Annotated in this window: 102 protein-coding genes and 1 pseudogene; 59 read left to right on the top strand and 44 right to left on the bottom strand. The window is 70.3% G+C overall.

Annotated elements, in window-relative coordinates; genetic code table 11:
* Positions 1 to 38: 38 nt before the first annotated feature.
* The 6 genes from pgsA (at position 39) to BWR60_RS05910 (ending at position 4,646) form a co-directional block, all read left to right on the top strand.
* A complete protein-coding gene (gene pgsA / locus BWR60_RS05935; RefSeq protein ID WP_088150090.1) occupies positions 39 to 656 on the top strand; it encodes a CDP-diacylglycerol--glycerol-3-phosphate 3-phosphatidyltransferase in 618 nt (205 codons plus the stop codon).
* Positions 657 to 662: 6 nt separating this feature from the next.
* On the top strand, positions 663 to 1,163 hold the full coding sequence (mobB, locus tag BWR60_RS05930) for a molybdopterin-guanine dinucleotide biosynthesis protein B (RefSeq protein WP_088150089.1): 501 nt from the start codon (positions 663 to 665) through the stop codon (positions 1,161 to 1,163).
* A gap of 2 nt (positions 1,164 to 1,165) precedes the next feature.
* Entirely contained in the window at positions 1,166 to 2,422 is a 1,257-nt protein-coding gene (locus BWR60_RS05925; protein ID WP_088150088.1) for a molybdopterin molybdotransferase MoeA, read from the top strand.
* 8 nt (positions 2,423 to 2,430) lie between these two features.
* Entirely contained in the window at positions 2,431 to 2,682 is a 252-nt protein-coding gene (gene moaD, locus BWR60_RS05920; RefSeq protein ID WP_088150087.1) for a molybdopterin converting factor subunit 1, read from the top strand.
* A gap of 1 nt (position 2,683) precedes the next feature.
* Positions 2,684 to 3,133: a molybdopterin synthase catalytic subunit MoaE gene (moaE, locus tag BWR60_RS05915; RefSeq protein WP_088150086.1), complete on the top strand. Its 450-nt coding sequence runs from the start codon at positions 2,684 to 2,686 to the stop codon at positions 3,131 to 3,133.
* A 79-nt stretch (positions 3,134 to 3,212) separates the two neighbouring features.
* Positions 3,213 to 4,646, top strand: a complete 1,434-nt coding sequence (locus BWR60_RS05910; RefSeq protein WP_088150085.1) for an MFS transporter — start codon at positions 3,213 to 3,215, stop codon at positions 4,644 to 4,646.
* Here the strand turns inward: BWR60_RS05910 and BWR60_RS05905 are convergent.
* Positions 4,606 to 5,748: an ABC transporter substrate-binding protein gene (locus tag BWR60_RS05905; protein WP_088150084.1), complete on the bottom strand. Its 1,143-nt coding sequence runs from the start codon at positions 5,746 to 5,748 to the stop codon at positions 4,606 to 4,608. The genes BWR60_RS05910 and BWR60_RS05905 overlap by 41 nt on opposite strands.
* A gap of 123 nt (positions 5,749 to 5,871) precedes the next feature.
* Between BWR60_RS05905 and BWR60_RS05900 the strand changes: the two genes are divergently transcribed.
* The gene (locus BWR60_RS05900) at positions 5,872 to 8,031 is read left to right on the top strand and encodes a TonB-dependent siderophore receptor (RefSeq protein WP_088150083.1); all 2,160 of its coding nucleotides are present in this window, start codon (positions 5,872 to 5,874) and stop codon (positions 8,029 to 8,031) included.
* Positions 8,032 to 8,278: 247 nt separating this feature from the next.
* Here the strand turns inward: BWR60_RS05900 and BWR60_RS05895 are convergent, their stop codons facing one another.
* Complete coding sequence (locus tag BWR60_RS05895; RefSeq protein ID WP_088150082.1) at positions 8,279 to 9,172, bottom strand: branched-chain amino acid aminotransferase; 894 nt, start codon at positions 9,170 to 9,172, stop codon at positions 8,279 to 8,281.
* A 77-nt stretch (positions 9,173 to 9,249) separates the two neighbouring features.
* Between BWR60_RS05895 and BWR60_RS05890 the strand changes: the two genes are divergently transcribed.
* The 8 genes from BWR60_RS05890 to BWR60_RS05855 all read left to right on the top strand — a co-directional run bounded on the left by BWR60_RS05890 (position 9,250) and on the right by BWR60_RS05855 (position 16,786).
* Complete coding sequence (locus BWR60_RS05890; protein WP_088150081.1) at positions 9,250 to 9,771, top strand: MarR family winged helix-turn-helix transcriptional regulator; 522 nt, start codon at positions 9,250 to 9,252, stop codon at positions 9,769 to 9,771.
* 12 nt (positions 9,772 to 9,783) lie between these two features.
* Positions 9,784 to 10,476 carry a response regulator gene (locus BWR60_RS05885; protein ID WP_088150080.1) on the top strand — a complete coding sequence of 231 codons (693 nt, stop codon included), beginning with the start codon at positions 9,784 to 9,786 and terminating at the stop codon, positions 10,474 to 10,476.
* Complete coding sequence (locus BWR60_RS05880) at positions 10,473 to 11,834, top strand: ATP-binding protein (protein ID WP_088150079.1); 1,362 nt, start codon at positions 10,473 to 10,475, stop codon at positions 11,832 to 11,834. The genes BWR60_RS05885 and BWR60_RS05880 overlap by 4 nt, the downstream gene beginning before the upstream one ends.
* Positions 11,835 to 11,851: 17 nt before the next feature.
* The gene (locus BWR60_RS05875) at positions 11,852 to 12,235 is read left to right on the top strand and encodes a VOC family protein (RefSeq protein ID WP_088150078.1); all 384 of its coding nucleotides are present in this window, start codon (positions 11,852 to 11,854) and stop codon (positions 12,233 to 12,235) included.
* A gap of 309 nt (positions 12,236 to 12,544) precedes the next feature.
* Positions 12,545 to 13,222, top strand: a complete 678-nt coding sequence (locus BWR60_RS05870) for a GntR family transcriptional regulator (protein WP_088150077.1) — start codon at positions 12,545 to 12,547, stop codon at positions 13,220 to 13,222.
* A 37-nt stretch (positions 13,223 to 13,259) separates the two neighbouring features.
* Positions 13,260 to 14,366 carry a mandelate racemase/muconate lactonizing enzyme family protein gene (locus BWR60_RS05865; protein WP_088150076.1) on the top strand — a complete coding sequence of 369 codons (1,107 nt, stop codon included), beginning with the start codon at positions 13,260 to 13,262 and terminating at the stop codon, positions 14,364 to 14,366.
* Positions 14,366 to 15,418, top strand: a complete 1,053-nt coding sequence (locus BWR60_RS05860) for an Ldh family oxidoreductase (protein WP_179221645.1) — start codon at positions 14,366 to 14,368, stop codon at positions 15,416 to 15,418. Before BWR60_RS05865 ends, BWR60_RS05860 begins: the two co-directional genes overlap by 1 nt.
* A gap of 33 nt (positions 15,419 to 15,451) precedes the next feature.
* Positions 15,452 to 16,786 carry an MFS transporter gene (locus tag BWR60_RS05855; RefSeq protein WP_088150074.1) on the top strand — a complete coding sequence of 445 codons (1,335 nt, stop codon included), beginning with the start codon at positions 15,452 to 15,454 and terminating at the stop codon, positions 16,784 to 16,786.
* 17 nt (positions 16,787 to 16,803) lie between these two features.
* Here BWR60_RS05855 and BWR60_RS05850 read toward each other — a convergent pair whose 3' ends face one another.
* The gene (locus tag BWR60_RS05850) at positions 16,804 to 17,556 is read right to left on the bottom strand and encodes a GntR family transcriptional regulator (protein ID WP_088150073.1); all 753 of its coding nucleotides are present in this window, start codon (positions 17,554 to 17,556) and stop codon (positions 16,804 to 16,806) included.
* Positions 17,557 to 17,724: 168 nt separating this feature from the next.
* Here BWR60_RS05850 and BWR60_RS05845 point away from each other — a divergent pair, with 168 nt between their 5' ends.
* From BWR60_RS05845 to BWR60_RS05810, 8 genes are all read left to right on the top strand, one after another.
* Positions 17,725 to 18,750: a sugar ABC transporter substrate-binding protein gene (locus tag BWR60_RS05845; protein WP_088150072.1), complete on the top strand. Its 1,026-nt coding sequence runs from the start codon at positions 17,725 to 17,727 to the stop codon at positions 18,748 to 18,750.
* A 71-nt stretch (positions 18,751 to 18,821) separates the two neighbouring features.
* Positions 18,822 to 19,868: an ABC transporter permease gene (locus BWR60_RS05840; RefSeq protein ID WP_088150071.1), complete on the top strand. Its 1,047-nt coding sequence runs from the start codon at positions 18,822 to 18,824 to the stop codon at positions 19,866 to 19,868.
* Entirely contained in the window at positions 19,868 to 20,839 is a 972-nt protein-coding gene (locus BWR60_RS05835; protein ID WP_088150070.1) for an ABC transporter permease, read from the top strand. Before BWR60_RS05840 ends, BWR60_RS05835 begins: the two co-directional genes overlap by 1 nt.
* Before the next feature lie 2 nt (positions 20,840 to 20,841).
* Complete coding sequence (locus tag BWR60_RS05830) at positions 20,842 to 22,353, top strand: sugar ABC transporter ATP-binding protein (RefSeq protein WP_088150069.1); 1,512 nt, start codon at positions 20,842 to 20,844, stop codon at positions 22,351 to 22,353.
* Between the two features lie 118 nt (positions 22,354 to 22,471).
* Positions 22,472 to 24,094, top strand: a complete 1,623-nt coding sequence (locus BWR60_RS05825; RefSeq protein ID WP_230982962.1) for a sensor histidine kinase — start codon at positions 22,472 to 22,474, stop codon at positions 24,092 to 24,094.
* Positions 24,091 to 24,723, top strand: a complete 633-nt coding sequence (locus tag BWR60_RS05820) for a response regulator transcription factor (RefSeq protein WP_088150068.1) — start codon at positions 24,091 to 24,093, stop codon at positions 24,721 to 24,723. The genes BWR60_RS05825 and BWR60_RS05820 overlap by 4 nt, the downstream gene beginning before the upstream one ends.
* A 120-nt stretch (positions 24,724 to 24,843) precedes the next feature.
* The gene (locus tag BWR60_RS05815; protein WP_088150067.1) at positions 24,844 to 25,227 is read left to right on the top strand and encodes a response regulator transcription factor; all 384 of its coding nucleotides are present in this window, start codon (positions 24,844 to 24,846) and stop codon (positions 25,225 to 25,227) included.
* 135 nt (positions 25,228 to 25,362) lie between these two features.
* Entirely contained in the window at positions 25,363 to 25,734 is a 372-nt protein-coding gene (locus BWR60_RS05810) for a hypothetical protein (protein ID WP_088150066.1), read from the top strand.
* Positions 25,735 to 25,994: 260 nt separating this feature from the next.
* On the opposite strand, the gene BWR60_RS05805 is transcribed toward BWR60_RS05810, so the two are convergent.
* Positions 25,995 to 26,249, bottom strand: a complete 255-nt coding sequence (locus BWR60_RS05805; protein ID WP_088150065.1) for a hypothetical protein — start codon at positions 26,247 to 26,249, stop codon at positions 25,995 to 25,997.
* 237 nt (positions 26,250 to 26,486) lie between these two features.
* Between BWR60_RS05805 and BWR60_RS05800 the strand changes: the two genes are divergently transcribed.
* On the top strand, positions 26,487 to 28,640 hold the full coding sequence (locus tag BWR60_RS05800; RefSeq protein WP_088150064.1) for an indolepyruvate ferredoxin oxidoreductase subunit alpha: 2,154 nt from the start codon (positions 26,487 to 26,489) through the stop codon (positions 28,638 to 28,640).
* Between the two features lie 5 nt (positions 28,641 to 28,645).
* Positions 28,646 to 30,193 (top strand): indolepyruvate oxidoreductase subunit beta family protein, encoded by a 1,548-nt coding sequence (locus BWR60_RS05795; RefSeq protein WP_230982961.1) that lies wholly within the window; start codon positions 28,646 to 28,648, stop codon positions 30,191 to 30,193.
* A 168-nt stretch (positions 30,194 to 30,361) separates the two neighbouring features.
* Here BWR60_RS05795 and BWR60_RS05790 read toward each other — a convergent pair whose 3' ends face one another.
* Entirely contained in the window at positions 30,362 to 30,865 is a 504-nt protein-coding gene (locus BWR60_RS05790; RefSeq protein ID WP_088150062.1) for a MarR family winged helix-turn-helix transcriptional regulator, read from the bottom strand.
* 39 nt (positions 30,866 to 30,904) lie between these two features.
* A complete protein-coding gene (locus BWR60_RS05785) occupies positions 30,905 to 31,696 on the bottom strand; it encodes a cyclase family protein (protein WP_088150061.1) in 792 nt (263 codons plus the stop codon).
* 323 nt (positions 31,697 to 32,019) lie between these two features.
* Between BWR60_RS05785 and BWR60_RS05780 the strand changes: the two genes are divergently transcribed.
* The 3 genes from BWR60_RS05780 to BWR60_RS05770 all read left to right on the top strand — a co-directional run bounded on the left by BWR60_RS05780 (position 32,020) and on the right by BWR60_RS05770 (position 34,845).
* Entirely contained in the window at positions 32,020 to 32,808 is a 789-nt protein-coding gene (locus BWR60_RS05780) for an ABC transporter substrate-binding protein (protein ID WP_088150060.1), read from the top strand.
* A gap of 61 nt (positions 32,809 to 32,869) precedes the next feature.
* A complete protein-coding gene (locus BWR60_RS05775; protein WP_088150059.1) occupies positions 32,870 to 33,547 on the top strand; it encodes an amino acid ABC transporter permease in 678 nt (225 codons plus the stop codon).
* 26 nt (positions 33,548 to 33,573) lie between these two features.
* Complete coding sequence (locus tag BWR60_RS05770) at positions 33,574 to 34,845, top strand: cysteine desulfurase-like protein (protein WP_088150058.1); 1,272 nt, start codon at positions 33,574 to 33,576, stop codon at positions 34,843 to 34,845.
* Here BWR60_RS05770 and BWR60_RS05765 read toward each other — a convergent pair.
* Positions 34,824 to 35,564, bottom strand: coding sequence for an aspartate/glutamate racemase family protein (locus tag BWR60_RS05765; RefSeq protein ID WP_275542367.1), 741 nt, complete (start codon positions 35,562 to 35,564; stop codon positions 34,824 to 34,826). The two genes, BWR60_RS05770 and BWR60_RS05765, sit on opposite strands and share 22 nt — an antisense overlap.
* 24 nt (positions 35,565 to 35,588) lie before the next feature.
* Positions 35,589 to 36,224: a flavin reductase family protein gene (locus BWR60_RS05760; protein WP_088150056.1), complete on the bottom strand. Its 636-nt coding sequence runs from the start codon at positions 36,222 to 36,224 to the stop codon at positions 35,589 to 35,591.
* Positions 36,225 to 36,355: 131 nt separating this feature from the next.
* Between BWR60_RS05760 and BWR60_RS05755 the strand changes: the two genes are divergently transcribed.
* A complete protein-coding gene (locus tag BWR60_RS05755; RefSeq protein ID WP_088150055.1) occupies positions 36,356 to 37,033 on the top strand; it encodes a GntR family transcriptional regulator in 678 nt (225 codons plus the stop codon).
* Positions 37,034 to 37,320: 287 nt separating this feature from the next.
* Here BWR60_RS05755 and BWR60_RS05750 read toward each other — a convergent pair whose 3' ends face one another.
* The 13 genes from BWR60_RS05750 to argG form a co-directional block, all read right to left on the bottom strand.
* The gene (locus BWR60_RS05750) at positions 37,321 to 38,298 is read right to left on the bottom strand and encodes an ABC transporter ATP-binding protein (protein ID WP_088150054.1); all 978 of its coding nucleotides are present in this window, start codon (positions 38,296 to 38,298) and stop codon (positions 37,321 to 37,323) included.
* A complete protein-coding gene (locus tag BWR60_RS05745) occupies positions 38,295 to 39,281 on the bottom strand; it encodes an ABC transporter ATP-binding protein (protein WP_088150053.1) in 987 nt (328 codons plus the stop codon). Before BWR60_RS05745 ends, BWR60_RS05750 begins: the two co-directional genes overlap by 4 nt.
* Complete coding sequence (locus BWR60_RS05740; protein WP_088150052.1) at positions 39,274 to 40,770, bottom strand: amidohydrolase family protein; 1,497 nt, start codon at positions 40,768 to 40,770, stop codon at positions 39,274 to 39,276. The genes BWR60_RS05745 and BWR60_RS05740 overlap by 8 nt, the downstream gene beginning before the upstream one ends.
* Positions 40,767 to 41,960: an amidohydrolase family protein gene (locus BWR60_RS05735; protein ID WP_088150051.1), complete on the bottom strand. Its 1,194-nt coding sequence runs from the start codon at positions 41,958 to 41,960 to the stop codon at positions 40,767 to 40,769. Before BWR60_RS05735 ends, BWR60_RS05740 begins: the two co-directional genes overlap by 4 nt.
* A 5-nt stretch (positions 41,961 to 41,965) precedes the next feature.
* Complete coding sequence (locus tag BWR60_RS05730; protein WP_088150050.1) at positions 41,966 to 42,925, bottom strand: ABC transporter permease; 960 nt, start codon at positions 42,923 to 42,925, stop codon at positions 41,966 to 41,968.
* A gap of 19 nt (positions 42,926 to 42,944) precedes the next feature.
* Complete coding sequence (locus BWR60_RS05725) at positions 42,945 to 43,913, bottom strand: ABC transporter permease (protein WP_088150049.1); 969 nt, start codon at positions 43,911 to 43,913, stop codon at positions 42,945 to 42,947.
* A 54-nt stretch (positions 43,914 to 43,967) separates the two neighbouring features.
* Positions 43,968 to 45,527 carry an ABC transporter substrate-binding protein gene (locus tag BWR60_RS05720; RefSeq protein ID WP_088150048.1) on the bottom strand — a complete coding sequence of 520 codons (1,560 nt, stop codon included), beginning with the start codon at positions 45,525 to 45,527 and terminating at the stop codon, positions 43,968 to 43,970.
* Positions 45,528 to 45,599: 72 nt separating this feature from the next.
* Positions 45,600 to 47,165 (bottom strand): ABC transporter substrate-binding protein, encoded by a 1,566-nt coding sequence (locus tag BWR60_RS05715; RefSeq protein WP_088150047.1) that lies wholly within the window; start codon positions 47,163 to 47,165, stop codon positions 45,600 to 45,602.
* Between the two features lie 173 nt (positions 47,166 to 47,338).
* Positions 47,339 to 48,136: a DeoR/GlpR family DNA-binding transcription regulator gene (locus tag BWR60_RS05710; protein WP_088150046.1), complete on the bottom strand. Its 798-nt coding sequence runs from the start codon at positions 48,134 to 48,136 to the stop codon at positions 47,339 to 47,341.
* Positions 48,133 to 49,554, bottom strand: a complete 1,422-nt coding sequence (locus BWR60_RS05705) for an FGGY family carbohydrate kinase (protein ID WP_088150045.1) — start codon at positions 49,552 to 49,554, stop codon at positions 48,133 to 48,135. Before BWR60_RS05705 ends, BWR60_RS05710 begins: the two co-directional genes overlap by 4 nt.
* Before the next feature lie 9 nt (positions 49,555 to 49,563).
* Complete coding sequence (locus tag BWR60_RS05700; protein WP_088150044.1) at positions 49,564 to 50,784, bottom strand: NAD(P)/FAD-dependent oxidoreductase; 1,221 nt, start codon at positions 50,782 to 50,784, stop codon at positions 49,564 to 49,566.
* The gene (locus BWR60_RS05695) at positions 50,781 to 52,160 is read right to left on the bottom strand and encodes an NAD(P)/FAD-dependent oxidoreductase (protein WP_088150043.1); all 1,380 of its coding nucleotides are present in this window, start codon (positions 52,158 to 52,160) and stop codon (positions 50,781 to 50,783) included. Before BWR60_RS05695 ends, BWR60_RS05700 begins: the two co-directional genes overlap by 4 nt.
* A gap of 368 nt (positions 52,161 to 52,528) precedes the next feature.
* Positions 52,529 to 53,872 (bottom strand): argininosuccinate synthase, encoded by a 1,344-nt coding sequence (gene argG / locus BWR60_RS05690; RefSeq protein ID WP_088150042.1) that lies wholly within the window; start codon positions 53,870 to 53,872, stop codon positions 52,529 to 52,531.
* 200 nt (positions 53,873 to 54,072) lie between these two features.
* Here argG and BWR60_RS05685 point away from each other — a divergent pair, with 200 nt between their 5' ends.
* The 17 genes from BWR60_RS05685 to BWR60_RS05605 all read left to right on the top strand — a co-directional run bounded on the left by BWR60_RS05685 (position 54,073) and on the right by BWR60_RS05605 (position 72,518).
* Positions 54,073 to 55,056 (top strand): sugar-binding transcriptional regulator, encoded by a 984-nt coding sequence (locus BWR60_RS05685; protein ID WP_088150041.1) that lies wholly within the window; start codon positions 54,073 to 54,075, stop codon positions 55,054 to 55,056.
* A gap of 27 nt (positions 55,057 to 55,083) precedes the next feature.
* Positions 55,084 to 56,520 (top strand): extracellular solute-binding protein, encoded by a 1,437-nt coding sequence (locus BWR60_RS05680; protein ID WP_088150040.1) that lies wholly within the window; start codon positions 55,084 to 55,086, stop codon positions 56,518 to 56,520.
* A 118-nt stretch (positions 56,521 to 56,638) separates the two neighbouring features.
* Positions 56,639 to 57,562, top strand: a complete 924-nt coding sequence (locus BWR60_RS05675) for a carbohydrate ABC transporter permease (RefSeq protein WP_230982960.1) — start codon at positions 56,639 to 56,641, stop codon at positions 57,560 to 57,562.
* A gap of 14 nt (positions 57,563 to 57,576) precedes the next feature.
* Positions 57,577 to 58,422, top strand: coding sequence for a carbohydrate ABC transporter permease (locus tag BWR60_RS05670; protein ID WP_088150038.1), 846 nt, complete (start codon positions 57,577 to 57,579; stop codon positions 58,420 to 58,422).
* Positions 58,423 to 58,427: 5 nt separating this feature from the next.
* Positions 58,428 to 59,510, top strand: coding sequence for an ABC transporter ATP-binding protein (locus tag BWR60_RS05665; protein ID WP_088150037.1), 1,083 nt, complete (start codon positions 58,428 to 58,430; stop codon positions 59,508 to 59,510).
* A gap of 9 nt (positions 59,511 to 59,519) precedes the next feature.
* Positions 59,520 to 60,656: an ABC transporter ATP-binding protein gene (locus BWR60_RS05660; RefSeq protein ID WP_088150036.1), complete on the top strand. Its 1,137-nt coding sequence runs from the start codon at positions 59,520 to 59,522 to the stop codon at positions 60,654 to 60,656.
* Between the two features lie 244 nt (positions 60,657 to 60,900).
* Positions 60,901 to 62,460: an FGGY-family carbohydrate kinase gene (locus BWR60_RS05655; protein WP_088150035.1), complete on the top strand. Its 1,560-nt coding sequence runs from the start codon at positions 60,901 to 60,903 to the stop codon at positions 62,458 to 62,460.
* A complete protein-coding gene (locus BWR60_RS05650; protein WP_088150034.1) occupies positions 62,457 to 63,494 on the top strand; it encodes a 2-hydroxyacid dehydrogenase in 1,038 nt (345 codons plus the stop codon). Before BWR60_RS05655 ends, BWR60_RS05650 begins: the two co-directional genes overlap by 4 nt.
* Positions 63,495 to 63,515: 21 nt before the next feature.
* On the top strand, positions 63,516 to 64,175 hold the full coding sequence (locus BWR60_RS05645; protein WP_088150033.1) for a class II aldolase/adducin family protein: 660 nt from the start codon (positions 63,516 to 63,518) through the stop codon (positions 64,173 to 64,175).
* A gap of 4 nt (positions 64,176 to 64,179) precedes the next feature.
* Positions 64,180 to 65,718, top strand: coding sequence for a glycerol-3-phosphate dehydrogenase (locus BWR60_RS05640; protein WP_088150032.1), 1,539 nt, complete (start codon positions 64,180 to 64,182; stop codon positions 65,716 to 65,718).
* Positions 65,719 to 65,901: 183 nt separating this feature from the next.
* The gene (locus tag BWR60_RS05635; protein ID WP_088150031.1) at positions 65,902 to 66,954 is read left to right on the top strand and encodes a class II aldolase/adducin family protein; all 1,053 of its coding nucleotides are present in this window, start codon (positions 65,902 to 65,904) and stop codon (positions 66,952 to 66,954) included.
* Positions 66,955 to 66,956: 2 nt separating this feature from the next.
* On the top strand, positions 66,957 to 68,225 hold the full coding sequence (locus tag BWR60_RS05630) for an FGGY-family carbohydrate kinase (RefSeq protein ID WP_088150030.1): 1,269 nt from the start codon (positions 66,957 to 66,959) through the stop codon (positions 68,223 to 68,225).
* Positions 68,225 to 69,073 carry a TIGR01459 family HAD-type hydrolase gene (locus tag BWR60_RS05625; RefSeq protein WP_088150029.1) on the top strand — a complete coding sequence of 283 codons (849 nt, stop codon included), beginning with the start codon at positions 68,225 to 68,227 and terminating at the stop codon, positions 69,071 to 69,073. Before BWR60_RS05630 ends, BWR60_RS05625 begins: the two co-directional genes overlap by 1 nt.
* Positions 69,074 to 69,167: 94 nt before the next feature.
* Positions 69,168 to 69,917 (top strand): response regulator transcription factor, encoded by a 750-nt coding sequence (locus BWR60_RS05620; protein WP_179221644.1) that lies wholly within the window; start codon positions 69,168 to 69,170, stop codon positions 69,915 to 69,917.
* A gap of 85 nt (positions 69,918 to 70,002) precedes the next feature.
* Entirely contained in the window at positions 70,003 to 70,749 is a 747-nt protein-coding gene (locus BWR60_RS05615) for a helix-turn-helix domain-containing protein (protein WP_088150027.1), read from the top strand.
* Positions 70,750 to 70,851: 102 nt separating this feature from the next.
* Positions 70,852 to 71,631, top strand: a complete 780-nt coding sequence (locus tag BWR60_RS05610; RefSeq protein ID WP_088150026.1) for an SDR family oxidoreductase — start codon at positions 70,852 to 70,854, stop codon at positions 71,629 to 71,631.
* A gap of 131 nt (positions 71,632 to 71,762) precedes the next feature.
* On the top strand, positions 71,763 to 72,518 hold the full coding sequence (locus BWR60_RS05605) for a helix-turn-helix transcriptional regulator (protein ID WP_088150025.1): 756 nt from the start codon (positions 71,763 to 71,765) through the stop codon (positions 72,516 to 72,518).
* Positions 72,519 to 72,526: 8 nt separating this feature from the next.
* Here BWR60_RS05605 and BWR60_RS05600 read toward each other — a convergent pair whose 3' ends face one another.
* A complete protein-coding gene (locus BWR60_RS05600; RefSeq protein ID WP_218823357.1) occupies positions 72,527 to 73,090 on the bottom strand; it encodes a GNAT family N-acetyltransferase in 564 nt (187 codons plus the stop codon).
* A gap of 103 nt (positions 73,091 to 73,193) precedes the next feature.
* On the opposite strand from BWR60_RS05600, the gene BWR60_RS05595 reads away from it, so the two are divergent.
* A complete protein-coding gene (locus BWR60_RS05595) occupies positions 73,194 to 73,619 on the top strand; it encodes a GNAT family N-acetyltransferase (protein ID WP_088150024.1) in 426 nt (141 codons plus the stop codon).
* A 25-nt stretch (positions 73,620 to 73,644) separates the two neighbouring features.
* Positions 73,645 to 74,412, top strand: coding sequence for an alpha/beta fold hydrolase (locus tag BWR60_RS05590; RefSeq protein WP_088150023.1), 768 nt, complete (start codon positions 73,645 to 73,647; stop codon positions 74,410 to 74,412).
* Between the two features lie 10 nt (positions 74,413 to 74,422).
* On the opposite strand, the gene BWR60_RS05585 is transcribed toward BWR60_RS05590, so the two are convergent.
* Positions 74,423 to 75,250, bottom strand: a complete 828-nt coding sequence (locus BWR60_RS05585) for an oxidoreductase (RefSeq protein WP_088150022.1) — start codon at positions 75,248 to 75,250, stop codon at positions 74,423 to 74,425.
* An 85-nt stretch (positions 75,251 to 75,335) separates the two neighbouring features.
* On the opposite strand from BWR60_RS05585, the gene BWR60_RS05580 reads away from it, so the two are divergent.
* On the top strand, positions 75,336 to 75,752 hold the full coding sequence (locus tag BWR60_RS05580) for a MerR family transcriptional regulator (RefSeq protein ID WP_088150021.1): 417 nt from the start codon (positions 75,336 to 75,338) through the stop codon (positions 75,750 to 75,752).
* A gap of 39 nt (positions 75,753 to 75,791) precedes the next feature.
* Here BWR60_RS05580 and BWR60_RS05575 read toward each other — a convergent pair whose 3' ends face one another.
* From BWR60_RS05575 to BWR60_RS05565, 3 genes are all read right to left on the bottom strand, one after another.
* Positions 75,792 to 78,443, bottom strand: coding sequence for a calcium-binding protein (locus BWR60_RS05575; RefSeq protein WP_088150020.1), 2,652 nt, complete (start codon positions 78,441 to 78,443; stop codon positions 75,792 to 75,794).
* 260 nt (positions 78,444 to 78,703) lie between these two features.
* Positions 78,704 to 79,948 (bottom strand): glycerate kinase type-2 family protein, encoded by a 1,245-nt coding sequence (locus BWR60_RS05570; protein ID WP_088150019.1) that lies wholly within the window; start codon positions 79,946 to 79,948, stop codon positions 78,704 to 78,706.
* Positions 79,949 to 80,064: 116 nt separating this feature from the next.
* Positions 80,065 to 81,153, bottom strand: coding sequence for a hypothetical protein (locus BWR60_RS05565; RefSeq protein WP_088150018.1), 1,089 nt, complete (start codon positions 81,151 to 81,153; stop codon positions 80,065 to 80,067).
* 148 nt (positions 81,154 to 81,301) lie between these two features.
* On the opposite strand from BWR60_RS05565, the gene BWR60_RS05560 reads away from it, so the two are divergent.
* On the top strand, positions 81,302 to 82,333 hold the full coding sequence (locus BWR60_RS05560; protein WP_179221643.1) for a LacI family DNA-binding transcriptional regulator: 1,032 nt from the start codon (positions 81,302 to 81,304) through the stop codon (positions 82,331 to 82,333).
* Between the two features lie 158 nt (positions 82,334 to 82,491).
* On the opposite strand, the gene BWR60_RS05555 is transcribed toward BWR60_RS05560, so the two are convergent.
* The 4 genes from BWR60_RS05555 to BWR60_RS05540 all read right to left on the bottom strand — a co-directional run bounded on the left by BWR60_RS05555 (position 82,492) and on the right by BWR60_RS05540 (position 87,228).
* Positions 82,492 to 83,493: a substrate-binding domain-containing protein gene (locus tag BWR60_RS05555; RefSeq protein ID WP_088150016.1), complete on the bottom strand. Its 1,002-nt coding sequence runs from the start codon at positions 83,491 to 83,493 to the stop codon at positions 82,492 to 82,494.
* 27 nt (positions 83,494 to 83,520) lie between these two features.
* Positions 83,521 to 84,495: an ABC transporter permease gene (locus BWR60_RS05550; protein WP_088150015.1), complete on the bottom strand. Its 975-nt coding sequence runs from the start codon at positions 84,493 to 84,495 to the stop codon at positions 83,521 to 83,523.
* The gene (locus BWR60_RS05545) at positions 84,492 to 85,478 is read right to left on the bottom strand and encodes an ABC transporter permease (RefSeq protein WP_088150014.1); all 987 of its coding nucleotides are present in this window, start codon (positions 85,476 to 85,478) and stop codon (positions 84,492 to 84,494) included. The genes BWR60_RS05550 and BWR60_RS05545 overlap by 4 nt, the downstream gene beginning before the upstream one ends.
* 214 nt (positions 85,479 to 85,692) lie before the next feature.
* Positions 85,693 to 87,228 carry a sugar ABC transporter ATP-binding protein gene (locus BWR60_RS05540; protein ID WP_218823356.1) on the bottom strand — a complete coding sequence of 512 codons (1,536 nt, stop codon included), beginning with the start codon at positions 87,226 to 87,228 and terminating at the stop codon, positions 85,693 to 85,695.
* Positions 87,229 to 87,569: 341 nt separating this feature from the next.
* Here BWR60_RS05540 and BWR60_RS05535 point away from each other — a divergent pair, with 341 nt between their 5' ends.
* Positions 87,570 to 88,514 (top strand): DMT family transporter, encoded by a 945-nt coding sequence (locus tag BWR60_RS05535; RefSeq protein WP_179221642.1) that lies wholly within the window; start codon positions 87,570 to 87,572, stop codon positions 88,512 to 88,514.
* Positions 88,515 to 88,787: 273 nt separating this feature from the next.
* On the opposite strand, the gene BWR60_RS05530 is transcribed toward BWR60_RS05535, so the two are convergent.
* The 3 genes from BWR60_RS05530 to BWR60_RS05520 form a co-directional block, all read right to left on the bottom strand.
* Entirely contained in the window at positions 88,788 to 89,765 is a 978-nt protein-coding gene (locus tag BWR60_RS05530; protein ID WP_088150011.1) for an L-carnitine dehydrogenase, read from the bottom strand.
* Entirely contained in the window at positions 89,755 to 90,678 is a 924-nt protein-coding gene (locus BWR60_RS05525) for a 3-keto-5-aminohexanoate cleavage protein (RefSeq protein ID WP_230982959.1), read from the bottom strand. Before BWR60_RS05525 ends, BWR60_RS05530 begins: the two co-directional genes overlap by 11 nt.
* A gap of 109 nt (positions 90,679 to 90,787) precedes the next feature.
* Positions 90,788 to 91,744, bottom strand: a complete 957-nt coding sequence (locus BWR60_RS05520; RefSeq protein WP_088150010.1) for a GlxA family transcriptional regulator — start codon at positions 91,742 to 91,744, stop codon at positions 90,788 to 90,790.
* 148 nt (positions 91,745 to 91,892) lie between these two features.
* On the opposite strand from BWR60_RS05520, the gene BWR60_RS05515 reads away from it, so the two are divergent.
* A complete protein-coding gene (locus BWR60_RS05515; protein ID WP_179221641.1) occupies positions 91,893 to 93,659 on the top strand; it encodes a VanW family protein in 1,767 nt (588 codons plus the stop codon).
* On the opposite strand, the gene BWR60_RS05510 is transcribed toward BWR60_RS05515, so the two are convergent.
* Both BWR60_RS05510 and BWR60_RS05505 read right to left on the bottom strand, forming a co-directional pair.
* A complete protein-coding gene (locus BWR60_RS05510) occupies positions 93,632 to 94,369 on the bottom strand; it encodes a creatininase family protein (protein WP_088150008.1) in 738 nt (245 codons plus the stop codon). The genes BWR60_RS05515 and BWR60_RS05510 overlap by 28 nt on opposite strands.
* 130 nt (positions 94,370 to 94,499) lie before the next feature.
* A complete protein-coding gene (locus BWR60_RS05505; RefSeq protein WP_218823355.1) occupies positions 94,500 to 96,089 on the bottom strand; it encodes a gamma-glutamyltransferase family protein in 1,590 nt (529 codons plus the stop codon).
* A 362-nt stretch (positions 96,090 to 96,451) separates the two neighbouring features.
* On the opposite strand from BWR60_RS05505, the gene BWR60_RS05500 reads away from it, so the two are divergent.
* From BWR60_RS05500 to BWR60_RS05485, 4 genes are all read left to right on the top strand, one after another.
* On the top strand, positions 96,452 to 97,591 hold the full coding sequence (locus BWR60_RS05500; RefSeq protein WP_179221640.1) for a porin: 1,140 nt from the start codon (positions 96,452 to 96,454) through the stop codon (positions 97,589 to 97,591).
* Between the two features lie 342 nt (positions 97,592 to 97,933).
* On the top strand, positions 97,934 to 99,088 hold the full coding sequence (locus BWR60_RS05495; protein ID WP_088150005.1) for a porin: 1,155 nt from the start codon (positions 97,934 to 97,936) through the stop codon (positions 99,086 to 99,088).
* 125 nt (positions 99,089 to 99,213) lie between these two features.
* Positions 99,214 to 100,104 (top strand): DUF72 domain-containing protein, encoded by an 891-nt coding sequence (locus BWR60_RS05490; RefSeq protein WP_088150004.1) that lies wholly within the window; start codon positions 99,214 to 99,216, stop codon positions 100,102 to 100,104.
* 105 nt (positions 100,105 to 100,209) lie between these two features.
* Positions 100,210 to 101,811: an ATP-binding protein gene (locus BWR60_RS05485; RefSeq protein WP_088150003.1), complete on the top strand. Its 1,602-nt coding sequence runs from the start codon at positions 100,210 to 100,212 to the stop codon at positions 101,809 to 101,811.
* Between the two features lie 333 nt (positions 101,812 to 102,144).
* Here BWR60_RS05485 and BWR60_RS05480 read toward each other — a convergent pair whose 3' ends face one another.
* The gene (locus tag BWR60_RS05480) at positions 102,145 to 103,014 is read right to left on the bottom strand and encodes a hypothetical protein (RefSeq protein ID WP_144445526.1); all 870 of its coding nucleotides are present in this window, start codon (positions 103,012 to 103,014) and stop codon (positions 102,145 to 102,147) included.
* Positions 103,015 to 103,088: 74 nt separating this feature from the next.
* Positions 103,089 to 103,925: a helix-turn-helix domain-containing protein gene (locus tag BWR60_RS05475; protein ID WP_218823354.1), complete on the bottom strand. Its 837-nt coding sequence runs from the start codon at positions 103,923 to 103,925 to the stop codon at positions 103,089 to 103,091.
* A gap of 80 nt (positions 103,926 to 104,005) precedes the next feature.
* On the opposite strand from BWR60_RS05475, the gene BWR60_RS05470 reads away from it, so the two are divergent.
* Positions 104,006 to 104,734: an alanyl-tRNA editing protein gene (locus BWR60_RS05470; RefSeq protein WP_088150001.1), complete on the top strand. Its 729-nt coding sequence runs from the start codon at positions 104,006 to 104,008 to the stop codon at positions 104,732 to 104,734.
* Positions 104,731 to 105,798, top strand: coding sequence for a DMT family transporter (locus BWR60_RS05465; protein ID WP_218823353.1), 1,068 nt, complete (start codon positions 104,731 to 104,733; stop codon positions 105,796 to 105,798). Before BWR60_RS05470 ends, BWR60_RS05465 begins: the two co-directional genes overlap by 4 nt.
* Before the next feature lie 117 nt (positions 105,799 to 105,915).
* Here BWR60_RS05465 and BWR60_RS05460 read toward each other — a convergent pair whose 3' ends face one another.
* The 5 genes from BWR60_RS05460 to BWR60_RS05440 all read right to left on the bottom strand — a co-directional run bounded on the left by BWR60_RS05460 (position 105,916) and on the right by BWR60_RS05440 (position 110,364).
* Positions 105,916 to 106,614 (bottom strand): GntR family transcriptional regulator, encoded by a 699-nt coding sequence (locus BWR60_RS05460; protein ID WP_230982958.1) that lies wholly within the window; start codon positions 106,612 to 106,614, stop codon positions 105,916 to 105,918.
* A 17-nt stretch (positions 106,615 to 106,631) separates the two neighbouring features.
* A complete protein-coding gene (locus BWR60_RS05455) occupies positions 106,632 to 108,149 on the bottom strand; it encodes a tripartite tricarboxylate transporter permease (protein ID WP_088150000.1) in 1,518 nt (505 codons plus the stop codon).
* Between the two features lie 63 nt (positions 108,150 to 108,212).
* Positions 108,213 to 108,719: a tripartite tricarboxylate transporter TctB family protein gene (locus tag BWR60_RS05450; protein WP_088149999.1), complete on the bottom strand. Its 507-nt coding sequence runs from the start codon at positions 108,717 to 108,719 to the stop codon at positions 108,213 to 108,215.
* 97 nt (positions 108,720 to 108,816) lie between these two features.
* Positions 108,817 to 109,836 (bottom strand): Bug family tripartite tricarboxylate transporter substrate binding protein, encoded by a 1,020-nt coding sequence (locus tag BWR60_RS05445; protein WP_088149998.1) that lies wholly within the window; start codon positions 109,834 to 109,836, stop codon positions 108,817 to 108,819.
* A 336-nt stretch (positions 109,837 to 110,172) separates the two neighbouring features.
* Positions 110,173 to 110,364: a hypothetical protein gene (locus BWR60_RS05440; protein WP_088149997.1), complete on the bottom strand. Its 192-nt coding sequence runs from the start codon at positions 110,362 to 110,364 to the stop codon at positions 110,173 to 110,175.
* Positions 110,365 to 110,689: 325 nt separating this feature from the next.
* On the opposite strand from BWR60_RS05440, the gene BWR60_RS05435 reads away from it, so the two are divergent.
* On the top strand, positions 110,690 to 110,899 hold the full coding sequence (locus tag BWR60_RS05435) for a hypothetical protein (RefSeq protein WP_088149996.1): 210 nt from the start codon (positions 110,690 to 110,692) through the stop codon (positions 110,897 to 110,899).
* A gap of 84 nt (positions 110,900 to 110,983) precedes the next feature.
* Here the strand turns inward: BWR60_RS05435 and oxlT are convergent, their stop codons facing one another.
* Both oxlT and BWR60_RS05425 read right to left on the bottom strand, forming a co-directional pair.
* A complete protein-coding gene (gene oxlT, locus BWR60_RS05430; RefSeq protein WP_088149995.1) occupies positions 110,984 to 112,303 on the bottom strand; it encodes an oxalate/formate MFS antiporter in 1,320 nt (439 codons plus the stop codon).
* Between the two features lie 317 nt (positions 112,304 to 112,620).
* Positions 112,621 to 112,998, bottom strand: a pseudogene (locus BWR60_RS05425) (succinate--CoA ligase subunit alpha); the annotation flags it as partial.

Genomic DNA, 112,998 nt, shown 5'->3' with positions numbered 1-112,998 from the left:
GCTAGCGTTCCGAAGCCCCTGAAGTCAGTGCCGTCGCCATGGTTACCAGCCTGCCGAACCTCTTGACCTACTCGCGCATCGCGGCCATCCCGGTGCTGATCGCGCTGTTCTACGTGCCGGCCCCCTGGGCGGCGTGGACCTGTCTCGTCATCTATGCCGCCGCCGCCATCACCGACTATCTCGACGGCAAGCTGGCGCGGGCCTGGAACGAGACCTCGCCGATCGGCCGGCTCCTGGATCCGATCGCCGACAAGATGCTGGTCACCGCCGTGCTGTTCATGCTGGCCGCCTTCGACCGGCTGCAGGGCTGGTCGATCATCCCGGCCGTGGTGATCCTGCTGCGCGAGGTGCTGATCTCCGGCCTGCGCGAGTTCCTGGCCGGGATGAATGCCCGCGGCCTGCCTGTCACGGCGCTGGCCAAGTGGAAGACCACGATCCAGATGCTGGCGATCGGCTTCCTGATCGTCGGCGACACCGGCACGCGAGCCTTCGACGGCAAGCTGCCGGTGACCGAGATCGGCATCGCCGGCATCTGGGTGGCCGCGGTGCTGACCCTGGTGACCGGCTGGAGCTATCTGCGCGAGGGCGTGCGCCAGGCGATCACCGAGGATCCGCGCAGCCCGCCCCCGGCCAAGGCCGCCGGCACCTTCGGTTGATCCCTCATGCGCGTGCTCGGCATTGCCGGCTGGAGCGGCAGCGGCAAGACGACGCTGCTGGAGAAGCTGATCCCGGCGCTGATCGGCCGTGGCCTGACCGTCTCCACCATCAAGCACGCCCATCACGACTTCGATGTCGACCAGCCCGGCAAGGACAGCTGGCGCCACCGTGAGGCCGGGGCGACCGAGGTGCTGGTCTCGTCCGACCGGCGCTGGGCCCTGATGCACGAGCATCGCGGCGCCGCCGAGCCGCCTTTGGCCGAACTGCTGGCGAAGCTGGCGCCGGTCGACCTGGTGCTGGTCGAGGGCTTCAAGCGCGAGGCCACTCCCAAGCTGGAGGTCTGGCGGGCCGAGACCGGCAAGCCGCCGCTGCACCCGGAGGATCCCAGCATCGTGGCGGTGGCCAGCGACGGGCCGATCGCCGACCCGGCCCGGACGCGGCTGGACATCGACGACATCGAGGCGATCGCCGATTTCGTCGCCGATTTCGCCCGCAGGACCGGCTGAGCGTGGCCCGGCTCCCCGATGATTGCTTCGCGCTCGGCGACCGGCTGCTGTCGGTCGAGGAGGCGGTGACGGAGTTCCGCTCCCGGCTGTCGGTGGCCGCCGAGGCGGAGATCGTGCCGCTCGTGGCGGCGGAGAACCGATTCCTGGCCGAGGAACTGGTCGCCGACCGCTCGGTGCCGCCGCACGCCAATGCCGCGGTCGACGGCTACGCCGTCCATGCCGACGACCTGACGCCCGGCGCCCCGACCACCCTGCCCGTCGCCGGCCGCGCCGCCGCCGGCCATCCCTTCCCCGGCCCGGTGCCGCGGGGCGCGGCGATCCGCATCTTCACCGGCGCGCCGCTGCCCGCCGGGCCGGACACGGTGGTGATGCAGGAGGATTGCGCGGCCGCCGACGGCCGGGTCACCCTGCCGGCCGGGCTGCGCCGCGACGCCCATATCCGCCAGGAAGGCGACGACATCCGCGCCGGCGACACCGTGCTGACCGCCGGGCGCCGGCTGGGCCCGGCCGAGATCGGCCTCGCCGCCTCGCTGGGCCGCGCCTCCCTGCCCGTCCGCCGGCCGCTGCGGGTGGCGGTGCTGTCGACCGGCGACGAGGTGCGCGACCCGGGCACACCGGTGGCCGAGGGCCAGATCTACGACGCCAACCGCTATCTGCTGGCGGCGCTGCTGCGCCGGCTGGGCTGCGACGTCGCCGACCGCGGCATCGTGCCGGACCGGGCCGATGCCGTCCGCTCGGCCCTGACGGCGGCCGTGGCGGAGGCGGATGCGATCCTCACCTCCGGCGGCGTCTCGGTCGGCGATGAGGACCATGTCAAGGCGGCGCTGGAGGCCGCGGGCGGCCGGCTGCATCATTGGCGGCTGGCGATCAAGCCGGGCAAGCCGGTGGCGCTGGGCCAGATCGGCGGCGCCGTCTTCCTGGGCCTGCCGGGCAACCCGGTGGCGGCGATGGTCACCTTCCTGCTGGTGGCCCGGCCGCTGCTGCTTTACCTGGCCGGCGCCGAGCCGCTGCCGCTGCGCCGCTTCCCGGTCGCCGCCGGTTTCGGCCACGGCAAGAAGCCCGGCCGCCGCGAGTTCCTGCGCGCGGTGCTGGAGACGGATGCCTCCGGCGCACTGGTCGCCCGCCGCCACGGCCGGGAGGGCGCGGGCATGCTGAGCTCACTCGCCGGCGCCGAGGGCTTGGTCGAGCTGCCGGAAGACCTGACAGCTGTGGCACCCGGCGACCCGGTTGCCTATATCCCGTTGAGCGCCCTGATCTGAGAACCGGCATGAAGCTCCTGTATTTCGCCTGGGTCCGCAGCAAGATCGGCACGGCCGCCGAGACGGTGTCGCCGCCGGAGACCGTGCGCGACGTCGCCGGCCTGCTGGACTGGCTGCGCGCCCGCGGCGCCGGCTATGCCGAGGCCCTGGCCAACCCGGCGGTGGTTCGGGTCGCGGTCAACCAGCGCTTCGCCAAGCCGGGTGACCCGGTGACGCCGGGCGACGAGATCGGCATCTTCCCGCCCGTGACCGGAGGCTGACATGGCCGTGCGCGTGCAGGAGGCCGATTTCGACGTCGGCGCCGAGATCGCGGCGCTGTCCGAGGGGCGCAGCGATGTCGGCGGCGTCGCCAGCTTCGTCGGGCTGGTGCGCGACATCGCCGGCGGCACGTCGGTCACGGCGATGACGCTGGAGCATTATCCCGGCATGACCGAGCGGCAGCTCGAGGAGATCGAAGCCGAGGCGCGCGGCCGCTGGCCGCTCCTGGAGGTGCGCATCGTCCATCGCGTCGGCCGGCTGGAGCCGGGCGACCGGATCATGTTCTGCGGCGCCGCCTCGGCCCATCGCGGCGCGGCGCTGGAGGCCTGCGCCTTCCTGATGGACTGGCTGAAGACCAAGGCCCCCTTCTGGAAGAAGGAGGAGACGCCGGACGGTGAGCGCTGGGTCGAGGCCCGGGCCGAGGATGACGACGCGGCCGCGCGCTGGCGCTGATTTCTGTCCTGCCGATTCCCCGCTTCTCATCGTGACTCCGGCGGTGTAGCCCCGAGGACAACGAAGGGGAAACGCAGCAATGGTGCAGGCATCGGCGCAACCGGCGCCCGGCTGGGCGGATCTGCTCGGCGAAGGGCGGCTGCCGCGATTCGCGATGGTCTGCCTGGGCATCTGGCTGAACGCAGCCGATTCCCTCGTCACCGCCACCATCATGCCCAGCGTCGGCGCCGACCTGGGCGGCTACGCCTATTTCAGCTGGGCCACCGCCGGCTTCCTGATGGGCGCCATCCTGGCCGGCGCCAGCGCCGGGCGGCTGTCGGAGCGGTTCGGGCTGCGCTGGGCCTCGGCCATCGGCGGCCTGGCCTTCGCGCTGGGCTGCGTGGCCAGCGCCGCTGCCCCGGACATCGGCGTGTTCCTGGCCGGCCGGCTGGTGCAGGGCATCGGCAGCGGCTGGGTCGCCGGCTTCTCCATGGTCGCGATCGCGCTGCTGTTCCCCGAGCGCCACCTGGCCCGGATGTTCGCTGTGGCCTCCGGCATCTGGGGCATCGCCACCATCCTGGGGCCGCTGGTCGGCGGCCTGTTCGCCCAGGCCGGGGACTGGCGCGCCGTGTTCTGGCTGTTCACGGCCCAGGCGCTGGTCTTCACCGCCGCCTCGCCCTGGCTGCTGAAGGGTACGGTGCGCAGCGCCGGCGGACAGCTGGGCGTGCCCTGGCCGCAGATCGGTGGGCTGGGGCTGGGCGTCGGCGCCATCGCCATGGCGGATGTCATCCCGAACCCGGCCGTCGCGCTGGCGCTGGTCGCCGCCGGCCTGGGCATCCTGGTGCTGGTGATGCGGATCGATGGCGGCGCCCGGGTGCGGCTGCTGCCGCGCCAGGCGGGCGATCTGCGCACGGTGTGCGGCACCGCCTATGCCGCGGTCTTCGCCCTGATGGCGACCTCGATGGCGCTGAACGTCTACGGCCCCGCCATCTTGCAGACGCTGCACGGCCTGTCGCCGCTGTGGGCCGGCTATGTCGTGGCGGTGATGGCGCTGGCCTGGACCCTGGCCGCCTTCGTCGTCGCCGGCGCCACCGGCGCGGGCGAGCTGCGCTGGCTGCTGCGCGGCGCCGTCTGCATCCTGGCCGGCGCGGTGCTGCTGGTGGTGGTGATGCGCGACGCCCCGCTGGCCTGGATCGTCGGCGCGGCCCTGCTGATGGGCGCGGGCTTCGGCTTCTCCTCCAGCCTGCTGAACCGGCGGCTGATCGGCACCCTGGCCGATGACGACAAGGCGATCGGTAGCGCGGCGATGATCGCGGTGCGCCAGACCGGCGGCGCGGTGGGCGCCGCCATCGCCGGCGCGACCGCCAACCTGGTCGGCTTCGGCGCCGGGCTGACGGTCGAGACCGCCCGGGCGGCGGCGCTGTGGGTGTTCGTCACCGCCCTGCCGCTGGCCGTGTTCGGCGCCTGGGCCGCCTGGCGGCTGACCGTTGCCGCTAACGCGGCCCCGGCCCGTCACGAGCCGGGTCGAGGCTGACCCACAGCGCACCGTCGAACGGCAGGGCGGAGAAGCGGCTGTTGATCTCGGCCAGGGTGGCGCCGGGGTCGAGGTCGCCGAAGATCTCCGGCCGCACCCAGCGCGCCACCGCCTCCACCGCCACGATGTTCAGCGGCACGGCGTTGAAGAAGTTCCACAGCCCGTGCACCCGGCCGTCGTGGGCGGCGGCGAGGCCGGACAGGCCGGGCGCCGACAGCACGGCGGCGAGGCTCCGCCGCGCGGTCGCGGCGGGAACGCCGGGCCCGACGACGAGCCCCGGCGCGCCCTCCGCCTGCGGCAGGCCGGTGGCGATGTAGACCTGCGGGTCCTGCCCGATCACATATTCCAGGCTGAGCACCCCGCCCCCGGCGTCCGGGAAGCGGTCCGCGGCGATGTTGCGGCCGCCGACCAGCGACACCAGCTCGCCCAGCCCGGTCTCGCCGAACGCCCAGCAGCAATCGTCGGGCTGCGGATAGGCATGCATCAGCACCGCCGGCCCCGGCTCAGGATGCCCGGCCATGCGTCGGCGGATGCGGTCCAGTCGCGCCTCCCAGAAATCGGCGAAGGCGTTGGCCCGGTCCTCGCGGCCGAGCACGCGGCCCAGCAGCCGCATGCTTGAGGCGGTGTTCGCCAGCGGCCGGTGGTTGAAGTCGACCACCACCGCCGGCACCCCGGCCGCGGTCAGCCGGTCCAGGATCAGCCGCCCCTGCTCCGTCTCCGCCTGCCAGGCGCCGAAGATGGCGAGATCGGCGCCGACCGTCAGCGCCTTCTCCAGCGAGAAGCTCTCATCCGTGCCGCCGCCCACCACCGGCACCTCGGCCAGGCGCGGGAACCGGGCCAGGAAGGCTGCATAGAGGCCGGGATCGTATTGCCGCGTGTCGTCGGCCCAGCCGGCCAGCAGCGACACCGGGTCGGGGTCGACCAGCGCCAGCGCCACCAGGTTGATGCCGGCGCCCAGCAGCACCGCCCGCGGCTGATGCGTCACCGTCACCTGCCGGCCGGCGGCGTCGGTCACGGTCACCGGCCAGCCCGCTTGGGCAGGCAGGCCGACGAGGCAGGTCAGCAGCAGGAGGGCGCAGGCCAGCGCCTTGGATCGCTTCATGAATTTGTCCTGGTCACGTTCCCATTCGAGCTAGACGAGAATGAGAATTAATGTCAATTAGCCGGTCATCGCTGCCCTGGCAACCCTGCCGGCCTTTCCCCGCAACCGGAGCCGACCTCACCGATGCGACATCGACCCAGTCCCCGCGCCTGCCTCCTCCTCGGGCTGCTCGCCACCACGGCACTCGCGCCGACGCCCGTCCTGGCCCAGGCTGCAGCACAGGGGCCGGCCCCGGCCGATGGCGCGGCGGTGACCCTGCCGCCGATCGTGGTGCAGGGCGGCGCGGAGACATCGACCAGCGAGGTGCGGGGCTTCACCGCCACGACCAGCGCCAGCGCCACCAAGACCGACACGCCGTTGGTCGAGACGCCGCAGTCGATCTCGGTCGTCACCCGCGGCCAGCTCGACGCCCGCAACGTGCAGAACCTGCAGGAGGCGCTGGCCTACACCCCCGGCATCCTGACCGGCCTCTACGGCTTCTCGCCGCGGCTCGACCAGTTCTGGATCCGTGGCTTCGATGCCGCATATTTCGGCATCTTCCGCGACGGGCTGCGGCAGCCGACCGGCCAGGTCTTCGCCGGCATCCGCACCGAGCCTTACGGCTTGGCGGCGATCAACGTGCTGCGCGGCCCGGCCTCGGCCAATTACGGCCTGTCCTCGCCGGCCGGGCTGGTCGACCTGGTCACCAAGCGCCCGCCGGACCAGCCGCTGCGCGAGGCCGAGCTGCAGTTCGGCAACCATGACCGGTACCAGGGCCAGTTCGACCTGGGCGGTCCGCTGGACGAAGAGAACCGCTTCTCCTGGCGCCTGACCGGGCTGTTCCGCGACAGCGACACCCAGATGCAGGCGGTGCCGGACGACCGCGCCTATATCGCCCCGGCCTTCACCTGGCGGCCGAACGAGGACACGACCGTCACCTTCCTCGGCGCCTATCAGAAGGACAAGAGCGGCGGCAGCCTGTTCAACTACTACTCGCCGGCCACCGGGCTGCTCGACATCCGCACCGCGGATTCGGCCTGGAACGACCTCGACATGGAGAGCGTGCGGGCGGGCTACGAGATCGAGCACCGGGTCGACGACGCGCTGACGCTGCGGCAGAACTTCCGCTACGCCCATGTCGATGCCAACACCCGCTACGTCTACATCACCGGCCTGGCGGACGACGGCAACACCGTCTTCCGCCGCGCCGGGCAGGACCGCGAGAGCCTGGACACGGTGTCGGTCGACAATCAGGCGCAGCTGCGCTTCGACACCGGGCCGGTGCAGCACACGCTGCTGGCCGGTCTCGACTACACCTTCCTCGACACCACCCATATCGCCGGCGACGGGCCGGCGCCGGACCTCGACCTGGTCACGCAGAACTACGGCAAACAGCACATCGGCCAGCCGCCGGTCTACGCCCGCACCTTGCAGCAGCAGCAGCAGATCGGCGTCTATCTGCAGGACCAGATCCGCTTCGGCGGCTGGCTGCTGACGCTGAGCGGCCGGCACGACTGGCTCGAGACCACCAGCCGGGAGCGCATCGCCGGCACCGAGCAGGATGCCTCCGACAGCGCCTTCACCGGCCGCGTCGGCCTGAGCTACGTCACCGATTTCGGCCTCGCGCCCTATGTCTCCTACGCCACCTCCTTCACCCCGAACACGGGGACGGACTGGCAGGGCCGCTTGTTCAAGCCGACGACCGGGGAGCAGATCGAGGCCGGCGTCAAGTACCAGCCCGAAGGGCTGAACAGCCTGGTTACAGCTTCGGTGTTCCAGATGACGCAGGAGAACGGGCTGATCGCGGACTCGGCCCATGTCAACTACAGGGCCGCCCGCGGCGAGGTGCGGGTGCGCGGCATCGAGCTGGAGGGGCTGGCCGATCTCGGCGAAGGGCTCAGCCTGCAGATCGCCTACACCTATCTCGATCCGGAGGCCACCGAGGGCACTGCGGCGACGGAAGGCAAGGACCCGTCCGGCATCCCGAACCATGTGGTCTCGGCCTGGGCCGATTACCGGGTGCCGGACCGGATCGTGCCGGGGCTGAGCCTGGGCACCGGCGTGCGCTACATCGGGTCGAGCTATCGCGACGACGACAACAGCACCGGCCGCAACGACGCCGTGACGCTGTTCGACGCCGCCATCCGCTACGATCTCGGCGCGGTCGAGCCGCGGCTGGACGGGGTGCAACTGGCGGTCAATGCCACCAACCTGTTCGACCGCGACTACACCACCTGCGCCCAGGGCTATTGCTACGAGGGCCTGGGCCAGACGGTGATCGGCAGCATCAAGTATCGGTGGTGAGGGGTCGGCGCCAGCCCCCTCACCCTCCCATTCGCCAACGCGAATGGGCCCCTCCCTCTCCCCAAGGAGAGGGGAACAAGAGCCGCGCCCTCTTTACCTCTCCTTGGGGAGAGGTCGAAATCGCGTCGGTGATTTCGGGTGAGGGGGTGGCGCCGGCCGTGCCATCGAGCCGGGCTGCCGAGCCTGGAAACAAAAAAGGGCGCGCCCCGCTGCCGGGACACGCCCCTTTTCTTGGCTCAGCCCAGCCTCAAGCGGCGGCGGCCTTCGGCTCCTTGCGGACCTCGACCGAATAAGCGTCGATCATGGTCTTGCAGATCTGGCCCGGGGTGAAGCGGTGCGGGCCGATCTCGCCGACCGGGGTGATCTCGGCCGCGGTGCCGGTCAGGAACACTTCCGTGCCCTTTGCCAGCTCATCCGGCTGGATGTGCCGCTCGACCACCTCGATGCCGTTGCGGCGCGCCAGCTCGATCGCGGTCTGGCGGGTGAGGCCGTTGAGGAAGCAGTCGGCGGTCGGCGTGTGCAGCTTGCCGTCGATGGCGATGAAGACGTTCGCGCCGGTCGCCTCCGCGACATAGCCGCGATAGTCGTACATCAGCGCGTCCTGGTAGCCCGCCGCCTCGGCCTTGTGCTTGGCCAGGGTGCAGATCATGTACAGGCCGGCGGCCTTGGCGTGCACCGGGGCCGAGTCCGGCGACGGGCGGCGCCAGTCGGACAGGGTCAGGCGGATGCCCTTCATCTTCGCCTCGGCCGAGAAGTAGCTCGGCCATTCCCACACCGCGATGGCGACATGGATGGTGTTGGCCTGGGCCGAGACGCCCATCATCTCCGACCCGCGCCAGGCGACCGGGCGGATATAGGCGTCGGTCAGGCCGTTCTTCTCAAGGGTCAGTGCCTTTGCCGCATCCAGCTCGGCCGTGCTGAAGGGCAGCTTCATGCCCAGCGTGGTGGCCGAGAACTCCAGCCGCTTCGAGTGCTCCGTGCCCTTGAAGATCCGGCCGTTGTAAGCCCGCTCCCCTTCGAATACAGAACTGGCGTAGTGTAAGCCGTGAGTCAGGACGTGGATGTTGGCGCTACGCCATTCGACCAGCTTGCCGTCCATCCATATCCAGCCGTCACGGTCATGGAAGGGAGTCGTCGACATGATGGGCCTTTCCCGCATTGTCATTTGTGTCGCCGTCGGACCGTGAGCGGTAACATTCGGGGTCAAAACAAGTCAACATGGCTGACATAAAATCACCCGTGAATCCGCTCTTCCTCCGCGAGGAGGAGATCCGCCAAGGCATCGAACTGCTATTCTACGCCTATCGCGGCTTCACTGCCGAGCCCGATGCGCTGCTCGCAACCCTGGGTCTCGGCCGGGCCCATCACCGTGCACTTTATTTCATCGGGCGGCATCCGGAGATCACGGTCAGTGCGCTGCTGGCGATCCTGCGCATCACCAAGCAGAGCCTGGGCCGAGTCCTGAACGAGCTGGTCGAGCGCAGCTATGTCGAGCAGCAGCAGGGCCAGCGCGACCGGCGCCAGCGCCTACTGACCCTGACCGAGACGGGTGCGGTGCTGGAGCGGCAGCTGTTCGAGAGCCAGCGCAAGCTGATCGGCCAAGCCTACCGCAATGCCGGGGCCGAGGCGGTGGATGGCTTCCGCAAGGTGCTGGAGGGGCTGATCGCGCTGAGCGAGCCGGCGGCGATCGAGGAGGAGCCGGACGTGCCGGCCGCCGCCCCGCGCGTCGCCAGCCGGTAGCAGCCGATGACAATGACCGCCGACGAGCCCGCCCACATCCTGGTCGTCGAGGACGACCGCCGGGTCCGCGAGCTGCTGCGCAAATACCTGATGGAGAACGGCTTCCTGGTGACCGCCGCGGTCGACGCGGCGGATGCGCGGGAGAAGCTGGCGGCGATCGCCTTCGACCTGCTGGTGCTGGACGTGATGATGCCCGGCGAGACCGGGCTGCAGCTGACCGCCGACCTGCGCCAGCGCATGAGCACGCCGATCCTGCTGCTGACCGCCCGCGGCGAGCCGGAGGACCGGATCGCCGGGCTGGAGAGCGGGGCCGACGACTATCTGCCGAAGCCGTTCGAGCCGCGCGAGCTGGTGCTGCGCATCAACAGCATCCTGCGCCGCCTGGCCCCGCCGCCGCCCCGCGCCGCCGGCACCATCCGGCTCGGCGCCTTCACCTTCGACATCGAGCGCGGCGAATTGCTGCAGGAGGGCGAGCGCGTGCGCCTGACCACCGGCGAGGAGAACCTGCTGCGCATCCTGGCCCAGCATGCCGGCGAGACCGTGTCGCGCGAGGCGCTGACCGAATCCGGCACCATCGACGGCGGCGTCCGGGCGGTCGACGTGCAGGTGACGCGGCTTCGGCGTAAGATCGAGCCCGATCCGCGCCTGCCCCGCTATCTCCACACCGTGCGCGGCGAAGGCTATGTGCTGAGACCCGACGGATGATGCGCGCCCCCGCCCTGCCCCGGCTGTCCACCCCCCTCCGGCTGCGGGCGAGGATCAAAAGGTTCCTGCCCCGCACCCTGTTCGGCCGGGCGCTGGTGATCATCGTCACGCCGATGATCCTGGCCCAGGCGATCTCGACCTATGTGTTCTTCGGCCGCCACATCGACGTGATCACCACAACGATGGCCCGCACCGTCTCCGGCGAGATCGGCCTGACCATCGACGAGATCGGCGGCGGCATGACGCCGGTCGCCCGCGCCGCCGTGTTCAGCCGGGCGCAGCGGAACACCGGGCTGATCTACAGCTTCGATCCGGGCGTCGAGCTGGGATCGACCAGCGGCGGCGATGCCCTGGACGAGGGCCAGCGCGCCCTGGCCCGTGGCATCCGGGCGTCGCAACCCTATGACTTCACTATCGAATCCGGCGAGGAGAACGACACCGACATCGTCCGCATGCAGCTGTCCGACGGCGTGCTGACGGTCGAGGTGCCGTCCAAGCGGCTGTCCAGCTTCACCACCAACCTGTTCTACCTGTCGATGCTGGGGTCGACGGTGATCCTGTCGGCCGTCGCCATCATCTTCATGCGCAACCAACTGCGCCCGATCCGGCGCTTGGCCATCGCCGCCGACCGCTTCGGCAAGGGCCGCGACATGCCGGGATTCCGGCCGCATGGAGCGGAGGAGATCCGCCAGGCGTCAGAGGCCTTCATCGACATGCGCGACCGCATCCGCCGCCAGATCCAGCAGCGCACGGAGATGCTGGCCGGCGTCAGCCACGACCTGCGCACCCCCCTGACACGGATGAAGCTGCAGCTCGCCATGCTCGGCGACGGGCCCGACATCGACGAGCTGCGCACCGATGTCGACGAGATGCGGCAGATGATCGACGCCTATCTCTCCTTCGCCCGCGGCGAGGGCACCGAGGAGGCGACACCGACCGATCTCGCCGCCTTCCTGGAGGAGGTGGTGGTGGCGGCGCGGCGGGAGGGCGCCGATATCGCCTTCGACGCGCCGGAGAGCCAGGTCCTGCCGCTGCGGCGGGAGGCGATGCGGCGCTGCCTGGCGAACCTGCTGTCCAACGCCCGGCGGCATGCCCGGCACATCTGGTTGACCGTGATCCAGGACGACGGCGCCGTCGCCCTGGTGGTGGATGATGACGGCCCCGGCATCCCGCCGGACCAGCGCGAGGAGGCGATGAAGCCCTTCGTCCGGCTGGACGAATCGCGCAACCAGGAGACCGGCGGCACCGGCCTCGGCCTCGCCATCGCCCGCGATGTGGCGCGGCGGCATGGCGGCGACCTGATGCTGTCGACCTCGCCGATGGGCGGGCTGCGCTGCACCGTGCGCCTGCCGCTCTGACCCCGGGAGGAAGGCCGATGGGCCGGCTGCGGGAGATCGTGTTCGAAAGCCGGTCGGCGCCGGCCCTGGCCCGGTTCTGGGCCGCGGCGCTCGACGGCTATGCCGTGCGTCCCTATGACCAGGCGGAGATCGAGCGGCTGGCCGCGCTGGGCCTGACGCCGGAGACCGACCCCGTGGTCCTGGTCGACGGGCCGGGCCCCTGCCTGTGCTTCCACCAGGTGCCGGGGCGCGACTACGGCAACAACCGCGTCCATCTCGACATCGCCGCCCCCGACCGGGCGGCTGAGGTGCGGCGCCTGCTGGCCCTCGGCGCCACGATCCAGCGCGAGGCCGATGGCTACACGGTGCTGGTCGATCCTGAGGGCAATCAGTTCTGCATCATCGAGACGCGGGCGGGATGATGGCCGGCGCGGGACCGCCGGCCCCCTGTCGACCCGAAGGTCCCGTTCAGGAGCTGAACCGGGCGCGATGATCCCGCGGCATGGCCGACAACAGACGCAGGAAGGCGCGGCGCATCGTCTTTTCCGAGCAGAAGCCGCAGGCGTTGAGAGATCCGCTTGACCGGCGGGCGTGAATCCCGTCGGGCGGCCGGCCTTGCATCAAAGTCCACCGCGGCGTGCCGCGCCCATAAATCATGCACGATCCACGATGCATGATTGACTCCAGCCCGCCCTGGCCGCTATCAGGCCGGTGTGTTCAGGAGGATCGCCGTGCCGCCGAAAGCCGCCATCTCCCGCGTTGCCTTGGCCGATCAGGTCATGCGGGTGCTGCAGGAGCGCATCCTCGACCGGGTCTATGAGCCGGGCGCGCGGCTGAACATCGATGCCCTGTCGCGCGAGCTGGAGGTCAGCTCGTCGCCGATCCGCGAGGCGTTGACGCGCCTCGCTGCCGACGGCCTCGTCGCCGCCTCCTCCTTCGCCGGCTTCTCGGTCGCGCCGGTACCACCGCGCGACTGGTTCGAGCAGCTTCTGGCCTATCGCGTCCTGGCCGAGGGCTGGGCGGCGCGGCAGGTGGCCCGCCGCCGCCCGGCCGCCGCGATCGGGCGGATGCGGGAGAGCCTGGAGGCGATGGAGGGCGGCCGGCTGGGCCGCAAGGCGCGCGACTACCTGACCGCCAACCAGGCCGACCAGGCCTTCCACGAGGGCATGCTGGACGGCGCCGGCAACGAGATCCTGGCCCACAGCGTGCGCGACCTGCACCCCCATCTGCACCACGCCCGGCTGTTCGCCAGGGTGCCGCAGGACATCGCCCCGACGATCGTCGAGCACCAGGCCATCCTGGCCGCCATCGAGGCGGGCGACGAGGACGCCGCCGCCGCCGCGCTGGAGCGGCACCTGCGCGCCTCCTGGCAGCGCTATGACGGATGGACGGCCGACGAGCCGGCCTGATCCGGCCCATCCCTTCTCACCGCAGAGGACATCCCCCGTGGCCAAGATCGTTTCCGTCGAGATCCTGCAGGCCGACCTGAAGCCCAAGGTCAAGCGCACCGACGCGGTGCAGGCCTTCGAGCTGCAGGAGACGCCGATGGTCCGCATCACCGACGCCGACGGCGCCACCGGCACCGGCTACAGCTACACCATCGGCACCGGCGGCTCCTCCGTCGCCCGGCTGCTGGACGACCATCTGGCGCCGCTGCTGCTGGGCCGCGAGGCCGACGACATCGAGCGGATCTGGCGCGACCTGTTCTACCGCGTCCATGCCACCACGGTCGGGGCCCTGACCTCGATCGCACTGGCCGCCATCGACACGGCGCTGTGGGACCTGCGCAGCCGCCGCACCGGCATCCCGCTGCACCGGCTGGCCGGCGGCGCCAAGGACAGCATCCAGCTCTATTACACCGAGGGCGGCTGGTTGCATCTGGACCAGGCGGCGCTGGTCGAGGAGGCGCTGCACGCCAAGGAGAGGGGCTTCGGCGGCACCAAGGTCAAAGTCGGCCGGCCGCATGTCGCCGAGGACATGGCCCGGCTGTCGGCCGTGCGCGAGCAGGTCGGCGACGCCTGGGAGATCATGACCGACGCCAACCAGGGCTTCACCCTGGACGAGGCGGTGCGCCGGGTGAGCCGCTTCCAGGAGGTCGGCATCGCCTGGTTCGAGGAGCCGATCCACGCCGACGACGTGCGCGCCCATCAGCGGCTGGTGGCGTCGACCAGCGTGCCGATCGCGGTCGGCGAATCCATGTACAGCCTCTCGCAGTTCAAGGACTACCTGCAGAGCGACGCCTGCTCGATCGTCCAGGTCGATGTCGGCCGGATCGGCGGCATCACCCCCTGGCTGAAGGTCGCGCATATGGCGGAGGCCTTCAACGTGCCGGTCTGCCCGCATTTCCTGATGGAACTGCACCTGCCGCTGTGCTGCGCCGTGCCGAACAGCCGCTGGCTGGAATACATCCCGCAGCTCGACCTCGTCACCACCGAGGACATCCGGATCGAGAACGGCCGCGCCATCCCGTCGGACAAGCCCGGGCTGGGCATCGAATGGGACTGGGAGGCGCTGGACCGCGTCATCGTCCACCGCAACCGGCACACCGGCTGATGGCGGCGCTCTACGACGCCGCGGCGCTGGCCGGCTTCGCCCGCGCCCTGCTGGGCGGGGCCGGCATGCCGGCCGACAAGGCGGCCGATGTCGCCGAGGTGCTGGTCGAGGGCGACTGCCTGGGCAAGACCACCCATGGCCTGGCCCTGCTGCCGCATTATCTGCGCGAGATCGAGTGCGGCGGCATGCGGCTGGAGGGCGATCCCGCCGTGGTCAACGACCTGGGCGCCTGCCTGACATGGGACGGGCGCAAGCTGCCCGGCCCCTGGCTGATGCGGCGCGCGGTGGACGAGGCGGTGGGCCGAGCCGCGCGCCTCGGCCTCGGCGCCGTGGCTTTGCAGCGCAGCCATCACACCGCCTGTCTGGGCGCCTATCTGCGCCGGGCCACCGATCGCGGCTTCCTGCTGCTGATCGCCCTGACCGACCCGGCCCATTCCAGCGTGGCGCCGTTCGGCGGCATCACCCCGGTGCTGACCTCGAACCCGATCGCCTTCGGCGCGCCGACCGAGGGCGACCCGGTGCTGGTCGACATGGCGACGGCGATGGTCACCAACGGCACTGTCGCCGCCCATCGGCAGCGCGGCGAGCCCCTGCCCGCCCCCGACCTGCTGGACAATCAGGGCCACCCGACGACCGACCCGGACGTCATCGCCACCATGCCGCCCGGGTCGATCCTGCCGCTCGGCGGGCTGGCGGCCGGGCACAAGGGCTTCGCCCTCGGGCTGATGGTCGAGCTGCTGTCCGGCTGCCTCAGCGGCCACGGCCGCGCCTCACCCTCCGAGGGCTGGAGCGCCGCGGTGCTGCTGCTGGCCATCGATCCGGCGGCCTTCGGCGGGCGCGAGGACTACCGACGCCAGGTCGACCGGCTAGTGGAGGCCTGCCACGCCTCCACGCCCCGCCCCGGCTTCGACCGGGTGATGCTGCCCGGCGAGGCGGCGCAGCAGCGCCGGCGGCAGCGGCTGCGCGACGGCGTGCCGGTGGCGGCGGAGCTGATGGCGGACCTCGCCGCGCGGGCGTCCCGGGCCGGGATCGCGGTCCCTGCCCCGGCCTGACCACACGACAAGAACGAAAGGGAGGAGCAGAACATGAGCGACGCAGCCATCCGCGCGCGGGCCGAGGCCGGGGTGCGGCCGGTGGACAAGGCGGGGATCCGCAAGGCGATCACCGCCGCCACCATCGGCACCGTCATCGAGTGGTTCGACTACGCGCTGTACGGCGCCGCCTCGGGCCTGGTCATCGGCAAGCTGTTCTTCCCCGACCTGTCCGGCGTCGGCGGCCAGCTGGCGGCCTTCGCCACCTTCGCCGTCGGCTTCTTCTTCCGGCCGCTGGGCGGCATCGTCATCTCGCATTTCGGCGACCGCTTCGGCCGCAAGCCGGCGCTGATCTTCACCATCGCGCTGATGGGCCTCGCCACCGTGGCCATGGGCCTGCTGCCGACCTATGCCCAGATTGGCATCGCCGCGCCGATCCTGCTGGTGCTGATGCGGCTGCTGCAGGGCTTCGGCGCCGGCGCCGAATATGCCGGGGCCGTGACCCTGGTGTCGGAATACGCGTCGCCGCGCCACCGCGGCGTCACCACCGCCATCCTGCAATCGGCGACCGTGGTCGGCATCATGCTGGCGACGCTGTGCTTCCTCGTCGTCTCCTCCCTGCCGGAGGAGGTGCTGATGGGCTGGGGCTGGCGGGTGCCCTTCCTGCTGTCGGCCCTGCTGTTCGCCGTCGCGCTCTACATCCGCAAGCGGCTGGACGAGACGCCGGAATATGTCGCGGCGATGGAGCGCGCGGCGCAGCAGAAGCGCGAGGCGCATGTGCCGCTCGGCGAGCTGCTGCGCCAGTCGCCGAAGCAGGTGCTGTTCGGCTTCCTGTCGGTCACCGGCCACAACGCCAACGCCTATATCCTCAGCGCCTTCTGCCTGAGCTACATGACCAACACGCTGCACATGCCGAAAGTCCAGGCGTTGACCGCCCTGGTCATTGCCTCCCTCACCGGCGTCGTGGTCACTCCCTTCATGGGCGCTATCGCCGACCGTATCGGCAACGCCAAGGTCTATGCCTTCGGCGCGCTGTTCACCGGCGCCTTCGCCTTCCCGCTCTTCGCCCTGATCGACACCGGCGACCCGGTGCTGGCGACGCTGGCGATGAGCATCGGCTACGGCATCGGCTTCGGCGGGCTGGCCGGAGCGCAGGGCGCCTTCCTGGCCAACCTGTTCCCGACCCGCACCCGCTTCTCCGGCATCGCCCTGACGCGCGAGCTGAACAGCATGCTGATCGCCGGCCCGACGCCCTTCATCGCCTCGGCCCTGGTCGCGGCGGCCGGCGGCACGCCGCAATATGTCGCGATGTACCTGGTGGCCTGCTGCGCCGTGACCTTCATCGCCGTGCTGGCGATCCGCAACCGGTCGGTCGCGGGCACGGACTGACCACGGTGGCGGCGGGCCTAGTCGACGACGTAGCGGCGATAGCGCTCGGGCAACTGGTCCAGCAGCACGAAGGTGCGGTCGATGTGATAGACCAGCCGCGCCTCGGCCGCCGCGATGTCGCCGGAATCCAGCGCGTCGATGATCGCGACATGCTCCTCGATCACCAGCGGCAGCCGCTCCGGGCTGCCGAACAGGCGCATGAAGCGGCTCAGCCGGGTCCAGGCGGCCTGGATCGTGGTCCAGACCCCTTCGCGGTTGGCGAAGCTCATCAGCAGGTGGTGGAACTCCGCATCCGCGGCGTGGAAGCCGTCGGTGTCCCCCGCGTCGAGCAGCACCCGCTGCCGGGCGGGCACGGCCCGGGCCACGGCGCTCATCGCCGGGGTCCAGATCTCCACCGTCTCGCGCAGCACCGCCACCTCCAGCGCCCGGCGCACGAAATGCGCGTCGCCGATGCCGCTGAGCCGGATCGGGGCGACGAAGCTGCCCTGCTGCGGATAGACGTCGATCAGCCCCTCCTCCGCCAGCCGCTGGATCGCGGCGCGGATCGGCGTGCGCGACACGCCGAACTGGCGGCTGATGCTGTTCTCGCTGATCGGGGTGCCTGGCAGCAGATGGACGCCGACGATGGCGTGCCGCAGCGCTTCATGCACCTGGTCGGCGACCGGCAGGCGGCGGTCGAGGTCGAGGCGAATCGCCTGCAGCCCGCCCGACGCCTCCTCAGGCTCGGCGGAAACGGCCGGCGGCGCCTCGGATGGTTCGACCAGCGGCATCTCTCCCTCCCCGAACGACGCAGTCCTCGGCCATTTGTCCGACCTGTTCGGTCGAACCAGCCACAATTCGATTGCGCCTTGCACACTTGGATACTAGCGTTCCACCGCGCCGTTCAAGTGCGCCGATGCCTGGACGGCCTCAAGAAACCTCAGGGAGGAACTCGGAAGATGTCCCGACATGTCCGGAGGGCCGCCGTTCTGGCCAGCCTGGCGCTGCTGGCAGGGGCCGGCACAGCCGCCGCCGACGATACCCGCGTCGCCTTGGTTCCGGGCGGCCCCCACCCGTATTTCGCCGCCTGGGAACAGGCCGGCAAGGACGCCGGCCGCGACTTCAAGCTCGCCGCCGCGGACTACAAGGTGCCGCAGAAATGGGAGCTGAGCACCCAGAACCAGCTGCTCGAGAGCCTGGTGACCCAGGGCTACAACGCGTTCCTGGTGTTCCCCGGCGACCCGGTCGGCAGCGTCAGCACCGTGGCCGAGCTGGCGGATAGCGGCGCCCCGGTGATTGCCACCGCCGGCTGCCTGAAGGACCCGTCCGAGGCGCAGTTCTGCCTCGGCACCGATGTCGGCAACTCCGCCTATCTCGGCACCAAGGAGCTCTTGAAGGCGATGGCCGGCAAGAAGCGGATCCTGCATGTCACCGGCTTCCTGGTCGACCCCAACACCCAGCTGCGCATCGACGCGGTGGAGAAGGCGGCGAAGGAGGACGGCGCGCAGGTCGTGCAGGTGATCGCCGACATCGACGCGCCGGAGCCGGCGGAAGAGAAGATCAACGCCTATCTCGCCGCCCATGCCGCCGATGTCGACGGCATCATCAGCACCGCCTGGGTGCCGTCGGTCGTGGCCGCCAACGCGCTGCGCCGGATCGGCGATAAGCGCATCCAGATGGTTGCCATCGACCATGACGAGGTGGTGCTGAAGGCGATCAAGGATGGCTTCCTGCACGGCACCATGCTGCAGAACCCGTACGGCCAGGCCTATATCGGCTCCTACGTCGTCGACAAGCTGCGCAACGGCTGCACGGTCAAGGCCGACGCGCCGTGGAAGACCAACGCGCTGACCAACCACTTCATCGACTCCGGCACCGTCTTCGTCGGCGCCGACAAGGTCGACACCTATGTCGTCGCCATGCAGGACATCACCAAGACCCTGCTGGCCGGCTTCGAGAAGACCTACCTGAACTGCAAGTCGTAAGCGGTTCCGTCCGGCCGGGCCCTCGCGGCCSGGCCGGGCTCCATATATCGTTTCCCGTCCAGAGCCGACCGATGCATGCCGAAGACAGCGCCGCCCCCCCGTCCCATGCCGGGTCCCCGCAGGCGACGCCGCGCGGGGCGTCCGGCCGGCCGCGCTTCTGGCTGACCAACGAGTTCGGGCTCGTGGTGCTGATCGCGGTGTTCGTCACCGCCTTCGGCCTGCTGACCCCCGGCTTCCTGTCGCCCTTCAACCTGTTCACGCTGGGCCGCACCGCCGCGATCAACGTCATGATCGGCCTGTCGATGATGGTGGTGATCGTCACCGGCGGGCTGAACCTGGCGGTCGGCGCGATCGGCGTCAGCGCCGCCATGGCCTGCGGCTGGCTGATCCAGGATGCCGGCCTGCCCTGGCCGCTGGGGATCATCGGCGGGCTGGCGCTGGGCGCAGCGCTGGGCTTCGTCAATGGCTGGACCGTCGTCCGCTCCGGCCTGCACAGCTTCATCATCACGCTCGCCAGCATGAGCATCTTCTTCGGGCTGATGATCTTCCTGACCCGGGGCGAGTCCTATCGCGAGCTGCCGGCCGTGTTCTCCGGCTTCGGCCGGCTGCGCTTCCTCGGCAACACGCTGTCGCCGCTGGTGCTGGTGGCCGTCGCCGTCGCATTGCTGCTGGTGGTGCTGTACCGCTTCACCGTCACCGGGCGCGAGATGCTGGCCGCCGGCGCGAAGCCGGAGGCCGCGGCGCTGTCCGGCATCCGCGTCGACCGTGTCTTCATCGCCTGCCACGCGCTGTCCGGCCTGCTGGCCGGCATCGCCGCGCTGATGCTGGTGGCGCGCAACGGCGCCGCCCTGCCCTCGATGGCCGGGCAGCTGGGACAGGACTGGCTGCTGCCCGCCTTCCTGGGGCCGGTGCTGGGCGGCACGCTGCTGTCGGGCGGCCGGGTGTCGGTGGCCGGCACCGTCCTCGGCGCCTTCCTGGTGACGCTGCTGACCAGCGGCCTCTTGCTGCTGCAGGTCGGCGAATTCTGGGTGCAGGCCTTCCTCGGCCTGCTGCTGCTCCTGGCCGTGCTGATGGACATGGTGCGCCGCTCGTTCCTGGCGCGCCGGAGGATGGTGTGATGGGTGCCCTCTCCCGCTACGCCCGCACCGACTGGTTCGGCCCGCTGCTGGTCACGGTGCTGGCGATCGTCATCGTCGGCGGCTTCAACCCGTCCTTCCTGTCGCCGCTGAACATCCAGGTGCTGCTGCTGGCGATCTCGATCAACGCCCTGATCGCCTTCTCGCAGATGATCATCATCGCGGTCGGGCAGATGAACCTGTCGGTCGGCGCCATCGGCGGGCTGGCGGCGATCAGCTTCGCCGGGATAATGCAGGTCTGGGGCCTGCCGGCGCCGGTGGCGGCCGTGCTGGCGCTGCTGATCGGCCTGGGCGCCGGGATGGTGAACGGCGTCTTCATCGCCTGGACCGGGATCAGCGCCTTCGTCATCACCCTGGCCAGCCTGTCGATGTTCAAGGGCATCAATCTGGGCATCACCCAGGCCCAGCCCTTCTACGGCATCCCGGATGCGGTGAAGGCGTTCGGCAACACCACCTTTGTCGATCCGCTGCCCTGGCTGGTGCTGCCGACGGCGCTGGTCGCGGTGGGCCTCTGGTTCCTGCTGAACCGCCAGGCGCTGGGCCGCTTCATCCTGGCGGTCGGCGGCAATCCGCATGCGGCGGAGCTGTCGGGCATCTCGGTCGGCTTCACCGTGGTGGCCGCCCACGCCATCTCCGGCCTGCTCGCCGCGCTGGCGGGCATCCTCCTGGTGGCGCGGCTGCAGATCGGCCAACCGACGATCGGTGACGACTGGCTGATCCTGTCCTTCGCAGCACCTGTGATCGGCGGGGCGGTGCTGTCCGGCGGCCATGTCAGCGTGTCGGCGACGCTGCTGGGCGTCGTCATCGTCGCGATCATCACCCAAGCCCTGGTGCTGTTCAACATCGACCCCTTCCTGGTCCAGGTCGTGCTCGGCGTCCTGATCCTGTGGGCGGTCGGTATCAACCGCCTGCGCGAGCTGCGGCTGCGCAAGGCCGCAGCGGCGGGAGCCTGACCATGCCGGTGTTCGAGGCGCGCAGCGTCAGCAAGTTCTTCCCCGGCGTGAAGGCGTTGCAGGGCGTCTCGCTGACGCTGGAGCCGGGATCGATCCATGCCCTGCTGGGCGAGAACGGCGCCGGCAAGTCGACGCTGATCAAGATCATCACCGGCGTGCACCGGCCCGACGAGGGGCAGCTGCTGCTGGACGGCAAGCCGGTGGAGTTCGGCGGCCCGCGCGACGCCACCGCCCACCGGATCGGCGTGGTGCATCAGGAGCGCAACCTGATCCCGCGCTTCTCGGTCGGCGAGAACATCGCGCTGGAGCAACTGGCCGCCCACCCGATGCGCCGGGTCGACTATGCCAAGGTCAACGAGACCGCGCGGCACTGGCTCAAGGTGCTGGACCTCGACATCGACCCGCGCATCCCGGTATCGCAGCTCAGCGTCGCCAAGATGCAGCTGGTCGAGATCGCCAAGGCGCTGTCGCTGAAATCCCGCGTGCTGCTGCTGGACGAACCGACCGCGGCCCTGACCCTGCACGAGACCGACATCCTGTTCGGCCTGCTGCGCCGGCTGCGCGACGAGGGCGTCAGCATGCTCTTCGTCAGCCACAAGCTGGAGGAGGTGCAGGCGATCTGCGACCGGGTGACGGTGCTGCGCGACGGCCACAACGCCTGCGAGAGCCGGTCGATGCAGGGGCTGGGCCGGCCGGACCTGGTGCGGCTGATGATCGGGCGGGGCGAGCTGATCGCCGACTGGCCTTCGCGCGACCATTCCCAGGCCCCGGCGGCGCTGCGGCTGCAGGGCGTGTCGACCGGCCTCGGCCATCGCGGCGTCGACCTGACCTTGCGCCGCGGCGAGATCGTCGGCCTGTACGGGCTGGTCGGGGCCGGGCGGACCGAGCTGGCGAAATGCATCCTGGGCCAGTTCCCGGTCACCGCCGGCACGGTCGAGGTCGAGGGCAAGCCGGCGAAGATCCGCGATGTCGCCGACGCCATCCACCGCTTCGGCATCGGCTATGTCAGCGAGGATCGAAAGCAGGAAGGCCTCGTGCTGATGCATTCGGTGCTGGAGAATGCCGGCATCACCGTCTGGCGCCGGCTGGCCGGCCGCCTGGGTTTCCTGACCGACGGCGCGGTGCGGGCGAAGACCGAGCCCTTCATCAAGCGGCTGGCGGTGCGCACCCCGTCGCTGGGCCAGCTGGTCGGCAACCTGTCGGGCGGCAACCAGCAGAAGATCAGCGTCGCCAAATGGCTGGCCGCCGGCGTCAAGGTGCTGATCGTCGACGAGCCATCGGTCGGCATCGATATCAAGACCAAGGCCGAGCTGCACCAACTGCTGCGCGAGCTGTCGGAGACCGGCACGGCGATCCTGCTGATCACCAGCGACATGCCGGAGATGATCACCCTGGCCGACCGCATCGTGGTGATGAACGCCTACCGGGTCGAGGGAGAGATCACCAACACCCGCGACTACCGGGCGATGAGCGAGGGGATCATGAACCTGATCCACCGGGTGGAGGCGGCATAGCGGACCGCCCGGTTACGGGCGTAACGGTTCAGGAGCGGCACGCCGCTTGACGGTCGGCGATCGGCCGCGTCAGGCTGTCGCCGCCATTTTTCACGCCGATCGACCTCCCGGATTGCCATTGCCGACGAACCGCGACACCACAGAATGGACCAGCGCCGCCGAGGCCGGGCCCGGTTGGGGGCGGTCCGGCCGGCGCCGTTGGCACCGGCCGCTGGCGCTGCTGCTGGCCGCGGTCGTCTTCGTGGTCGACACCTACACCGACGTCACCGGCGCCATCGCCGTCCTCTACGTGCTGGTGATGCTGGTCGCCTCCGACACCGTCCCGCGGCGCGGCCTCGTCCTGCTGGCGCTGGCCTGCGCCGGCCTGACGGTCATCTCCTTCTTCCTCTCGCACGGGCTGGAGGCCGACGTCTCGGCCGTCACCCGCCTCGGCATCTCGCTGGCCGCAATCGTCATCACCGCGGCCCTGCTGCTGCGCGACCAGACGTCGAAACGGTCCCTGATGCGGGCGCACACCGCCCTGGCCCGCAGCGAGGCGCGGTACCGGTCGATCTTCGAGCAGGCCCGGTTCTCGCTGTGGGAGCAGGATTTCTCCGCGGTCCGCGACCGCCTCGCGGCGCTGCGGGACCAGGGCGTCCGCGACCTGACAGCCCATGCCCGCGAGCATCCGGACTTCACCCGGGACTGCGCCCGGCTGATCCGCACCGTCGACATCAACGACGCGACCGTCGAGCTGCTGCGGATCCGGTCGCGCGCGGACGGGCTGGGCTCGATCGAACGTTTCCTGCCGGCCGGCGACCCCGCCCTGCTGGACGTCCTGACCGCGGTCGCCGAGGGCCGCGGCCGGTTCGAGGGCCGGGCGAGGCTGGTCGCCGCAGACGGCGCGGTGCGGACCGTCCTCCTCGGCATCTCCTTCCCCGAGGAGGCGGACGAGTTCGGCCGCGTCGTCGCCGGCATGGTCGACGTGACCGAGCGCGAGCAGCTGCAGCAGACCCAGATGGCGGCCCAGGCCGAGCTGGCGCGGGCCTCGCGTGCGGCGACGGTCGGCGCGCTGTCGGCCTCGATCGCCCATGAGATCAACCAGCCGCTCGGCGCCGTGGTGATGAACGCGCAGACCTGCCTGCGCTGGCTGGGCAAGGACCCGCCGGATGTCGAGGCCGCGATGCGGGCGGCGGAGCGGACGGTGCGGGACGGACGGCGGGCGGCGGAGATCGTGCAGCGCACGCGCGGCCAGCTGGTCCGGGACGAACGCAGCGACGCCGCGATCGACCTGCGCGCGCTGGTCGAGGAGACGGTATCGCTGCTGGAGGCCGAGCTGAGCGCCCATGCCGCGCGGGTGATCACGCGCTTTGCGCCAGTGGTGCCGCCGGTCCGGGCCGACCGTGTGGCGGTGCAGCAGGTGCTGATCAACCTGATCACCAACGGCGTCCACGCCATGGCCGACACGCCGGCCGCGGCGCGCGAGCTGACGGTCGGCGTCGACGGGCCGGCCGAAATGGGTGCGCCCGAGGTGCGCGCCTCGGTCCGCGATCGGGGCAAAGGCATCGCCGACGACGTCCAGGCCCGACTGTTCGAGCCGTTCTTCACCACCAAACGCGGCGGGATGGGAATGGGGCTTGCGATCTGCCGCTCGACCATCGAGAGCTATGGCGGGCGGTTGACCGCGACCAACCACGAGCAAGGGGGAGCGGTGTTCGAGTTCGCGCTGCCGGCGGAACCGGAGATCGCGGAGGCATCATGACAGCACCAGCCAGGCCGGCCGTCGCCGACACGCCCCTTGTCCTGATCGTCGACGATGACGAGGCCATCCGCGAGGCGCTGACCGACCTGCTGCGCTCGGTCGGGATCGAGGCGAGGAGTTTCGGGTCGACCCGGGAGTTGCTGGACGCCGCCCCCAGCGACCGGCCCGGCTGCCTGATCCTCGATGTCCGCCTGCCGGGGCTGAGCGGGCTGGACCTGCAGGCCCAGCTGCAGCGCGGCGGCAACACCCGGCCGATCATCTTCATGACCGGCCATGGCGACATCCCGATGAGCGTGCGGGCGATGAAGGCCGGAGCCCTGGACTTCCTGACCAAGCCCTTCCGCGACCAGGACATGCTGGACGCGGTGGCAGCCGCCATCGACCAGGACCGGGCGCAGCGCCAGGACGCCGCGGCGGCGAAGCAGGTGGCGGCGCTGGCCGCGACCCTGACCCCGCGCGAGGCCGAGGTCATGGCGGCGGTGGTGAAGGGGCTGATGAACAAGCAAATCGCCGGTCAGCTCGGGATCAGCGAGATCACGGTCAAGCTGCATCGCGGCAACGTCATGCGGAAGATGGAGGTCCGCTCGGTCGCCGACCTGGTGCGGAAGGCGGAGCTGCTGGGGCACTGACCACCCGGGCTGAACGGACGGCCGCTTCGTCCTGCACCTATGTATGGTATCCGGCCGGTGACATCGCGCCTATCTAGGATAGGCGGGCTTGAGGCCCATTCTGCTGTCCGCCGAGGTATCGTGTCCCATTCCCCCGTTATTGCCGTCATCGACGACGACCACGCGATCCGCGAGGCGCTGGAGGATCTCCTCTCCTCGCTCGGCTATCGCACGCTGCCGTTCGCCTCGGCGGAGGAGTTCCTGGGCTTCCCCGGCCGGAACGCGGTGGACTGCATGGTGGTCGATGTGCGGATGGGCGGCATGACCGGCCTCGACCTGCAGGCCCGGCTGAACGCGGAAGGCGCGCCGTCGCCGATGATCTTCATGACCTCCTACACCGATGACGCGACGCGGTCGAAGGCCCTGGCCGGCGGCGCCCATGGCTTCCTCGAGAAGCCGGTCGACGCCGAGGTGCTGATCGGCTGCCTGGCCTCGGCACTGCGGCACGAGGCCCGACCGCACTGATCCCGACACCGCGGCGACCTATACCTAGGTGTATCCGCCGCCAGCGAAACGCCTGCGGCCGCAAACCACAGTGGAATGGGGGCGCGCCGACCCATCCGCCATCCTGTAACTGTCCGAACGACACAGGAGGAGGCGATGTTCTGGAGCGGATCGGGCGCCTTCATTCGGCGCCATGTCGCCACCGGCGACGCCCAGTATTTCGATTGGCGGGTCTCGGTCTCATCCCGCCGCGACGCGTCGGGTCGGCGCCGGCTGGACCTGCTGCACCTGTCCTGCGCCCGGCATCCGCTGGGTCCTTCGGGCGACGCGCCCGCGGCCGGGTTCGAGATCAGCGTCACGGTCCGGGACCGCGGCGGCGCGGACGGGGCGACCGATCGCCTCCTTCGCCTGCGCGCATCGGCGCGGGCCATCGACCTCTGGATCGCGGCAGCCGGCCCGGAGCGCGCGCCCCTGCCCGACGGCGGCATCATCGTCCTCGACGGCACCGCCGAAGCCTGGCACGGATAGTCGTCGGATCCCCGAGGAACAACAGAGCCGCGGAGCGAGGACGCTCCGCGGCTCATACCAACTCCCATCGACAGGAACCTATAATCCTCACCGTCATGGCGAGGCGCGCAGCGCCGTGGCCATCCAGGGGCCGGTGCGAGCGGCCCCTGGATGGCCACGCCCCTTCGGGGCTCGCCATGACAATCAAGGGGCATAGGTTCTCGTTGGTATCAGTCGTCCGTTCGTCTGCTGAAAGCGGCGGCGGCCCGGCGGGCGGATCGTCAGCGGCGCGCCGTGACCAGGGTGGCGCAGCTCGCCGTGTCGAACGGCCCCGCATCCGCGACGACCTCGGCGGCCGCCGGCTGGGCGACGATGCGGATCGGCTCCCCCGCGTCGGGCGCATTGCCGGCGAGGGAGAAGCCGAGAACGGCGGCCAGGGCCAGCGTGGCGAAGCCACAGCCGGGGCATCGGTTCGGCGATGCCCCGGCGCCCGGTCGTTGATCAGAGCCTAAGGCCGAAGCGGCCCACCGCTCCATCGCACCTTGGGTCCATGGCGCTCTGCGTTCGTTGGGCGGACCTATACCTTGGTGTGGGATGCCGAAGCGGCGATGGCGGGCCGCTGCATGATTGCAACGGCATGTGCCGGCCGCGGAATCGGAGCGGGGTCCGGCCCCCGGCATCGCCACGGCCGATCCCATGTTGACAAAGACCCACCCCAAAATATGATTTTGCAAATAATTTTGCGGCTACAGGGCCGCAGGCGGAGGAACGCCATGGCCGAGCGATCATTCGCGCGGGAGGTCGAGGATCTGAAGCTCGGGGACGGCGACGTCTTCCGCGGTGAGGGCATCCTCGCGATCACCAAGGCGCTGCTGCAGTCCGGCGTCGCCTATGTCGGCGGCTATCAAGGCTCGCCGATCTCCCACCTCATGGACGTGCTGTCCGACGCCCGCGACGTGATGGAGGATCTCGGCGTCCATTTCGAGACCTCCGCCTCCGAGGCGGCGGCCGCGGCGATGCTGTCGGCCTCGGTGATGTATCCGCTGCGCGGCGCCGTGACCTGGAAATCCACCGCCGGCACCAATGTCGCCGCCGATGCGCTGTCCAACCTCGCCTCGGGCGGGGTCACCGGCGGCACGCTGATCATCATCGGCGAGGATTACGGCGAAGGCTCCTCGATCATGCAGGAGCGCAGCCACGCCTATGCGATGAAGTCGCAGATCTGGCTCTTGGACCCGCGGCCGAACCTGCCCTCGATCGTGCAGGCGGTGGAGGCCGGGTTCGAGCTGTCCGAGGCCTCCAGCACGCCTGTGATGCTGCAGGTCCGCATCCGAACCTGCCATGTCCATGGCCAGTTCAACGCGAAGGACAACCAGCGCCCGGCCTTCACGCTGAAGCAGGCGATGGAGAACCCGGTCCGCGACACCAGCCGGATCGTGCTGCCCCCGGCCTCCTTCCTGCACGAGAAGGACAAGATCGAGCGGCGCTGGCCCGCCGCGGTCGAGTTCATCAAGGATCGCAGGCTGAACGAGACCTTCGGCCCCGCGGGCGGCGAGGTCGGCATCGTCGTGCTCGGCGGGCTGTACAACTCGCTGATGCGCTCGCTGCAGCTGCTGGGCCTGGCCGATGTCTATGGCCGCTCGCTGGTCCCGGTCCATGTCCTCAACGTCGCGTATCCGCTGATCGACGACGAGCTGGCCGACTTCTGCGCTGGCAAGCGCGCGGTGCTGATGGTCGAGGAAGGCTCGCCCGACTATATCGAACAGTCGCTCAACGCCATCCTGAAGCGCCGCGACATCCAGACCCGCGTGGCGGGCAAGGATGTGCTGCTGATGGGCGGCGAATACACCGCGCCGGTGCTGATGAAGGGCCTGTCGGCCTTCCTCGAGGCGCATGCGCCGGCGCTGCTCGGCAACCGGCCGCCGCCGCCGGATGCCGCGCCCGTGCTGGCCGACCCGCGGGTCAAGGCGCTGGCCGAGGTGGTGCCGGCGCGCCCCGCCGGATTCTGCACCGGCTGCCCGGAACGGCCGATCTTCGCCGCGCTGAAGCTGACCGAGAAGGAGCTGGGACAGCACCATGTCTCGGCCGATATCGGCTGCCACCTGTTCTCGATCCTGCCGCCCTTCAACATCGGCGCCACCACCATGGGCTACGGCCTCGGCCCGGCCTCGGCCTCGGCCTTCAACGTCAAGGCGGACAAGCGCGCGATCTCGGTGATGGGCGACGGCGGCTTCTGGCACAACGGCCTGGCCTCCTCGATCGGCAACGCCGTGTTCAACAAGCATGACGGCGTCATCCTGATCGTCGACAACTACTACTCCGCCGCGACCGGCGGGCAGGACATCCCCTCCTCCCGCGCCGACAACCCGCGGCGCCAGACCAACAATCCGATCACCGACGCGATCAGGGGCGTCGGCGCCAAATGGGTGCGCCAGATCGACCGGACCTATGACGTGGCCCGGCTGCGCGACACCTTCCGCGAGGCGCTGACGACGTCCGAGCCGGGGCCGAAGATCATCGTCGCTTCCTCCGAATGCATGCTGAACAAGCAACGCCGGATCCGGCCGCTGCTGGCCAAGGCGGTGAAGGAGGGGCGGCGCGTGGTGCGGCAGCGCTTCGGGGTGGACGAGGATGTCTGCACCGGCGATCATGCCTGCATCCGCCTGTCCGGCTGCCCGTCGCTGTCGGTCAAGCACACCGACGACCCGCTGAAGGACGACCCGGTCGCCGCCATCGACCAGTCCTGCGTCGGCTGCGGCAATTGCGGCGAGGTGTCCGAGGCCGCGATCCTGTGCCCGTCCTTCTACCGGGCCGACATCATCCAGAACCCCAGCCGGGCCGACCGGCTGCTGGCGCGATTGCGCGGCGCGGTGATCGGCTGGCTGCAGCGCCGACGCGAGAGCCGCCGCATCGTCTTCGCCGAATGAGCGCCATGGCCGATATCGCTCCGGAACGTTCGCTGCTGTCGCAGGACCGGCCGCTGGCCGTCGCCATCCTGGCCATGGGCGGCCAGGGCGGCGGGGTGCTGGCCGACTGGATCGTGGCGCTGGCCGAAAGCCGGGGCTGGGCCGCCCAGTCGACCTCTGTCCCCGGCGTGGCCCAGCGCACCGGCGCGACGATCTACTATATCGAGATGATCGCGGCGAAGCCGGGCGCGACGCCCGTTTTGGCCTTGATGCCGACGCCGGGCGATGTCGACGTGGTCATGGCGGCCGAACTGATGGAGGCCGGGCGCGCCGTGCTGCGCGGCTTGGTCACGCCCGAGCGGACGACGCTGATCGCCTCGACCCACCGTTCCTTCGCGGTGGCCGAGAAGGCAAAGCCGGGCGACGGCACGGCCGACCCCGCGGCCGTGGTCGATGCCACGGATTTCGCGGCCCGGCGCACCATCGCCTTCGACATGGAGGCGGTGGCCGGACGCAGCGGCAGCATGATCTCCGCCGCGATGTTCGGCGCCCTGGCCGGAGCCGGGGCCCTGCCCTTCCTACACGAGGCGTTCGAGGAGACCATCCGCGCCGGCGGCCGCGGCGTGGAGCCGAGCCTGGCCGCCTTCCGCGCCGCCTGCGACCGCGCCGCCGCGCCGGAGACCGAGACCATCACTCGGGCACCGCGAAAGCGCTTCGACGCCCTGCCGGCCGCCGCCGGGCATCCCGATCTCGACCGCTTGGTGCAGCGCATCGCGCAGGAGTTTCCGACCGAGGCCCACCCGATGCTGTTCGCGGGGGTGAAGCGGCTGACCGACTACCAGGACCCGGCCTATGCCGACGAGTACCTGACCCTGCTGGCCCGGCTGCATGCCGAGGATCTGGCCCATGGCGGCGATGCCAAGGGCCGTGCTTTCACCCTGGCGGCGGCCAAGCATGTGGCGGTCGCCATGGCCTATGACGATCCGATCCGCGTCGCCGACCTGAAGGTCCGCTCGCGGCGATTCGAGCGGGTGCGCCGCGAGGTCGGTGCCGGGCTGGACCAGATCGTCTATGCGACGGAATACATGCATCCGCGCATGGAAGAGGTCTGCGGCACGCTGCCGAAGGCGCTCGGCGCCTGGATCGAGGCGCGGCCGGCCCTCTTCGTCCGGCTCGACCGCCTGGTCAGCCGGGGCCGGCGGGTGCGCACCGGAACGGTCTTCTGGTTCCTTGGCCTGCAGGCCGTGTCGGGGCTTCGGAGAGTTCGCCGCGGCACGCTGCGTCATGCGCGCGAGACCGCCCATCGCGACGCCTGGCTGGCCACCGCGCTCGATGTACTGCGGAGCAACTACGACCTCGCGGTCGAGGTGCTGGAATGCCGGCGGCTGGTGAAGGGTTATTCCGACACCCACGCCCGCGGCGAGTCGAAGTTCGAGCGGGCGTTGTCCGGCCTGCCGCTGCTGGTCGGCCGCGACGACGGCGCCTCCTGGCTGCGCCGGCTGCGCCAGGCAGCCCTGGCCGACGAGGACGGCACCGCCCTGGACGGCGCGCTGAAGACCATCGCGACGCTGTGACCGCCGCTCGGACGGTTCATGCCGTTGGCCTTTGAGATCGGCTCTCCACCCTTCCTCGTCATGGCGAGGAGCGAAGCGACGTGGCCATCCAGGGGCCGGTGCGAGCGGCCCTGGATGGCCACGCCCCTGCGGGGCTCGCCATGATGGGTCAATATCGGGCTGTCGGGCTCAGATCTCGTGCTTGCGGATGTTGCGCAGGATCTTGTGCAGGGTGGCGACGAAGGCGACGTATTCGTCGCCGTCGACGCCCTCGAACATCTGGGTCAGCAGCGCGTACATGGTCGGCCACACCGCGTCGAACACCGCCCGGCCCTCCTCGGTGATGGCGATGTCCCGCACCCGCATGTCCTCGGCCCGCGGCTGCCGGCGGATATAGCCCTGCTCCTCCAGCGCATCGAGCGTGCGGCTCATCGTCGACTGCTCGGTGACCGCATAGACCGACAGCTCGTTGATCGTCAGCGGCGAGGAGATGCCGAGGATAGCGAGCGCCCGCATCTTGGTGGTGGTCATGTCGTGCGCCTTCAGCGCGTCCGACATGTTGGCGTTCCAGCGCGCCATCACCCGGTTCATCAGATAGGGCGCGAACTGGTTGAGGCCGATCTCGCCCAGCGTCGGGCGCGTCTCGCCCTGGTCCGGGCGTCGCAGCACCGTTCCGGCAAATCTGTCGGTCATCGCTCCATCTGCTTCCCGTCGTCAGGCCCTGCGCCGGCCCTACCCCGCCCGGAGCACCAGCGCAAGGGCGCGCACGGGCGAGCCGGTGCCGCCGACGAATTTCAGCGGCGCCGCGATCAGGATCGCCCCCTTCGCCGGCAACTGGTCGAGATGGCACAGGCTGGCCAGACCGTAGCGGTTGGCCTTGTGCATCAGGGTGTGTGCAGGGAATGGCGGGGTCATGCCGCCGGCCGATCCGGCATCGGTGCCGACCGTCTCGGAGCCCCAGCCGACGATGCCCTTCGACAGCAGGTATTCGATCGCCTCCGCGGTCGGGCCAGGCGAATGCGGGCCGGTCTCGTCGGCGTTCAGGAAGGTCTCGGACGATCCGTTGCGCTTGTACCAGTCGGTGCGCAGCACCACCCAGGACCCGGCCTCGATCGCGCCATGCTCGGCTTCCCAGGCCTTGATGCTGTCGACGGTGAGAAGGTAGTCGGGGTCGGCCGCGGCCTCCGCCGAGCGGTCGATCACGTTGACCGGCGCGACGAAGCTCTTCGGCGGGATGCGGTCGGTGGTGTTGTCGGGATGGTCGCGGCCGGTGATCCAATGGACCGGGGCGTCGAAATGCGTGCCCGTATGCTCGCCGAGCTCCAGCCAGTTCCAGGCCCAGAACGGGCCGTTCTCGTCATAGTGCGAGATCTCGTGGACCTTCACCGCCGGCGTGTTGCGGCCGATCTGCGGCGGCAGCTGGATCACCGGCGTCTCCGGCCCCAGCGGCGCGGTGAGGTCGACCACGCGGATCGAGCCGTCGAGCAAGGACATCGCCAGGCCGGCGAGATGATCGGTTGCCATGGTTGCCTCCCGTCTGGTTCTGCCCGGTCGCCCCGGTTCGCTTCCCCGAACCTTAGATCGGAATATCTGCAATCACAACTATCTCGGCCCGGTGTTCCAGTACACCGCCAACTGAAAGCATGGAATTGCATGGGAGAAGCTTGAGGCCTAAAACAATCGGGTTGATCGGGGACACCCGCCATGATCACCTAGCGCGACCAACGAGGCGGCGTTCAGCCTGCCCGCCCAGCCAGCGGACGGCCATCGGCCGGAGCAGCGCCAGCCTCTTCGGCGACGACAAGCCAAGAATGCCCGCGATGCGGGCCGACAGAGGAGGCAACACGATGAAGCTGTTCGGGACGCTGGGGCTGCTGGTCGCGTTCGGCGTGGCGGCGGCATCGCCGGCATGGGCCGAGACCATCACGGTCGGCGCCTACCCCGCCAATCCGCCCTGGGAATACAAGACCGACAGCGGCGCCTTCGAGGGCTTCGAGGTCGACGTGGCCAAGGAGGTGGCCAAGCGCCTCGGCGTCGATGTCGAGTTCCAGGACCTCGGCTTCCAGGCGCTGTTCGCCGCCACCAGCTCCGGCCGCATCGACTTCGCCATCTCCTCGATCTCGGTGACCCAGGAGCGGCTGCAGAACCAGGCCTTCACCCAGCCCTATTACGACAGCGACGGCACCATCGTCGGCAAGACGGAGTCGCCGATCCATTCGCTGGATGACCTGAAGGGCAAGACCATCGGCGTGATCTCGGGATCGACCGGCGAGGCCTTCGCCAAGGCGAATGGCGAGAAGCTCGGCTTCGCCGAGGTCAAGAGCTACAACGCCCAGCAGGACCTGCTGCTGGAGGCGCAGAACGGCCGGATCGACGGCGGCGCCGGCGAACTGGCCGGGTTCCAATACGCGATCAAGCAGATGCCGGCGCTGAAGATCCTGGTCCGCATCCCGACCGGCGAGCGCTTCGCCATGATGACGCGCAAGAACCACCCGCTGCTGGCCAAGGCGAACGACGCGATCGGCGCGATGAAGACCGACGGCACCCTGGCCGCGATCCACAAGAAGTGGTTCGGGGTGGATCCGGAGCCCGGCACCAGCACGGTGACGCCGGGGCCGATCCCGCAGGCCCAGTAGCGGCCGAAACCGGGCCGGGCGCCTGCTCGGCCCCTCTCTGCTGCGCCACCAGGTCCGGACCATGGAACTGATCGACACCTTCTTCAACGGGCCGGTGCTGCTGCGCGCCGTGCCGATCCTGCTGCGGGGCCTGGGCAACACCATCCTGCTGGGCCTGGTCAGCATCGTCTGCGGCACGCTGGCCGGGCTGCTGGTGTGCCTGGTCCGGCTCTACGCCCCCCGGCCGCTGCGGCTGCTGGCGATCTTCTATATCGACATCTTCCGGGCGCTGCCGATCCTGGTCCTGCTGATCATGATCTACTACGCCCTGCCCTTCGTCGGCATCCGGCTGTCTTCCTTCCTCTCCGCCAGCCTCGCCCTGTCGATGGTGCTGGCGGCCTTCACCGCCGAGGTCTGCCGCGCCGGCATCGAGAGCATCCCGCGCGGGCAGTTCGAGGCGTCCTCCGCCCTCGGCCTGCCGTTCTGGCTGGCGATGCGCAAGGTGATCCTGCCGCAGGCGATCCGCGTCATCATCCCGCCGCTGACCAGCAACTGCGTGTCGGTGTTCAAGGACACGGCGCTGGCCTCGGTCGTCGCCATGCCGGACCTGCTGAAGCAGGCCACCGACGCCCAGGCGCAGATGGCCAACCCGACGCCGCTGATCGGCGCCGCCATCCTCTACCTCGCCTTCCTCTGGCCGCTGGTGCGGCTGATCGGCCATCTCGAGACCCGCGCCAGGCTGCGCGCCGGCCGGCCGTGACCCTTGGCCTTTCCAGGAGACATCCCGTGACCCAGGCATCGACCGCCGCCCGCGCCTTCCCGATCGACGCAGTGCGCGCCCAGTTCCCGGCACTGCAAAAGGAGAAGGCCGGCGACTTCATCTTCCTCGACAATGCCGGCGGCGCGCAGATCCCGCGGAGCGTGCTGGACGCCGTCACCCGCCACCTGGTCGACCACAACGTCCAGCGCGGCGGCCGCTACGACAAGAGCCGGGCCGTCGACCGCGCGGTGGCCGAGGCGCGGGAGAGCGTCGCGCTGCTGGTCAATGCGTACCAGCCGGCCGAGATCTGCTTCGGCATGAACGCCACGTCCTTCATCCGGCTGGTCAGCCTCGGCATCGGCCAGATGCTGGCCGAGCGGAACGAGATCGTGGTCACCGACATGGACCACGACGCCAACATCGCCACCTGGCTGGCGCTGGAGAGCGCCGGGGCGAAGTTCGCCTGGTGGCGGATGCGCGAGGACGGCACCCTGCATGTCGAGGACCTAGTGCCGCTGCTGTCGTCGCGCACGCGCCTCGTGGCCTGCACCGCCACCGCTCATTCGATCGGCACCATCGTCGACATCGCTGCGGTGTCGCGGGCGGCGCGGGCCGTCGGGGCCGAGGTCTTCGTCGACTGCGTCCATTACGGCCCGCACGGGCTGATCGACGTGCAGGAATGGGGCTGCGACTACCTGGTCTGCTCCGGCTACAAGAACTTCTCGCCGCATATGGGCTTCCTGTGGGGCCGCTTCGACGCGCTGAAGCGGCTGCCGACCTTCCGCGAGGACTTCATCCCCGACGAGCCGCCCTACAAGGTCGAGGCCGGCACCTTCGTCTATGAGAACGTCGCCGGCATGGACGCCTCGGTGCGCTATCTCGAGGCGCTCGGCCGCGGCTTCACCTGGCCGTCGAACGGGTCCCGGCGCGACGACATCGTCGCCGCCATGACCGCGATCCGCGCCTATGAGGCCGGGCTGTCGCGCGAGATGCTGCGCGGGCTGAAGGCGTGCGGCGCCACGGTCTACGGCATCAGCGACGAGGACCGGGTGGACGGGCGCGTGCCGACGATCTGCTTCAACATCCCCGGCCGCTCGCCCCAGGCGATCGCCGACGCCATGTCCGACGCCGGCATCGGCATCCGCGACGGCCACATGTACGCGCCGCGGCTGATGCAGCGGCTGGGCCTGCCCATGGCCACCGGCGCGCTGCGCGTCTCCATGGTCCATTACAACACGACCGCCGAGGTGCGGCGCTTCGGCGAAGCGCTGGCGGCCTATCTCGGCAAGGCCGGCTGATCCGCGACGGCCATCCGGGCGACCGGAGCCGCCCCCTTCTGCCGCGGATAGTCGTAGGCGTTGACCTTGGACGTGGCGTAGCCGGCGCCGACCAGCGCCTCGGCGAATTTCAGCGCCGCGGTGACGCCGTCGATGACCGGCACGCCCGTCGCGGCGGTCAGCCGCTCGCACAGCCGTGACATGCCGGCGCAGCCGAGGATGATGGCCTCGGCCCGGTCCTCCCGCCTGGCGCGCCCGATCTCGTCGACCAGCAGGCGCTCCGCCAGCTCCGGCTCCTCCTCCAGCCCCAGGACCGGCAGGTTGATCGACCGCACCGCCCGGCAGTGATGCCCGGCACCATAGGCCCGCACGATGTCCTCGATGATCGGCACGGACCGCGGCAGCGTCGTGACCACCGAGAAGCGACGGGCGATGGTCATGGCCACCTGCACCGCCGCCTGGCAGATGCCGATGACGGGGCCTGCCGCCACCTCCCGCGCCGCATGCAGCCCGGGGTCGTCGAAGCAGGCGATGACATAGGCGTCGACCCCCTCGCTTTCGCCGATCCGGATCTCGGACAGCATCGCGGGCACGGCCATCGCCTCGTCCGCGCCCCCTTCGATGCTGACCGGCGTGCCGGCCGGGTTCACGGCCGTCACCCGCGTCCCCGGCTGCGCCACCCGCAGGGCGCTCTCCAGGGCCTGGGCCGTCATCGAGGCCGTCGAGTTTGGATTGATCAAGCGGATATGCAAAGCGGCCGTTCCTTATTCCGCGCGCCCCGATGCCTTGAGGACATCCGCGATGGCAGGGGCCTTGAGCACGAACTGGCGGTCGGAGGTGATGTAGTTGTCGGCATGCAGCCGGGCGATCGGCTGGTAGGCCTCGGGGTTGACGTAGCGGCCGGCGGGGTCGAGGCAGTCGCGGCGGACATGCATGTGCACCACCTCGCCCAGCACCAGCACGCGCCGCGGATAGTCGATCAGTCGCTCGACCCGGCATTCGAAGGTGCAGGGCGAGCTGGCGATGCGCTCGACATCGATCCGGGCGCACGGCGCGGCCGGCAGCCGCGCCATCTCCAGTTCGTCGACATCGCTGTCGAAGGCCAGGCCGCAGACCAGCATCTGCTGCGCCAGCGCCATGTCGACCATGCTGACCGCGAACTCCCCGGTGCGACGAATGTTGGCGACCGTGTCCTTCTCCTGCCCGGACGCCCGCGGCTGGATACCGAGGACGACGATCGGCGGTTCGTGCGAGAACACGTTGAAGAAGCTCATCGGCGCGGCGTTGCTGCGGCCGCCGGCGGACCGGGTCGTCACCAGCGCGATCGGCCGCGGGCCGACGAAGTTGGTCAACAGGCGGTAGCGGCTGTCCGGCTCCAGCGCGGTGAAATCGAACTCCATCGCACTCTCCGCTTGATCTTCCATGGATTGCCTACAATATTTGCAATTATTGTTTACAACTTAGGCCGTCATGCCGTCCGGATCCGGCTCCTGACGGCGGGATTGTCCGTCACGGCGGCGGGGACCAGGGCATGACCGAGCAGGCAGGCGTCTCGACGCAGCAGATCGTCGAAAAGGTGTGGCTTTCGATCGCCGAGCGCCGGCTGCGGCCGGGCGTCCAGCTGAAGGAAGGCCAGCTGGCTGAGATCTTTGACGTCAGCCGGGCCCGCATCCGCCAGGCGCTGGCCGCGCTGGAGCGCGAGGGCCTGGTGACCATCATCCCGAACCGCGGCGCCTTCGTGTGCCAGCCCTCGGCCGACGAGGCGCGGGACGTCTTCTTCGTCCGCCGCTCGGTCGAGCGCTGCGCCATCCAGCGGCTCGCCGGCACGATCTCGGCGGACGGCCTGGAGACGCTGCGCGGCCATGTCGGCCGGGAGCGGACGGCCAATGCCAACGACGTCACCACCGACATCATCAAGCTGTCCGGCGGCTTCCATCTGCTGATCGCCGAGCTGTCCGGGTCCGACTTCCTGTTCGGGATGATGCGGGACCTGATCTCGCGCACCTCCCTGATCACCGCCGTCTATCGCAACACTGCGCGCTTCAACTGCGGGCCGGATGAGCATGCCGAGATCGTCGAGGCGCTGGCCGCCGGCGATGCCGAGACCGCCATGCGGCTGATGGACCATCACCTCGAGCATGTGGAGTCGGAGCTGGACCTTCGCGACGTCCGCGACCTGTCGCACGACCTGAAGGCCGCGCTCGCCTAGAGCGGGGCGAGCTCGGGCCAGATCGGGTCGTCCGATCGCATCAAGCCGGTGAGCGATTGCCTCTCCCGCTTGCGGGACCTTTCCATAACGCCTACCCCTCGCCGTCATTGCGAGGAGGCGAAGCCGACGAAGCAATCCAGGGGCCGGTTCGCACTGGCCCTGGATTGCTTCGCTGCGCTCGCAATGACGGTGTTGGGGATTCTGAAACGGTCTCGCTTGCGGGAGAGGCGACGCGAAGACACTCGGCATCAAGTCATCATCACGCTCTGGCACCACCGCCGGCACTGTCAGCCCTCCGCCAGGTGGCAGGCGATGCGTGTGCCGTCGGCGAGTGTCCGCATCGCCGGCAGCTCCGCCGCACAGCGCGCGGTGGCGAAGGGGCAGCGAGGATGGAAGGTGCAGCCGGAGGGGGGCTTGAGCGGGCTCGGCACCTCGCCGGCGGCGACCTCGCGGTCGCGATGCGGCTGGGCGATGTTCGGGATCGTCTCCAGCAGCAACCGGGTGTAGGGGTGGCGCGGCCGGGCGAACAGCGCCTCGGTGTCGCCCTCCTCGACGATGCGGCCGAGATACATCACCGCGATCCGGTCCGACATGTGGCGCACGACGCTCAGGTCGTGGCTGATGAACAGATAGGTCAGCCCCAGCTCGTCCTGCAGCCGGCGCATCAGGTTCAGCACCTGGGCCTGCACCGAGACGTCGAGCGCCGAGGTCGGCTCGTCGCAGACCAGGAAGCGCGGCTCGCTCGCCAGCGCCCGCGCGATCGAGATGCGCTGGCGCTGCCCGCCCGAGAACTCGTGCGGGAACTTGGCGCCGTCCGACGCGGAAAGGCCCACGGTGAGGAGCAACTCCTCCACCCGCTCCGCGATCTCGGCGGCCGAGCCGCGCAGCTTCAGCTCCCGCAGGGGCTCGGCGATGATGCTGCGCACCCGCCAGCGCGGGTTCAGCGAGGCGTAGGGGTCCTGGAAGATCATCTGCGCCGACAGCGGCGCGCCGTCCGGCCCGGGCGCGAAGCGCATCTCGCCGCTGCTGGGCCTGTGCAGGCCGGTGACCAGCCGGGCGACGGTCGACTTGCCGCAGCCGCTCTCGCCCACCAGGCTGAGGCAGCCGCCCATCGGCGTGTCGAAGCTGACATCGTCGACCGCGCGCAAGAGCTGCCGCGGCCTGCGCTCGACCAGCCGGTTCAGCCAGGGCGCGGAGACATCGAAGGTCTTGGACAGGTGCTCGACCCGCAGCGCGGGATCCCGTGCGGCCTGGACGGCGGTCATGCGGTGCCTCCTGCGTTCAGCCAGCAGGCGCTGGCGCCCTGCCCCGCCGGGCTCATCTCCGGCCGCTCGCGCCGGCAGCGCGGCCCGGCCGATGTGCAGCGCGGGTTGAAGGCGCAGCCGGGCGGGATCGCGTCCAGCCGCGGCATCGCCCCGTCGATCTGGTTCAGCCGCTCGACCCGGGCCCCGAGCGCCGGGATCGAGGCCATCAGGCCGCGCGTATAGGGGTGGGCCGGGGCCTGCAGCACCTGGTCGACCGGCCCGATCTCGACCAGCCGCCCGGCATACATCACCGCGATCCTGTCCGCCGTCTCGGCGATCACGCCCATATCGTGGGTCACCAGCATCACGGCGGTGCGCTTCTCCTTGCACAGCCGGCGCAGCAGCGCCGTGATCTGCGCCTGAATCGACACGTCCAGCGCCGTGGTCGGCTCGTCCGCGATCACCAGCTTCGGCGAGGCCGCCAGGGCCAGGGCGATGACCACGCGCTGCCGCATGCCGCCGGAGAACTGGTGCGGATACTGGTTCACCCGCTCCTCCGGCGACGGGATGCCGACATCCCGCAGCAGCGCCACCGCGCGGGCCCGCGCCTCGGCCCGGCCGAGCCCGAGATGCAGGCGGATGGTCTCGACCAGTTGCGCGCCGACCGAAAATAGCGGGTTCAGCGAGGTCAGCGGGTCCTGGAAGATGGCACCGATCTCCCGCCCCCGGATCGCCTGCATGCCGCGGTCGTCGAGGGTGTCGATACGGCGGCCGGACAGATGGATCTCGCCCGCGGCGATCCGGCCCGGGCGCTCCAGCAGCCCCTGGATGGCAAGGCCGGTCATCGACTTGCCCGCGCCGGATTCGCCGACCACGCCCAGGATCTCGCCCGGCCGGATCGACAGGCTGACATCGGACAGCGCCGTGGCCACGCCGCGGCGCCCCGGGAATTCCACCCTGAGGCCGCGGACCTCGAGGACGGGCGCCTCGCCGGCATCAACCATGGGAGTCCCCCTCGATCGGATAGCTGGGCGGGAAGATGTCGGAGACGGGCGGATGGCCCCAGCTGCGCTCCGGGTATTTCGCCACCAGCCCGTCGAACTGATGCTGCGCGCGGCGGCGCGCCGCCGCCATGTCGATGCCGGCGACCTCGCCATTGCGCATCGACAGGCGCCCGTCGACGAAGACGGCGCGCGTCACCTTGCCGGAGCCGCCGGCCACCAGCGTGGTGATCGGGTCGATCGACGGCGCCATCACCGGGTCGTCGAGGCCGAACACCGCGATGTCGGCCCGCGCGCCGGGGGCCAGCCGGCCGAGATCGTCGCGGCCGAGGGCCCGCGCGCCGCCCAGCGTGGCGGCGTCGAACAGGTCGGCGCAACGCACCCGGTCCGGCGCCCGGTCGTTGATCCGGCACGCGATCAGCCCGACCAGCAGGTTCATCAGCATGTCGGCCGGGGCCGTGTCGGTGCCCATGGCGATGGTGAGGCCGCGCTGCCGGCAGGCGGAGAAGGAGTTCAGGGTGCTGCCGCCGCGCGCCGAGACCAGCGGGCAATGCACGATCGACACGCCGTGCTCGACATAGAGCGACAGGTCCTCGGCGGTGGCGTTGGTCGCATGCGGCGCGATCAGCCGGTCGCTGAGCAGCCCGGCCGCCGCCAGCCAGGCCGGGGCGGTGGTGCCGTGCAGCGTCCGCACCGTCTCCACCTCCATCGCCCCCTGCGCCATGTGCAGGCGGATTTTGCAGCCGAGGTCGCGCGCCGCGGCGTCGGTGCGGCGCAGCAGGTCGATCGTGCAGGTCTCGACCCGATCGGGCGCCAGCAGGCCGCGGACGAGGTCACCATGGCGGCCGGACTGGCGGCCGATGAAGTCGACAGCATCCCGGAGGCCGGCCAGGCCCCGCGCCTCGTCGAACACCGGCACCATCCGGCCCGGCGCGTCGAGCACCATGCCGCCGGAGCGGTAGGCCGGGCTGAGATAGACCCGCAGGCCCAGCGCGCCGGCCGCCTCCGCCGCCGCCTCGAACTCGGCGACGGTCTCGCCCCACTCCCGGTAGAACAGCGAGGCGATCGGCGCCGCGGTGGTGATGCCGTTCAGCAGCAGCTGGCCAAAGGCGAAGCGCTTCTGGAACGCCAGCTCCTCGGCCGAATACATCTCGCGGGGGCCGGCCTCGACATAGGACCGCGGCCACACCCGGCCCTTGGCCCAGCCGGGATGATGGTCGATACCGAGGATGGTCGTGTCGAGGTCGGACAGGGCGTCGAGGTCGATGAAGCCGGGGCTGACCAGCGCGTCGCCGAAATCGATGCGCCGCGCCACCTCGCCCGGGAAGCTGGGGCCGGCGAACAGCACCTTCCCGCCCTCGATCACCACCTCGCCGTTCGGGATCAGGCGGTGGCCGCCGGCGCCATGGCCCAGCACCCAGGCGGCCGTCAGCAGCGTGCGGCCGCCCGGCCGCCGGCCGAGCTCCAGCGCCTCCAGCCCCGGCGCGGTCATGGCATGTCCACCACGGCCCGGCCCTGGCGGGCGGTGACCCGGCCGCCCTTGACCACCAGCGGCCGCGGCGCGACCTCGACCACGGCATGGGCCAGGGTCTCGCCGGCCAGCAGCGTCAGGTCCGCCCGGTCGCCCTGGCGCAGGCCGTAGCCCTCCAGCCGCATGACATCCGCGCCGCCCTGGGAGACGACGTGCAGCACATGCTCCAGCTCGTGGTCCTGGCGTAGCCCGTTCTTCATGCCGACGACCCTGGCGCGGTCCAGCATGTCCGGCTGACCCCAGGGGCCCCAGGTGTCGCGGATGCCGTCGCAGCCGGCACCGACCCGCACCCCCGCCTGCTTCAGCCGCATGATCGACGGCACCGTGGCCGACGGCGCGCCGGTGGTCAGGATGGCGATGTCGAGCTCGGCGATCCGCTCGATCAGCTGGCCGGTGCGGAGATGGTCGTTCATGCCCAGCGCGAAGGCGTGGCTGATCGCGACCTGGCCCTGCATGCCGTTGGCGCGGATGCGCTCGAAGATCAGCTCCATGGTGAAGGCGCCGAGGTCGCCGGCCTCGTGCAGATGGATGTCGATCGGCTTGCGGTGCTTCACCGCCAGGGCGAACAGGGCGTCCAGCTGGCCCTTCGGGTCGCGGTCGATGCCGCAGGGGTCGATGCCGCCCAGCACCTCGCAGCCCTGGGCCAGCGCGGCGTCCAGCAGCTCCACCGTGCCCGGCATCACCATCACGCCGGATTGCGGGAAGGCGACGATCTCGATGTCGATGATGCCGGCGAGCTTCTCGCGTGTCTCCATCACGCCGTCGACCAGCGACAGGCCGTGGGTCGGGTCGATGTCGACATGGCTGCGGATATGCGTCGCGCCATGCGCCGCCAGGCCGATGGCGTGCCGCATCGACTGGCGGTGCGGATCGATGCCGATGGCGGTGCGGTTCTCGCGCTCGAAATCGATCCGCTCGCGCAGCACGGCGCGGCGGTTGTTGACATGCCAGGGCATGCCCCAGGTGGTCTTGTCGAGATGGGTGTGGGCGTCGATCAGGCCGGGGATGGCGATGGCGCCGCCGCCATCCTCCACCGGCATCCCCGGCTCCGGCTCGAACCGCCCGATGCCGGCGATGCGGCCGCCGCGGATCAGCAGGTCGCAGGCTTCGGCCGCGTAGGGGCGGATGTTGCGCAGCAGGAGGTCACTCATCGGTCCTACCTCAGTTTCGGATTGAGCACGTCGCGCAGCCAGTCCCCCAGCAGGTTGACCGTGACGACGAGCAGGCACAGCTGGATCACCGGGAACAGCACGATCCACCATGAGCCCGAGAACAGATACTGGTTGCCGATCCGGATCAGCGTGCCCAGCGATGGCTGGCCGGGCGGCATGCCGATGCCGAGGAAGGACAGGGTCGCCTCGGTCAGGATCGCCATGCCGAAGTTCAGCGTCGCCGCGACCAGGATAGGCGTCAGCGTGTTCGGCAGGATGTGGCGCGCCATGATCCGGCGGGCGGGGACCTTCAGCAGCCGCGCCGCCTGGACGTATTCCTTGCCGCGCTCGACGATGGTCTGGGCCCGCACCGTCCGGGCGTACTGCACCCAGGCCGACAGGGCGATGGCCAGGATCAGCACCGCCGACGCGCCGATCTCGCGCAGGTCGGCCGGCAGCATCTGGCGGACCACGGTCGAGACCAGGATCGCGATCAGGATCGTCGGGATCGACAGGGTGATGTCGCCGAGGCGCATCAGGACGTTGTCGACGATGCCACCGAAGAAGCCGGACACCAGCCCCGCGCTCATCCCGATCAGCAGCGACAGCGCCACCGACGCCACGCCGATGATGATCGAGATGCGGGTGCCGTAGAGGATGGCCGACAGCATGTCCCGGCCCTGGGTGTCGGTGCCGAGCAGATAGGGCCATTCGCCGCCCTCCTGCCAGACCGGCGGCAGCTCGGCCTTCCACATGTCGAGCTGGGCGGCGTCATACGGGTTCTGCACGGCGATCAGGGGCGCGAACAGCGCGGTCAGCACCAGCACGCCGAGGACCAGCGCTGCCGCGATCGCCGTCGGGCTGGCCGTGAAGGACCACCACATGTCGCTGTCGCGCAGGCGCCGCCCGAAGCCCCTGGGCATCGCCGGCGCCGCCGCTTCGGGCTTGGTCACATCGGCTGTCATCGGTCCGGCCTCCCTGCGGTCAGCGCGCATCGCGCAGGCGCGGGTCGATCACCGCATAGGCGATGTCGACCAGCGTGTTCAGCGCGACGAAGATGAAGGAGATGATGCAGAGATAGGCCGCCATCACCGGGATATCGATGAAGGTCACGGCCTGGATGAACAGCATTCCCATGCCCGGCCACTGGAACACCGTCTCGGTGATCAGGGCGAAGGCGATCAGCGACCCGATGTTCATCGCGGTCATGGTCACCACCGGCATCAGGCAGTTGCGCAGCGCGTGGCGGAAATGGATGCGCCAGCGCGGGACGCCGCGGGCCCGCGCGAACCTGACGTAGTCGGAGCGCAGCACCTCCAGCATCTCGGCCCGCACCAGGCGCATGATCAGCGTGATCTGGTACAGCGACAGCGCGATCGCCGGCAGCAGCAGCGCGGCGCGGCCCGACGGCGTGAGCAACCCGGTCGACCACCAGCCGATGCTGACGACCTCGCCCCGCCCGAAGGCCGGCAGCCAGCCCAGGCTGACCGAGAACACCAGGATCAGCAGGATGCCGACGACGAAGCTGGGCAGCGAGACGCCGACGATCGACACGAATTGCAGCGATTCCGAATACCATCGGCCGCGCCGGATCGCGGTCAGCACGCCGAGCGGGATGCCCGCGACCAGCGAGATCACGGTGGCGACCAGCACCAGCTCCAGCGTCGCCGGGAAGCGGTCGGCGATCAGGCCCAGTACGTCCTGCCCGTTGCGGTAGGAGATGCCGAAATCGCCCTGCGCCGCATGGACGACGAAGCGGCCGAACTGGGTGACGATCCCGTCATTCAGGCCCAGCCGCTCGCGCAGGCCGTCGCGGTCGGCCTGGGTCATCTGCTCATTCGCCATCAGCTCGACCGGGTCGCCGGCCAGGCGGAAGATCAGGAAGGCCAGCATCGCCACGGCGAGCATGACCATGACGGCGTTGGCGATGCGGCTGAGGATGAAGACCAGCATGTCGGGCCTCGCGATCGTGGCCGGCGCGGGGCTCACCCCGCGCCGGCCGTGAACCTAGTCGGCGAACCGGGTCAGCCAATGGCGCGGCTTGTTGTCGGCCAGCTGCGCGACGCTGACGATCTCGTCGCTCATCACCCAGGCCATCGGCTGCTGGTGCAGCGGCAGCATGACGATCTCCGCCTTCGCCATCTCCAGCGCCCTGGTCTGCAGGGCCAGGCGCTTGCTGCGGTCCATCTCGGTCGAGGCTTGCACGATCAGCTTGTCGATCTCGGGATAGCTCCAGCCGCCCCAGTTGAAGACGCCGGCCTTGTCGGTCTTGGTCTCGATCATCTGCAGCAGGATGGAATAGCTGTCGAGCATCGGCTCGTTGGCCCAGCCGATCAGGTAGACATCCGCCAGCCCGCCGGTGCGCTTCGGCGCCCGGGCGGCCGTCGGCGCAATGTCGAGCTGCGGCTTGAAGCCCGCCCGGCTGAGCATGTTGACGATGCCCTGGCACAGCTCCTCCTCGTTCACATAGGCGTCGGTGGTGCACACCATGGTGAACGGCAGGTCCGTGGCGCCCGCCTCGGCCAGCAGCGCCTTGGCCTTGCCCGGGTCGTAGGGGATGACCGCGTCCAGCGCCTCGGTGTAGCCGGGGATCTCCGGCGCGATGATCGCGCCGGCGGTCCGCGACTTGCCGCGCATCACTCGCTTCTGGATCAAATCCTTGTCCAGCGCATAAGCGAAGGCCTGGCGGACGCTCAGGTCGTTGAACCGGTTGTCGTCGCCATTGGCCAGCTTCGGCTTGCGGTTGAAGCCGATCATGACGGTGCGCAGGTCGGTGCGCTCCATCACCTTCAGCCCGGGCTGCGCCGACAGCCGAGGCAGATCCTGGGCCGGCGCGTTCTCGGTGAAGTTGATCTCGCCCGACAACAGGGCGGCGACGCGCGTGGCCGCCGAGGTGATCGGCGTGAACTCGATGCGGTCGACATTGCCCTGCGGCTTGTCCCACCAGGCCGGGTTGCGGACCAGCACGGTCCTGCTGTCCGGCACCCGGCTTTCCAGCACATAGGGGCCGGTGCCGTTGGTGTGGTAGGTGGCGTAGCCCTCGATCTTGGCGCCGACATCGGTCGGCTTCAGCGAGTCGTTCTCGGCCAGCCAGGTCGCGTCGAAGATGTGGATGTTCGTCAGGTCGTTCAGCAGCAGCGGATACGGCCCGACCAGCTCGATATCGACGGTGTAGTCGTCGACCTTCCTGGCGCCCTTGTAGGCCGGCAGGTTGCCGCGCAGCGGCGAGACCGGATCGCTGACCCGGGTCAGCGACGCCAGCACGTCGTCGACCGTGAAATCCGCGCCGTTGTGGAACGTCACGCCCTGGCGCAGGTGGAACCGCCACACGGTGTCCGACACCGCCTCCCAGGACGTCGCCAGGGCCGGCTCGATCTTCAGCTGGGCGTCGTAGCGGACGAGGCCCTCATAGACGTGGTTGAGGAAGGACAGGGTGTAACTGTCGCCGTAGGAATACGGGTCCAGCGAATAGATGTCGCGCGAGGCGCCCCATTTCAGCGTCTCCGCGGGGGCCGCGGTGGTCAGGCCCGCTGCGATCAGCCCCGCGAGGGCCAGTGTTCTGAACATGCCGTTGGTCTCCCTGTTGAGGATCCCGTCCCCTGGCGGGGATCTTGGGTCTGGTTTGGAAAAGCCGCCGGATCAGCCGCCGATCCGGGTCAGCCAGTGGCGTGGCTTGTTGTCGGCCCGGATCACGACGTCCGTGACCCGGTCGGACATCGCCCAGGCCATCGGCTGCTGGTGCAGCGGGACCATGATCAGCTCGTCCTTGGCCAGCGTCAGCGCCGCGGTCTCGATCTCCAGGCGCTTCGCCCGGTCGGGCTCGTTCGCGGCCTGCCCGACCATGCGGTCGAGCTCCGGATAGGACCAGCCGCCATAATTGGCGACGCCGGCCGCGCCCTGGCGGGTCGACAGCACCTGCACCAGCAGCGAATAGGCGTCGAGGGTGGGCTCGTTGGCCCAGCCGATCATGTAGACGTCCGGTCGGCCGCTGGAGCGCTTCGGCGCCTGCGCGGCGCGCGGGCCGATGTCGAGGCTGGGCTTGAAGCCCGCCCGGCTCAGCATGTTCACCACGCCAGCACAGACATCCTCCTCGTTCACGCTCTCGTCGTTCATGCAGAGATAGGTGAAGGCCAAGCCCGTCTGCCCCGCCTCCTCCAGCAGCCTGCGCGACAGCTCCGGGTCGTAGCGCGCCGGCTCGTCCAGCGCGGCGCTATAGCCCGGGATCTCGGGCGCCACCAGCGTCCCGGCGGGATGAGCCAGGCCGCGCATCACCTTCTTGTTGATCAGGTTGCGGTCGATGGCGTGGTCGAAGGCCTGCCGCACCCGGATGTCGTTGAACGGGTTGGCCCGGCCGTCCGCCAGCGTCTCCCGGCGGTTGAAGGCGATCGAGATCGTCCGCAGGTCCGAGCGCTTATCGACCTTGATGCCGGGCGCGGCCTCCAGCCGCGGCAGGTCCTGGATCGGCGCGGCGTCGACCAGGTCGACCTCGCCCGACAGCAGCGCCGCGACGCGCGTGGCCGCGGAGCCGATCGGCGTGAACTCGATCCGGTCCAGGTTGTGCTTCTTCTCGTCCCACCACTGGTCGTTGACGACCAGCACCGTCTTGCTGTCCGGCACCCGGCTTTCCAGCTTGAACGGGCCGGTGCCGTTGGTGTGGTACGTCGCGTAGCCTTCGACCTTGGCGCCGACATCGGTCGGCGTCTCGCTGTCGTTGTCGGCCAACCACTGCGCGTCGAACATGAAGATGTTCGTCATGTCGTTCAGGAACAGCGGCGACGGCGAGGACACCGCGATGTCGACCGTGTGGTCGTCGACCTTGGTCGCGCCGGCATAGAGCGGGATGTTGCCGCGCAACGGCGATGTCGGGTCGCTGACCCGCTTCATCGAGGCGATGACGTCGTCCGCGGTGAAGTCGGCGCCGTTGTGGAACTTGACGCCCCGGCGCAGCGTGAAGCGCCACACCTTATTGTCAATCAGGTGCCATTCCGTGGCCAGCGCCGGCACCACCTCGAAGTCGGGCGTGTAGCGCACCAAGCCTTCATAGATGTGGTTCAGGAAGGCCAAGTTTGACGTCGACCCGTAGGAATAGGGATCGAGCGAGAAGATGTCCCGCTGCCCCGCCCAGCGCAGCGTCTCGGCCTGCGCCGCGCCGGCCAGGATCCCCAGCGAGACCATGCCTGCGAAAAGCCCGCGACCCCAGCGCATCAAGCCTCTCCCCTGCCATCCCTGTCTGATTTTCAAACATCCATAGCGAAGGGTCGAAATCAGTGTCAACGAAATTGTCTACAATCTTGCAGAGAATTTAAATCCGGCCTGTCGACAAGGCGAAGCCATGCCGTTGGGGCGCAGGCGGCCATCGCCCGCAGGCGCGCGGCTCGTCAGCTCGTCGGATCACGCGATGGAGGAGCGGCCGCTGGCAAGGCCACGACTACCTCGACGCTCGCATCGGTCAGGGCATCGGCCAGGGCCTGGTCGGGCGGGCGGTCGACGACGATGCGGTCGATCTGCTCCAGCCGGCACACCTGGAACAGCGCGCGGCGGTTGAACTTGGAGCCGTCGGCGATCACGGTGACGTGCTGCGCCTGCGCCACCATTGCCCGCGCGATCCCGGCCTCCTCGATCTGGAAATCATAGGCGCCGGCGGCGACCAGGCCGCCGATGGTCAGGACCGCGTGGGTGGCGTTGAAGCCGGCGATCTGCGCCGTTGCCAGCGCCCCGACCGTCTCACCGACATCCGGCCGGTACTCGCCGCCGATGACGAAGACCCGGTTGCTGCCCGGCCCCTGCCCGACGACCTGGGCGATGCGCAGGCAATTGGTGACGACCGTCAGGCCGCTGCGCCGGGCCAGCTCCTCGGCGAAGGCCAGGGTGGTCGTCCCGGCATCGACCAGCAGCGACTCGCCAGGGCCGAACAGGGCTGCGGCGGCCCGCGCGATCGCGCGCTTCTCCGCCGGCGCCTCCGACAGGCGGGACGAGAAATCGCCCTCCCCTGCCGGCTCGGGCAGCATCGCGCCGCCGTGGAATTTCCGCACCTCGCCGCGATCCGCCAGGTCGTTGAGGTCGCGGCGGATCGTCTCCCGCGACGCGGACAGCAGGTCGGCGAGCGCCTCGACCGAGATGCGCTCGCGCTGCCGCAGGATGTCGACGATCCGGTCCTGACGCAGCTTCGGCTTCATTCCACCCCTCGCCATCCCAGGCAGCGCCGCTGGGCCTCGGCGAAGCGCTCGCGCCAGGCCGGCGCCGCCGCGGCCTGGGGACGGTAGACCAGGCCCCGGTCGGCCGGGGCCGGCAGCTCCGCCCCCAGCGCCAGCGCGGCCAGGGCCGCGGCGCCGAAGGCCGTGCGCTCGCCGAACTCCCGCACCCGCACCACCACGCCGGCGGCATCGGCCAGGAACTGGGCGAAGTAGCCGCTGCGCGATACCCCGCCATCGATCGAGATTTCGTCCGCCAGCGCGGCATGCGACGCGATGGCCGTGACGATGCTGCCGGTCAGGAAGGCGATGCCTTCCAGCAGAGCCTGGCAAAGGTCGGTGCGCGTCATGTCCGGCTGCAGCCCGAGGATCAGCGGGGCGGCCGAACGGTCCCAATGCGGACAGCCGAGGCCGGAGAAGGCCGGCACGAACACCAGCCCGCGCCCGATCGCCGGCGGCGCGGTGAAGGTAGCGAAATCCGCCATGCCGTCGGCGAGCTTCGCCCGCAGCGCCCATTCGATCGCCGACCCGACATCCTGGACGCCGCCATCGATGGCGTAGACCAGCCCCCGCCCCAGGTCCCAGGCGACGGTCGGCAGCAGGCCCGACGCCAATGCGGCGCGCGGCGGCTCGTCACCCGCGACGGCCAGGGCGAAGGCGCCGGTGCCGAAGGTGATCTTGGCGTCGCCCGGCTGCCGGCAGCCATGGCCGTACAGCGCCGCCTGCTGGTCGACGATCGCGGCGGCGACCGGGATGCCGCCGACCCGGCCGAAGCCGGCGATGTTGGACCGGATCTCGGGCAGTCCATCGATCGGCACGCCGAACAGCCGGCACAGCTCCGGGTCCCATTCGCCGGTGGCGATGTTCATCAGGCCGGTGCGCGACGCCGTGGCCCGGTCGGTGGCGAAGGTGCCGGCCAGCCGGTCGAGGAAATAGGCATCGGTCGTGCCCAGCCGCAGCCGCCCGGCCTGCAGCGCCGCGGCGGCCGCGGGCAGCGACCGGACGATCCAGGCCAGCTTCGACGCGGAGAAATAGGGGTCGAGGGGCAGCCCGGACCGCGCCACCACCTCGTCGGCCACGCCCTCGCCGGCCAGGTTGGCCAGCGCCTGCAGCGTGCGCGTGTCCTGCCAGACGATCACCGGCGACAGCGGCTCGCCGCTGGCCGCGTCCCAGGCCAGGCAGCTCTCGCCCTGATTGGCCAGCCCGATCGCGTCGGCCGGGCCGGCCGCGGCCAGCAGCTGCCGGATGTTGGCCAGAAGCTCGGCCGGGTCCTGCTCGACCCGGCTTGGCTGCGGGTGGCGCACGGCATGGCGCAGGCTGCCGGCGATCTCCGCCCGCCCATCGGCCTCGACGACGAGCGCGCGGGTGGAGGTGGTGCCCTGGTCGATGGCGATGATGCGCATGCCCCGCCCCTATGCCTCGTGGACCCGGATGCGGATGTGGCCCCGGCTCCGCGCCAGCGTGTCGAGCGGCACCAGGATCCGCCGCTCCGGCCCGCTGGACAGGCGGTGCGACCACAGCGCCTGCCCGTCGCTTTCCGCCCGCAGCTCGCCCCGCACCGGCCGATCGAGCCGCAGCTGGATCGCCGGGAAGGCCGGGGCCGCGCTGCCCGCCGCCACGCTCTGCGGCATGACCAGCCGCACCCCCTCCCCCGTCTCGATGCGGAGGCCCGGGCCGTCCGGCGCGCCGCGGCCGGCAAGGTCGGCGGCGACCGCCCGCGCCACTGCCCGCCCCTCGGCCCAGCACCAGCCGGCGGTCTCGACACCGCGCAGCACGTTTCCGGCGGCATAGACGTCCGGCAGGCTGGTGCGCCCGAAGGTGTCGACCGTGGGCCCGCCGGTGGCGGGGTCGATCTCGATCCCCGACATCCGCGCCAACCCAGCCTCCGGCGTGAACCGGCCGGTGAACAGCACCCCGTCGCAGGCGACCATCCGCTCCGTCCCGTCCGGGCCGCGCAGGGTCACCGCCTCGACCGCGCGGGCGCCGTGGATGTCGGCGATCTCGGTCGCGAGATGGACCGGCACGCACAGCAGCCGGGGCAGCCACCGGAACGGCGCCCGCGCCAGCGGCCGGGGGCCGGATTCCACCAGGGCCGCCGGGCGCGCGCCGGCGCCGAGGCAGGTCAGCACGGCCGACATCGAGACCAGCTCGGTGCCGACGATCACCGGCCGCCGGAACGGCGCCGACCGCCGCAGGAACACCTGGTCCTGCAGGGCGCCGGTGTTGAGGATGCCAGCCGGCCGTTCGCCGGACACCAGCCGGGCGGCCCGCGTCGCCTCCCGCACCCCGGTCGCCAGGATCACCCGCCGAGGGGCGAAGGCCACCAACCCATCGGGCGTCGCCACCTCGACCCGCGGCCCGGCGCCGATCGCCACCACGGAATGGCGGAGACGCAGGTCGACGCCGAGGGACAGGGCCGTCCGCGCCAGCCGGTCGGCATAGCGGCGGCCCGACAGGATGCGGCCGAACTCGCGCATCCCGAACGGCGAATGCCCGCATTGCCGCGGGATGCCGCCGGCCACGCTTTGGCGCTCCAGCACGGTGACGCGGCCGACCCCGGCCTGGCGCAGGGCGATGGCGGCGGAAAGGCCGGCGGGGCCGGCGCCGATGACGAGGACATCGGGCTCGGTCATGGCAAGGCCCGCGCCGGCATGGGATGCGGCAGCCGGCCGGCGGTGAGCTCGGCCAGGCGGCCGAGGCAGTTGAAGCCCTGGCAGCGGCCCATGCCGCAGCGGGTGCGGCGCTTCAGCCCGCCGAAATCGCCCGGCGGCAGCGGGCCGGCCAGGGCCGCCTCGATCTCCCGCTGCGTCACCATCTCGCAATGGCAGACGATCTCCCCATAGCCCGGAAGCTGCCAGTCGCGGGGGCGGTGTTCGGCCAGGTTCGGCAGGCGCGGCGCCGGCGCCCCGGGCCGCGCGGCGCCGGACGCCCCGCCGAGGATGCCCAGCGCCTCGACATGCCGGGCGATGCCGAGGGCCGCCGTCATGCCGGTGGAGCGGATGCCGCCGACCGTGACCCAGCGCCGCGCCGGATCCTGGTGGATGCGGTACTCCTTCTTCTCCGTCGCCGGCCGCAGCCCGGCATAGGCGGCGGTGACCGGCATGCCACGCAGCGCCGGCAGGATCTCGCCGGCCCGGGCGACCAGCGCCCGCAGCTCCGGCTCCGTCACCGTGGCGCGCAGGCGGTCCGGCTGCTCCTCGGCGGTCGGCCCGACCAGGACGTTGCCGAAGATCGTCCGGCACAGCACCACGCCCTTGGTCCGCTCGGACGGCACTGGCAGGATGATCGAGGTCAAGAGCCGGGCCGCGGCCTTGTCGAACACGGCGAACTGACCTTTGCGCGGCCGGATCTCGAAGCTGCTGGAGCCGAGCAGCCTCCGGTCGACGAGGTCGCCGAACAGCCCGGCGCAGTTGGCCACGGACCGGGCCTTGAACCGACGCGGCGGCGCCTCCAGGGTCCAGGCCTCGCCATCGAAGCCGCCGCCCGTCACCTCCGCGTCGAAGACGATCTCGCCGCCCCGGGTGCGGACCTGCGTCGCGTAGCCGAGAAAGGGCGACCAGGGGTCGATGACATGCTCCCGCGGCACATGCAGCCCGGCCCGGGCCCGATCCGAGAGGTTCGACTCGATCCGGCGGATTTCGGCGGCGGGCAAGATGCGCGCATCCCCGACGCCGTTCAGATGCGCCTGGCGCTCGAGCTCGCCCAGCCGCGCCTCCTCCTCCTCGGTCCAGGCCACGACGATGGCGCCGGTCTCGAGCAGCGGCAGGTTCATCTCCTCGCGCAACGCCAGGTATTCGGCATGGCCGCGCTGGACGCAGTCCAGCTCCAGGCTGCCGGGCGGCGCGTCGAAGCCGGTGTGCAGGATCGCGCTGTTGGCCTTGCTGGCGCCCGACAGGATGTCCGCGCCCTTCTCCAGCACCAGGACGCGGGCGCCGTTCAGGGCGAAGCGCCGCGCCATCGCGCACCCCACGACCCCTGCCCCGATGACGGCGAGGTCGAACATTTCCATCCCAGCGACCTCGCAACACAGCCTCGTTCCCTCAGGCTGGCTTGAAATGACCGATCAGTCAAATCGAAAGACCGAACAGGCATGAATTGCCGATATTCGGTCGCCAGAACGTCAGAGGGTAGTCCCAGAACGAGACCTTTTCAGAGTTCCCGACACCGTCGTTGCGAGCGCAGCGAAGCAATCCAGGGGCCGGTGCGCACCGGCCCCTGGATTGCTTCGTCGGCTTCGCCTCCTCGCAATGACGGCAAGGGGTTGGCGTTTTGAGAAGGTCTCAGAACGGCAAGAGCCCCGCCTTGGCAAGGCGGGGCTCTGCGTCGGATCACATCGTCTGAAGGCCTCCGCCATCCGGCGGATGCCCTCTCCGCCGGCTACGGCTTCTTGGCCGCGCCCGGCTGCGGCAGGGACAGGGTGCCGTCCGAGCCACCCAGCAAGCCGGTCCGGAAATACACCGACAGCTTCTCGCGCGTGTCGGCGATGTCCATGTTGCGCATGGTCAGCTGGCCGATGCGGTCGGCCGGGGTGAAGGCGCCGGCGCCGCTCTCCATCGTCAGCCGCTCCGGATCGTAGGTCAGGTTCGGGCTGGTGGTGTCGAGCAGCGAGTAGTCGTTGCCGCGGCGCAGCTCGACCGTCACCTCGCCGGTCACCGCCCGGGCGATCCAGCGATGGGCCGATTCCCGCAGCATCAAGGCCTGCGGGTCGAACCAGCGGCCCTGGTACAGCAGCCGGCCGAGGCGACGGCCGTTGCTGCGGTACTGCTCGATCGTGTCCTCGTTGTGGATTCCGGTCACCAGCCGCTCGTAGGCGATGTGCAGCAGCGCCATGCCCGGCGCCTCATAGATGCCGCGGCTCTTCGCCTCGATGATCCGGTTCTCGATCTGGTCGCACATGCCCAGGCCGTGGCGGCCGCCGATCACATTCGCCTCGGTGAACAGCGCCAGCGTGTCGTCGAAGCCCTGCCCGTTCAGCGCGACCGGCCGGCCCTCCTCGAACCGCACCGACACCGTCTCGGCCTTCACCGCCACGTCGTCGCGCCAGAACGCCACGCCCATGATCGGCTTGACGATGTTGATGCCGGTGTTCAGGAACTCCAGGTCCTTCGCCTCATGCGTGGCGCCGAGGATGTTGCTGTCGGTCGAGTAGGCCTTCTCGACGGAGGCTTTGTACTCGAAGCCCGCCGCAGCCATGTACTCGCTCATCTCCTTGCGGCCGCCGAGCTCGTCGATGAAGCGCTGATCGAGCCACGGCTTGTAGACCTGGAGGTTCGGGTTCACCAGCAGGCCGTAGCGGTAGAACCGCTCGATGTCGTTACCCTTGTAGGTGCTGCCGTCGCCCCAGATGTCGACGCCGTCCTCGCGCATCGCCTCCACCAGCAGGGTGCCGGTCACCGCGCGGCCCAGCGGCGTGGTGTTGAAATAGGTCGCGCCGGCCGTGCTGATGTGGAAAGCGCCGCACTGGATGGCAGCGATGCCCTCGGCCACAAGCTGGGCGCGGCAGTCGATCAGCCGAGCCGTCTCGGCGCCATAGGCCAGGGCCTTGCGCGGGATGTCGTCGTAGTCGCTCTCGTCCGGCTGGCCGAGATTGGCGGTGTAGGCGCAGGGGCGCGCGCCCTTTTCCCGCATCCAGTGCACGGCGGCGCTGGTGTCCAGACCGCCCGAGAACGCAATGCCGACGCGCTTGCCGACGGGAAGTTCGTGGAGAATGTTCGCAACCACCGTTCGCTCCGGAATTCTGCCTGGGGCCGTGCCTGACCGCCGGCAAGCTATCCCGGTTGCCGGCGAATGTTAAGGGTTGCCTCAAGGCCGGCCCCCGACCCGCCCCGAGGGTTGACGGCGGCGGCGATCCGCGCCACGATGAAATTCTGTTCAGTCGGTGTAAAAAATTACACTCCAATCAACGGAGCCGGATCGACGGGATGGACGACCAGGTCAGCCTGGCCACGCGCGCCGCGTGGCTGTCCTATGTGCGCCGCCTGACCCAGGGTGAGATCGCCGACCGGCTCGGCGTGTCGCGGGTCAAGGTGCACCGGCTGATCTCGCTGGCCGAGGAGTTGGGGCTGGTCAGTGTCCACATCGCCGGCCGTCCGGCCGAATGCCTGAAACTGGAGGACGGGCTGATCGACCGGTACAGCCTCGGCTTCTGCCGCGTCGTCCCGGCGATCGACGAGGAAGACCAGCCCTTCGAGGCGCTCGGCGCCGAGGGTGCGGCCTATCTGTCCCGCTATCTCGAAACGGCCGGCGACAAGGTGATCGGCGTCAGCCACGGCCGCACCCTGGCCGCGCTGGTCAACCGGCTGCCGCGCGTGGCGGCGCCGGAGACGAAGTTCGTGTCGCTGATGGGCAGCCTGACCCGCAAATCCGCCGCCAACCCGTTCGACGTGGTGCAGCGCCTGGCCGACAAGACCGGCGGCGAGGGCTATTTCATGCCGGTGCCGATGGCCGCCGACAGCCTGGGCGACAAGGCGGTGATGCTGTCGCAGAAAAGCGTCCAGGCGGTGCTGGCCCTGGCCCATAGGGCGACGCTGTGCCTGGTCGGCATCGGCGAGCTGGGGCCGCAGGCGCATATGCTGCAGACCGGCGTGCTGACCCGCGAGGAGTATGACGACCTGCGGGCCAAGGGCGCGGTCGGCGACCTGGTCGCCCAGTTCCTCGACGCCGAGGGCCGCCACGTCGCCTCCGAGGTCAATGACCGGGCGCTGAGCGTCGGGCTGGACGACCTGAAGGGCCGCCGCGTCGTCGCCATCGCCGGCGGCGCGATCAAGGCCGACGCCATCACCGCGGCGCTGATGAGCGGCATGGTGACCGACCTGATCATCGATGAATCCGCGGCGGTGGCCATGGCCGCGCGCCGGGGTGCCCGGCCGCCGCCGCGGCGGCAGGGCCTGCGCGAGACCAGCTGACAATTACAAACTCTGGGAGGACCACCGATGAAGCGCACCACCGACATCTTCGACCGCCATCTCGCCGGCGGGCTGTCGCGCCGGGAGCTGATGACCGGCGCCGCCAAGCTGGGCCTCGGCGGTGCCGCGGCCGGCTTCCTGCTGAACCAGGCCGGCACCCGGGCCCTGGCCGCGACCGGCCCCGACTTCAAGAAGTTCTCCGGCAAGAAGATCAGCCTGCTGCTGAACAAGCATCCCTACACGGATGCGATGATCGCCAACCTCGACAACTTCAAGGCCCTGACCGGCCTCGACGTCAGCTACGACGTGTTCCCGGAGGACGTCTATTTCGACAAGGTCACCGCCACCCTGTCGAGCAAGTCGCCGCAATACGACGTGTTCATGACCGGCGCCTACCAGACCTGGCAGTACGGCCCGGCCGGCTGGCTGGCCGACATCAACGAGTACATCAAGAACCCGGAGCTGACGGCCGCCGCCTACAACTGGGACGACGTGCTGCCGGGCCTGCGCTCCTCCACCGCCTGGTCGGGCGTGCCGGGACAGCCACTTGGCGGCGACGGCGCCAAGCAATGGGCGGTGCCCTGGGGCTTCGAGCTGAACAGCGTCGCCTACAACAAGCGGATCTTCGACGCCGCCGGCATGAAGCCGCCCAAGGATCTGCCGGAGATGGTGGACCAGGCCGGCAAGCTGAGCGCGCTGAACCAGGGCTTCTACGGCGTCGGCGTGCGCGGCAGCCGCAGCTGGGCGACGATCCACCCCGGCTACCTGTCGGGCCTGACCAATTATGGCGGCAAGGACTTCGCGGTCACCGACGGCAAGCTGAAGGCGGCGATGAACAGCGCCGAGTCCAAGGAGTTCACCAAGCTCTGGATCGAGATGATCCAGAAGGGCGGGCCGAAGAACTGGACCACCTACACCTGGTACGAGGTCGGCAACGACCTGGGTGCCGGGGCCTCTGCCATGATCTTCGATGCCGACATCCTGGGCTATTTCCAGAACAAGGGCACCAAGGAGGCCGGGAACCTGGCCTACCACCCGTTCAGCGCCAAGCCCGGCGCCGCGGCGCCGACGCCGAATGTCTGGATCTGGTCGCTGGCGATGAGCGCGTTCTCGCAGTCGCCGGAGGCCGGCTGGTACTTCGTGCAATGGGCCAGCGGCACCGAGCACACCACCTTCGGCGCCACCAAGGCCGACCTGGTCAACCCGGTGCGCCAGTCGGTCTGGGACAATGGCGACTTCCACAAGCGGCTGGAGAGCTATCCCGGCTATCTCGACCAGTACAAGGCCTCGGCCGCCGGGTCGAAGATCTACTTCACGCCGCAGCCCCTGTTCTTCAACCTGACCACAGAATGGGCGGCCAGCCTGCAGAAGATGTATGCCAAGGAGATCCCGGTCGATGAGGGGCTGGACCAGCTGGCCGAGTTCATCGACCAGCAGCTGAAGGATGCCGGCCTGGCCGACTGACGCCGTCCCGCGCGGACCGGCCTTCGCCCCGTTGGCCCGCGCGGCAGCCCCGCCCCCGCCGTCTCTCTCCCCCGGCGGGGGCGGGGCTCAGCGACCGTCTCCGAGAGGACCTTGCCCCGTGGCAACCATCGCCGCCGACACCGCGCCCCGAGCGCGCCGCAGCACCGGCCCCGGCCTGCTGCCTTATCTGCTGAGCCTGCCCGCGCTGCTGGTGACGATCGGGATCCTGATCCCCTTCGCGACCGCCGTGTACTACTCGCTGCAGCGCTACAACCTGGCCTTCCCGGCCGGGCGCAAGCTGATCTGGCTCGACAATTTCGTGGCCCTGTTCTCGGACGGGCGGTTCTGGGGCACGATCCAGGCGTCGCTGACCTACACCGTGCTGACCGTCGGCGTGCAGCTGCTGCTCGGCCTCGGCATCGCGCTGCTGCTGGTGCGCCGCAGCCTGATCAACAACCTGATGAGCGTGCTGCTGATCCTGCCGCTGATGGTGGCGCCGGCGATCGCCAGCCTGATGTGGAAGCTGATGACCAACCCGAATTTCGGGATCCTCAGCTATTTCGTGACCAGCCTCGGCTTCACCGATTTCCGCTGGGCGTCGGATCCGGCCTCGGCGATGTTCACCGTGGTGCTGGTCGACACCTGGGTCTACACGCCCTTCATCGCCATCCTGCTGCTGGCTGGGCTGCGCGCCCTGCCCCGCCAGCCCTTCGAGGCGGCGGAGCTGGACGGCGTGCCGCGCAGCTTCGTGTTCTTCCGCATCACCCTGCCGATGCTGCTGCCCTATATCCTGACGGCGAGCCTGTTCCGGATGCTGGACAGCATCCAGCAGTTCGACATCGTCTACGCCATGACCCAGGGCGGCCCGGGCGACCGGCTGATGCTGTTCCAGATCCGCGCCTATCTCGAGGCCTTCACCTTCACCAATATCGGCCGGTCGGCCGCGATCCTGATGGTGCTGTGGGCGATCACCTTCGCGCTCAGCAACGTCTTCATCAAGCAATGGCTCCGCCTGCGCGCCCGCGCGCATGGCCGGGCGTGAGGGGGGCGACGACCATGAGCTTCGGCCGGATCCTCCACGGTATCCTCCTGACCCTGGTGGCGCTGTTCTTCCTGTTCCCGCTGGTCTGGGTGGCGCTGATGTCGTTCATGACCAATGCCGACATCCTGCGCAGCCCGCCCAGCGTGATCTTCAGCCCGACGCTGGAGAACTACGCCGCGCTGATCGCCGGCGAGCTGTCGACCAATGTCGGCGCGCTGAAGATCGACTACATGCAGAACCTGCTGAACAGCCTGATCCTCAGCTCCTGCTCGGTGCTGCTGTCGCTGCTGCTCGGCGTGCCGGCCGCCTATGCCTTCGCCCGCTTCAAGTTCCGGCTGGGCGAGAACATGGCCTTCACCATGCTGTCCTTCCGCTTCGCGCCGCCGCTGCTGGTGCTGCTGCCGCTGCAGCTGTATTTCCAGGACCTCGGCCTTAGCGACACTTATATCGGGCTGATCTGGGTGTACCAGCTGATCACCCTGCCGCTGATCCTGTGGATCGTGCGCGGCTATTTCGAGGACATCAGCGAGGACATCGAAAACGCCTATCGCCTGGACGGCCATTCCTGGCTGCGCACCTTCCTGAAGATCGCGGTGCCGCTGGCCCGGCCCGGCATCGCCGCCGCCGCCCTGCTGGCCTTTATCTTCGCCTGGAACAACTTCATCTTCGCACTGATCCTGGGGTCGAGCTCGATCCAGCCGGTGACGGTCGGGGCGCTGGCCTTCATCACCGCGTCGGGCATCAATTACGGCCAGATCGCCGCGGCCTTGGTGCTGTCGATCCTGCCGACCCTGGCCCTCGCCCTCTACGCCCAGCGCTACTTGGTCGAGGGGCTCAGCCTCGGCGCCGTGAAGGGGTGACGACCATGGCCTTCCTCGACATCGCCGGCCTCGGCAAGAGCTTCGGCAAGGCCCAGATCCTCGACGGCCTCGACCTGCAGGTGGAGAAGGGCGAGTTCGTGGTGGTGTTCGGCCCGTCCGGCGCCGGCAAGACCGTGCTGCTGCGCCTGATCGCCGGCATCCTGCAGCCGGAGGCGGGCGACATCCGCATCGGCGGCGCCTCGATCCTCGGTCAGGGGCCGGAACAGCGGGACGTCGGCATGGCGTTCCAGAACTTCGCCCTCTACCCCCACCTGCCGGCCTTCGAGAACATCGCCAGCCCGCTCAGGGCGCGGCGGATCGGAGAGGCCGAGATCAAGAAGCGGGTGCAGGAGGTGGCGGAGCTGTTGCGCATCGGCCACGTGCTTGACCATCTGCCGAAGCAGCTGTCGAACGGACAGAAGCAGCGCACCGCTTTGGCCCGCAGCCTGGTGTGCTCGCCGTCGGTCCTGCTGCTCGACGACCCGCTGCGCAATGTCGACGCCAAGATCCGCTACGAGATGCGGCAGGAGCTGCCGCGCCTGCTGCGCGCCGTCGGCGCCACCGTCCTCTACGTCACCCAGGACTACAAGGAGGCGATGGCGTTGGGCGACCGGGTCGGCGTGTTGCTGGACGGCCGCTTCCGCCAAGTCGACACCCCGGCCGGCATCTACGGCAAGCCGCAGGACACGAGGATCGCCCGGCTGTTCGGCGACCCACCGATCAACCTGATCGAGACCGCGGCGCAGGACGGCCGGATCCGCATCGCCGGCACCGAATTCCCGGCGCCGGCCACGGTGCCCGCCGGCAAGCCCTGCCTGGTCGGGCTGCGGCCGGAGGATGTCGAGGTCCGGTTCGAGCCGGCCGATGATGCGGTGCCGGTGGATCTGGAGGCGGTGACGCCGTTGAATGTCCGCACCGTGATGCTGCTGCGCGCCGCCGACGGCACCGAGATCCTGGCCAGCCGGCCGGAGGACCAAAGCGACGATCTGGGCCGCGGCCGGCGCCGCGCCTGGGCCCGGCCGGACCTCGCCCGCGCGCTGTGCTTCGACCGCGAGACCGGCGCCCGCCTGCCGGCCGCGACGGCCTGAGGAACATCGATGGCAACCCTGACGCTCGACGCCGTCTCCAAGATCTACGGGCCGCGGCTGGCCCATCCGGTTCGTGCGGTCGATGCCGTGTCGCTGGCGCTGCGCGACGGCGAACTGGTCGGCCTGCTCGGCTCCTCCGGCTGCGGCAAGACCTCGACCCTGCGCATGATCGCGGGGTTCGAAAGCGTGTCGGAAGGCAGCATCCGGATTGGCGATCGCGTGATCAACGACCTGCGCCCGGCCGACCGCAACGTCGCCATGGCGTTCGAGGGCTATGCCCTGTACCCGCCGCTGACCGTGCGCGACAATATCGGCTTCAGCCTGCTGCGCGACCGGATCCCGAAGGCCGAGGTACAGCAGCGCGTGGCCCATGTCGCGGCGCTGCTGGAGATCGGCGACATCCTCAACCGCTATCCGCAGGCGATCTCCGGCGGCCAGCAGCAGCGGGTCAGCCTGGCTCGGGCCCTGGTGCGGCGGGCGCAGCTGTCATTGCTCGACGAGCCGATGTCCCAACTGGAACCGCAGCTGCGCGCCGTGCTACGGGCGCGCATCAAGGACTATCTGATCGAGCACAGGATGACGACGGTCTTCGTGACCCATGACCAGACCGAGGCGCTGGCCCTGGCCGACCGCATCGCGGTGATGGAGGGCGGGCGGCTGCAGCAATTCGCCTCGCCCACCGACCTGAAGCGGCGCCCGGCCAACCTGTTCGTCGCCGGCTTCATCGGCGAGCCGCCGATGAACCTGTTCCCGGCCCGGGTGGTTCGGGAGACCGGCGGGCTTGCGGTCGAGGTGCAAAGCGAGGCCGGGGGCTTCCGCCTGCCGCATGCCGGTCCGGGCCTGGCCGATGGCGGCAAGGTCCATCTCGGCATTCGCGGCCATGAGATCCGCGTCGGCACCGCTCGCGCGGGCGAGACACAGTTGCAGGGCACGGTGATCGCCAACCAGTGGCTGGGTGACCAGAGCCACATCGCGTTGGACGTCGACGGCGTGCGTCTGACCATCGTCACCGACCGGGCGCTGGAGGCGGCGGCGGACACAAGGCTGGCCCTGGCCCTGCCGGCATCGGCGCTGCACCTGTTCGATAGCGGCAGCGAGATGGCGATCGCCCATGGTGGACACCCGGCCGTGGCGGTCGCGGCATGAGCATGGAATCCATCATTCGGCGACCGCCCCCAAACGAGTCCCCCCTCCCCTCGCGGGAGGGGGCTAGGGGGAGGGGGTTCTCGCAGCCCGAGCCGATCCCGGACCACTGCAGACCGGCCTCCGCGGAGAGCTCGACCCAAGGCTTTTCGCGCGCGGACGCGCGCAGACCCCTCCCCCTGCCCCCCTCCCGCAAGGGGAGGGGGGACAAAAATAGAGAGGCCTCGTTTGCACGCAGGGGCCTCGCATGAGCAAGGACGTCCTGATCGGCCTCGATTCCGGGACCTCGGTGGTCAAGGCGGTGGCCTTCGACCTGGATGGTGCGCCGGTCGAGCATGCGGCGCGGCCGAACACGACCATCCCGGTCGACGGCGCCGGTATGGAGCAGGAGTTCGACCGCAGCTGGGACGACGCCGCGCTGGTGCTGCGCGAGCTCGCGGCGAAGCTGGAGGCGCGCGGCCTGCGTGTCGCCGGGATCGCCGTGACCGGCCAGGGCGATGGCACCTGGCTGATCGACCGCGACGGCGACCCGGTCGGCCGCGCCATGCTGTGGCATGACGGACGGTCCGGCCCCATCGTGGCGGAGCTGCACCGCAGCGGCACGGCCAAGGCGGTGCAGCGCTTCACCGGCACCATGCTGAACATGTCGAACCAGTCCGGCCAGCTGCTGTGGCTGAAGCGGCACCGGCCGGAAGCGCTGGCCCGCGCCGCCACCGCCTTCCATTGCAAGGACTGGCTGTATTTCCGGATGACCGGGGAGCGGGCGACCGACGTTTCCGAAGGCACCTTCACCTTCGGCGACTACCGCACGCGCGACTACGCGCCCGAGGTGCTGGAGCTGTTCGGCCTGCAGGACGAGGCCCGGCTGCTGCCGCCGATGGTCGACGGTGCCCGCCAGAATGCAGCGCTGACGCCCCAGGCCGCGACCGCGACCGGCCTGCCCGCCGGCACGCCGGTGGTGCTGGCCCCGGTCGACCTGCTGTGCGGCGCCGTCGGCTCCGGCCTCTACGACCCCGAGGGCCGCGCCGGCTTCACCGTGCTGGGCTCCACCGGCGCCCATATGCGCCTCGTTTTCGGGGCCGACCGGGTGACGCTGGGCGAGGAGGTCGGCTACACCATGCCGTTCATCGTCCCGGGCAGCTACGTCTCCATGGTCTCGAACATGGCGGCGACGCTGAACATCGACTGGCTGTGCGGCGTGGTCGAGGAGGTGGCGGCGGTCGCCGGGGCGACGCTGCCGAAGCGGTCAGACCTGATCCGCCTGCTCGACGCCAAGGCGGCGGCGGCGAAGCCGGGGCGGCTGTTGTACCATCCGTTCATCGCCGAGGCGGGAGAGCGCGGGCCCTTCGTCGACAGCGCCGCCCGCGCCTCGGTCATCGGCCTGTCCGGCACTGCCGGCGCCGGCGACCTGCTGCGCGCGATCTATGAGAGCCTCGGCTTCGCCAGCCGCGACTGCTACGAGGCGGTCGGCGGCACGCCGGCGGAGATCCGCCTGGCCGGCGGTGCCGCGCGCAGCGCCACCGTCCGCGGCATCCTGGCCGCCGCCACCAACGCGCCAGTGCGGCTGGTGAAGCGCGAGGAGGTCGGCGCCGCCGGCGCGGCCATGGTGGCGGCGCTGTCGCTGGGCATCCTACCCGATATCGATGCCGCCTGCGCCCGCTGGGTGACGCCGCTGCTGGCCGAGGCCGAAGCGCCCGACCCGGCACTGGTCGCGACCTATGACCGCCTGTTCCCGCAGTACCGCGCCAGCTACCGCAGCCTGCGCCCGGTCTGGCACGCCCTGGAAGACCTGAGGACCCGAGGATGACCCGACGCATCGCCGTGATCGGCGACCGCTTCATGCTGCCCAGCCTGTTCGTGGAAGCGCTGGAGAAAATTCCGGCCGCGCTCGACATCCGGACGCTGGAGCAGCCCTGGCCGGACGAGCCGATGGTGCATGGCTATGCCGGCACCGGACTCGACGGGCTGAAGGAGTTCATGGGCGACCCGGACGAGATCGTCGACTTCATCGGCGACGCCGAGATCCTGGTGACCCATCTGGCCCCGATCTCGGCCGGCATGCTGGAACGGCTGCCGGAACTCAAGCTGGTCGGCGTCAGCCGCGGCGGGCCGGTCAACATCGACATGAGGGCGGCCAAGGCGCACGGCGTGAAGGTGGTGAACGCCCCCGGCCGCAACGCCAGCGCGGTGGCCGAGTTCACCATCGGCGCCATCCTGGCCGAGACCCGGCTGATCACCCGCGGCCACACCTCCCTGTCGCAGGGCCAGTGGCGGGGCGACCTGTACCGCGCCGACCTGACCGGCCGCGAGCTGTCGGAGATGACAGTCGGCGTCATCGGCTACGGCCATGTCGGGGCCAAGGTGGTACGCCTCTTGAAGGCCTTCGGCTGCCGCATCCTGGTGACCGACCCCTATGTCCAGCTCGCCCCCGCCGACAGCGCCGACGGCGTGCAGCAGGTGGCGCTGGAGACGCTGCTGGCCGAAAGCGACGTCATCACCCTGCATCCGCGCGTCACCGCCGAGACCACCGGCATGATCGACGCCGAGGCCTTCGCCGCGATGAAGGACGGGGCGGTGTTCGTCAACACCGCCCGCGGCCCGCTGGTCGATTACGACGCGCTCTACGACGCGCTGGTGTCCGGCAAGCTGCGCGGCGCGATGCTGGAGACCTTCGCGGTCGAGCCGCCGCCGGAGGATTGGCCGCTCCTGAAGCTGCCCAACGTCACCCTGACCCCGCACATCGCCGGCGCCTCGGTGAAGACCGTCACCTACGCCGCCGGGCTGATCGCCGAGGACGTGCGGCGCTACCTGGCCGGCGAGCCCCTGCTCCGCCTCTGCTGACCCCTTTCACGGAACCCGACCATGACCACCGAAATCGAGCTGCGCACCAGGATCGTCGAAGCCTGCCGGCAGATGAACGCCAACGGGCTGAACCAGGGCACCTCCGGCAACATCAGCGCCCGCTGGGGCGACGGCATCCTGGTGACCCCGACCGGCGTGCCCTATGACGAGATGACGCCGCACGACATCGTCGCCATGACGATGGACGGCAGCTGGGAGCATGGCGACCACCGCCCCTCCTCCGAATGGCGCTTCCATCTCGACATCCACCGCCGCAAGCCGGAGGTGAACGCCATCGTCCACTGCCACCCGATGTATTCGACCATCCTGGCGATCCGGCACCAGGAGATCCCGGCGCTGCACTACATGATCGCCTGCGGCGGCGGCAATTCGATCCCCTGCGCGCCCTATGCCACCTACGGCACGCCGGAGCTGTCGGAGCATGCCATCGCGGCGCTGCAGGGCCGCACCGCCTGCCTGCTGGCCAATCACGGGCTGATCGCCACCGGCGCGACGCTGGGCAAGGCGATGTGGCTGGCGGTCGAGGTCGAGACCCTGGCCAAGCAGTATGTCTACACGCTGATGCTGGGCGGGCCGAAATGCCTGCCGGATGACGAGATCGACCGGGTGATCGAGAAGTTCAAGGATTACGGCCCGCGCCCGAAGAAGCAGGCAGCCTGAGCGGATGGCGGACGGAGCGGAACAGCGGAGCAGTGCCGTCGTCGACCTGCTGGTGGTCGGCGGCGGCGTCAACGGCGCCGGCATCGCCCGCGACGCGGTCGGGCGCGGCCTGTCGGTGCTGCTGTGCGAGAAGGGCGACCTGGCCGAGGGCACGTCGAGCCGCAGCGGCAAGCTGGTGCATGGCGGCCTGCGCTACCTCGAATATTACGAGTTCCGGCTGGTGCGCGAGGCGCTGATCGAGCGCGAGGTGCTGCTGGCCGCCGCACCGCACATCATCTGGCCGATGCGCTTCGTGCTGCCGCATGACAGCTTCCTGCGCCCGGCCTGGCTGCTGCGGACCGGACTGTTCCTGTACGACCACCTCGGCGGCCGCAAGCGGCTGCCGGCCAGCCGGGGCCTGGATTTGCACCGCGCCCCGGAGGGCAAGCCGCTGCAGGACCGCTTCCGCCGCGGCTTCGAGTACTCCGACTGCTGGGTCGACGATGCCCGGCTGGTGGTACTGAACGCGATCGGTGCGGCCGAGCGTGGGGCGGAGATCCTGACCCGCACCGAATGCGTGTCGCTGCGGCGGCGCGACGGGCTGTGGCACGCGGTGCTGCGCCCGGCCGGCGGCGGGGCCGAGCGGCAGGTCGTCGCCCGCGCGGTGGCCAACGCCGCCGGCCCCTGGGTCGACAAGGTGCTGACCGGCGCCGCCGGCCTGAAATCCGGCAAGAAGATCCGGCTGGTGCGCGGCAGCCACATCGTGGTGCGGAAGTTCTATGACGGGCCGCAGGCCTATCTGGTGCAGAACACTGACAAGCGGGTGATCTTCATCAATCCGTATGAGAACGGGTACCTTCTGATCGGCACCACCGACATCCCGCAGACCGGCGACCCCGACACCGTGGCGGTCGACCCGAAGGAGGTCGAGTATCTCTGCGGGGTGCTGAACCGCGCCTTCCAGCGCCAGACCGGCCCGCAAGACGTGGTGCATTCCTTCGCCGGGGTGCGGCCGCTGTTCGACGACGACGCCGCCAACCCCTCGGCCGTGACTCGCGACTATGTCTTCGACGTCGACGACGAGGGCGCGCCGATCCTCTCCGTGTTCGGCGGCAAGATCACGACGTTCCGCAAGCTGGCCGAGCACGCGCTGGACCGGCTGAAGCCGTTCTTCCCGGCGATGGGTCCGGCCTGGACCGCGTCGACCCCGCTGCCCGGCGGCGACATGCCCGGCGCTGACTTCGAGCGCTGGCTGGCGGAGTTCCGCCGGCGCCATCCCTGGCTGCCGGAGGGCTTGGCCCTGCATTACGGCCGGCTCTACGGCACCCGCGCCGACGCGCTGCTGGAGGGCTCCCGGTCGATGGCCGATCTCGGCCGGCACTTCGGCGGGCTGCTGCACGAGCGCGAGGTCGCCTGGCTGCGAGCACAGGAATGGGCCGAGGATGCCGAGGACATCCTGTGGCGCCGCACCAAGCACGGGCTGCATCTGTCGCCGGAGGAGACCGCAGCTTTCATCGAGTGGCTCGAGGCCGCCCCGACTCCGGCCCAGGCCATGGGCCGTTGACCATCTGATGGGCCGGTGCCGCCCCCTCACCCGGAACCGCTGTCGCGGTTCCGACCTCTCCCCGGGGGAGAGGTGTGTTTCCCCCCTCCTTGGGGAGAGGGAGGGACCCATTCGCGTTGGCGAATGGGAGGGTGAGGGGGCGACCGGGCGCCAATTCAACCCGATACTCACAGGTCTCCGCCCATGACCCTCGACCCAGCAACCGATCCCGATCTCCGCACCCTGCGCGCCCTCTCCGCCCAACTCGGCCGCGACCCGGATCAGGTGCAGGCGGCGGGCGGCAACACCTCTCTCAAGCGCGACGGCACGATGTGGATCAAGGCCTCCGGCACCTGGCTGGCCCGGGCAGAGGACGAGGAGATCCTGGTGCCGGTGCGGCTGGACCCGCTGCTGCAGGCGATGCGCGACGGCGACCCGGCCGCCGAGACCGCCCGCGACTTCGTGGTGGCGGAGCACAATCCCCGCGGGCTGCGGCCGTCGATCGAGACCACGGTGCATGCGGTGCTGCCCTTCACGGTGGTGCTGCACGTCCATTGCGTCTCGACCATCGCCCTGGCCATCCGCGCGGACGCCGAGGCCCGGCTGGCCGAGCGTCTGGACGGGCTGCCGGGCGTCGACTGGGCCTTCATCCCCTATTGCAAGCCGGGCCTGACCCTGTCGCAGGCGATCGCGGCGCGGCTGCGGCCCGCCACCAATGTCGTGGTGCTGGGCAATCACGGGCTGGTGGTGGCGGCGGACGGCGTTGCCGAGGCGGGCGAATTGCTGGACCGGGTCTGCGCCGCCCTGGCCATGCCCCGCCGCCCGGCCCCTGTGGCGCAGCCCGAGGCGCTGGCCGAGTTCGTCCGCGGCACGCCCTATCGTCTGCCGCAGGATCCGGTGGCGCATGACACGGCGACCGACCCGGCCAGCCTGGCGCTGGCCACGACGGGCGCGTTCTATCCCGACCATGTGATCTTCCTCGGCGCCGCTCTCGCCACGGCCCGCACGCCGGCCGAGCTGGCGGCGCTGGGCGACGGGCCGCGAGCGCCCGCAATTGTTGGCGTGCCGGGCCACGGCGTGGTGCTGCACCAAGGCGTGCTGCGCGGGGCCGACGAGATGGCCCGCTGCCTGGCCGATATCGCCGGGCGGGTGCCGGCCGGAACCGGTGTCCGACCCTTCACCCAGGCCCAGATCGACGAACTGACCCAGTGGGACGCGGAGCAATACCGGCAGTCGCTGAGCCGGCGGGAGGGGTGACCATGGCAGAGGCTGCGCGCGCGATCGGCATCGATGTCGGCACCTCCGGCGTCCGCGCGGTGGCGGTGGACGCCGCCGGCCGTCCTGTCGGTCGCGGCGCCATGGCCACCGACAGCCCGGGCCTGGACCCGCGCGACCCGGAGATGTGGTGGCTGGCCACCGTGGCGGCGCTGCGCCGGCTGGCGGCGGAGGCCGAGCTGTCCCGGGTCGGCGCCGTCGCGGTCGACGGCACCTCCGGCACCGTGCTGGTGACCGATGCCGCAGGGCGGCCGGTCGGGACCGCGCTGATGTACAACGACCCCTGCCCCGACGACGCGGTGGTGGCGCGGATCGATGCCGTGGCTCCGCCCGGCAGCGCCGCCCGTGGCCGCAGCTCCGCCCTCGCCCGCGCCCTGGTGCTGCTGCGCCGGCCTGGAGCGGTCAGGGTGCTGCACCAGGCCGACTGGATCGCCGGCTGCCTGTCCGGCCGCTTCGACGTCACCGACGAGAACAACGCGCTGAAGACCGGCTACGACCCGGTGGCGCGCCGCTGGCCGGACTGGATTTCCGCCCTTGGCATCGATCCCGCCGCCCTGCCGCGGGCAGTGGCGCCGGGCACACCGACAGGCCCCGTGGATGCGGCCACCGTCGCCCTCGGCCTCCCTGCCGGCGCGCTGGTGGTGGCCGGCACGACCGATGGCTGCGCCTCCTTCCTCGCCACCGGGGCGGATACGGTGGGCGACGCGGTCACGGCGCTCGGATCGACCCTGGTGATCAAGCTGCTGTCCGACCGGCCGGTCGATTCCCCGCGGCACGGCGTCTACAGCCACCGCATGGGCGACCGCTGGCTGGTCGGCGGCGCCTCCAACAGCGGCGGGGCGGTGATCGCCCAGCTGTTCGGCCGCGACCGGCTGCCGGACCTGACCGCAGCGCTGCGGCCGGACCGGCCGACCGGCCTGTCCTACTACCCCCTGCCCCGCCCGGGCGAGCGCTTCCCGGTCTCCGACCCCGACCTGGCGCCGGTGCTGGAGCCGCGGCCGGACGACGACGCGCTTTTCTTCCAGGGCGTGCTGGAAGGCATCGCCGGGATCGAAGGCCGCGCCTATCGCCTGCTGGCGGAGCTCGGCGCACCGGCCGCGACCTCGCTGCGCAGCGTCGGCGGCGGCGCCGGCAACGCCGGCTGGACCGAGATCCGCCGCCGGCAGCTGGGCGTGCCCTTCCTGCCGGCCTTGTCGGAGGACGCGGCAGAGGGTACAGCCCGGCTGGCCCTGGCGGGACTTGGAGCGTCTTGATGCCGATGATCGAGCAGGCGAATGGCATCGGCGAGATCGTCGACCGCTTCGGCACCTGGTTCGTCGACCAGTACGGCGTGCTGCATGACGGCCGCCACCCCTATCCCGGCGCGATCGAGGCGCTGCGCCGGCTGAAGGATGCCGGCCGGCACATCGTGCTGCTGTCCAATTCCGGCCGCTCCGCCGCCTACAACGCCCGGCGGATGGAGGCGCTGGGCTTCGCCCGCGACAGCTACGACCATTTCGTCACCTCCGGCGATGTCGCCCTGGCCCTGCTGCAGAGCGGCACGCTGCCGGTGTCGCCCGGCAGCGGCGCCCGCTGCCTGGTCATTTCCAGCGGCGAGGATCGCGGCTTCGCCGAGACGCTGGGCTTCGCCGAGGCCGAGACCGGGGATGCCGCCGATCTGGTGGTGATCGCCGGCAGCCGCGGCCACCTGATCCCGCTGGACAGCTATCGCGACCTGCTGGCCCCGGCGGCGGCGCGCGGCGTGCCGGCGCTGTGCACCAATCCCGACAAGATCATGCTGACCCCGCTGGGCCCCGCCTTCGGCGCCGGCCGCATCGCCGAGATGTACGAGGCGTTGGGCGGCAGCGTCACCTGGGTCGGCAAGCCGCATCCGCTGATGTACCGCCATGCCGCCGCCACCGCCGGGGTCGAGCGGCCGGAGCAGGTGCTGTGCGTCGGCGACAGCGTCGAGCATGACGTCGCCGGCGCCCGCGGCTTCGGCGCCGCCGCCGCGCTGGTGCGCACCGGCATCCATGCCGGCATGGCCGAGGACGAGATGGCGCGGGAATTCGCGACCGTCGGCTGCGCCCCGGACATCCTGCTGCCATCGTTCCGCTGGTAGTCTCGCCGCCCCGCCAGAGCCGACGGAACAATTTGGGGCTTGTTTCGTTTCTGGAACGACCTTATTCCGGGGCAGGACAATTTTCTCAGCCACCATGTCGGACGAACGCACCCTCGGCGACCTGATCGGCCGGACCTACGATGCTGCCGTCGGGGATGAGGACTGGACCACGCTGGTCGAGACGATGGCCCGCGCCGTCGGCGGCACCTCCGCCGTGATGCGCTGGCTTGCCCGGCCGGCGGAGACGGCGGTCACGGTCAACCTGGACCCCGCCGCGCACCAGGCCTATGACGCCTACTACCACACCGTCGACCCGGTCTGGCCGAAGCTGTTCGAGCTGCCGCCGGGAACGGCCGTCGACGACTGCGCCCTGGTGCCGGAACCGGCCCTGGGACGGACCGAGATCTACAACGACCTGTACCGCCAGAACCATCTCTGGTTCTGCCTGTCCTGGTACACGGTGGATGCCGCAGGGCAGCCGGTCTGCCTGGCGATCTACCGGCCCCGCCAGCAGCCGCTCTACACCGGCGAGGAGTTGCGGCTGCTGCAGGCCGTGACCCCGCATCTCGACCGGGCGGTGCAGATCGAAGGCCGGCTCGCGGCCGCGACGGAGCGGCGCAAGGCCGCCCAGCTGCCGCAGGCCGGGCCCGATCTCAGCGGGCGCGAGCGCGATTGCCTGGCCTGCATCGCCCGAGGCGCGTCGAGCAAGAGCATCGCCCGCCAGCTGGCGCTGTCGGCCCACACGGTCAACGAATACATCGCCTCGGCGATGCGCAAGCTGCGGGCGTCCAGCCGCACCGAGGCCGTGGCCACCGCCATCGCCCTGGGCCTGCTGACCCTCTGACCATCCCGGCGATGCCGGCCCGGACATCCTGCTGCCATCTTTTCGAGGATATTCTCGCCCTCTCCATTCCACAGGCCCGCCCGCCGTGCTGGACGATCGCACTGTCACCGATCTGATCTGCCGGACCTACGATGCCGCCATCGGCAACGAGGATTGGACATCGCTGATCGATCGGCTGATGCAGGCCATCGGCGGCAAGGCCGCCCTGCTGCGCTGGCGCGGCCGGCCGACCATGCCGGCGATCACGATCAACATGGATCTGGCGGCCCAGCACGTCTACGACGCCCATTATTCCAGGCTCGATCCGCTCTGGCCCTTGATCCGTCGCCTGCCTCCGGGATCCGCCGTCGAGGACTGCGCGCTGATGCCGGCGCAGGTGCTGGAACAGACCGAGTTCTACCGGGGCTTCATGGTTCCGAACGGGCTGGGAGCCGGCCTGTCCTGGTATGGGCTGGATCCGGCCGGTCAGCCCGTCGCCCTGTATATCGCGTCCCCGTCGCGCCAGGCCTCCGGCACGGGTGAGGCGTTGCGCCTGCTGAGCGTTCTGGCCCCGCATCTCAGCCGGGCCGTCACGATCGAAGGCCGCCTGGCCGCCTCCTCGCGGACACCCTCCTCAGGTTCCACCGGGCGACAGCCTGGCCTGAGCCCGCGGGAGCGCGACTGCCTGGCGCGCGTTGCCCGGGGGGCGTCGAGCAAAGGCATCGCCCGCCAGCTGGCCCTGTCCGTCGACACGGTGAACGAATATATCGGCGCGGCGATGCGCAAGCTGCAGGCCTCGAGCCGCACCGAGGCCGTCGCCACCGCTCTGTTTCTCGGCCTGCTGAACCTCTGACCGCCGGCGCCGCATCCATGGGGTGACATCCGCCGCCGGACGTCGCACCCTGCCCCCTCCGCACGAAGCACGACCCGCCGCCGCGGCGGGAGGAGACGGACCATGGATCTGGGACTGACCGGCCGCAAGGCCCTGGTGTGCGCCGCCAGCAAGGGCCTCGGCAAGGGCTGCGCCCTGGCGCTGGCGCGCGAGGGCGTCGATCTCGTCATCACCGCCCGCGGCGCCGAGGCGCTGGAGGCGACGGCCGACGAGATCCGCCGCATCACCGGCGCCAGGGTCACGACCGTCGCCGGCGACATCGCCACCGAGGCCGGCCGCGAGGCCGCGCTGGCCGTCTGCCCGGAGCCGGACATCCTGGTGAACAATGCCGGCGGCCCGCCGCCCGGCGATTTCCGCGACTGGGACCGCGACGCCTGGATCAAGGCGATCGACGCCAACATGCTGACCCCGATCTTCCTGACCAGGGCGGTGGTCGACGGCATGGCGGCGCGCGGCTTCGGCCGCATCGTCAACATCACCTCCAGCTCGGTGAAGGCGCCGATCGCGGAGCTGGGCCTGTCGAACGGCGCCCGGTCCGGCCTGACCGGCTTCATCGCCGGCATCGCCCGGCAGATGGCCGGCAAGGGCGTCACCATCAACGGCCTGCTGCCCGGCGCCTTCGACACCGACCGGCTGCGCGGCGGCATCAACGCGGCCGCCCAGCGCTCGGGCCAGGACGCCGAGGCCGTCGCCGACCGGCGCCGCGCCGCGATCCCGGCCGGCCGCTTCGGCCAGCCCGACGAGTTCGGCGCCGCCTGCGCCTTCCTGTGCAGCGTCCATGCCGGCTACATCACCGGCCAGAACCTCCTGATCGACGGCGGCGCCTTCCCCGGCACGTACTGACCGCCGGAGATGCTGTGGCGGGCGGAGGCCCGGGCCGGCGGCCCCGCCCTCCTATCAGTTTTAGGGGATTGAGGGGCGGCGGCCGATGGCGGGATAATGCCCGTTCCCTTCCGCCCGCACGCAGGCCCGGCATGGACCGTCACTGGGTTGTGCCCGACCAAGCCACCATCACCGGCGTGATCGGCCAGATCTACGATTCGGCGCTCGGCGACGACGACTGGTCGGTGGTGGTCGAACGGCTGACACGGCTGCTCGGCGGCCACACCGGCACGCTGCACCGGTCACCGTCGCCGCTGAAGCAGGATGTCGCCATCCGTCATAACGCCGATCCGGCCTGCGTCGCGCTGTACAACGCTTACTATCACCGCCTGGTGCCGGCGACGCCGAGGATGCTGTCGCTGCGGCGGCCGACCGGCCTCCTTTCCGGCCGGGAGATCCCCGATGCGGAGTTCACCCGGACCGAATACTACAACGACTATCTTCGGCCGCAGGGTCTGCATGGCTGGATGGCCTGGGCCGATGGCGGCGAGCGGGGCCCCAGCGCCCATCTGACGCTCTGGCGACCGCGGAACCGCGAACGCTGGGACGCGCCGGAGCTGGCCGTGCTGCAGCATGTCGGCCCGCATCTCAGTCGTGGGCTGGAGATCGAGCGGCGGCTCGGCGCCGTCCGCGCGGCGGGGCCGGTCGACAAGGCCCTGAGTCCCCGCCAGCTCGACTGCCTGGCCTGCGCCGCGCGAGGCCAGGGCAGCAAGGAGACCGCCCACCGCCTCGGCCTGTCGGTCAACACGGTCAACATGTACATCGCCGCCGCCAAGCGCAGACTCGGCGCGGCCAACCGCAGCGAGGCCGTGGCCATAGCCTTCCGTCTCGGACTGCTGCCCGTCTGAAACGACGCTCAGACTCCGATGCCGGCGAGGTCGTGCCGCAGGATCGGCCGGGCGGGGATGCGGCGGGCCACTTCGCGGAAACCGAGCCGGGCGAAGGTCGAGGCGTAGCCGCTGCCGGAGGCGCTGGGCGACACCGCGGCGTCGAAGGGATAGGCCTCCAGCGCCGGCGCGCCGGCCCGCTTCGCGGCCCGCAGCGCCGCCTCGATCAGCGCCGTGCTGACGCCGCGGCGGCGCCAGCCCTTGCGGATGTAGAAGCAGGACAGCGACCAGACCGGCACGTCGTCGACGGCTTTGAGGCGCCAGTTGCGGTCCAGCTCCGGCACCGCCGCGCGCGGGGTCAGCTGGCACCAGCCGACCGCGAGATCGCCGAAGAAGGCCAGCAGCCCGGGCGGCGGCCCCTGCTCCACCACCGCCCGGAAATCGGCCTTGTTCTCGCGGCGCGGCCGGCGGCGATAGGCGGCGCCGATGCGGCCATGCATGCACCAGCAGCCATTGACCGCACCGGCCGGCCCGAACAGGTCCTCCAGCGCCGGCCACAGCCCCGGCGTCAGCGGATGGATGGCGAAGCCCATGCCGGCTCTCCCCGAGCGATTGCTCCCCCGATCAACACGCGGGCGGCCGGCGTGGCTCCTTAGCCCGTTCCGAATCCGCCCGGGATGGTGCAGTCTCCCGGCCATGAGCGAGACACCCCGCATCCTCTATGGCCGCGAGCAGGACCTGGATGTCGCCGAGTTCCGGCGCGTGCTGGTCGAATCCGGGCTCGGCCGCATCCGCCCGGTGGATGACGAGCCGCGGCTGCAGGCGATGATCGACGGCGCCAACCTGATCGTCACCGCCCGGCTGGACCGGCCCGGCCGGCCGCTGGTCGGGTTCGGCCGCGCCGTCACCGATTCGGTCTGGTGCTGCTACCTGTCCGACCTCGCCGTTTCGGCCTCGGCCCAGGGCCTCGGCGTCGGCAAGGGCTTGCTGGACGAGGCTCGCCGGCAGCTCGGGCCCGGCGTCAGCCTCTACCTGATCTCGGTGCCCGAGGCGGTCGGCTTCTATGAGCGGGCCGGGATGAAGCGCCTACCCGACGCTTTTTCCTACAAACGCGAACGCTGATCCTCGTAGACAAGGACATCCCGGCATGACCGATCTTCCCGTCCGCCCGTTCCAAGGCCGCGACGGCGTTCCGCTGGCCTATCGCGAGCTCGGCGAGGGCCGGCCGCTGGTGCTGATCCACGGCTTCTTCTCGACCGCCACCGTGAACTGGCTGCGCTACGGCCACGCCGCGGCAATCGCGGCGCGAGGCTACCGCGTGATCATGCCGGACCTGCGCGGCCACGGCGACAGCGGCAAGCCGCACGACCCGGCCGCCTATCCGCGTGACATCCTGGCCGATGACGGGCTGGCGCTGGTCGAGCAGCTGGGCCTGGCCGACTACGACCTCGGCGGCTATTCGCTGGGCGGGCGGACGGTGGTGCGGATGCTGGCGCGCGGCGCCGCGCCCGGCCGGGCCATCGTCGCCGGCATGGGCCTGGACGGCATCGTCAGCGCCGGTGGCCGCAACGCCTATTTCCGCCACGTCCTGACCAATCTCGGCGGCTTCCAGCGCGGCACGGCCGAATGGATGGCCGAGGCCTTCCTGAAGACCGTCGGCGGCGACCCGGAGGCGCTGCTGCAGGTGCTGGGCACCTCGGTCGACACGCCGCGCGCGGCGCTGGCGGCGATCGCGGTGCCGACCCTGGTGGTGGCCGGCGCCGAGGATGACGACAACGGCTCGGCCGCGGACCTTGCCGCCGCCCTGCCGCAGGGCCGCCACGCCACCATCCCCGGCAACCATATGGGCGCGGTGGCGAAGCCGGAGCTGGGCGCCGCCATCGCGGAGTTCCTGGGGGACGCACCGCGGGGCTGACGCCCCGCCGTCACTCCCGCGCCTGGGATGCCCGCCACATCAGCCGGTCGGTCATCCGGTCGCTGAGCAGACGGACGAGCAGCAGCAGTATCCGGGCGCCGCCGCCGACCGGATAGCGGGTCCGCGGCCGCCGGGCCGCCGCCGCCCGGCCGATGGCGTCCGCCACGACCTCGGGCGGGGACGGGAAGCTCGACGCCACGGCCCGTTCGTACATCCTGGCGTGGCGCCGGGCATAGGGGCCGTAGGCGGTGCCGCCGGAAACCCGCAGCAGGCTCTCGAAGGCGATGCCGCCCCATTCGGTGCGGATCGCGCCCGGCTCGATCACCACCACGTCGATGCCGAAAGGCGTCAGCTCCATCCGCAGGCAGTCGCTCAGCCCCTCCAGCGCGTATTTGGTGGCGTGGTACCAGCTGCCGAAAGGCTCGCCGGACCTGCCGCCGATCGAGCTGACATTGATGATCCGGCCAGTCTTGTGCTCCCGCATCATCGGCAGCGCCAGCTGGCACAGCCGGGCGGCGCCGAACAGGTTGACCTCGAACTGACGGCGCGCCTCGTCCAGCGGCACATCCTCCAGCGCGCCATAGCTGCCGTAGCCGGCGTTGTTGACCAGCAGGTCCAGCCGCCCGGCCTCGCCGCGGATCCGCCCCACCGCCGCGACGATCGAGGCATCGTCGGTGAGGTCGAGCGCGACCAGCCGCGCCCCGGCCACCGCCAGCATCGCCATCCGGTCGGTCCGCCGCGCCGCGGCATAGACGGTGTAGCCGTCGCCGATCAGCCGGCGCACCGTCGCCTCGCCGATGCCCGCCGACGCCCCGGTCACCAATGCGATCTTGTCCAACTCTCAAGCTCCACAAGGATGAGAGCTGATCCTATAAGTCTGGAGTGCGGTCCAGGGTCAAGGGCCGGAATGCCGGAGCCGAACCATGCTGATCTCGGATTTCGCGCGGGCGACGGGGCTGCCCGTGGACACCGTGCGCTTCTATGTCCGCCGCGGGCTGCTGGCGCCCGGAACCAACGGCAAGGGCGGTCGCAACCCGTACCAGGTCTTCACCGCGGAGCATGTGCGCGAGGCCCGGCTGATCCGCATGGCGCAGTCGCTGGGCATGTCGCTGAAGGAGATCGCCGCGATCGGCGAGGAGCATCGCCGCGGCGGCATCACCCGCGAGCGCAGCATCGAGATCATGTCGGAGCAGCTGGCCCGGCTGGAGCGCAAGGCGGCGGAGCTGGAGGCGATGGCCGGCTATCTCCGCGCCAAGCTGGCCTGGATGAGGGCTGGCGAACAGGGGCCGGAGCCGGAGTTCATCGATCCTTCGGACGGCGAATTCCGTGCCTGCGGCTGAAGGGGATGCGGCCCCGCCCGAAGACGGGGTCGCCGAGGATCACAGCACGAAATCCGACGCGGTGAGCGGATGGTCGGAAGCGACGTTGATGGCGAAGTCCGGCGCCTTGTCGCCATTGGTGTCGACATAGACCACCTGGAGCGCGCCGGCCGTCACCACCCGGATTTCCGCCCCGGCCCCGGTGAAGCCGCCGGTGCCGAAAGTGAAGGCAGTGTCGCCGTTCTCAGCATTGCCGTCCGCATCGATCGCCGACAGGTCGATCTTGTCGCCGGTCGAGAAGTCCGTGATCGTGTCCTTGCCCGAGGAGGCCACGGTGCTGTCGGTGAGGGCCGCATAGACGAAGGTGTCGTTGCCGGCGCCGCCCTTCAACAGATCGGCCCCGCCGCCGCCGGTGAGCACGTCGTCGCCCGCCTGGCCCCACAGCGTGTTGGCGTTGTCGTCGCCGGTCAGGTGGTCGTTGAAGCCCGACCCCAGCAGCTGCTCGATGCCGCTGAGCGTGTCGCCCTGGGCATCGCCGCCCGTGCCAGCGCCGGTGACCAGGCTGACCGTCACCCCGGCGGATGAGCTGGCATAGCTGGCCGTGTCGATGCCGGCCCCGCCCGTCAGCGTATCGGCCCCGGCGCCGCCTTCGAGGGTGTCGTTGCCGTCGCCGCCATCGAGGGTGTCGTTGCCGGTTCCGCCATAAAGGCTGTCGTTGCCGGCCTCGCCAAAGACCTGGTCGTTGCCGGTGCCGGCGTCCACGGAATCGTCGTTGTTGCCGCCATGGATCGTATCGGTGCCGTCGCCGCCGACGAGCCGATCGTTGCCGTCGCCGCCGCTGAGATTGTCGTCGCCGCCCTCGCCCGAGAGCGAGTCGTCCCCACCATTGCCGACGAGCGTGTCGTTGCCCAGCTCGCCGCCGAAGATGTTGCGGCCGTTGTCGCCGGTCAGCTGGTCGTCATGGCTGGAGCCGTACAGGTTCTCGATGCTGATCAGCGTGTCGCCCTGGGCGAAGCCGCCGGAGGCAGTGCCGGCCAGCAGGTTGATGACGACGCCCTGCTCCGACCCCTGGTAGTTGGCGAAGTCCGAACCGGCGCCGCCGTTCAGCGTGTCGCCGCCGTCGCCGCCCCGGAGCGTGTCGTCGCCCGCCCCGCCGTTCAGCACATTGGCGTTGCCGTTGCCGTAGAGATGGTCGGCGAAGGCCGAGCCGTTGACGTTCTCGATGTCCTGCAGCGTGTCGCCCTGGGCGTCGCCGCCGGTGCCCGAGCCGGTGAAGAGGTCGACCGTCACCCCGGCCGCCGAGGCCGCATAATCCGCCGTATCGGTGCCGGCGCCGCCGAGGAGCTGGTCGGCCCCCGCGCCCCCGGTGAGCACGTCGTTGCCGAAGCCGCCGAGGAGGATGTCGTCGCCCGCCAGCCCGTCGATGGTGTCGTTGCCGTCGGAGCCGATCATCCGGTCGGCCCCGGCCCCGGCCACCAGCGAGACCCGGAAGATGTCGAAGCCGGTGCCGTTGCCCTCGGCCCCCACCCCGGTGTTGGTCGCCTGCGACTGGAAGGTGACGTAGTGGCCGTCGGCCGAGATCCACGGCGTGTTGGACAGGTCGTTCAGCTGCGACCCGTCGAAGGCGACGGACAGGCGCGTCACGTTGCCCGTCACCATGTCCTTCAGGAAGATGTCGCGCAGCCCGTTGGTGTCGCCCTGCACCAGGTTGCTGGCATTGCTGAGGAAGACGACGTAGCGGCCGTCGGCGGAGATCACGGCTTGGGTCGACAGGTCGTTCGACTGGCTGCCGTCGGTGGCGGTGGAGACGCGGGTGGTGGTGTTGGTCTGCAGGTCGCGGAGGAAGATGTCGGTGGTGGCATTGGTGTCGCCGGCCACCAGGTTGGTCGCATCGCTCTGGAACACGACATAGCGGCCATTGCCGGAGATGGTGGCGCCCGACGACTGGCCATCCCCCGAGCCGCCGGTGGTGGAGACCGACACCAGCGTGGTGGTGCCGGCGCCGATGTCGCGGACGAAGACGTCGGTGGCCGCGCCGTTGCTGTCGTTGGCCGTCAGGTTGCTGGCGGTGCTGACGAAGGAGGCGCGGTTGCCGTCGTCGGACAGGCGGACCACCAGGGAGTTGCCGTTCGCCTGCGACTCGTCATCCGCCACGGAGATGCGGGTGACGACGCCGGTCGACAGGTTCTTGACGAAGGCGTCGATGAAGCCATTGCTGTCGCCGCCGACCAAGTTGGTCGCGGTGCTCTGGAAGCCGATGAAGGCGCCGTTGCCGGTGATGTCGATGTTCTGGCTGGCGCCGTTGGCCTGACTACCATCCGATGCGGTGGAGACCCGCGTGGTGACGCCGGTCGAGGTGTCCCTCATGAAGACATCGAGGACGGCGTTGGTGTCACCGCCGACCAGGTTGGTCGCGATGCTGGTGAAGACCACATAGCGGCCGTCATCGGTGATCAGCGGCAGGCTGGAGACGTTGTTGCCCTGCGTCCCGCCGGTCGCGGTCGAGACCAGCGTCGTGGTGCCGGTCACGGTGTCGTAGCGGAACACGTCGAAGAAACCGTTGACATCGCCCCCGACCAGGTTGGTCGCGGTGCTCTGATACACGACATAGCGGCCATCGGCCGACATCGTGGCATTGGTGGCGATGTTGTTGGCGCTGGTGCCGCCGCTGTCGACCGAGATCCGGGTGAGCGAGCTGGAGTTGACGGTCATGACGAAAAGCCTCCCTTTTGTATGCGCAGGCGACGGCAGCCGCAGCACCGTCGGGAAAATCAGAAGGAAAACAAAACCGTACGAATAGCAGTTGTACGAGCGATGAATGCAGGTTCACACGCCGGCGTTCTACACGGCCGGCCCGGCGGCGGCAATCGTCCAGGACTTGCGTCAAATTCAGCATAACAGGCGATGCGGCCGCACGACTGGACCGGGATCGTCGGCTCGCGGCGGAAAGAGGCGCGGACAGGCCCTTGGCGCTATCGCACCAGGATGGCGCGGAAGTCGTTGACGTTGGTCAGGGTCGGGCCGGTCACCACCAGCCGGTCGAGCGCCGCGAAATAGCTGTAGGCATCGTTGTTCGCCAGGAACTCGGCCGCGGCCAGCCCGCGTTCCTTGCCGAGCGCCAGCGTCCCGGCATCGGTCCAGGCACCGGCATTGTCCTCCGACCCGTCGATGCCGTCGGTGTCGCAGGCGATGGCGGCAATGCCGGGCCGGCCCTGCAGCTGCAGCGTCAGCGCCAGCAGGAACTCGACATTGCGGCCGCCCCGGCCCTGCCCCTTCACCGTCACCGTGGTCTCGCCACCGGACAGCAACACGCAGGGCTTGGCCGCCGGCTGGCCGTGGCGCAGCGCCTGCTCGGCGATGCCGGCCAGGACTCGGCCGACCTCGCGCGCCTCGCCCTCCAGCGCGTCGCCCAGGATCAGCGGGGTCAGGCCCAGCTCGCGCGCCTTCGCCGCCGCCGCCTCCAGCGCCATCTGCGGCGTCGCCAGCATGTGCAGATCCGCCGCCGGCAGCGCGGCCGGGGCGGCATTGGCGCGGATCGCCCGCTGCACGGTCTCCGAGACCGGGATCCCGTAGCGGCGCAGGATCGCCAGCGCCGTCTCCGGGTCCGCCCCGCCGGCGACGGTGGGGCCGGAGCCGATCACGCCCGGCTCGTCGCCCGGCACGTCGGAAATCAGGTAGGTGACGACGCGCGCTGGCGCCGCGGCGGCGGCCAGGCGCCCGCCCTTGATCGCGGACATCGCCTTGCGCACCGCGTTCATCTCCTGGATCGGCGCGCCGGAGCGCAGCAGCGCCTTGTTCACGGCCTGCTTGTCCTCCAGGGTCAGCCCTTCCGCCGGCAGCGACAGCAGGGCCGAGGCGCCGCCCGAGACCAGGCATACCACCAGGTCGTCCGGCCCTGCGGCGCGGGCGAGGTCGAGGATGCGGCCGGCGGCGGCCCGGCCGGCGGCGTCCGGCACCGGATGCGCGGCCTCGACCACCTCGATCCGGTCGGTCGGCGTGCCGTGGCCGTAGCGGGTGACGACCAGCCCCTCGCAGGGATGCGGCCACAGCGTCTCGAACGCCCGGGCCATCCGCGCCGCGCCCTTGCCGGCGCCGAGCACGATGGTGCGGCCTCTCGGCGGCTCGGGCAGCAGGTGCTGCATCCGCGTCTCCGGATAGGCGGCGCTGAGCGCGGCCTGGAACAGGACTTCGAGGACGGCGCGATCGGACCCGGACATGACGTCTTCTCTGGATGCGGCGGCAGGCGGCCCATCGAAGGCGAGGTCCGGCCGCGGTTCAAGCGGGAATCGCAGCCGGACGCCCCCGGACGCTTCCACCCCGCGAAAAAGACACCTCAGAGCCCGATGCGCTCCGCCTCGAAGGGCAGCGTCACCACCGGGCCGCCGGCGATGCGCAGGTCGAGCCCGGCGGGGCCGCGGCCGATCGCCTCGACCCGGTCCCAGCCCGGCTCGGCCGGGATGGCGCCGAAGGCATAGGCGATCTCGACCCGCCCCGCCGGCTGCAGCGCGATCGCGGTCGGATAGCCCTCTTCGGTCAGCGGGTTCGGCGCCATCGAGGCGCGGTGGCCGAGATGCAGGTACATGCAGCCTTCCTCGATCCCCAGCACATGGCGGTGCCGGCTGGAGAAGGGCGGGTAGTCGCGGCCGCCATTGCTCATCCATAGCATGGTGAAGGGCAGCCGGCGCGGGTCCTTCAGCCCGAAGAACAGGAAGCCCTCGCGCGCCGCCAGCGCCGCCGACCAGCCGAGCGTCGAACCCGGCGCCTCGGCCAGCAGCACGATGTCCTCATGGCTGTCGGCGAAGGGGTAGCGCGAAGCGTCGACCGTGCGGCCGTCGGCCAGGCGCACGGCCTCGAGCCCGGCGATGCGCTGCGGATAGGCCAGCACCGATCGCCCGCGCGAAGGGTCGGGCTCGACCGGGGTCGGCGGGGTGATGCCGAAGGCCTTGGGCGAGAAGCTGAGCGTGGCGCCGCCCGGCGCCCGGATCATGGCGTGATGCGCCATCGGCAGCGTCCCGGCGCCGCCCTCGAAGACATGGCGCTGATAGACGATCGGCTGGCCCTGGCGCAGCGTCACCGCCTTGCGCACGGTGGCGCCGAACACCTTCTCCTGCAGCGTGAAGCGGGCGGTGACGCCGCCGGTCTCCCGGTCGATGCCGTCGACCTCCCAATGGCCGTTGCCGGTCCAGCCATGGCCAGGCGCGCCGTCCAGGTCGCTGTCGGCGAAGGGGGCACAGAAGAAATCGCCGGCCAGGTTGCGCAGCCCGAGCGGGATGTCGTCCGGCAGCGTCTCGCCGCTGTCGATCCAGGGCGCCCGGTGCGTCGGCCGGATCTCCCGCCCGTTCCAGCGCACCACCACATCGTGCAGGTGCCCGCCCTCCGGGTTGAACACGATCTGGACCGCATCGACACCGAACTCGATCATCGCCCTCTCCCGGAAGCCCCACGCCTCGTAGCATCGATGCCGCAGCTTCACGAGCGTGTAAACGTCAACATCATCGGCCGATTGCAGCGGCCGGCGATTCCGGCGAGACTCTGGGCACGCCATGGCCGATCGCACGAAGCCTTCCCCTGTGAACGTTTTCCCGGCGCGCCGGCCGACGATCCGCGACGTCGCGGCGCGGGCTTCGGTGTCGATCGGCACCGTCTCGCGCGTCGCCGGCGGCAGCGCCCGGGTGGCGGAGGCGACGCGGGCCCGCGTGCTGGCGGCGATGGCCGAGACCGGCTACCAGCCCAACGCCGCGGCCCGGACCATGCGCACCAGCCGCACCCGGACCATCGGCTTCCTGATCCCGGACATGGCCAACCCGGTGTTCTCGCGCGTCGCCATCGGGGCCGAGCCGGTGCTGTCCGCCGCCGGCTACATGCTGTTCGCCGTCTCCTCCAACCGCTCGCCGGCCAGGGAGCTGGCCTTCCTGGAGGCGGCGCAGCAGCGCCAGATGGACGGGCTGATCGTCACCCTGGCGGACGAGACGCACGGCCCCGTGGTCGAGCGGCTGGGCCGGATCGGCGTGCCGCTGGTGATCCTGGACCGCGACGTGCCGGTGGCGGCCGACGTGGTCTACAGCGACCATGCGCGGCCGATCGAGACCCTGGTGAAGCAGATGGTGGCGCAGGGCCACCGGCGGATCGCGCTGATCACGGCGTCGGAGAAGATCCGCCCCGGCCGCGCCCGCGCCGAGGCCTTCCGCAAGGCGCTGGCCGAGGCCGGGCTGGCTGCGGAGGAGCGGCTGATCCGCTCCCGCGCCCAGACGGCGGAGTACGGCGCGGCCGAGGCACATGACCTGCTGACCGGGCCGAAGCCGCCGACCGCACTGATCGCCGGCGGCAACGAGATCTTCCAGGGCGCCCTGCGCGCGATCCGGCTGCTGGGCCTGTCGGTGCCGCGGGACCTGTCGCTGGCCGGGGCCGACGACCGGGTGCTGGCGGAGCTGGTCGACCCGCCGATCACGGTGATCGACCGCGACATGGCCGAGGTCGGCGCCACCGCCGCCCGCATGCTGCTTGAGCGGCTGGACGGCCTCGACGCCCCGCCGCGCCGGGTGTTGCTGGGCAGCAGCGTGGTGCTGCACGGCTCGATCGGCCGGCCGAAGGGGAAGCGGTAGGCCAACACCCACCCCTGGTTGTCATTGCCGGGCTTGACCCGGCAATCCAGGGGCCACCGAGAGCGGCTCTTGAAAGCCCCTGGATCCTCGGGTCAAGCCCGAGGATGACATTAAAAGAGGCGCGGCGACGCCCTGGAACGCCGCCGCCGCAGGGCCTCTCAGAAATTGAACTCCCCGATGTTGCTCTTGTCGAAGGTGGTCGGCTGCGACTGGGTCAGGATCTGGGCGTTGTCGCCGATCTTGATCGTGCCCAGCTTCGGCACCTCGAAGCTGCTCCCCGGCTTCAGGTCGATCTTGCCGCCCATCACCCCGACCGCGAGATGCGAGGCCAGCCAGCCCTCATTGTACGGGCTCCACAGCTGGAAGGCGGTGACCGTGCCGTTCTCGATGAAGCGGCGCATCTGGTTCGGGGTGCCGAGGCCGGTGACCTTGACCTTGTCGGCCTTGCCCGCCGTCTCCACCACCTGGGCCGCGGCGGCGACGCCGACCGTGGTCGGCGAGATGATGCCGGCCAGGTTCGGATAGTTGGCCAGCAGCGCCTCGGTCTCGGTCGTGCTCTTCTGCGGATCGTCATCGCCATAGGCGGTGGTGACCAGCTTCATGTCCTTGTACTTGGCGTTGGTCTCCAGCGCCTTCTTCATGTCGGCGATCCAGACATTCTGGTCCGGCGCGTCGGTGGTGGCGGACAGGATCGCGACCTCGCCCTTGTAGCCGATCATCGACCCCATCAGCTCGACCTGGGCGCCGCCGGTCTGCGAGAAGTCGACCGGCAGGATGGCGGCGTCGCGATGCGCCTCGTTGCCCGGCACGTCGGAGTTCACCACCAGGATCTTCACGCCGCGCGACCGGGCGCGGTCGAAGATCTGGTTCAGCGCGTCCGGGCTGTTCGGCGAGATGGCGATGACGTTGACGCCGCGCTGGATCTGGGCGGTGACAAAGGGGATCTGCGAGGTGGCGTCCGGCGTCGCCGGGGCCACCGTGGTGAACTCGCAGCCCAGCTCCTTGCAGCCATCCTCGAAGCCCTTGATGATGCTGTCGAAATAGGGGTTTCCGGTGTTCTTCGGAATGTACACGATCTTGACCGGGTCGGCCGCGAGCGCCGGGCCGGCGAGCAGGCCGGCGGCGACCGCCAGGGCGGTGAGAAGCTTGGTCCGGGGCATGATTTCCTCCTCCTTGTTTGACTTGGTTCAGCGTCGACGGGCGGCGGTGAGCGCGTTCGAGGCGATGATCGACAGGATCAGCAGCAGGCCCAGCACGGTCAGCTGCGCCTCGATCGCGATGTTGGCCACGGTCATGCCGGTCTGGATGATCACCAAGAGCCACAGCGCCAGGAAGGTGCCGGCGATGGTGCCGCGGCCGCCGAAGATCGAGGTGCCGCCCAGCATCACGATCAGCACCATCTGCAGCTCGCCGCCGGCCGCCAGGTCGTAGCGGACCGAGCCGAGGCGCGAGGCCATCATCTGCCCGGCCAGGGCCGAGACCACGCCGGAGGCGACGAACAGCAGGGTCTTCAGCCGGTCGACCCGGATGCCGGCATGGCGCGCCGCGGTCTCGCTGGTGCCGGTCTGGTAGATCTGCCGGCCGAACACGGTGCGGCCCAGCAGCAGGCCCAGCAGCAGGGCCAGCACGACGAAGATGATCACCGGCACCGGCACGATGCCGATCTCGACGAAGTCGATGCCGACGAACCAGTCCGGGAAGCCGCCGATCGACCGGTCGCCGGCGAAGATCTGGGCGATGCCGCGATACAGCGTCATGGTGCCGATGGTGACGATGATCGACGGCAGGCGCAGCCAGGTGACCAGCAGCGCGTTGAACCCGCCCATCGCCGCCCCGGCCAGGACGCCCAGCGCCATGGCGGCGGGCATCGGCAGCCCGGCCTTGGCCGCCAGCGCGAACAGGCAGGTGGACAGCGCCATCATCGCCGCCACCGACAGGTCGATCTCGCCCGAGATCACGATCATGGTCAGGACCAGGGCGACGATGCCGAACTCGATCGAATAGGTCGCGCTTTCCAGCACGAAGCCGAGATCGGCGAAGAACGGCGACAGCTGGGTGCCGGCGATGGCGGCCGCGACCAGCAGCAGGAAGGTCATCGTCTCCGGCCGCAGCAGCGCGCGGCGCCAGGAGAAGGCGGGTCGTTCCATCGGCAGCACCGTCATGCCGGCCCCCGGCGCCAGAGATGGGCGAGGCCGCCTTCGCGGACCGAGCGGTCGATCACCAGCGCCAGGATGATGATGGCGCCGTAGATCGCGTTCTGCCAGAAGCCGGAGATGCCGAGGATCGGCAGCGCCACGGTGACCGAGCCGAGCAGCAGCACGCCGAGCGCGGTGCCGGCGACGCTGCCGGTGCCGCCATTGATGCTGACCCCGCCGATGACCACGGCGGCGATCACCGTCAGCTCGAAGCCGACGCCGGTGATGCCAGGGTTCACATAGCCGAAGCGGGAGGCGTAGAGCAGGCCGGCGAGGCCGGCGCAGGCGCCGGACAGGGCGAAGACGGCGAGCGTGACCGGCACCACCCGGATGCCGCGCAGCCGCGCCGCCGGCGGGTTCGAGCCGATGGCGTAGATCTCGCGGCCGAAGCGGAGGTGGCGCAGCGCCAGATGGGTGGCGATGGCGACCGCGAAGGCGATCAGCACGATCCAGGGGATGCCGACCGGCGAGGTCTGGGCCATGCGGATCAGGGCCGGCGGGATGTGGTTGGGGTCGACCTGCCGCCCGCCGGACAGGATGAAGACCAGCCCGCGGAACAGGCTCATCGTGCCCAGCGTGACGATGATCGACGGCAGGCCGAACAGGGTGACGACCAGGCCGTTGACTAGGCCGAGGCCGGCGCCGATCGCCATCGCCAGCAGGAAGCCGAGCCAGATCGGGAAGTCGGGGACGTCGCGGAAGATCATGCCGACGCCGATGGCGGCGAAGCCGAGCACCGAACCGATCGACAGGTCGACATGGCGGGCCAGGATCACCATCATCTGCCCCATCGCCGCGACCAGGATCAGCGGGATGGCCAGCAGCACGATGCGGAAGGTCTCCCAGGTCAGGAAGCGCGGCTCGATGGCGCCGACCACGGCATAGAACAGCACCAGCATCACCACGATGCCGGCCTCCCGCGCCGCGAGCAGGCGGGTCAGGGCGGTCATCGGAGAGCCCCTATTCCGGCTGGAGCGATCGGCTCGAACAGGAGGGGCCTGGGCCACTCCCTCACCCGAAATCGCTGCGCGATTTCGACCTCTCCCCAGGGAGAGGTATGAGGCCGCGCCCTTTTGTTCCCTCTCCTTGGGGAGAGGGAGGGGCCCGTCGCGTTGGCGACGGGAGGGTGAGGGGGAGAGCGGAAGCGCAAAGAGGAGAGCCGCATCACGCCCCCTCCACCCGGCGGCGGGGAACGGCGGCGGCCATGATCGCCTCCTGCGTCGCCTCGGCGCGGCTGAACTCGGCGGTCAGCCGGCCCTCGGACATCACCAGGATGCGGTCGCTCAGCGTCAGCAGCTCCGGCAGCTCGGAGGAGATCAACAGGATCGCCCTTCCGTCCGCCGCCAGCGCGTTGATCATGTCGTGGAACTCCGCCTTCACGCCGATGTCGATGCCGCGCGTCGGCTCGTCCAGGATCAGGATCTGCGGGTCGGTCATCAGCCAGCGCGCCAGGATTGCCTTCTGCTGGTTGCCGCCGGACAGCTCGCCGATCGGTTGGCGCGGCGAGGCCAGGCGGATGCGCAGCCTGTCGATGGCGCCGCGCGCCGCCGCCCGCTCCGCCGCCGGGCTGATCACACCGCGCCGCGCGATCCGGCCCGGCGCCGCGGCGGTGATGTTCTGGTCGACCGGCAGCGACCGGAAGATGCCGGCGGCGGCCCGGTCCTCCGGCACATAGGCGAGGCCGAGGTCGATCGCCCGGGCGGGGTCGGTGATCGCCACCTCCCGCCCCTTCACCCGGATCCGGCCGCGATCGGCCGGGGCGATACCGAACAGCGCCCGGGCCACGTCGGTGCGGCCGGCGCCGACCAGCCCGGCCATGCCCAGCACCTCGCCCCGCCGCAGGGTGAAGCCGATATCGGCGAAGCGGCCGGCGCGGCCCAGCCCCTCGACCTCCAGCGCGATCTCGCCGATCGCCGCCTTCTCCTTGTGCAGGAAGGCCTTGAGCGGCCGGCCGATCATCAGCCGGATGATCTCGGCATCCGGCAGGTCGGCGGCCGCGGCGGTCGCCACCCGCTCGCCGTCGCGGAAGATGGTGACCCGGTCGCACAGCGCCCGCACCTCCTCCAGCCGGTGGCTGATGAAGACGACGGCGCGGCCCTCGGCGCGCAGCCGGCGGACGATGGCGAACAGGGCCTCGACCTCGCGCGGGGTCAAGGGCGCCGTCGGCTCGTCCATCAGGATCAGCCGGCTGTCGGCGGCCAGCGCCCGGGCGATCTCGACCATCTGCTGGTCGGCGATCGACAGGCCGCCGGTCGGCCGGGTGACGTCGATGGCGACGCCGAGATCGTCCATCAGCCGCCGGGCCTCGGCCGCCATGCCGCGCCAGCGCACCCGGGTGAAGGCCCCCCCTTCCCCGCCGCCGATGAACAGGTTCTCCGCCACCGACAGATCCGGGAAGGAGATCGGCTCTTGATGGATCAGGGTGATGCCCAGGCGCTGCGCCTCGAGCGGCGAGCCGATCTCCACATGCCGCCCCTGCAGCAGCAGGCGCCCGGCGCTGGGCCTGTGCACCCCGGCCAGGATGCGGGCGAAGGTCGATTTGCCGGCACCGTTCTCGCCCAGCAACGCATGGATCTCGCCGCCGGCCAAAGCGAGGTCGATGCCGCGCAGCACCTCAACCCCGGCGAAGGATTTCGAGATGCCCTCGGCGGCGATCACCGCCGCTCCTGCAGGCCGTTCGGACGAGGCGACAGCGCTCACATCCCTCCCCTCGGCGCTCTCACCGCGGGTCCGACCGCGCCGGCGCCTATTTGTCTGACCGTTGCGCCATGTTTGGATGAATCCGTGTGAACGTCAACATCCGTCGGATAGCCCTGGAGAACGCTTATTTTACCAAGATTGGGAATTGCCGTGGATGGGTGTTGTTAAAACGTTTCCACAAGCAGCAACCGCCCGGCGCGCATGCCAGCCCTTCCGGCTTTCACCACCCGTTTTCCGCCGGCTAGCGTATGCCTGACATACGGGGTGGGCCTGGCAGCCTTCGCCCCGGAGGGGACGGAACGACCATGCGATTCTGGCGGCGCGGCGACGAGACTGTCCCGATGGCCCCTGCAAACGTGCCCGCCGCACCGCCGGCCGCTGCGTCATCCCCGCCCACCACCTCCGCGATCGAGACGCCGCTGCTCGGCGTGCTGTGCTCGCTCCTCGCCAATCTGATGTTCGCGTCCAGCGACGCGCTGGTGAAGGGGTTGACCGCCACCTATTCGATCTTCCAGATCATCCCGATGCAGGTCGCCTTCGCCTGCATCCCGATCCTGATCATGCTGCGCCGCGACGGCGGGCTCGGCCGGATGCGGGCGGCGCATCCGCGGCTGATCATGCTGCGCGGCCTGCTGGCCGGGATCGGCACGATCTTCGGCTTCTACGCCTTCTCCGCCCTGCCGCTGGCCGAGGTCTACGCCATCGCCTTCTGCACCCCGATGGTGGTGACCATCCTGTCGATCCCGATCCTGGGCGAGCAGGTGCGGGCCCATCGCTGGGCCGCGGTGGTGGTCGGGTTCCTGGGCATCCTCGTCATGGTCCGGCCGGGCTTCGAGACGCTGACGCTGGGCCATCTCTCGGCCCTCGGCTCGGTCTTCACCGGCGCCGGGGTGGTGCTGATCATGCGCAAGATCAGCCGCGACGAGCAGCGGGCGGTGATGGTGACGGCGGTGATGCTGGGCCTGCTGGTGACCAGCCTGCCGATCGCGCTGTTCGTGTTCCAGCTGCCGAGCTGGTTCGACGTGCTGCGCGTCGGCGCCGCCGGCCTGCTGATGGGATCGGCGCAGTTCCTGGTGGTGCGGGCGCTGTCGCTGGCGCCGGCCAGCACCATCGCGCCGATGCAGTACACCATGATCGTCTGGGCGCTGGCCTATGGCAGCCTGTTCTTCGGCAACCGGATCGACCCTTTCATCGTGACCGGGGCCTGCATCGTCATCGCCTCCAGCCTCTACATCATGCACCGCGAGCGCATCCGCGGCCGTACCCTGCGGGCGCATGTGAAGTAATACTGACGGCCTTTAAGGCAGCCCTTTCCGGTCATTCCCGTCATGGTGAGCCCCGAAGGGGCGTGGCCATCCAGGGCCGCTCGCACTGGCCTCTGGATGGCCGCGTCGCTGCGCTCCTCGCCATGACGAGACAATGGTTGGACGCCAGATAAGGGGCGGGAATGAAAAAGCCCGGCCGGGGCGGACCCGGCCGGGCGGAGTCAGGCGAACGGCGGCCGGGGCTCGCAACCGCCCCGGCCGCGCCATCCCCGCGGCGCGGGGATCGGGGGCGGCTCAGAAGGTGCCGGGCCGCGGATCGTAGGTCGGGTGGCCGGTGTCGCGGTCGGCGCCCTCCAGCGCCTGCAGGATCCGGATGATGCGCTCGTCGCGCCAGCGCTCGATCTTCTTGATTGGCCAGCCGCCCGCCTGCTCCTGCGTGCCCTCGACCATGCGGTCGATCAGCGTGTCGGTCAGCTTCGGCGCCACCAGCTTGGTCCAGGGCAGCTCCAGCGCCGGGCCGAACTGCTCCAGCATATGCCGCATGCCGCCCTCGCCGCCGGCGAGGTGATAGGTCAGGTTGGTGCCCATGAAGGCCCAGCGGATGCCCGCGCCGAAGCAGATCGCCTCGTCGATCTCCCTGGTCGTGGCGATGCCGTCGGCCACCAGGTGCAGCGCCTCGCGCCACAGCGCCTCCAGGAGGCGGTCGGCGATATAGCCGTCGATCTCGTTGCGGACATGCAGCGGCTTCATGCCCAGCGAGGCGTAGAAGGCCGAGGCCGTCTTGATGGTCTCCGGCGCCGTCTGCCTGCCGCCCACCACCTCGACCAGCGGCAGCAGATAGACCGGGTTGAAGGGATGGCCGATGACAATCCGTTCCGGATGCCGCGCGCCCTCCTGGATCTCGCTCGGCAGCAGGCCCGAGGAGGAGGAGCCGAGGATCACGTCCGCCGGTGCGGCTTCCGCCATGGCATGATGCAGCTTGCGCTTCAGCTCGATCCGCTCCGGCGCGCTCTCCTGCACGAAATCGGCCGCGGCCGCGACCGCCTCGGCCGAACCGACGACGCGCAGCCGCTCCGGGCTCGCGCCCGCGGCCAGCCCGATGCGGGTCAGGGCCGGCCAGGCATTGGCGACCGCGTCGCGCAGCGCCTTCTCCCCATTCGGCGAGGGGTCCCAGGCGACCACATCCAAGCCGCGGGCCAGGGCGCGGGCGGCCCAGCCGCTGCCGATGACGCCGCCGCCGACGATGCCGAGAGTGCGGATCTCACGCGGCATGGGCCTGCCCCTTCGCCTTGAGGCCGAGATGGCTGCGCGCCTCGGCCGGCGTCATCACCTTCGACCCCATCGCCTCGATGATGGTCCGCGCCCGCTCGACCAGGCTGCCGTTAGAGGCGTAGACGCCCTTGTCGAGATAGAGGTTGTCCTCGAGCCCGACCCGGACATGGCCGCCCAGCAGCACCGCCTGGGCGACGAAGGGCAGCTGCAGCCGGCCGATGGCGAAGCCGGCCCAGACCGCGCCGTCCGGCAGCATGTCGCGCATCGCCAGCATCATCCGCGGGTCGGGCGGCGTGCCCCAGGGGATGCCGAGGCACAGCTGGAACAAGGGCGGCGCGTCGAGCAGCCCCTCCTCCACCATCCGCCGGGCGAACCACAGATTGCCGGTGTCGAAGATCTCCAGCTCCGGCTTCACGCCGAGCTCCTGGATCCGCTTCGCCTGCTTGCGCAGGATGTCGGGGGTGGAGACATAGACCAGCGAGCCGTCGCCGAAGTTCAGCGAGCCGCAATCGAGGGTGCAGATCTCCGGCAGCAGCTGCTCGACATGCGGCAGCCGGTCGATGCCGCCGACCAGGTCGGTGTCGGCGCCGAATGCCGTCGGATTGTCCTGCGGCCCGATCACCAGGTCGCCGCCCATGCCGGCGGTCAGGTTGATGACGATGTCGACCCCCGAGGAGCGGATGCGGTCCACCACCTCACGATACAGCGCCGGGTCGCGGCTGGGCTTGCCGGTCTCGGGGTTGCGGACATGGATATGGGCCACGGTGGCGCCGGCCTTCGCCGCCTCCAGCGCCGCGTCGGCGATCTGCTGCGGCGTCACCGGGATCGCCGGGTGCTTGCCCACCGTGTCGCCGGCGCCGGTGACGGCGCAGGTCACGATCACGCGCCGGTTGATGTCTGTCTGCAGGGCCATTTGCCGGCCACCTCCCCGTGTCGCCGGCGAACCGGCACCCGAGGGTCAGGCTACGCCCGGGCTACCGGCGGAACCTTGATCGGGAGCGACAGCAGCTTGACGCTTTCCGCTAGGCGGCGGAGGCCCTTCTGTCACGGCTGGGCGGCACACCAAATTCGCGGCGGTAGCAGCGGCAGAAATGCTCGTAGCTGCCGAAGCCGCAAGCCACCGCGACCTCCAGCAGCGGGTCGTCGGAATACTGCACCATCGACCGCGCCCGCTGCAGCCGCAGCGACTGGTAGAAGCCCTGCGGCCCCTTGCCGAGATGATGGGCGAACAGCCGCTCGACCTGGCGCGGCGACATGTCGACGGTGCGGGCCAGGGCGGTGACCGCGATCGGGCTGGCGACGTTGCGCTCCATGATCTCGACCATCCGGGCCAGGCGGCTGTCGCGGATGTCGAGCTGCCGCGGCACCGACAGGCGCTGGCGGTCCTCGGCGTGGCGCAGGGTGTTGTAGATGAACTGCTCCGACACCGCCGCCGCCAGCGGCGCGCCATGGTCCATGCGGATGATCTGCAGCATCAGGTCCAAGGCCGCGGTGCCGCCGGCGCAGGTCAGGCGGCGGCGGTCGGTCTCGAACAGGCAGGCGCGCGCCTCGACCCGCGGGAACTGCTCGGCGAAGCCGTCCAGCGCCTCCCAATGCGCGGTGGCGCGATAGCCGTCGAGCAGCCCGGCGGAGGCGAGGGCGAAGCCGCCGGTGTCGACGCCGCCCAGCACGGCGCCGGCGCGGTCGAGCCGGCGGAACCAGCGGGTCAGCGCCGGGGTGACCGCGGCCAGCGGCTCGAAGGCGGCGCAGACGATCAGCATCGGCAGGTCGTCCTGGCTGCCGGCCACCGCGTCGGCCGGCAGCGGCAGGCCGTTCGAGGCCGGCACCGGCAGGCCGTCGGCGGAGAAGATGGTCCAGCGATAGACCTGGCGCCGCAACAGCCGGTTGGCGACGCGCAGCGGCTCGATCGCCGAGGCGAAGGCCATCATCGAGAACTGCGGCAGCAGCAGGAAGCCGATGCGGCGGGGGGCGTCGGTCATGGCGGGCCCGATCGAGGAACGTCGCCTTTCATCAAGCCGGCGGGGATGGACGTCAAGTCCGTCCGCAGCGCCGCCACCGCCGCGACATCGTCCGGCCATCTTCCGGGCGCCCACTGTGCCCTCAGCCGGTGCGAGGTGCGGAACGGTCATGACATTGCCTGCGGATCACAAGGTCCCGTCGCGATGGGATGCGCTGGTCTTCGGCAGCAAGGCCGCCTTGCTCCGCGGCGGCCGGGCGCTGCGCGAGATCGCCCGCCGGCCGGCCCGCCACGCGCGGGCCGCGGCGCTGCGCGGCGCCGCCGTGGTGGCCGAGATCCGCTCACCGCTGTGGTCCGGGCCGGCCGGGGCGGCCGAGCATGACCTGACCGCCGGCAAGATCCACAATCTGCGCCTGGCCGTGCGCGCCCTGGACGGCATCGAGGTGCCGGCCGGCGCGGTGTTCAGCTTCTGGCGCCAGATCGGCCGCGCCTCACGCCGGCGCGGCTTCGTCGCCGGGCGCGAGCTGCGCGAGGGCTGCCTGGTCGCCAGCACCGGCGGGGGCCTGTGCCAGCTGTCGAACGGGCTGTACGAGGCGGCGCTGGCGGCCGGCTTCGAGATCGTCGAGCGCCACGCCCACAGCCGGCTGGTGCCGGGGTCACGCGCCGCGGCCGGACGTGACGCCACCGTGTTCTGGAACTATGTCGACCTGCGCTTCCGCAGCCGCGCCGCCTTCCGCATCGAGGCGCGGCTGAGCGGGGCGGAGCTGGAGATCCGATTCCGCAGCGCCGCGGCCCCGGCCTCCGGTGTCGTGGTCCGTTTCCCGGCCCCGCGCGAGGCCGCCCATGACTGCGTCGGCTGTGTCCGGGAGGATTGCAGCCATCACATGCCGAAAGGCCCCGAGATGACGCGACGGCCGACCGCCTGGCTGGTCGATGCCTGCTGGCCGGAATTCGCGGCGCTGGCGCGCGGCCAGGCCGGGCCGGAGGATCGGTTGTTCCTGCCGATGCGCTGGCCCGCCCGGGCCCGCTATGCCTGGCCGGAGCTGCCGGGCGGCGAGAGCCGCGCCCTGATGGTCGCGCTGGCCCGGTCCCGGGCGCTGCGCCGCCTGCCGGCGGTGGGCGGCGCCCTGCCCCGGGCGATGCTGGAGTTCGACCGGCGGCTGGCCGAGGCCTATGCCCGCCGCCTGTCCCACCGCCACACCCATCTGGTGGTCAGCCAGGGGCTGTTGCCCCATCTCTGGCGCCTGGGCTGCCTGCAGGGCCGCAGCTTCGACGTGCTGATGGAGCGCTGGCCGCTGGCGGCGCTGCAGGCCCGGCTGGACCGGGCCCTGGCCCGCCGCCCCGAGAGCCCCACCCTGGGCGACTTCCGGGCGCCGGACGACATCGTCGCGGCGGAGACCGGGGCGCTGGCCGAAGCATCGCGCCTCTACACCCCGCATGCCGGCATCGCCGCCCGCTTCGCCGACCGGGCGGTGCATCTCGACTGGACGCTGCCGGAGACCGGTACGGCGCCACAGCCCGAGATCGGCGGCCGCACCATCCTGTTCCCGGCCTCGCCGCTGGGCCGCAAGGGCGCCTATGCGCTGCGCGACGCGGTCGAGGGGCTGGACATCGACCTGGCCGTGACCGGCCGGGCGCGCGAGCACGACAAGCCGTTCTGGCGCAACGTCTCGGCACGGACGGTGCCCGGCGGCGCCTGGCCGTCCCCGCTGGCGGCCGTGGTGCTGCCGGCGGTCGTCGAGCACCAGCCGCGGGCGCTGCTGCGCGCCCTGGCGCTGGGCATCCCGGTGATCGCCACCGCCGCCTGCGGCCTCGACACCGATCCAGGCGTCACCCTGGTGCCGGAAGACGATCCGGCGGCGCTGCGCGAAGCCCTGCTGCAGGCCCTGGGCGACGCCCCGCGACGGCGTCAGGCTTCCGCCAGGAACTCCGCATAGGTTTCGGCGATCGCCGCCACCGCCGCATCGTAGAACTGCTTGCCGTGCTCCGGCGTCGCCAGGCCGGGGTTGGAGCCGATGCGGCCGTCCGGGAAGCGGCGGCGATAGTCGTCGGCGTCGTAGAACCGGCCCGAGGGCGCGATCGGCGGGTCCAGCTCGGCCGTCTTGATGTGGTCGGGAAACAGATACTGGGTGACCGCCACCTCGCTGGCGGTGGCGTGGCTGCCCTCGGCCACGCCGTACAGCTCCTTCGACAGGCGCTGCACGCCGGGATTGTCCCACCAGTTGACCAGGCGGCAGCGGATCGACGGCCGGCCGAGCGCCCGCCGCTCGGAATAGATCTCGTAGAAGGCGGCCTGGATGGTGGCGATGTTGCCGCCATGGCCGTTGACGAACAGGAAGCGGTCGAAGCCATGCTCGGCCAGGGCCATCACATAGTCGCGGATCACCAGCACCAGGGTCGACGGCTTCAGCGTCATGCTGCCGGGGAAGGTCATGTGGTGATGTGCCATGCCGACGCCGATGGTCGGGCCGACCACCGCGCCGGTCTTGTCGCCGACGCCGCGGCCGATGCCCTCGGCGCACAGCGCGTCGGTGCCGATCAGCCCGTTCGGGCCGTGCTGCTCGGTCGAGCCGATCGGCATGATCGCGCCGTGCGAGGTCTTGAGATAGGCCTCGATCTCCGGCCAGGAGCTGAGCTGTAGCTGCATGGATCCTCCCTTTCCTGGGTTCGCCTTGTCCAATCCGGCAACGGCCCAGGAGTTCCGTCAAATGTGGCCGCCTCGGCCCTCTCCACTGTCAAGCCCTGCAATGACAGGAGAGGGAAAGGCCCGTCCTAACCTAAATCCCCAGCGCGCAGCCGTCCTTGCGGGGGTCGGAGCCGGCGACCAGAACGCCGCGCTCATGGTCGATCAGGATCGCCTGGCCGCCGCCCAGCGGCTCGTCCCGGATCGCGACCGTGTGGCCGCGGCCGGCAAGCTCCGCCGCCACCGCCTCGCCGACCCGCGGTTCGAGCTGCAGCTCGCCGTCGAAGGCGAAGCTGCGCGGCAGGTCCAACGCCGCCTGCGGGTCGAGGCCGCGGTCGATGATCGAGGAGACGAACTGCGCCTGGCCGGCGGCCTGGTAGTGCCCGCCCATCACCCCGAAGACGCCGGCGGTGCGGCCGTCGCGGCGCAGCAGGCCGGGGATGATGGTGTGCATCGGCCGCTTGCCCGGCCCGATCGCGTTCGGGTGCCCCGGCTCGACCCGGAAGGAGCTGCCGCGGCTGTGCAGCAGCACGCCGGTCTCGGGATCCAGCAGGCCGGCGCCGAAGCTGTCGAAGATCGAATTGATGAAGGAGACGGCGTTGCCGTCGCGGTCGACGACGCAGAGATAGACGGTGTCGCGGTGCTCCGGCTCGGTCCACAGCGCCGGGCGGCCGGCGCGCTTCGGGTCGACGCGCCGGCGCAGCGCGCCCAGCACCTCCTCCGACAGCAGCGTCCGCGGATCGTGCGGCAGATGGTCGGGGTCGCAGATCAGCGCGTCGCGGTGGTGATAGGCGATCTTGGTCGCCTCGGCATGGAGATGGATGCGGTCGGCCTCCGGCATCTCCGCCGCCATGTCCTGGCCGGAGAGCAGGCCGAGGATCATCAGCGCCGCCAGCCCCTGGCCGTTCGGCGGGCACTCCACCACCTCGGTGCCGCGGTAGTCGAGCCGGATCGGGTCGACCCAGTTGGCGACCTCGCGGCCGGCGGCGAAATCCTCCAGCGTGTGCAGGCCGCCCTGGGCCCGCAGGAAGCGGACCAGAGACTCCGCCACCGCGCCCTCGTAGAAAGCCGCGGCGCCGCGGGCGGCGATGTCGCGCAGCCGGGCGCCGAGCAGCAGCTGGACGTGCCGGTCGCCGACCGCCGGAATCCGGCCGCCGGGCAGGAAGACGGCGCGGCAGCCGGCATCGCCGGCCAGGAAGCCGGCCTCCTCGGCCCAATCCCAGGCGACGCGCGGCGCCACCGGATAGCCCTCCTCGGCATAGAGGATCGCGCGGGCGAACAGCCGGTCGAGCGGCAGCGACCCGTGCTCGGCATGCAGGCGGCACCAGGCCGAGATCGCGCCCGGCACGGTCACCGCATGCGGGCTGCGCTGCGGGATGGCGGCGAGCCCCTGGGCCGCCAGCGCCTCGGCCGAGGCGGCGCGCGGCGCACGGCCGCTGCCGTTCAGCGCCAGCGCGTCCTGCCCGGCCGGGGCGTAGAGCACGAAGCAGTCGCCGCCGATGCCGGTCATGTGGGCTTCGACCACGCATTGCACCGCGACCGCGGCCAGCGCCGCGTCGACCGCGTTGCCGCCGTCCATCAGCACCTCGAGCCCCGCGGCCGAGGCCAGCGGGTGGGAGGTGGCGATCGCCGCCTCGCCCGCGATCAGCGCCGAGCGCCCCGGCCGGCCGAAATCCCGCTGCATCTGCTGCATCCTTCCGCGTTCGAACCCCTGGTTGATATCGGCGGCGAGGCCTATTGGCAACCATGCCCCGCCGCCTCCAGACCCCGATCGGCCGGCATCACAGCGCCCCAATCGAAACATACATGCATGATCGTATTCTTACGACACTCGCTAGACATACATTCTTGAATGTTAAAATAATTCTGTAACTATACCGAAACCGATTTGAATTCACCGCAGATCCGAAATGCTTTGACTGAATCTCTATTGCTTTTGTCCTACCTGCCCCATAAGTTCTGCGCGCTTTGGCCGGGGGACGGTCGAGGCCGTGACGAAACGCGACCCAATCCGTCAACGGGGGACGAGCAATGCGGAAGGTTTTGATGCTCGGGGTGTGCCTTGCGGCCGCCGCGGCAGGGATCAACACGGCCCAGGCGGCGGACGCACCCGTCACCTCGGGTCTGTCGCTGAAGATCAATGGCTGGCTCGGCTTCATGGCCGGCCTGTCGATCAGCGACACCAATGACAGCAGCTTCGACCGCGACTACGACTTCCTGTCCAATGCGCGGCTGCAGTTCGACATCAAGAACGTCACCGATTCCGGCCTGGAATACGGCGCCCGCATCCGCATGAACAATGTGGACCGGAAGAACAACGTCACCGTCGACCGCACCTATCTGTACGTCAAGGGCAGCTTCGGCACGGTGACCTTCGGCGACGCGCCCTACGCGATCGGCGACTTCGGTTACGTCTATGCCCATGACACGCTGAACGGCAAGCTGGGCCTCGGCGCCGGCTGGGGCGACGGCCTGGACGGCAAGTTCAACCTGTTCGCCGGTTCCGACACCTTCTACGCCATCGACCCGACCTACGGCATCGGCGGCCTGAACGGCAAGGACACCAAGATCAAGTACACCTCGCCGTCCTTCTCCGGCGTGTCCTTCGGCATCGACTTCACCCCGGTCGCGGGTGGCAACGGCCATGCCGGCAATGGCGGCCGCAACGACCTGTTCAATGACGGCAGCACCCGGTACGAGAACATCGTCACCGGCGGCCTGCAGTACACCAACACCTTCGACGGGACGACCGTCACGGCCCGGGCCTCGGCCGGCACCGGTAACGGCGTCTCGGGCAACCAGGACTACGAGGCCTACAGCCTCGGCGGCCAGATCGTGCATTCGAGCGGCTTCGCCGGCAGCGTGAACTGGGTGCACTTCGCCAGCACCTACCGCTCCGACAAGGCGATCGACTCGATCACCGGCGACCTGTCCTACTATGGCGGCCCGTTCGTGGTCTCGATCGGCTATGCCTACACCACCGCCGAGAAGAACAACGGCCTGAACTCGCAGTTCACCAGCGGGTCCGACCTGAAGGCCAACCACAGCGTCATCGGTTCGTTCCTCTACAACCTGGCGCCGGGCCTGAACACCTTCACCGAGCTGTCCTACGAGCGGAATGAGTTCCGCGCCGGCAAGGACTATGAGTCGACCAACCTGACCACGGGCCTCGCCATCAGCTTCTGATCGGCAGCCAACCGTGTGACATCCAGCAGACTTGAAGGGCGGCGCCAGGGGCCGCCCTTCCTCTTGCCGGCCCCGGCGTGAAGCGCGGCCTTCCCCTCGCCCGCCATTCCCGGTCCCGGACGGCCTGCTGGGCCTGACTGGCCACCCGCCAGCCCGCCGATGCGCCGCCATCGGCCGGGCCGAACGCTCGTGACTATTTTATGAAATTTGCCGGCAATCCGGCTTTTTGTCGCGGCCGGTGATTGATTTTAAAATTTGCCGCTCTGTATAAGCCTCGCCGTTACAGGAAGGGTCGGCGCCGCGACTGCGGGGACGCACGCCCGATACGCGAGGGGAAGTAAAATGCGGAAGTTTCTGTTGCTCGGGGTGTGCCTCTCGGCCGCCACGGGAGGGACGAGTATTGCCCAGGCGGCGGACCAGAACGTCACCTCGGGCCTGTCGCTCAAACTCAGCGGCTGGATCGGCTTCATGGCCGGCCTGTCGATCAGCGACACCAAGGACAACACCTTCGACCGCGACTACGATTTCGTTTCCAACGCGCGGCTGCAGTTCGACATCAAGAATGTCACCGATTCCGGCCTGGAATACGGCGCCCGCATCCGCATGAACAATGTGGACCGGAAGAACAACGTCACCGTCGACCGCACCTACCTGTACGTCAAGGGCGACTTCGGCACCCTGACCTTCGGCGACGCGCCCTATGTCGCGGCCGATATCGGCTACGTCTATGCCCATGACGTGTTCAACAGCAAGCTGGGCCTCGGCGCCAGCTGGGGCGACGGCCTGGACGGCAAGTTCAACCTGTTCGCCGGCTCCGACACCCTGTACGCGGTCGACCCGACCTACGGCATCGGCGGCCTGAACGGCAAGGACACCAAGATCAAGTACTCCTCGCCGTCCTTCTCCGGCTTCTCCTTCGCGGTCGACTTCACCCCGGTCGCCGGCGGCAACAGCCATGCCGGCAACGGCGGCCGCAACGACCTGATCGACGACAGCAACACCCGCTACGAGAACGTCGTCACCGCCGGCATCAACTACGCCAACACGTTCGATGGCACCTCGGTGCGCGTCGCCGGTTCGGCCAGCAACGGCAACGGCGTCCAGGGCAACCACGACTTCGAGGCCTACAGCCTCGGCGGCCAGCTGATCCACTCCAGCGGCTTCGGCGGCAGCGTGAACTGGGTGCACTATTCCAGCACCTATCGCGCCGACAAGGCGATCGACTCGATCACCGGCGACCTGTCCTACGGCAGCGGCCCGTTCGTGGTCTCGGTCGGCTATGCCTACACCACCGCGGAGAAGGGCAACAACGTCAACTCGTCCTTCACCAACGGCAAGGACCTGAAGACCAACCACAGCGTCATCGGCTCGTTCCTCTACAACCTGGCGCCGGGCCTGAACACCTTCACCGAACTGTCCTACGAGAAGAACGAGTTCCGCAGCGGCCAGGACTATGAATCGACCAACCTGACCACCGGCATGGTGATCTCCTTCTGATCGAAGGCTGACCTCCTGACGCACCGAGCGAGGAAAGGGCGGCGCCAGGGGCCGCCCTTTCTGCTTTTGCCGGCCCGAGCGGCACCGAGCCCGCACCGGAGGCGTTGCCTCAGGGGAGGAGCGCAATGGCCGGCAAGCCGGGACAGGTGCGGATCGGGATCTCGGGCTGGACCTACCGGCCCTGGCGCGGCGTGTTCTATCCCAAGGGCCTGCCGCAGAAGCGCGAGCTGGCCTTCGCCGCCGGGACCTTCCCGACCATCGAGATCAACGGCACCTTCTACGGCAGCCAGCGGCCGGAGAGCTATGCCCGCTGGGCCGAGGAGACGCCGGACGGCTTCGTCTTCGCGGTCAAGGGGCCGCGCTTCATCACCCACACGAGACGGCTGCGCGAGATCGAGACGCCGCTGGCCAACTTCCTCGCCTCCGGGCCCTTGCGCCTCGGGCCGAAGCTGGGGCCGATCCTGTGGCAGTTCTCGCCCGGCTTCCGCTTCGACCCGGAGCGGATCGAGGCCTTCCTCGACCTGCTGCCGAAGGACACCGAGGCCGCGGCCGCAATGGCCCGCCGGCATGATGAGCGCTTCGCCGGCCGGGCCTGGACGAAGACCGACCGCAAGCGGCCGCTTCGGCACGCCATGGAGATCCGCCACGACAGCTTCCTCGACCCCGCCTTCATCCGGCTGCTGCGCCGCCATGGCGTGGCGCTGGTCTGCGCCGACACGGTGGACTGGCCGCGGCGCATGGACCTGACCGCCGACTTCGTCTACTGCCGCCTGCACGGGTCGGAGCAGTTGTATGTCAGCGGCTATGGCGACAAGGCGCTGGACAGCTGGGCCACCCGCGTCGCCGCCTGGGCCGCCGGGCACGAGCCGAAGGATGCCGAACGGGTGGTCGACAAGCCCGGGCCGAAGCGGGCCAGGCGCGGCGTCTATGTCTATTTCGACAATGACGCCAAGGTGCGCGCGCCGGCCGATGCGAAGGGGCTGATTCGCCAGGTCGAACGCCGGCTCGGCCGCTGAGTCCCGCCGGGACCCTGCCCTGCCCCATCGGGTTGCCCGACCCGCGGTCGGTCGTGATAGACCATGCCCTCCCCGCCGTCCCCGGCGGGTGGGCGCGGAGGGGTGATGACGGTTCAAATCGACATCGGAACGCTGTCCGACGGGACATCGGCCATGATCGATCTCGAGGAACTGCTGGCGACGCGCCTGCTGGTGCAGGGCAATTCCGGCTCCGGCAAGTCGCATCTGCTGCGCCGCCTCTTGGAGCAGAGCGCGCCCTGGGTGCAGCAGGTGGTGGTCGACCCCGAAGGCGACTTCGTCAGCCTGGCCGACCGCTTCGGCCACATCGTGGTCGATGGCGACCGCTCCGACGACGACCTGTACCGCATCGCCGGCCGGGTGCGGCAGCACCGCACCTCCGCCGTGCTGAACCTCGAGCGCTGCGACATCGATTCCCAGATGCGCGCCGCCGCCGCCTTCCTGAACGGGCTGTTCGACGCCGAGCGCGACCTCTGGTACCCGATCCTGGTCGTGGTCGACGAGGCCCAGCTCTTCGCCCCTGCCGCGGCCGGCGACGTGTCGGAGGAGGCGCGCAAGGCCACGCTGGGCGCCATGGCCAACCTGATGAGCCGCGGCCGCAAGCGCGGCCTGGCCGGGGTGATCGCCACCCAGCGCCTGGCCAAGCTGGCCAAGAACGTGGCGGCCGAGGCCTCGAATTTCCTGATGGGCCGCACCTTTCTCGACATCGACATGGCCCGCGCCGCCGACCTCCTGGGGCTGGAACGGCGCCAGGCCGAGATGTTCCGCGATCTCGGCCGCGGCCGCTTCGTCGCCCTCGGCCCGGCCCTGTCGCGCCGGCCGATCGAGGTGCGCATCGGCGCGGTCGAGACTGGCGCCCGGTCGACCAGCCCGAAGCTGCTGCCGATGCCCGAGGCGCCGCCCGAGGACGTGCACGCGCTGATCTTCAAGGCGGTCGAGGCCGAGCCGCCGATGCCGCGCCCGACCCGGCCGCCGCCGCAGCCGCCGCAATCGACGGCCGAGCTGCTGGCCCAGCTGATCCGCAGCCGCCCCGACACCGCCCCGGCGGAGGAGGAGGCGGACCCGATGCCCCAGGCCGAGCGCGACGCCGCGATCGACACGGTGCTGCGCGACCTGGTGGCGGAGGAGGATTCGGCCTTCCGCCCGATCTCGGTGCTGTACCAGGACTTCCTGGTGCGCTGCCGGATCCAGCGGGTCGGCAGCCGCAGCGCCCCGGCGCTCGACCTGGCCGGCTTCCGCGCCCGGCTGGCCGTGGCCCGCGCCGGGGTCGACACCGACACGGCGGAGAGCCCGGCCTGGCAGCACGCGACCGGGCTGTCGCGCGAGCTGCCGGAGGACATGCAGGGCATCTTCCTGCTGCTGGTCAAGGCGGCGATGGCCGGCGCCCCCTGCCCGTCCGACGCCACCATCGCCCGCGCCTACGGCACCCAGTCGGTCGGCCGCACCCGGCGCCTCCTGTCCTATATGGAGCAGCGCGGCTTCATCGTCTGCCGCGCCGCCGGCCGCGGCGGCCACCGCATCGTGACGGTGCCGGAGCTGGGCTGCGAGACCGCCCCCGGCGACCCGAACGCGCCCGAGGAGGCGCCCGCCGCGGCGAGGCCTCCCGTCGATCGGGACGTGACGGCAAATGCCGCTGACGGCGGCGCGGAAGACGAGGATACGGGAGCCGCCCAGCTCTCCGCCGAGTGATCGCGGCCGGAGGCGGATCGGCGATACCCGAGCGCCCACGCGCAGGCCTGTCCCGCGAGCGGCACGTCTTCGGAATTCCCAACATCGTCATTGCGAGCGCAGCGAAGCGATCCAGGGCCGTTTGACGTGGCCCTGGATGGATTCGTCGGCTTCGCTTCCTCGCAATGACGGCGTGGGGTGCGTTGTGAAAAGTCTCGCCGGCGCGGGAAGTTGATATGTGCGCATATCTCCTGCGGCGGCGGCGACCGATCCTGCGGTCAGCCGCAATGGTCGGGCGACGGCGCGGAGTCGGGCGGCCCGGCGCCGGGCGGCCCGGTGCCGGCGGGCGGCCGGTCATCCCCGGGCGCGGGCATTGGAAGAAGCCCGGTGCGAGGCGGGGCCAAAAGCCTGGCCCTTCGGACCGGAGCCGGCCCGATCGGCCCCGGGCACTCCCCCGTTTTCCGGGCCGCCGGCACCAGGCCCGCCGGCCGGAGGCGTCCCGCCGGGCGGCAGGCCGAGGGACCGGCACAGGCTGGCGATCAGGACCCCGATCGGCAAGGCGGTATCCGCGAGGTCGACGTCGATGCGCTCGTCCTCGGTCAACCGGTCCCAGAGATCGACGGTCAGCCGCTCCTGGGTCTCGGCGTCGGGAACCGCGGCGATGGCGCGGGCGACGCCCTGGGCGACGGCGTGGCGCCGGTCGTCTTTCTCGTCCTGCCGGTCCTTCCGCCGCTGTTCGGCCTTGCGCCGATCCTCCTCCCGCTGCTGCCGCAGCCTGGCCTGGAGGGCTATGGCGCGGCGGATGCCGAGGAACAGGCCGCTGAAGCGGATCTCGGCATCCGCGGCACGGTCGATATCGTCGGCCGTGACGCCCAGGGCCTGGAAGCCGCGGGCCAGCTCCAGCGCGAGCTCGATCAGCTCGGACAGCATCGCGGCCTCGTCCGGGGCCGGCGTTGCGGCGGACGCCTCCTGCTGCCGGCGCAGCCTGGCCTTGAGCGCGATGACGCGGCGGATGCCGAGGAACAGGCTGCTGAAACGGGCCTCGGCCTTGCCGGCGCGGTCGAGATCGCCGGCCGCGAGGGCGGCGGCGGCACGGGCCTGGCAGGTCCGCGCCATCTCCAGGGCCAGCTGCGTCAGCCCGGCCAGCACCTCGATCTCCCGGGCAGCCTCATCCGCGGCCGGCGGAGCGGCGGGTGGAGTTTCGGCTGCGATGGGATCGACCATGCCTATATTAGAACAAACAGGGAACATAAAAGTCAAGAAAAACCCGCCCATGCAGGGGGGCAGCGCCGCTGCCCTCAGGCGGAGCGGGTCGCCCCGGCATATTGCAGCGGGGTGATCCCATGGCAGCGCTTGAAGTGCCGGGTCAGCGCGCTCTGGTCATAGAAGCCCGAGGCGACGGCGACCTCGGCGATCGGCAGGCCCTGCGCCAGGAACCCGGCGGCGCGGTCGACGCGCAGCTGGGTGACATAGGCATGCGGCGTCAGGCCGGTGGTGCGCTTGAACAGGCTGATCAGCTGGTACTGGGTCAGCCCGACCGCGGCGCTGAGATCCGCCAGCGAGATCGTCTCGCTCAGCCGTGCCTGGATGAACTCGGTGGCGGCGCGCAGCCGGGTGCGGTCGCGCGGCCCGGGCTGGATCCGCCCCTCGCCGCTGCCATGGCGGCGGAACAGGGTGCCGAAGGTCGACACCAGCAGCTCGCGCTCCAGCAGCGGGTCCCGCCCGGCCTGCAGGGCACGGTGCAGCGCCAGGAATCCCGCGATCAGGTCGCGGTCGGCGAAGGCGTTGCGGGTGAAATAGGTCAGGTCCTCGACCCCGAGCGACCGCGCCACCTCCTTGAGCGCCGCCTCCTCGAGATACAGCGAGCGGTACAGCCAGCGCCGGCTGGTCCCCATCCAGCCGGCATGCGGCTCGACCGGGTTGAACACGAACAGCGCCTGGTCCTGGCTCGCCGGCTCGGTCACGCCGCGGGTGCTGATGATCGAGCCGCCGCCCTCGGTGACGGCGACGACCAGCGCCTCGTGGCGGTGCGGCGGGTATTCCTGGGTCCGGAAATCGGCCTGCATCAGGCTGAGGCCGGGGACGGTCCGGTCCTGCCAGTAATGCGCGATGTTGAGCCGGTCCACCCGGGCCATTCCAAAACCTCGATTTCCGCCAATAGCGCCACGCGGGCCGGCGCCAGACTGACGCGGTTCACTCCATCAGGTCGTTCATCATGGCACGCTCCTTCTATCACGAGAATCCGGATTGCCTCGTCCTGCAGACCGAGGTGATCGACGCCCGTCCCGGCCGGGTGCTGCTGGCGCAATCCCCCTTCTATGCCGGCGGCGGCGGCCAGCTGCCGGATCGCGGCCTGCTGCGCTGGCAGGGCGGCGAGCACGCCGTCGCCGGCTTCGAGCCCGCGGGCAGCCGGCTGTGGCACCTGCTCGAGGACCCGGCCGTCGAGGTTTCCGGGCCGGTCGAGGCCGTGGTCGACCCGGAGTTCCGCCGGATGATGCGGGAGCTGCACACCGGCACCCACATCCTGAACGCGCTGGTGTTCCGGCATTTCGACGGCGCGCTGGTCACCGGGGCGCAGCTGGGCGCCGACGGCACGGCCCGGCTCGATTTCGACCTGCCGGATGCCGACAACGACCGGCTGCGCGCGCTGGAGGGCCCGATCAACGAGGTCGTCCGCCAGGACCTGGCGGTGCGCGACGACTATGTCACCGTCGCCGAGGGCCATGCCACGCCGGGGCTGATCCGCTCGAAATCCGTGACGCCGCCGCCGACATCGGACGGGCTGATCCGCATCGTCGACATCGCCGGGCTGGACCGCCAGGCCTGCGGCGGCACCCATCTGGCCTCGACCGGCCGGTCCGCGCCGATCCGCATCCTCAAGGTCGACAACAAGGGCCGGCACAACCGGCGCATCCGCATTGGCCTGGCCGGGGCGGCGCCGTGACCGCCGGGCCGAGCCGCGGCCTCCCAGGCCGTGGCGACCTGCCGGGCCGGGGCGGCCTGCCAGGCGCCGGCCTGCTCGACCTCGTCTGGCGCCGGCCCTATGTGCTGCTGCCCCTGCCGCCGCTGTTCTGGGCCGGCAACCTGGTGATCGGCCGCGCCTATGCCCAGGAGCTGCCGCCCTTCGGCCTGACCTTCTGGCGCTGGGTGGTCGCCTCGGCGGTGCTGCTGCCCTTCGTCTGGCGCGACCTGGTCGCCCATCGGCGCACGCTGCTGGCGCATTGGCCGGTCATCCTCGGCTGCGGTGCCAGCGGCTTCGCCGGATATCCGGTGCTGAACTATCTCGGGCTGCACACCACGCCGGCGGCGACGGCGGCGATGCTCAACTCCACCCTGCCGCTGATGGTGCCGCTGCTCGCCTGGGCGATCGCCGGGGAGGCGCCGCGGCCGCGCGTCGTCGCCGGCATCATCCTTTCCTTCCTCGGCGTCGGCTGGATCGTCGGGCGTGGCGATCCGGCGACGCTCGCCACGCTGTCGATCGGCGGCGGCGAGCTCCTGGTGCTGCTCGCCGTGGGCGGCTTCGCGCTCTATTCCGTGCTGCTGCGCTGGCGTCCCAGGGATGTTCCCCCCATGGCGTTCCTGGCGGCGACGACGCTGGCCGCCTGCGTCCTGATGGCACCGTTCTGGATCGCCGAGGAGGCGGCGGGCCGCTCCCTTCCGGTCGAACCCTATGCCATCGCCTCGCTGCTGTTCATCGGCATCTTCTCCTCGCTGGTGGCGAACGCGTTCTGGAACCGCTGCGTCGCGACGCTGGGCCCGGCGCTGACGGGGGCGTCCTTCCATCTCATGGCGGTCTACTCCTCGGCCCTCGCCTTCCTGCTGCTCGGCGAGCCGGTGCGGGGCTTCCACCTGGTCGGCATCGGCCTGATCCTGCTCGGCTTCGCCATCGCCGTGCTGCCGGAGCGGGCCTCGTCCCGGCCGCGATCGCATTCACGGATCTCTCAAGTGCTCACTGATTGCCTCTCCCGCTTGCGGGAGAGGTCGGAGACGCGAAGCGGCTCCGGGTGAGGGCCTTTGTCGAGGCCTGGGCCAGCCCTCACCCGGTCTCGCTGCGCGAGCCCGACCTCTCCCGCCAAGCGGGAGAGGCAATTCGCTCCTAAGCCTATGGTCGCTGCTGGCCGCCGCTCACGCCAGGAAATGGCAGTTCCGCTCGATATGCTCGGCCAGGCCCAGCGTGTGGTCGCGGTCGAGCCGGGCGGCGAGGTCGGCGTCGCGCCGCTCCAGCGCCGCGATGATGCGGAGATGATCCTGGATCGACCGGTCGGCCCGATCGGCCTCGCGGATGGTGCGGCGGCGGATGGCGTCGATCTGCAGGAACAGATCGGCCGTGCGGGCGATGATCAGCCCGTTGCCGCCGAGCCGGACGATCGCCCGATGGAAGGCGATGTTGGCGTCGGAATAGCCCTCGATCTCCGCCGCTGGCCGGCCGTCGAAGCCCGTGAACAGGTCGCGCAGCGCCGCGATCTCCGCCGCCGTCGCCCGGGCTGCCGCCAGCCGCGCCGCCATGCTCTCCAGCGCCGCCCAGACCTGCACCATCTCGACGATCTGGCGCTTTGTCCGGCGGCGGACGAAGATGCCGCGCCGCGGCAGGGTCAGGACGAAGCCCTCCTGCTCCAGCACCGTCAGCGCCTCGCGGATCGGGGTGCGGCTGACGCCGAGGTCCCGGCACAGCTGCCGCTCGTCCAGCCGGATCTCGCCGGGATGGTCGTAGAGATCCATCCCGGCGATGGCGTGCTTCAGCGCCAGATAGGCCTGGGTGCGGAAGCTGTCATTGGCGTCGAGGCGAGAGAGCGCCAGCCGGGTGCTGATCCGCGCCTCGAGCACGGTTCCCTCCCCTGCCCTCAGTCCGCGGCGACGATCGGCTTGGCGCCGCCGCGCAGCCGCGCGATCACCGACGAGATCAGCGGCCAGAACAGCATCGCCAGGGCCAGGGCGACGATGCTGCCGACCAGGCCGTTCGACCAGAAGATCGACAGGCTGCCCTGGGACAGCAGCATCGCCTGGCGGAACGAGCCTTCCGCCATGTCGCCCAGCACCAGCGCCAGGACCAGCGGCGCCAGCGGGTAGTGCAGCTTCTTGAACAGGTAGCCGACGACGCCGAAGACCAGCATGACGCTGATATCGGCCAGCGCGTTGCTGACCGTGTAGGCGCCGACGGCGCAGATGGTGATGATCACCGGCGCGATGATGCTGAACGGGATGCGCAGGATCGAGGCGAACAGCGGCACCGTGGTCAGCACCACGATCAGCCCGGCGATGTTGCCGAGATACATGCTGGCGATCAGGCCCCAGACGAAGTCGCGCTGCTCGACGAACAGCAGCGGCCCCGGCTGCAGTCCCCAGATCAGCAGGCCGCCCAGCAGCACCGCCGCGGTCGGCGACCCGGGGATGCCGAGGGTCAGCATCGGCAAGAGCGCGCTGGTGCCGGCGGCATGGGCCGCGGTCTCCGGCGCCACCACGCCCTCCATCTCGCCGCGGCCGAAGCGCTTGCCGTTGCGCGAGAAGCGCTTGGCCAGGCCGTAGCTCATGAAGGACGCCGGGGTGGCGCCGCCGGGGGTGATGCCCATCCAGCAGCCGACGATGGCGCCGCGCACCGCCGTGACCCAGTATCGCGGCAGCTGCTTCCAGGCCTGCCACACCACCGTCGGGTTGATCCTGGCGTTCTTGCCCTTGAAGGCCAGGCCTTCCTCCATGGTCAGCAGGATCTCGCCGATGCCGAACAGGCCGATCACCGCGATCAGGAAGTCGAAGCCGCGCAGCAGCTCGGTCGACCCGAAGGTCATGCGCAGCTGGCCGGTGACGGTGTCGAGGCCGACCGCCGCCAGGGCGAAGCCCAGCATCATCGACGCGATCACCTTCAACGGCGCCTCGCGGCCCATGCCGATGAAGCTGCAGAAAGTCAGCAATTGGACCGCGAAGAACTCCGCCGGCCCGAAGCGCAGGGCGAAGCCGGCGATCAGCGGCGCCAGGAAGGTCAGCAGCACCACGGCGACGAAGGCGCCGAAGAAGGAGGAGGTGAAGGCCGCCGTCAGCGCCTCCCCCGCCTTGCCCTGCTGGGCCATGGGGTAGCCGTCGAAGGTGGTGGCGACCGACCACGGCTCCCCGGGGATGTTGAACAGCACCGAGGTGATGGCGCCGCCGAACAGCGCGCCCCAGTAGATGCAGGACAGCATGATGATCGCCGAGGTCGGCGACATCGCGAAGGTCAGCGGCAGCAGGATGGCCACGCCGTTGGCGCCGCCCAGGCCGGGCAGCACGCCGATCAGCACGCCGAGCGTGATGCCGACGAACATGTAGACGATGTTCATCGGGTCGGCGAGCACGCCGAAGCCATGGATGAGTGAGTAGAGCGCGTCCAACGGTCCCCTCCCAGCGTTTGCCTCGCCCGCCTGGCGCGGGTCTCGGGGTTTCTTGGCGTCGGGCTAGTAGCCCAGCATGGTCTCCAGCGGCCCCTTGGGCAGCGGCACCAGGAACCAGAGCTCGAACATCAGGAACAGCGCGGCCGGCACCAGCACCGCGACCGGCACGATCTTCACCACCGGGTACTTGCCCAGCCAGTGCATGAAGAAGGCGATGAACAGCGCCGCGGCGACATAGAGGCCGATGAAGCCGATCAGCGCGACGAAGACGATGGTCGGCACCAGCACCTTGAGCACCAGGCCGAGCTGCTCTCGCCCGACGAAGCTGCCCAGGTCGGGCGCGCGGCCGAACAGGTTGGCCAGCAGGGTGCCGGCGCTGGCCAGGAACAGGGCGACGCCGACATAGAAGGGAAAGGCGCCGGCCTCCGGCCCGTCGCTGGCCCAGCCGATGCCGATGCGCATGTTGTCGACCATCACCACCACGGCGATGATCATCAGCACGGCCGCGACGGCGATCTCCACCGTCCGCACGCTGACCGTGCCGCCGTCCTCCCGGTCATGGCTCGCCATGCCGATCCTCCCCTGGAAGGCTGCGGCATCCGCGCGGGATGCCGCCGGGTGCGGCGCCCCGGCACGCGGCCGGGGCGCCCGCTCTACAGCCCGGCCGCTACTTCTTGGCGATGAAGCCGGCCACTTCCATCAGGCTCTTATGGGTCTGCTCGGTCTCGCCCAGCCAGGTCTTGAAGGCATCGCCATTCATGCTGGTGGTGTTGAACGCGCCGTTGGCCATGAACTCCTTCCACTCGGGCGTCTCGCGCACCTTGTCGAACAGGCCGACATAGTAGGCGACCTGCTCCGGCGAGGCCTCGGGCGGCATGAAGATGCCGCGCAGCATCAGGTACTTCATGTCCAGGCCGGCCTCCTTGCAGGTCGGCACGTCGCTCCAGGCCTTGCCGTCCGCCTGCGGCGCGGTCACGGCGATGCGCTGGTCGTCGAAGACGCAGAGCGGGCGCAGCGCGCCGGCGCGCCACTGCGCCACCGCCTCGATCGGGTTGTTGACGCTGGAGTTGATGTGGTTGCCGACCAGCTGGGCCGCGACGTCGCCGCCGCCCTTGTAGGGCACGTAGGTCAGCCGCTTGCCGAGGATCTGCTCCAGCCCGGCGGTGATGATCTGGTCTTCCTGCTTCGAGCCGGTGCCGCCCATCTTGAAGGCGTTGTCGCCGCCCGCCTTGATCGCGGTGACGTAGTCCTGCGCCGTCTGGTACGGCTCCGACGCGTTCACCCACAGGATGAACTCGTCCAGCGCCAGCATGGTCACCGGCGTCAGGTCCTTCCAGTTGAAGGGCACGCCGGTCGCCAGCGGCGTGGTGAACAGGTTCGACAGGGTGATGATGATCTTGTGCGGGTCGCCGCCCGACCCCTTGACGTCGAGGAAGCCTTCCGCCCCCGCGCCGCCGGAGCGGTTGACCACGACGATCGACTGCTCCATCAGCCCGTGCTTCTGGATGATGCCCTGGATCATCCGCGCCATCTGGTCGGCGCCGCCGCCGGTTCCGGCGGGAACGACGAACTCGACATTGCGGGTGGGCTTCCAATCCGCCTGGGCGATGCCGCCGGCCAGCAGGGCCGCCGCAGCCGCGGCACAGGCGAGTCCATGCACAAGCGCGTCACGCACTTTCCCGGTCATCAATGCCTCCCCAGCGCCGCGGCTTCGCGTCAAGCGCGGCCCGACTGTCTTGTTGGTGGATGGCCAGGTCGGTGACCGAGACTGGCTGGTATCCAATATATTGTATCTGGAATGTAACGCAACGCATCTTTTCAAAAGCCGATCGATTCGTTTCGATCGTCATCTCGCGTTGCAGCAGAACGAAATTACCACAGCCGCAAGAATGGCGGTTTTCCGGGCAGTTCCGCCGGTCGGCTCTCCTTCGCTGTCGCACAAGGCCGTCCAGGTCCCGAAACGGCGACAGGCGGCCCGAGGGCCGCCTGTTCTGGAACATCACGATGAAAAGGAGAACGGCGCTCAGGCCGCCCGGCGCCACTCATTGCCGTTGGCCGGGACCCGGGTCCTTGCCGGGCGACGCTCCGGCGTCGCCATCCGGCGGACGTCGGTGGCGATGGCGCCGAACAGGTCGGGCGCCTTCATGGCGATCTCGGAGATCACGGCGGCCAGACCGGCGGCGGCGACGACGAGGGCGATCAGTCCGAGGGTCATGACGGCGGCTCCAGAGGTTGGCTGGGTGTCTTGCGCCGCATCATATGGCAGAGAGGCTGACTCTCTTCAAGTTTATGGATTATGGATTTTGTATACCAGATGGTGATGGCTGCCCTGCAGATTCCGGGTAGCGAGGAGATTCGCATCTCAACCTTCTGATTTATCTACACTTTCTCAAAAGGAGACCCCTGGCTTGCGGCCCCGCCATCCTCGGCGGGACGCATATCCGTTTTTCGTATTCTGTATACCAGATTGCCTTGCCTCACCGGGGATCGCGCGTATATTGCGTTGCAACAGGACACGAACCCATCGAAAGGACCAGATCATGACCGGCGTTCTGCTCGGTACCGCCCTCACCCTCGTCGCCCTGCTGGGCCTCGTCACCGCCCCGCGCCTGGCCGCGGTCCAGGGCGGCGTGCTGCCGGGCAATGCCGCGGGCCGGCTGCGCCTGGCCCAGACCGGCGGCGACGACGCGCAGCCGGACGAGTCCGAGGCTGCCGACCCGGCCTGGGCCAGCTTCATGCGGGCGCTGTAAGAAACCGGCGCAAAGAAAAAGGGAGGCGATGGCTCGCCTCCCTGGGGATTGTCTCGCAATGCCGGGCGCGTCCCGGCCCGCTGGTCAGCTGGCGAGGCGCGGCTCTCCGTCCGCGACCGTGCCGGCCTCGGCCCGCGCCTGCTCCAGCGCCCGGGCCCGCATCGGCTTCAGCACGAACATCGCCATCACCGCCGCGATCACGTTCACCAGCGCGGCGAAGATGAACACCATGTCCCAGCTGCCGAGCTGGCTGACCGCGATGTTGGCGAAGGGCACGACCAGCGAGGCCGTGCCCTTGGCGGTGTACAAGAGCCCGGCATTGGTGGTGGCGTAGCGCGACCCGAAGGTGTCGCCGCAGGTCGCCGGGAACAGCGAGTAGATCTCGCCCCAGGCGAAGAACACCATCGCGGTCAGGATCACGAACGCGACCGGGTCCTGGCCGAACTCCATCAGCATGACGATGCCGACCGCCTCCAGGAAGAAGGCGATGAACATCGTGTTCTCGCGGCCGATATGGTCGGAGACCCAGCCGAAGAACGGCCTGGTGACGCCGTTCAGCACGCGGTCGAGCGACAGGGCGAAGGTCAGCGCCGGCATGGTCAGGCCCAGCAGGCTGACCGGCGTGTCGCCGATCTTGAAGTCGGCCGCGATCGGGGCCAACTGCGCCGTCGCCAGCAGGCCGCCGGAGGCGACCATGACGAACATCGCGTACATCACCCAGAACACCGGGCTGCGCAGCATCTCCGACGGCGCGTAGTCGCGGCGGGTCTGCGCGATCTTCGGCTTGACCACCGGCAGCTGGCCCTTGGCCGGCGTCGCCAGCAGGAAGGACAGCAACACCACCGCCCCGCCCTGGATCAGGCCGAAGGTCATGAAGGTGGATTCGTAGCCGGAGGAATGGATCATGTTGGCGATCGGCACGATGGTGATGGCCGAGCCGGCGCCGAAGCCGGCCGCGGTCAGGCCGGCCGCCAGGCCGCGCCGGTCCGGGAACCATTTCAGCGCCGCGCCGACGCAGGTGCCGTAGACCGCGCCGGCGCCGACGCCGCCGATCGCTGCGGCGATGTAGAGCAGGGTCAGCGAATCCGCCACCGAGTTCAGCGCCCAGGCGATGGCGCAGAGCAGGCCGCCGATCAGCACCACGATCTTTGGCCCGAACTTGTCGACGAACCAGCCCTCGACCGGCACCAACCAGGTCTCGGTCAGCACGAAGATGGTGAAGGCGACCTGGATCGCCGCCCGGCCCCAATGATGCGTCGCATCGATCGGCCCGACGAACAGGGTCCAGCCATATTGCAGGTTGGCCACCATCGCCATGCAGACGATGCCGACGAGCAGCTGGAGCCAGCGTCCTCCCGGCGGTCCCTTGATCGCCGGTCCCTGATTTGTGTTTTCAGTCAGCATTTCCGTCCCAGTCCTTCGCATGTCGGTTGAGGCAACCCCATGGCATCGGAGGTGACGGCCCGTGACGGACGCCATCGTCCTCGAGGAGGGGTGCGCCGGACCGCGGCCGCCGGACCGGCGTGACCCGATCCGGCGGGTCTGTGACCCGTCGTGCCGATGTGTGGATCGGCTGCCCCTCCCCTCGGTTATGTCGTTATTAACAGGGACCGTTATGGCCGGCCCTCTGGCATACCAAATGCAGAACCTGAGATACCAAAGAACGTTTCCGCTGCGCTGACAAGCCGGAATCGTGGCTGCACCGCAGCATCTTGCAGCCGCTATTCGGCGGCCGCCCGGCTGCCCTCGCGCAGCACCCGGATCATGGTCTTTCCGAGGGATGCCGGGGAGTCGGCGACGGCGATGCCGGCGGCCTTCAGCGCCTCGATCTTGTGGTCGGCGGTGTCGTGGCCGCCGGAGATCACGGCGCCGGCATGGCCCATGCGGCGGCCCGGAGGGGCGGTGCGCCCGGCGATGAAGCCGACCACCGGCTTCTTCGTGCCGCTGGCCCTCAGGAACTCGGCGCCCATCACCTCGGCATCGCCGCCGATCTCGCCGATCATGATGATGCCCTCGGTCTCCGGGTCCTCCACGAACATCGTCAGCGCCTCGACGAAGTTGGTCCCGTTCACCGGGTCGCCGCCGATGCCGATGCAGGT

The organism is Inquilinus limosus (assembly GCF_002195995.1).
Lineage (GTDB): Bacteria > Pseudomonadota > Alphaproteobacteria > DSM-16000 > Inquilinaceae > Inquilinus > Inquilinus limosus_C.
Note: the sequence above shows the minus strand (reverse complement) of the source record. Positions and strands in the feature narration are given on the sequence as shown.

Excerpts from the sequence above, each read along its gene's own strand:
- pgsA (WP_088150090.1), top strand. The coding sequence starts at position 39 with ATGGTTACCAGCCTGCCGAACCTCTTGACCTACTCGCGCATCGCGGCC.
- mobB (WP_088150089.1), top strand. The coding sequence starts at position 663 with ATGCGCGTGCTCGGCATTGCCGGCTGGAGCGGCAGCGGCAAGACGACG.
- moaD (WP_088150087.1), top strand. The coding sequence starts at position 2,431 with ATGAAGCTCCTGTATTTCGCCTGGGTCCGCAGCAAGATCGGCACGGCC.
- moaE (WP_088150086.1), top strand. The coding sequence starts at position 2,684 with ATGGCCGTGCGCGTGCAGGAGGCCGATTTCGACGTCGGCGCCGAGATC.
- BWR60_RS05910 (WP_088150085.1), top strand. The coding sequence starts at position 3,213 with ATGGTGCAGGCATCGGCGCAACCGGCGCCCGGCTGGGCGGATCTGCTC.
- BWR60_RS05905 (WP_088150084.1), bottom strand. The coding sequence starts at position 5,748 with ATGAAGCGATCCAAGGCGCTGGCCTGCGCCCTCCTGCTGCTGACCTGC.
- BWR60_RS05900 (WP_088150083.1), top strand. The coding sequence starts at position 5,872 with ATGCGACATCGACCCAGTCCCCGCGCCTGCCTCCTCCTCGGGCTGCTC.
- BWR60_RS05895 (WP_088150082.1), bottom strand. The coding sequence starts at position 9,172 with ATGTCGACGACTCCCTTCCATGACCGTGACGGCTGGATATGGATGGAC.
- BWR60_RS05890 (WP_088150081.1), top strand. The coding sequence starts at position 9,250 with ATGGCTGACATAAAATCACCCGTGAATCCGCTCTTCCTCCGCGAGGAG.
- BWR60_RS05885 (WP_088150080.1), top strand. The coding sequence starts at position 9,784 with ATGACCGCCGACGAGCCCGCCCACATCCTGGTCGTCGAGGACGACCGC.
- BWR60_RS05880 (WP_088150079.1), top strand. The coding sequence starts at position 10,473 with ATGATGCGCGCCCCCGCCCTGCCCCGGCTGTCCACCCCCCTCCGGCTG.
- BWR60_RS05875 (WP_088150078.1), top strand. The coding sequence starts at position 11,852 with ATGGGCCGGCTGCGGGAGATCGTGTTCGAAAGCCGGTCGGCGCCGGCC.
- BWR60_RS05860 (WP_179221645.1), top strand. The coding sequence starts at position 14,366 with ATGGCGGCGCTCTACGACGCCGCGGCGCTGGCCGGCTTCGCCCGCGCC.
- BWR60_RS05855 (WP_088150074.1), top strand. The coding sequence starts at position 15,452 with ATGAGCGACGCAGCCATCCGCGCGCGGGCCGAGGCCGGGGTGCGGCCG.
- BWR60_RS05850 (WP_088150073.1), bottom strand. The coding sequence starts at position 17,556 with ATGCCGCTGGTCGAACCATCCGAGGCGCCGCCGGCCGTTTCCGCCGAG.
- BWR60_RS05845 (WP_088150072.1), top strand. The coding sequence starts at position 17,725 with ATGTCCCGACATGTCCGGAGGGCCGCCGTTCTGGCCAGCCTGGCGCTG.
- BWR60_RS05840 (WP_088150071.1), top strand. The coding sequence starts at position 18,822 with ATGCATGCCGAAGACAGCGCCGCCCCCCCGTCCCATGCCGGGTCCCCG.
- BWR60_RS05835 (WP_088150070.1), top strand. The coding sequence starts at position 19,868 with ATGGGTGCCCTCTCCCGCTACGCCCGCACCGACTGGTTCGGCCCGCTG.
- BWR60_RS05830 (WP_088150069.1), top strand. The coding sequence starts at position 20,842 with ATGCCGGTGTTCGAGGCGCGCAGCGTCAGCAAGTTCTTCCCCGGCGTG.
- BWR60_RS05820 (WP_088150068.1), top strand. The coding sequence starts at position 24,091 with ATGACAGCACCAGCCAGGCCGGCCGTCGCCGACACGCCCCTTGTCCTG.
- BWR60_RS05810 (WP_088150066.1), top strand. The coding sequence starts at position 25,363 with ATGTTCTGGAGCGGATCGGGCGCCTTCATTCGGCGCCATGTCGCCACC.
- BWR60_RS05805 (WP_088150065.1), bottom strand. The coding sequence starts at position 26,249 with ATGGAGCGGTGGGCCGCTTCGGCCTTAGGCTCTGATCAACGACCGGGC.
- BWR60_RS05800 (WP_088150064.1), top strand. The coding sequence starts at position 26,487 with ATGGCCGAGCGATCATTCGCGCGGGAGGTCGAGGATCTGAAGCTCGGG.
- BWR60_RS05795 (WP_230982961.1), top strand. The coding sequence starts at position 28,646 with ATGGCCGATATCGCTCCGGAACGTTCGCTGCTGTCGCAGGACCGGCCG.
- BWR60_RS05790 (WP_088150062.1), bottom strand. The coding sequence starts at position 30,865 with ATGACCGACAGATTTGCCGGAACGGTGCTGCGACGCCCGGACCAGGGC.
- BWR60_RS05785 (WP_088150061.1), bottom strand. The coding sequence starts at position 31,696 with ATGGCAACCGATCATCTCGCCGGCCTGGCGATGTCCTTGCTCGACGGC.
- BWR60_RS05780 (WP_088150060.1), top strand. The coding sequence starts at position 32,020 with ATGAAGCTGTTCGGGACGCTGGGGCTGCTGGTCGCGTTCGGCGTGGCG.
- BWR60_RS05775 (WP_088150059.1), top strand. The coding sequence starts at position 32,870 with ATGGAACTGATCGACACCTTCTTCAACGGGCCGGTGCTGCTGCGCGCC.
- BWR60_RS05760 (WP_088150056.1), bottom strand. The coding sequence starts at position 36,224 with ATGGAGTTCGATTTCACCGCGCTGGAGCCGGACAGCCGCTACCGCCTG.
- BWR60_RS05755 (WP_088150055.1), top strand. The coding sequence starts at position 36,356 with ATGACCGAGCAGGCAGGCGTCTCGACGCAGCAGATCGTCGAAAAGGTG.
- BWR60_RS05750 (WP_088150054.1), bottom strand. The coding sequence starts at position 38,298 with ATGACCGCCGTCCAGGCCGCACGGGATCCCGCGCTGCGGGTCGAGCAC.
- BWR60_RS05745 (WP_088150053.1), bottom strand. The coding sequence starts at position 39,281 with ATGGTTGATGCCGGCGAGGCGCCCGTCCTCGAGGTCCGCGGCCTCAGG.
- BWR60_RS05740 (WP_088150052.1), bottom strand. The coding sequence starts at position 40,770 with ATGACCGCGCCGGGGCTGGAGGCGCTGGAGCTCGGCCGGCGGCCGGGC.
- BWR60_RS05735 (WP_088150051.1), bottom strand. The coding sequence starts at position 41,960 with ATGAGTGACCTCCTGCTGCGCAACATCCGCCCCTACGCGGCCGAAGCC.
- BWR60_RS05730 (WP_088150050.1), bottom strand. The coding sequence starts at position 42,925 with ATGACAGCCGATGTGACCAAGCCCGAAGCGGCGGCGCCGGCGATGCCC.
- BWR60_RS05725 (WP_088150049.1), bottom strand. The coding sequence starts at position 43,913 with ATGCTGGTCTTCATCCTCAGCCGCATCGCCAACGCCGTCATGGTCATG.
- BWR60_RS05720 (WP_088150048.1), bottom strand. The coding sequence starts at position 45,527 with ATGTTCAGAACACTGGCCCTCGCGGGGCTGATCGCAGCGGGCCTGACC.
- BWR60_RS05715 (WP_088150047.1), bottom strand. The coding sequence starts at position 47,165 with ATGCGCTGGGGTCGCGGGCTTTTCGCAGGCATGGTCTCGCTGGGGATC.
- BWR60_RS05710 (WP_088150046.1), bottom strand. The coding sequence starts at position 48,136 with ATGAAGCCGAAGCTGCGTCAGGACCGGATCGTCGACATCCTGCGGCAG.
- BWR60_RS05705 (WP_088150045.1), bottom strand. The coding sequence starts at position 49,554 with ATGCGCATCATCGCCATCGACCAGGGCACCACCTCCACCCGCGCGCTC.
- BWR60_RS05700 (WP_088150044.1), bottom strand. The coding sequence starts at position 50,784 with ATGACCGAGCCCGATGTCCTCGTCATCGGCGCCGGCCCCGCCGGCCTT.
- BWR60_RS05695 (WP_088150043.1), bottom strand. The coding sequence starts at position 52,160 with ATGGAAATGTTCGACCTCGCCGTCATCGGGGCAGGGGTCGTGGGGTGC.
- BWR60_RS05685 (WP_088150041.1), top strand. The coding sequence starts at position 54,073 with ATGGACGACCAGGTCAGCCTGGCCACGCGCGCCGCGTGGCTGTCCTAT.
- BWR60_RS05680 (WP_088150040.1), top strand. The coding sequence starts at position 55,084 with ATGAAGCGCACCACCGACATCTTCGACCGCCATCTCGCCGGCGGGCTG.
- BWR60_RS05670 (WP_088150038.1), top strand. The coding sequence starts at position 57,577 with ATGAGCTTCGGCCGGATCCTCCACGGTATCCTCCTGACCCTGGTGGCG.
- BWR60_RS05665 (WP_088150037.1), top strand. The coding sequence starts at position 58,428 with ATGGCCTTCCTCGACATCGCCGGCCTCGGCAAGAGCTTCGGCAAGGCC.
- BWR60_RS05660 (WP_088150036.1), top strand. The coding sequence starts at position 59,520 with ATGGCAACCCTGACGCTCGACGCCGTCTCCAAGATCTACGGGCCGCGG.
- BWR60_RS05655 (WP_088150035.1), top strand. The coding sequence starts at position 60,901 with ATGAGCAAGGACGTCCTGATCGGCCTCGATTCCGGGACCTCGGTGGTC.
- BWR60_RS05650 (WP_088150034.1), top strand. The coding sequence starts at position 62,457 with ATGACCCGACGCATCGCCGTGATCGGCGACCGCTTCATGCTGCCCAGC.
- BWR60_RS05645 (WP_088150033.1), top strand. The coding sequence starts at position 63,516 with ATGACCACCGAAATCGAGCTGCGCACCAGGATCGTCGAAGCCTGCCGG.
- BWR60_RS05640 (WP_088150032.1), top strand. The coding sequence starts at position 64,180 with ATGGCGGACGGAGCGGAACAGCGGAGCAGTGCCGTCGTCGACCTGCTG.
- BWR60_RS05635 (WP_088150031.1), top strand. The coding sequence starts at position 65,902 with ATGACCCTCGACCCAGCAACCGATCCCGATCTCCGCACCCTGCGCGCC.
- BWR60_RS05630 (WP_088150030.1), top strand. The coding sequence starts at position 66,957 with ATGGCAGAGGCTGCGCGCGCGATCGGCATCGATGTCGGCACCTCCGGC.
- BWR60_RS05625 (WP_088150029.1), top strand. The coding sequence starts at position 68,225 with ATGCCGATGATCGAGCAGGCGAATGGCATCGGCGAGATCGTCGACCGC.
- BWR60_RS05620 (WP_179221644.1), top strand. The coding sequence starts at position 69,168 with ATGTCGGACGAACGCACCCTCGGCGACCTGATCGGCCGGACCTACGAT.
- BWR60_RS05610 (WP_088150026.1), top strand. The coding sequence starts at position 70,852 with ATGGATCTGGGACTGACCGGCCGCAAGGCCCTGGTGTGCGCCGCCAGC.
- BWR60_RS05605 (WP_088150025.1), top strand. The coding sequence starts at position 71,763 with ATGGACCGTCACTGGGTTGTGCCCGACCAAGCCACCATCACCGGCGTG.
- BWR60_RS05600 (WP_218823357.1), bottom strand. The coding sequence starts at position 73,090 with ATGGGCTTCGCCATCCATCCGCTGACGCCGGGGCTGTGGCCGGCGCTG.
- BWR60_RS05595 (WP_088150024.1), top strand. The coding sequence starts at position 73,194 with ATGAGCGAGACACCCCGCATCCTCTATGGCCGCGAGCAGGACCTGGAT.
- BWR60_RS05590 (WP_088150023.1), top strand. The coding sequence starts at position 73,645 with ATGACCGATCTTCCCGTCCGCCCGTTCCAAGGCCGCGACGGCGTTCCG.
- BWR60_RS05580 (WP_088150021.1), top strand. The coding sequence starts at position 75,336 with ATGCTGATCTCGGATTTCGCGCGGGCGACGGGGCTGCCCGTGGACACC.
- BWR60_RS05575 (WP_088150020.1), bottom strand. The coding sequence starts at position 78,443 with ATGACCGTCAACTCCAGCTCGCTCACCCGGATCTCGGTCGACAGCGGC.
- BWR60_RS05570 (WP_088150019.1), bottom strand. The coding sequence starts at position 79,948 with ATGTCCGGGTCCGATCGCGCCGTCCTCGAAGTCCTGTTCCAGGCCGCG.
- BWR60_RS05565 (WP_088150018.1), bottom strand. The coding sequence starts at position 81,153 with ATGATCGAGTTCGGTGTCGATGCGGTCCAGATCGTGTTCAACCCGGAG.
- BWR60_RS05555 (WP_088150016.1), bottom strand. The coding sequence starts at position 83,493 with ATGCCCCGGACCAAGCTTCTCACCGCCCTGGCGGTCGCCGCCGGCCTG.
- BWR60_RS05550 (WP_088150015.1), bottom strand. The coding sequence starts at position 84,495 with ATGACGGTGCTGCCGATGGAACGACCCGCCTTCTCCTGGCGCCGCGCG.
- BWR60_RS05545 (WP_088150014.1), bottom strand. The coding sequence starts at position 85,478 with ATGACCGCCCTGACCCGCCTGCTCGCGGCGCGGGAGGCCGGCATCGTG.
- BWR60_RS05535 (WP_179221642.1), top strand. The coding sequence starts at position 87,570 with ATGGCCCCTGCAAACGTGCCCGCCGCACCGCCGGCCGCTGCGTCATCC.
- BWR60_RS05530 (WP_088150011.1), bottom strand. The coding sequence starts at position 89,765 with ATGCCGCGTGAGATCCGCACTCTCGGCATCGTCGGCGGCGGCGTCATC.
- BWR60_RS05525 (WP_230982959.1), bottom strand. The coding sequence starts at position 90,678 with ATGGCCCTGCAGACAGACATCAACCGGCGCGTGATCGTGACCTGCGCC.
- BWR60_RS05520 (WP_088150010.1), bottom strand. The coding sequence starts at position 91,744 with ATGACCGACGCCCCCCGCCGCATCGGCTTCCTGCTGCTGCCGCAGTTC.
- BWR60_RS05515 (WP_179221641.1), top strand. The coding sequence starts at position 91,893 with ATGACATTGCCTGCGGATCACAAGGTCCCGTCGCGATGGGATGCGCTG.
- BWR60_RS05510 (WP_088150008.1), bottom strand. The coding sequence starts at position 94,369 with ATGCAGCTACAGCTCAGCTCCTGGCCGGAGATCGAGGCCTATCTCAAG.
- BWR60_RS05505 (WP_218823355.1), bottom strand. The coding sequence starts at position 96,089 with ATGCAGCGGGATTTCGGCCGGCCGGGGCGCTCGGCGCTGATCGCGGGC.
- BWR60_RS05500 (WP_179221640.1), top strand. The coding sequence starts at position 96,452 with ATGCTCGGGGTGTGCCTTGCGGCCGCCGCGGCAGGGATCAACACGGCC.
- BWR60_RS05495 (WP_088150005.1), top strand. The coding sequence starts at position 97,934 with ATGCGGAAGTTTCTGTTGCTCGGGGTGTGCCTCTCGGCCGCCACGGGA.
- BWR60_RS05490 (WP_088150004.1), top strand. The coding sequence starts at position 99,214 with ATGGCCGGCAAGCCGGGACAGGTGCGGATCGGGATCTCGGGCTGGACC.
- BWR60_RS05485 (WP_088150003.1), top strand. The coding sequence starts at position 100,210 with ATGACGGTTCAAATCGACATCGGAACGCTGTCCGACGGGACATCGGCC.
- BWR60_RS05480 (WP_144445526.1), bottom strand. The coding sequence starts at position 103,014 with ATGGTCGATCCCATCGCAGCCGAAACTCCACCCGCCGCTCCGCCGGCC.
- BWR60_RS05475 (WP_218823354.1), bottom strand. The coding sequence starts at position 103,925 with ATGGCCCGGGTGGACCGGCTCAACATCGCGCATTACTGGCAGGACCGG.
- BWR60_RS05470 (WP_088150001.1), top strand. The coding sequence starts at position 104,006 with ATGGCACGCTCCTTCTATCACGAGAATCCGGATTGCCTCGTCCTGCAG.
- BWR60_RS05450 (WP_088149999.1), bottom strand. The coding sequence starts at position 108,719 with ATGGCGAGCCATGACCGGGAGGACGGCGGCACGGTCAGCGTGCGGACG.
- BWR60_RS05445 (WP_088149998.1), bottom strand. The coding sequence starts at position 109,836 with ATGACCGGGAAAGTGCGTGACGCGCTTGTGCATGGACTCGCCTGTGCC.
- BWR60_RS05440 (WP_088149997.1), bottom strand. The coding sequence starts at position 110,364 with ATGACCCTCGGACTGATCGCCCTCGTCGTCGCCGCCGCCGGTCTGGCC.
- BWR60_RS05435 (WP_088149996.1), top strand. The coding sequence starts at position 110,690 with ATGACCGGCGTTCTGCTCGGTACCGCCCTCACCCTCGTCGCCCTGCTG.
- oxlT (WP_088149995.1), bottom strand. The coding sequence starts at position 112,303 with ATGCTGACTGAAAACACAAATCAGGGACCGGCGATCAAGGGACCGCCG.